Source organism: Pseudomonas sp. ok266, assembly GCF_900110195.1.
Lineage (GTDB): Bacteria > Pseudomonadota > Gammaproteobacteria > Pseudomonadales > Pseudomonadaceae > Aquipseudomonas > Aquipseudomonas neuropathica.
Map to the genome: position 1 here is coordinate 1 of NZ_FOCU01000006.1, position 114,262 is coordinate 114,262.

Sequence of the window (114,262 nt, forward strand, 5' to 3'; positions counted from 1 at the left end):
TATGCAGAGGCCGCAGAGCCTATTCGGGTGATCTACCCTAGCAAGCGGCACCTCTCTCCAAAAATTCGACTCTTCATCGATAAGCTCGTGGAGGCTTGGTCACCATGCCCACCATGGGAGCATCACCTAGGGGAAGGCACTCACTCAGGTTGATCAGTGAGCGAGGTGCGTAATTGCAATTACAGAGGCAACGATGATGAATTCAACCTGGGCAGATCAAGTGGCACTTGTGAGTGGAGCGGGCAGTGAGCTTGGAATCGGTATGGCCATTGCCCATCGTCTTGGGGCTCAAGGGGCCAAGTTGATCGTCACGGCAAGCAGCGCACGCATCAATGAGCGGGTTGCGGAGTTACGTGGCGCCGGCTTCGAAGCAGTGGGTCGACCGGTCGACTTGACTCAGGAAACTCAGGTGAGTGAATTCGTCGCTTGGGCTGAGGCCGTCTGGGGCCGCATCGATATTCTTGTAAATAATGCCGGTATGGCGATGCAAGGGAGTCCAGAACAGTTCTCCGAGTTCACGAGTACGAGCCTCGAAAGCTGGAATCTTTCCATCGCTAGAAATCTGACAACTGCGTTTCTGTTAACCCAAGGGGTGTTGCCTGGGATGCGAGCGAGAGGCTATGGCCGCATAGTGAACATCAGCTCAACTACCGGCACACGGGCCAGTAATCCAGGGGAGGCTGCTTACAGTGCTGCAAAGGCGGGAATGGTAGGAATGAACATGAGTCTAGCCCTTGAGGTGGCTCATCAAGGTATCACTGTGAACTCAGTTGCCCCTGGCTGGATAGCTACAGGGTCGAGCACGCCTGATGAAGTCAAAGCCGCACGTTCTACGCCTCTCGGGAGAGCGGGGCGCCCAGACGAAGTGGCCGCAGCCGTTGTATTCCTGGCTTCACCTGAAGCGAGTTACATCACCGGTGAACTGCTCGTGGTGGATGGAGGCAATTGCCTGGTTGAGAACAAAGCGGGTTAAGACATTTTAATTCCTGAGAGGGACCTCAACGTTGCCTGAACTGCGCTGCGCCGACTCACTGCTCCAGCAAAAACCGCTCAATTTCCTCAACGGTACTGCGCGCCGTTCGGGTCACGCCGATCAGTGTCGCGGAAGCGGCACCAGTCCAGTCGCCATAACCCACCAACCACAAACGCGGTTCCTGAATCGAATGCGTACCTTTGACGGCCACGCGCCCGTCGGCGGAACACACGCCCAGTGACTCCAGATAGCCGAGGGCAGGGCGGAAGCCGGTGCACCAGATCACCGCGTCGACCGGCGTTTGCGAGCCATCAGCCCAAGTCACGCCGGTCTCGGTGAAGCGCAGGAACGGCCGAACCGCGTGCAACACGCCGCGCTCCCGTGCCTCAACGACTGGCGGCACCATCACGATATCGCCCAGGCCGCCAACGGGCTGTTCAATGACGATGCCGGCCAGTTGCGCTTTCCAGCGCTCGGTGGCGCGTTCGAAGAGCACGCGTCCATCAACGTCATCGGCAAGAAACTCTGGCGGCTGCGGAGTAACCCAAGTGGCATCGGCCACTTGCGAGACTTCAGCGAGGATCTGCGCACCGGAGTTGCCACCGCCCACCACCAGGACTTTTTTTCCCGCAAACGGCTTGGCGGTAACGTAGTGGGCCGAATGCAATTGCTGGCCGGTAAAGGTTTCGCTGCCTGGGTAATGCGGCACGTAGGGATGGCGCCAGGTGCCGGTCGCGCTGACCACGGTGCGGGCCAGCCAATTGCGACCCTGGGCTTTTACGTTGAGGTGATTGCCCCGACGTTCAATAGCGTTGACCCAGTAGGGCCGTGCGACAGGAAACTGGTAGCGTTGCTCATACTGGCGCAGGTAATCGACTACGTTGTCGCGACTGGGGTAACCGTCAGTGACCGGAGGCATCATCCAGCCGGCGATGGAACTCCAGGTCGACGGTGAAAACAGTCGCAGGGAATCCCAGCCATGCCGCCAGGCGCCACCCGGTGCCGCTTCGGCATCGATAATCACAAAGGAACGCCCGGTACGGCGCAGGAAGTAAGCGACGGCGAGTGCAGACTGGCCACCGCCGATAATCGCGACATCCACTTCGGCAGGCATGGCGAATCCTTGGGTCAGCGAAAGTCAGGTCAAGTTAATCCATTTGAAGTGGACGTTTGTTGATGTTGCTCAATCGGTGGCGTTGTAATAGACATGATTTAACATAATATACATTACACGTAACAAGATGTTTCGAGATTAGCCGCGTTGTCCGCGAGATTTCATTCTCCTGCAATGCCCCAAACCGGCTTTCCCTCCAACCTGATTAATCCTCTGAATCTGCATCGCTCAATCCTCATCCCGCGTCAGCTTTTCAATCAATGCTCGATGCTGTGGAAACGCTGTCGTGAGCTTCTGGCGATTCCCCATCTCCATGTCGGCAAAATCAAATCCAGGCGAAACCGCTTCACTGATCAATCCAAATCCGTTTGTCCCGTCCAGCAATCGTGATGCTTTCCAGATGCCGCCCGGTACGTGCAATTGCAAACGCTGTCCTGCGAGAACATCGTTGCCCATGATGACTGTCTGCAATGAACCGTCCGCATGGATCAGGCTGTATTCGAGTGCGTCGCCCAAGTGGAAATAATGCAGGATGTCAGACTGATTGAAATGAAACTGGCCCACCGGTGATTGCTCGGTCAGCAGATAGTAGATCGACGTCATCAGGTAACGTGGGCCGCCAGCGGTTTCGAGCCAATCGCGATGGTCTGACTGATAGGTTCTACGAAAATAGCCGCCTTCGAGATGAGGCTCGAGATTCAGCGCATTGATCACGTCCTGTGTGCTTGCTTTACGTTGAATCATCGCCCGCCCCCTTGATTTTATGGTGGTTTTTATAGCTCAACTAAACGACCATTTAGTGTAGTTAAGCGCATATCGAAGACGAATGACGAACTTTCCAGACAAATTTCGATCTTTCGCTGATTCACTCCTCACTCGGGTCATAACTGTTCACATTGGGCACTTGCAGATGCAGGCGGCCAAGCAAGTCAACCAACGTGTCGACCTCAGCCGGGGTCAATCCGCTGAGTAGACGCGACTCACGCTCAAGTGCAACTTTGAGCACGCGGTCATGCAGTTCTTTGCCGCTGGCCGTCAATCGCACGGTGTAACGCCGTGCATCCTTGGGATCCAGCTGAGTGGTGATCCGCCCCGCCGCTTCCAATGTTTGCAATGAACGGCTGACCGCGCTCTTGTCGAGACCGATCGCCTGGCAGATTCGATAATCGGTCAATAGCGGACGTTTACAGGGGGGGAATCTGCCTCTATGCCTTTGAAAACATGCGTCCCGGGCGGCCAAACTTGGCGATAGTGCTCCCGACGGTTACAAGACCTACCCAGTCAAGATCCGCCTCACGCAAATATAAGCCTAGGGCGCTGGATGCGGCGTCCAGGCTTTACCGCCAATCGAAACGGCGTTACTTACTCTGCAGATACGGCGCCATCAAGCCGGCAAACCACTCGATAAATGCACCGAGGCGCCGGGAGCGTTGGCGACGATCCGGATACAGCAAAGACACGGTCATCGACGGCGGCCGGTAAGCGGCCAGCACCTCCACCAGCTCGCCGCTATCCAGTAAATGCTGCACATCGAACAACGGCACCTGAATCAAACCGAGCCCTGTGCAGCACGCGGCGATGTAGCTTTCCGCATTATTGACCACGAGTTGACTGGGCAGTGGAAACGACTGGCGGACGCCGTCGAGACAATATTCCCACTGAGCCTCTTGCCCGCCCGACCCCGCCACATAGCCGACGCATACGTGCCGCTCCTGCAACTCGGCAAGCTCGGTGGGCACGCCAAATTCGGCCAGGTAGGCGGGGCTGGCGCAGTTGATCAGCAACACCCGCCCCAACGGTTTCACTACCAGGCTGCTGCTCTGCGGCGTGCCGAAACGAATCACACAATCGACGCCCTCCTGCACCAAGTCTATCGCCCGGTCGGTGGAACCCAGGCCCAGTTGCAGGCGCGGATAACGCTGGAAAAACTCGGGAAGCGCGGGAATGAGTAGGCGCCGGGCGATACGGCTGGGCACATCGACTTCCAGGCGCCCCATCACCTGCTCTTGATGGGTGTGGAACAGTTGGTCGATCTCATCGATCTCGACCAACACTTGGCGCGCTCGCTGCAGTAACTGGGTGCCGTCGGTGGTCAATGACACCTTGCGCGTGGTGCGGTGCAACAAGCGCGTTCCGGCATTGGCTTCCAATTGTTGAATGGCCGCCGATACTGTGGCACGCGGCAGTTTAAGCAGTCGTGCGGCCCGGATGAAACTGCCGAACTCAGCCACCTGAACGAAAACGCGGTACTGCTCGATGCGGTCCATGGGTTATCAGTGCTCGACGACGGCGTTAGCCTGTTTCGCTCGAAACCGGCGCACCACCCGCCATTCCACGAAACTGACGATCAACAACACCATGATGGTCAACGTGCCCACCATCAGCAGGTCGGTCAAAACCGCAATCGGCGCCAGCGCCAGCAAGAGCACGATGCCGGCCAGGTGCGATTTGGCGACCACCTGATACACCTCGCGTTTGTACAACAGGCTGGCGAATAGAAAGATCATGGGCCCCAGCAGCAGGGTCACGACGTAGGCCGTGTTCATGTGCTTGTCGGGGTGGGCCATGACCAGATCATTGCCGACGGCCGTGGCAATGATGCCGGCCACCAGCACTGCGTGAATGTAATGAAAGTAAGCGCCGGTGCGCCCAGGGTCTTTGGAGTGGGTAACGCAATGAATGGCGTCTTTGCTCGCCGTGCCGAAGTACAACCACCACATAGCCAGGGTGCCCAGTAAGGTCACCAATAACCCCACCAACACGGGAATATCCCAGTGCTCGGTTTCGGCGAGCACCGCGCCGCTGGCCAGCAGCGTTTCGCCCAGTGCGACAATCACAAACAGCTGGCAACGCTCGGCTAGATGCGCGCCCTCGATGGTCCAGTCACTGGTGCGCGAGCGTCCCAGCCCCGGCAGCGCAAAGCCGAACATGGGCGACACGTACTCACACAGCACCGCGATTAGCCATAGGCCGATACGCCACGGCCCTTCCATAAACGCGCCCGCCAACCAGAACGCCGCGGCAATCACTACCCAGCCGAGCATGCGCTTGAAGTTCGGTGCCAGCGCGTGTTCACCGGGCAAATGCAGCACGATAAAGGCGGTACGGCCTACCTGAATCGCCACATAGGCCAGCGCAAACACTAAGCCCCGCTCGCCAAAGGCTTCAGGAATGCTCGCCGCCATCAGCAAGGCGGGAAACATCAGGGCGAAGATCAGGCCGCGCACCCTCGGGGTTTCCGGGTTAAACCAATTGGTGACCCAGCAGGTGTATTGCCAGCCAAGCCATACCGCGAACCACAGAATAAGGGTCTCCATCACGCCGACCAGGGTCAGGTGATGGAGCAGGCCGTGGCTGAGTTGGGTCACGGCGAAGACATAGACGAGATCGAACAACAGCTCTTCGAACGTCACCCGCGCATGGTGACCATCACGGTGGCGAAGTAACGGGTGATGTGCAGACTGATCGGCGCTCATAGCAACCCCATGGCCTGGTTTGTCGGGAAAAGTGTTAACGCGACATTGCGGGGTTGCAATCGTTTTTTCGCCCGTTATTTGGTGGTGTAACCGCCGTTGATCAAAATCGTCTGGCCCGTCACCCACCAGCCATCACTCACAAGGTTGCGAATAAACGGCACAACATCCTCGATATCAGTCAGGCCCGTGCGCGAGAACGGCGAAAGCGCGGCGGCGGTCTTATGATAGTTCACCGCATCCTGACCTTCGGCCGGATAGAAAAACGGAGTATCCATCGGGCCAGGGCCCACTGCCGTCACTGAAATACCACGCGCGCCAAGTTCTTTCGCAGCCGCTCTGGTGAACTGCTCCACCGGCGCTTTGCTGCCGGCATACGCCGCGTAGAACGGCGTGAACGCGCCGAGCAACGAGGTGACGATGGTGCAGATCTTGCCGTTGTCGTTGAGGTACTTACCGGCTTCCTTAAGAAAGAAAAACGCGGTTTTGGAGTTAACCGCCATCATCTCGTCGTACTCAGCTTCGGTGATCTCGGCCATAGGCTTTTTCAACACCTTGCCCACGGTGTTGATCGCAATATCCGGGCGCCCGACGGCGGCCACGGCATCGCTGAACAGCTTTTCCACGGCACCGGCAGTGGTCAGGTCTGCCTGCAACGCCACTGCCTTGGCTCCCAACGCTTCGAGAGCCGCCACGGTGGCGTTGGCATCGCCCTGGCTGGAGGCGCTGTTGTAATGCACCACTACGGCCTTAGCACCGTGCTGGGCGAGATCGCGAGCGAGCAAGCCGCCGAGATTTTTCACACCGCCGGCGATCAGTACGACCTTGCCGTTGATTGAATGTTTGGACATGACAACGCTCCTGGGCTGGGAAAGGTACGACCCAGTCTAGAGCGGCCGCGGGCAAAGATAAGCACACTGATGCTGGATGCACTGTTCAGTTTTTTCAGCCAATCAGCGTAAAGTTACTTTCCCGACTCTAAACGTCCGCTGTTATCGAGTCAGGTAAATGACCGCATATGGCCGTTAGCTGCCGCTCCTGACCGTCAACTTCCGGTCAGAAGATGCCAGTCACAAAAAGCTGTTTTCGACCCAAAGCGGACAATACGGAGAACCTATGTACACAGTGACCGTCGTTAGCGAACGGCCCGACTTCAGATGTTTTCTGGATTTGCTCTATGGCCCTGGGCGAAACGTAGACACGGATGGTGATTCATACCCTGTGAACAGCCGCTCTTGGACATACCTGTATGTGAAGGACAGAGAGAGCGATGACCCTTACATCGAAATCAATGCGAGCGAGGTAGATGTCTCAAGGTTTACCGTGCAGTCCGACTCGTCGAGGCTGGAGGCCCTGGTTGCGTTGTACTTGTACCTGACCTGTGGTGGGTCAATCTCCTCTTCAGATCAGGCACTTAATAAAGCCGCCATCGAAATGTTGTGCGACAGATATTCCGTTGAGCTCTGCCGAGCCCATGGATCTATTTGGCATCAGTCGGCAGATAACGCGCCTTACTCACAGGAGTGAACGACGGCTTGTTTCGGAGCGCGCAAACGTCCGCTCTTGGCCGATTGCTGCCGGTCACCAAGGCCGCAATCGCCCATAGCTGCCGGTGAGGAACGGTAGATTTTGACCACAACCGGACACTCGACAGCCCCCCAAACGTTTGTTGAGTCCGTCTGATCGTCTATGAAAGAAGCGCTCGCAACGGAGCTGGAATGGGTACAACTTCCTTACTTTCCGGTGACACACAAACGTGTGTGACATTCGCGGTAAATGCCAGCACGCCTTCGCCGATAAACCCCTCAACCAAAAAAGTAAAAGAGTGCTCGCCCAACCTGGCCACGCCAACTTTAATAGTCATTTCGTCATCCCACGTCAGCGGAGCCAGCAACTCGATCGACATCGCACGCACCGGCGGCAATATATTAAAACTCATCACAGCCCTAAGCCCCGGCCCCCCTACCCATCTGTCGAGTGCTACACCAATGGCCTCTACAGCAAAATGTGAGAATCGCGGGGTGTAAACCACCCCTGCCGGATCACAATCTCCGAACAAAATAGTTCGACTTACAAAAACCGCATCAGGCATTAAATCCCCCCTACCCGCCAGCGTCAGGCCGATGTCGATGAGTTCTTCTCGCTCGGCCATCAAGGGCTTCTGCCTTTGATGGCGGCGATTGTCCCCATATCAGCGACTCAAAGATTTTTGTCTGGAACCTAAGCACTCAGCTGCTTGATCCAGTCAAGACTCGCAACGGTAGAGCCAGAAGGACGGTACTCACAGCCAATCCATCCGGCGTAGCCGCGCTGCTCCAGCGCCGCGAACAAGGCAGCAAAGTCGATATTCCCCGTTCCCGGCTCGTGACGCCCCGGGCAATCGGCAATTTGCACATGCACGGTTCTGTCATAGAACCGCGCCAGCACGTCGGCTGCGTCTCCGGTCAAAAGCTGGGCATGGTAAAGATCAAGAATCAGCCCGACACTCGGGAAGGTCTCCAGTACCTGTTGCGCCTTGCTGAAGTCGGACATGTAATAGCCCGGCATCGCCTCCGCGCTGATCACTTCGATCAGCGGCCGCAGCCCCTGATCTTCCAAGTACTTCACCGCATATTCCAGGTTGCCCGCGTAGGTTCGCTCAGCGTCATTCTGCGTGGTAACGCCCGACATGATGTGGACATCCGCACACGCCAAGGTCTTTGCGTAGCGGGCGGCCTGGAGCAACCCGTCACGAAACTCCTCTCCCCTGCCCTGTAACGCGGCGATGCCTTTGGTCACGCCAGCCGGGGCGGCGAACTGAATCAACGGCAAACTGTATTGGGCTAGATGGTCGGCAAGCAGACTGGCGTCGAATTCATACGGTGATGGGAACTCAACTGCCCGGAAACCGGCGGCTGCGGCGGCTTCGATGCGCTGCAGAAAAGGCAATTCATTGAATTGGAAACCGAGATGAGCATTGAACTTGAGCATTGGGTAATCATCCATCCTGGGAAGAAACGACATCATTAGCCTGGAGCATCCTTCGCCGCTCCAGCACTGCACTATCGCAAGTGTATTCAACGATTAAAACCAGGTTTCCATCTGGATACCGTATTGCCACACCCCTCCCGCCTGGAAGTCGGACATGCCAAAGGAGTCGTTAGTACTGAACCGGTCCAGATCCGAAGACCAGTTCATGTAGCTGGCGAACACTCGCAACTCCGGACGCGTGAGTAGATCGCCGACGTCGAGTTTGAATGTCGGGGCGACCGTGAACTTCCAGAAGTTACCATCGACCGCATTACGTTGTAGATAGCCCTTGGGGTCGAGGTTCATGGTTTGCCAGCTCATTTCGTAGGCCATTTCGAAGTTGCTGTTGATTTTGTTGGCCAATCGCACGTTGAGGGTCAGCCAGCGGTAGTCGTCACCTTTAACGTATCTATCCTTGCTCTGTTCAGCCAGCAAGCTGGGCCCGATGCGCCAGTCAGAGGTCAGCGGGGTCTCACCGTAGAGCGCCAGACGCAGCGCGCGGGCGTCGTCGATCAGTTCACCGTCCGAGCCAACGTTCTTGACCTCTGCCCCCAGGCCTTGCCCATAGAGCAGCGCCGTTTTGAAGAACCCTTCTCTGCCGAAAAAGGTTTTCTGGTGATTGGCCAGCATGCTGTGCAAACCGCTATCCGCAGGCGTCAAACCGGCCTTGTTGGTGTGGGTGCCGAAATCGTTTTTCTTGGCGCCGATGGCGTTGTACATCCACTGCCACTGGCCATCCTCGAAGAACTGGTTGGAGGTCAGGATGTAGCTTTCCACATCGGCATTGATACCGCCCTGACTGAAATCCCCGTAGCTACGCCCAATCAACGAGTAATTCGAGCGCCAATGCTTGTTCATCTGCACATCGTAAATTCCACCGCCGGTGCCGGCGAGGTAAACGACGTCGGAGTCCAGCCAGTGGATATCGAAATTATCTCTATCGAAGCGCTTGCCTGCCCACAGCGTAGCGTTCTCGAAGACTGAATTGCCTTTGAATGCAGCGACATGGTCGAGCGTGGCGAACACCTGGCGTACGTTGAGTTTGCTTTCGTCGGCCGTCCAGTCATTGGAGCTTTCCACACCGTCAGCGATGGAGACGGTGAATTTGGAACGGGTACCGTTTTGCGCATAGACCTCTTTCGACAGGTCGATACGCATGTAGGTGTCGTCCTCGTTACCGAGTCGCCCGACTGCCCCGCCCACCGAACCGGCCGGCGTTGTATAAGGGCCGCCACGCCCGCCACCCAGCCCCTCGTCGACCAGCAACCCGGAGCGCGCATAGCCGTTGAAGCTGAACCCATCGGTGAGGTTCCCAGTACTGCCCTCCTTTTCCAGGCTTTGCTGACGGGCCTCGAGTTTTGCCAGTCGGGTGTCCAGAGCAGGTGCCGACATGGCTGTTGCGTTAGAGGCGACGGGTTGCAAGGGCGGCGCCGCGCGTTTGACCTGCTGCAATTCCCGGGCAAGTGCCTGGGTCTGCTGTTCGGCCGTGGCTGCACGCTTTTCCGCTGCGCTGGCACGCGCCTCAAGTGCGGCCATGCGCTCTTCCAGTGTCGCGGCCTGAGCGGTCGCTGCGGATGTGCCGAGCACACCTGCCAGTAGCCAGCCTGTTGCTTTGTGCATATGAAATCCCTGTTTTGTTTTTATTGTTGGTTGACGCAAACGGCCGTTTTTTACGTGCGTTGCGAGTTGTCGCAATCGACGAAAAAAAGGATGCCTCATCGCAAATACGCTGCTACATTTGGCGATGTTAACGTTAACTTTTCTAAAAACAAAAATAAAGGACGCTCGATGAAACACCTGAAATCGCTCCTGCCCGTTGCATTGATCACCCTGTCTGCCGCACTGCCATCCGTGTCGAACGCAACCGATCTGACGATCTCTTGCGGTGCCGTGGGTGCGGAGTTGCAACTGTGCAAAGAGGCCGTCGAGACATGGTCGAAACAGACCGGCAACAACGTCGAGGTGGTCTCCACGCCTAACTCGGCAACCGAGAGGTTGTCGTTCTACCAGCAGATCCTCAGTGCGCAGTCCACCGACATCGACATCATTCAAATCGACATGGTGTGGCCGGGGATGCTGGCAAAACACCTGCTGGATCTGCGGGAGGTGCTTCCCGCGAACGCGACCCAAGGCTACTTCCAGGCCCAGGTCGATAACGCCACGGTCAACGACCGGCTGGTGACGATGCCGTGGTTCACCGACTCAGGGCTGCTGTATTACCGCAAGGACTTGCTTGAGAAATACAACAAACAGGTTCCTCAAACGTGGGAGGAAATGACCGCTACCGCCAGGGATGTGCAACAGGCTGAACGCAACGCCGGGAACGCCAATGCCTGGGGTTACATCTTTCAGGGGCGTGCCTACGAGGGGCTGACGTGCAATGCGCTGGAGTGGATCAGCAGCCAACCGCAAGGCGGCCTGATCAATCAACGCGGCGACATCGTGGTCAACAGTCAGGCCTCGAGAGCGGCGTTAACGCTGGCGAAAAGTTGGGTCGGAGACATCTCTCCGCGTGGCGTGCTCAATTACACCGAGGAAGAAGGACGTGGCGTATTCCAGTCGGGCAATGCGCTATTCATGCGTAACTGGCCTTATGTCTGGGCCCTGGTGCAAAGCCAGGACAGTGCCGTAAAAGACAAGGTCGGCGTCGCTCCCCTGCCCCGCGGCGGCGAAACCGGCGAGCATGCCTCCACCCTTGGTGGCTGGGGCCTGGCGGTATCGCGTTACAGCGCTCATCCCAAACTTGCCGCAGAACTGGTGAGCTATCTGACGAGTGCCCAAGAGCAAAAACATCGCGCTCTGACAGGCGGCTATAACCCGGTGATCGAGTCGCTGTATCAAGATCCCGAGTTGCTCGCGACCATGCCTTATTACGCTCAGCTGCACAGCATTCTCAACGCTGGGGTCATGCGCCCCGCCGCCATCACCGCCGATCGTTATCCACGGGTTTCCAATGCCTTCTTCGATCGGGTGCATGGCGTGCTGGCGGGCGAGTTGCCCGTGGATCAGGCACTGGCCGAACTGGAAAGTGAACTCACGCGTATCAAACGCCGGAACTGGTAAGCCACAAGGAAGGAAATCACCATGTCTGTCTCTACGACCCATGCCCCCTTTGACGAGCTTCTGCTCACGAGGGAAACGCCTGTACAACGGCGCCGGGTGCGCGCTGCCTGGCTGTTTCTGACGCCAATGCTGGTCTGCCTGGCCCTGGTGGCCGCGTGGCCGCTGCTGCGCACATTCTGGTTCAGCCTGACCGACGCCAGCCTGGCAGACACCGGTGGCGCAACCTTCATAGGCTTGAGCAATTATCTGTTGTTCAGCGATTCCGGCTGGTCGGGCATCCTCGTCGATCCGCAGTGGTGGAATGCGGTGCGCAACACGTTGTATTTCACGGTGGTCTCGGTGGGACTGGAGGTCGTGCTGGGGTTGTTGGTGGCGTTGCTGCTGAACATCAAGTTCACCGGCCGTTCTCTGGTGCGGGCGTTGATTCTGATTCCGTGGGCGATTCCAACGATTGTCTCGGCGAAGATCTGGTCATGGATGCTCAACGACCAGTTCGGCATCATCAATCACCTGATGCTCAGCCTCGGCCTGATTGATGCTCCCCTGGCCTGGACGGCAGATGCCGACCTGTCGATGTGGGCGGTGATCATCGTTGATGTCTGGAAGACCGTGCCCTTCGTCACGCTGCTGATGCTGGCGGCCTTGCAGATGTTGCCGAGCGATTGCTACGAAGCGGCCAGGGTCGATGGCATTCATCCGCTGAAGGTGTTCTGGCGTGTCACCCTGCCACTGTTGATGCCTGCACTGCTGGTGGCGGCGATCTTCCGCATCCTCGATTCCCTGCGGGTATTCGACGTCATCTATGTGCTGACCTCGAATTCGTCGAGCACCATGAGCATGTCAGTGTATGCCCGCCAGCACCTGGTGGAGTTTCAGGACGTCGGTTACGGCAGCGCGGCGTCGACGCTGTTGTTTCTCGTGGTTGCAGTGATCGCCATGCTTTACCTCTACCTCGGACGCCGTCAACTGGAGGTCCGCGCATGAGCCCGCGCCTACTGAAAAAAGCGCTGTTGCGCCTCGGATTCTGGTGCCTGATCGGGGTGTTGCTGCTGTATGCGGTTTTCCCGTTCTACTACGCCATCGTGACATCGCTGAAGCCCTCCAGCGCCTTGTTCGAGGTGAGCTACTGGATCGAAAATCCTGACTTCTCCAATTACGCGGCGGTACTCCACCAGGCCTCATTCCTGCGAGCAATCGGTAATTCGCTGGTGGTTGCGCTGTGCGTGGTCACATTGGCGCTGTTCCTCAGCCTGACCGCTGCCTATGCCTTGGGCCGGGTCAAATTTCGTGGGCGTGGCACGGTGTTGATGATGGTCCTTGGCGTGTCGATGTTTCCCCAGGTCGCGGTGCTGTCGGGACTGTTCGAAGTGATCCGCGCCCTGGGCCTGTACAACACGTCGTGGGCGTTGATCCTCAGCTACACGATTTTCACCCTGCCCTTCACCGTCTGGGTACTGACCACCTTTATGGGCCAACTGCCCCATGAACTGGAGGAAGCGGCAATCATGGATGGTGCGTCGCCCTGGGTGACGCTGACCCGCGTGCTGTTGCCGCTGCTCTGGCCAGCCCTCGTCACGACTGGCTTGTTGGCCTTCATCGCCGCGTGGAACGAGTTTCTGTTTGCCCTGACGTTCACCCTCACCGACAGCCAACGCACGGTGCCGGTGGCCATCGCCTTGATTTCCGGCGGCAGCCCCCATGAGTTGCCTTGGGGCTTGTTGATGGCCGCCTCGGTGTTGGTCACCGTCCCACTGGTGATTCTGGTGCTGATCTTCCAGCGCCGAATCGTTTCCGGCCTCACTGCCGGCGCGTTAAAGGGTTGATGCCCAATAAAGACAAGGAACCGCATCGTGATGAAATTGAAACTGGACAACGTCAACAAACAATTGGGCGGCGCGCGGATTCTTCGCGACATCAACCTGGAGATCGCTGCGGGTGAATTCGTGGTGTTCGTCGGTCCTTCGGGCTGCGGAAAGTCGACGCTGCTGCGGCTGATCGCCGGACTGGATTCGATCTGCGCCGGCGACCTGCTGATCGACGGGCGCCGGGTCAACGACCTCGAACCGCGCGAACGTGGCGTCGGCATGGTGTTTCAGTCCTATGCGCTGTACCCACACATGAGCGTCTACGACAACATCAGTTTTGGTCTCAAACTGGCCAAAACTGAAAAGAGCAGCTTGCGCGAGCGGGTACTGAAAACTGCGCAAATCCTGCAATTGGACAAACTGCTGCAACGCAAGCCAAAAGAGTTGTCTGGAGGGCAGCGTCAGCGTGTAGCCATGGGCAGAGCCATGGCGCGGGAACCGGACATTTTGTTGTTCGATGAGCCGCTCTCCAACCTGGATGCGTCCTTGCGGGTGCAGATGCGCAACGAAATCGCCCGGCTGCATGCCCGACTGCGCTCAACCATGATCTACGTCACCCACGATCAGGTCGAAGCGATGACCCTGGCCGACAAAATTGTTGTGCTCAATGGCGGCCACGTCGAGCAGGTCGGCTCACCGCGCGAACTCTACGAGCGCCCTGCCAGCCGCTTTGTCGCCGGTTTTCTCGGTTCGCCGAGAATGAATTTCCTGCCGACCCGCCTGCGTGCGCCGGGCGAAACCAGCCTGGTTGATACTCCGGTTTTGGGGATGACCACCCTGCCCTTCGACAGCTCGAACCTGGCGGCAGATGCCTCGCTGAGCCTGGGCGTTCGCCCGGAACACCTGTCACTCAAAGCGGCGCCGGGAAGCGCTGGCGTCGTCGTGACCGGGGTCGAATACCTGGGCAGTGAAACCTATGTGCACCTGGATACCGGGCAGGACGAGCCATTGATCTGTCGTTGTGAAGTCAACGCCGAATGGCAGGCAGGCGATCGGGTCGAGCTGCAACTGGACATCGACAAGATCCACCTGTTCGACACCGACGGCACGGCATTGAAGCGCCACCCGCACGCCATTGAATCCGTGGCGGATGACCTCTCTTTGCGCTCAATCCGAGCAAACGCCCTATGACTTTGTCTTTGAATACCCCGAGCGACCCCATGTCTTCGACCCTTGACCTTGCGCAGCGCGCCTTGGCTGACAACCAGTCCCGCGTCATTGAGGATTATCGACCCGGTTATCATATTGCCCCGCCGGCAGGCTGGATGAACGACCCGAACGGGGTCGTGTACTTCCGTGGCGAGTATCACGTTTTCTATCAGCATCATCCCTTCGACGCAAAATGGGGGCCGATGTATTGGGGCCACGCCAAGAGTGCCGATCTGGTGCACTGGCAGCACCTGCCCATTGCGCTGGCACCCGGCGATGAGTGCGACCGCGACGGCTGTTTTTCCGGTAGCGCGGTGGTCTGTGGCGATACTCTGGCCCTGATCTATACCGGGCACACCTGGCTGGGCGAAGTGGGTGACGAACGCTTGATCCGCCAGGTTCAGTGCCTGGCAACCAGTACCGATGGCATCCGCTTCGTCAAACACGGCGCAGTGATCGACAGCGCGCCGCAAGACGCCATCATGCATTTCCGCGACCCCAAGGTCTGGCAGGAAGATGGCTATTGGTACCTGATTGCCGGCGCACGTCTGGGCGACAGACCGCTACTGCCGCTGTACCGCTCCACGGATCTGCACGTCTGGGAATTCCTCGACTATGTGTCCGCCGGCAGCGAGGGCGATGGCTATATGTGGGAATGCCCGGACCTGTTTCGCCTGAATGGACGCGATGTGCTGCTGTACTCACCACAAGGCATGCAAGCCGACGGTTATGACCGGCTCAACAAATACCAGAGCGGTTATCGAGTGGGCCAGCTCGACAACCAGTGGCACTTCACCGGCGGGCCTTTTATCGAGCTGGATAACGGCCACGATTTCTATGCAGCGCAAACGCTGTTGGCCGCCGATGGTCGGCGCCTCGTATGGGCATGGCTGGACATGTGGGAAAGCCCGATGCCGAGCCAGGCCCATCACTGGTGCGGCATGCTCGGATTGCCCCGCGAACTGGAACTGTGCGCCGATCGCCTTCGCGTGTATCCGGCACGCGAGCTCAGCGCGCTGCGAATGGCGCCATTGCCGGGTACGCCTTGGTGGGAAGCATCGGGAGCCCGCTGGGTGCCGGAGGTAAACGGCGACATGCTGGAAATCCATGTGCATCTGGATCTGCTCGGCTGCACTGACGGCCACTTGGGAGTCGCCCTCCGTTGCAGCGACGATGGCCGCGAAGAAACCCTTCTCTACTATGATCCGTCACTGCAGCGCCTGGTGCTTGATCGCAGCCGCTCGGGTGCGCAAGTCACAGGCCAGCGCAGCGTGGCGATAGACCCGACACAAGAGCGCTTGGAACTGCGCGTGTTTCTTGATCGCTCATCCATCGAGGTATTCGACGAAAACGGCCGCTTCAGCCTCAGCAGTCGCCTCTATCCGCGTTCCGACAGTCTGGGCGTGAAGCTTGTGGCCAGCGGGAGTGGCGGGCGCGTCTCGATTGCCAAGGCATGGCCGCTCGGTTCGGGATGGTCATGAGCGGCGTCATTCGGGTCGCGAGAAGCCCGGGCCCTGTGTCATGATTCTGCGTCAACCTGACCGGCCGCACTTCGCATGACTTCAGTGAAAGACGTTGCACAGCTGGCCGGCGTGTCCCTGATGACGGTGTCTCGAGCGCTCAATAGTCCGGAAAAACTGAGCCCCGAAACCCTTCTACGGGTGCGTCGAGCCATTGATGAACTGCAATTCGTACCCAGCCTGTCAGCGCGCAAGATGCGCGGTGACAACCTCCAGTCGCGAACCATCGGTGTGTTCGCGCTGGACACTGCGACCACGCCCTTCGCGGTCGAGCTGTTGCTGTCCATTGAGCAGACCGCGCAACAGGCCGGTTGGAATGTCTTTATCCTCAACCTGCTAAGCAACCCGCCCACCGACCAGAACATCGACCTGATGCTGTCGCACCGTCCGGACGGCTTGATCTTCAGCGCCATGGGGTTTCGCCAGGTCAGCATTCCCGAGCGCTTGAAGAGCAAGCCTCTGGTGCTCGCCAATTGTCTGGCAGATGACAGCAGCCTCGTCAGCTATGTACCCGACGACGAAATGGGCCAGTATCGCGCCGTACACCACGCGTTGAGCCTCGGCTACAAGCGTCCGCTGTGTATCAATCTGCCGAAACAGAGTCTGGCATGGGGGCTGCGACAAAAAGGCCTGCAGCGTGCCTGTCAGGCATTCGGACTGGCGCCGGACACGCTCCTGCAATACGACCTTTCCGATCATGATGCCTATGGTGAAACAGCCGCTATCCTCGACCGGCATGTCATTGATGGTCGTCCCCAATTCGATATTTTGATCTGTGGCAACGACCGCATTGCCTTTTGTGCCTATCAGTTGTTGTTGGGGCGAGGCCTGAAAATTCCCGACGATGTCGCCGTCCTCGGCTACGACAACATGATCGGCATTGCCGAGTTGTTCATCCCTCCGTTGACCACCGTGCAACTGCCGTACTACGAAATTGGGCGCCAGGCTGCACGGCATCTGATCGAGACCCTGGAGCTTTCGGGAACCCAGCGAGTTGACTGTCCATTGGTGGTCAGGACATCACTGTAAGAGTGGGTCAGCTCGCTGAGAGCACGTTTTTGATTTTCCGAGTGGAATCAGAAATCCACCGTCGCTGAAAGCAGATAAGTTCTCGGTGTCGACAACGTCAACCCCGGTTCACTGTCATCCGAAGCGCCTGCTGAACTCCAGTAGCGTTTATCCAGCACGTTCTCGACGTTGGCGCGCAGGGTGATGGTTTTCTCATCGACCTTGAAGGCGTACCGCGTACCCACGTCAAAGCGCTCCCAGGAGTCGATTTCCTTGTTGTTCGACTGATCCAGATACTGCGAGCTGGAATAAATGCCGCGCCCGCTCAACGTCAGGCCCTGCACCGTCGGCACGTCCCACTCGGCGCCGAGATTGACGTTGTATTTCGGCGTGGCCGGCGCGCGATTGCCGTCGAACGTGCCGTTGGTGGTGTGGGTCAGCTCGCTGTCGATGTACATCACGCCGCCGAGCAACCGAAGGCCTTTGAGCGGTTCGCCAAACATGCTCAGCTCCACGCCGTTGTTCTGTCGTTTGCCGTTCGGGCCGAAGACCCGGGTCGTGGCGTTGGTTTCATAGGCGGGTTGCTTGATCCTGAATACTGCTGCCGTTAAAGCATACGAACCGGCGTCGTACTTGGCACCGATCTCGACCTGACGGCTGATAAACGGCGGGAAGATTTCGTCTTCGTTCACTGACGTTGACGGCGCGATCTTGCCCTGGCTCAGGCCTTCCATGTAGTTGGCGTAGAGCGACAGCTTGTCAGTCGCCTTGAACAGAATGCCGCCCGAGGGCGAGACCTTTTCTTCGTCGTAAGCCGTGTCGCCTTTGACGTCATCGCTCCAGTCATCGACTTTCACTCGTTGCCAGCGAGCGCCGAGGGTCAGCAGCAATCGATCATCGAAAAAGCCCAGCGTGTCGGATAACGCCACGCCGCTGAAGCGGTTTTCCGTGTAGACCTTGGCGTCATAGCGCGTCGGCGTGCCGGGTTTCGCGGTTTGCACCGGGTCGTACAGGTTGCTGCGACCGGCCGCGTAACGCGCGCCGCCGTTCTCGAAATCCATATAAAAGTAGCTGGCCGCCAGATTGACTTCATGGCTCACCGGCCCGGTATGGAACCAGTTGCGCACGCCGGCCGTTGCGGTACGGACATTCTCGTCGCGGGTGAAATCACGCGGTTGAACGCTGAAATCACCGGCATCGTTGGTCACGGAAACCGCATGCCGAAGGAAGTCATGATTGCTTTTGCGAGCACCGACACCGCCGTAGACCATCACCGAATCACTGACATCAAACTCAGCGTTGAGCGTGCCGAAGGTGTCCTCGGTTTTCGCCTGAGTCCACGGTTGCGCGTAGTTGCGATGCACCTTGTTCGCGCTCGGAACCTTGGCATTGGCGGCGACCTGCACGCGCTCCTGCGGCGCGTCGGTATCGCGTTCGGTGTGGCCGATATCGGTCGAAAGCCTTAGCCGCTCACCGCGAAAATCCAGGCCGAGCACGGCCATGTCGCGGTCGACACTTTGATGATCCCACTCGGTATCACCGGACTGCTTGACGCCGTTGAAACGCAAGCCGAACTGATTGTCCTCACCGAACCGCCGGCCGACATCCACCGCGCCGCCAACCTGATTGTTCGACGCATAATTGGCCGTCAGCGAGGTGATTGGTTTGTCGGTGGCACGCTTGGGCACCACGTTGATGCCCCCGCCCACGCTACCCCGTGGCGAGATGCCGTTGATGAGCTGACTCGGGCCTTTGAGAATGTCGACGCGATCGGCCATTTCCATGTCGATCGTGTAAGTCGGCAAAACACCGTAGAGGCCGTTATAGGCCACGTCGCTGTTGAACAGACTGAAACCACGGATGGTGAATTGCTCGTAACGACCACCGGCCGGATTGGTCGCGCGCACCGACGGGTCGCTTGCAATCAGATCGCCCAGCGTGCGCGCCTGTTGGTTTTTCACCGTCTCGCTGGTGTAGGTGGTCATGCTGAACGGGGTTTCCATGAAGTCTTTCGACCCCAGCAAACCCTGCGAGCCGCGCCGCGCAACCTGGCCTCCGGCAAAGACATCAGCGCCTGTCGAATCGCTGGCGCCGAGGATCGAAGTCGGCGCCAGTTGCAGGCTTCCGGCCTCCGCTGCGGGCACCAGGGTGTAAGCGTGCTCACCCAGCGGTTGCAGTTGCAAACCAGAGCCGAGCAACAACCGGGTGAACCCCTCCTCCACGCCAAACTCGCCGGACAAACCATTGCTGTTGCGCCCGCTGACCAGCGCCGGATCCACCGACAGATTGACCCCGGCCAACCCGGCAAACCGCGTCAGCGCGGCACTCAGGCTGCCGGCCGGTACCTGATAACTGCGCCGGGCGTCTTCGGCCCAACTGGTCTGGATCAACACGGGGCTGGCACTCAGGCTCAGCAAAAGGCTCAACTGCAACAACGGACGCAAACGACTTGGAAATACTGCGGGCATTGGAAGACGCTCTCGATTTGTTCACTTGCCTGGAATGACCAGCGAGGCGAAAAAAAGGGACAGGCTTCAGACGAAATTTTTTCGCGGCGCCAGCGTTACCCAGAAACGCGTGCGCGAATGCACCTCCAACGGCAGGCTCGCCGCCAGCAGCGCCAGCACTTTATCGGTGTCGTCGAGGCGGAAACTGCCGGTGACACGTAGACGCTCAAGTGCCGGCTCCCAGCGCAGAAGCCCCGAGCGATAACGGCTCAACTCGCGAAGAAAGTCCCCCAGCGGCTGGTTTTGCGCCATCAACACACCGTCACGCCAGCCCGGCATTTTGGCGTCGAACAGCGCGACCGGCCCGGCGCCGGAAGCGTGCAGATTGACCTGTTGCCCGGCGCTCAACCAAAGTGCCGGCCCGCGCAACGGCTGCAATTGCACCGAGCCGCTGACCACCGACACGTTGCAGTCACGCTGGTTGAGGCGCACGCAGATTTCGCTGCGGCTGACAACGATCCGACCGTACGGCGCGTTGACCGTCAACGCCGTGCTACCCGGAACGTTGAGCGCCATTTCGCCGCGCACCAACGTCAATTGACGGCTGGCCAGATCGACGTTCACCGCACTGGCGGTGTTCAGTTGCAAGGTGCTGCCGTCGGCCAGCCGTGTTCGCGTGTGCTCTCCGGTGGAAGTCTGCAAATCCGCGCGCCAGACGTCGAGCGGCAACTGGCGACTGATCAACCACGCCGTAGGCACCAAAGCCGCCAGCCCCAGCGCCCTTTTCAATGCTGCCCGCCGCGCCAGATCCGGGCGATCGAGTGTTGCCATGGCCAATTCTGCTGGCAGACTGGAAAAGCGCTGACGCAACGATTGAAGCTTCTGCCAGGCGTTTTCATGGCGGCTATCGCTGTCGCGCCAGTGCTTCAGTCGCACGTGATCGGCTTCACTGGCCTCGCCAGATTCGAGCAATGCCAACCACTGTGCGGCGGCACGGGCGACTTCGCGCGCTTCGTTGCTGGGCGCGATACGCATCATAGATCCAACATCAAGCAATGCTCGTAAGCCTGCGCCATATAACGTTTTATTGTGCGTTCTGAGACCTGCAAGCGCTCGGCGATTTCGCGGTAACCGAGGCCTTCAAGCTGACTCCACAAAAACGCCCGGCGCACAGCCCGGGGCAAACCATCGAGCAGTTCATCCAGCGCTTGCAGGGTTTCCAGCAGCAGCCAACGTTGTTCGGGCGACGGCACGCACTCCTCCGGCAACTGCGCCAAGGCTTCGAGGTAGGCTTTTTCCAGACTGCGGCGGGTGTAGAAATTGCTCAGCAGGCGTTTGCCCACGGTCAGCAAGTACGCGCGCGGTTCACGCATGTCGGCAATCGGCTGAGCGCTGCACAGCACGCGCAAGAACGTGTCCTGGCTCAGGTCCGCCGCATCCCAGGCATTGCCCATGCGCCGGCGCAGCCAGGTTTCCAGCCAGCCTCGGTGATCGCGATACAGTTCGTGCAGGTGCTGCGGCGATGGCGTCGCTGCTTCAGTCATCTCAAAAGTCCTGCGCGAAGTCAGTTTCAAATGAGAGTGATTCTATTTAACTTCAGCGCTGACACAAAGCCTTTTTAACCGCGACAGCTTTCATGAGCGCTTCAAGGTCTCGCTCGGCAACTCCTTGAACAACGCCCGGTAACTGCTGGAAAACCTTCCCAAATGCCAGAACGACCAGCGCATCGCGACCTCGGCCACGGTGGTCTCCGTCGGCCGGCGCTTGAGCAATTCGCGGTGTGCACTGTTCAACCGGCGCAGGCGCAGCCAGTGACTCGGGGTCATCCCGGTGTAGGCCTTGAATGCCTGCTGCAATTGGCGCAACGGCACGCCTGCCACGTGTGACAACTCAAGCAGATTGACGGTGTCTTCCGGCGAATCCGCCGCCCACTCCCCCACCCGTTTCATGATCATCCGCTCTTCGCTACGCCGCTGTAATCCGCCGCGATCGAGGCTGGTGTGAGCGTTGTCGAGGATGAACAGACAGTCTTCAAGTAGCTGCTGCGTCAAAGACTCTTTATCAAGCAGATCAACGGCTTGTGAAACCTTCGTGAGAGTTGAGCTTAACCAGCGACTGAACAAAGCGTTCTGTCCGCAATTGAGTTGCGTCATGAACAACCCTTCGAGTTTCGCCACATTCAGACCGTGCTGGCGGACAAATTCCGGACCGAACACCACGGCGATTTCCTGGTAGTTCTCCGGGGTGATCCAGATGTTGCGGCTCTCTTCATTGAGCAGATACAGCGCGTTGTCGCTGCGATCGAAACAGAACGCCAAAGCACCCGATGGCGCGCTGAAATTCTGCTCGACGCGGGTGTTCATCTGCTCTTCGTAGACCTCGACACCCTGCAGATCCAGATAACGGATCTGCCCGGCGAAATGGCCCGGCGACATCTGTTGGTAATGCTGGACCCAGCCCGGTGTGGCGCGGACTTGCTCGGCCACATCGGCGGTGTTGAACGCTTGAACCTGGAGCGAATTGCACGTTGTCATGGGGTGACCTTGCGCACTCTTTTGGTGCGCTTTGGTGCTGCTTAAAGTGGATAGATGGAACTGCAAGGCTCGCCCAAGATAGTCGTCAACGCGCCACAGGGGAAGGGGCGGAAGATGAAACCCGCCCTCCCCGGCGTCTATAAAACCAATAACGAGGTCTTTATGAATGCCCCTTTCGATCAGCTGTTCACGTGGCTGAAAGATCACAAGATTACCGAAGTCGAATGTGTGGTCAGCGACCTGACCGGCATTGCCCGCGGCAAGATCGCACCGACCAACAAGTTCCTGCATGAGCGAGGCATGCGCCTGCCGGAAAGTGTGCTGCTGCAAACGGTAACCGGGGATTTTGTCGACGACGACATCTACTACGACCTGCTCGATCCTGCCGATATCGACATGGTCTGCAAGCCAGTGGCTGACGCGGTTTACGTGATTCCATGGGCGATCGAGCCGACCGCCATCGTCATCCACGACACCTTCGACAAGTTCGGCAACCCGATCGAACTGTCGCCGCGCAACGTGTTGAAGAAAGTCTTGCAGCTGTACACCGACAAAGGCTGGAAGCCGATTGTGGCGCCGGAAATGGAGTTCTACCTGACCCAACGCTGCGAAGACCCGGACTTGCCGCTGAAGGCACCACTCGGCCGCTCGGGCCGTGCTGAAAGCGGTCGGCAGTCGTTCTCCATCGATGCCGCCAACGAATTCGATCCGTTGTTCGAAGACGTCTACGACTGGTGCGAACTGCAAGGCCTGGACCTCGACACGCTGATCCACGAAGACGGCCCGGCGCAGATGGAAATCAACTTCCGTCACGGCGACGCCCTCGATCTGGCGGACCAGATCACCGTGTTCAAGCGCACCATGCGTGAGGCCGCACTCAAGCACAACGTTGCGGCGACCTTCATGGCCAAGCCGATCGGCGACGAGCCGGGCAGCGCCATGCACATTCACCAGAGCGTGGTGGACATTGCCACGGGCAAACCGATCTTTGCTAACGCTGACGGGCAGATGAGCGAACTGTTTCTGCACTACATCGGCGGTTTGCAGAAGTACATCCCGAAAGTGCTGCCGATGTTCGCCCCAAACGTCAACTCGTTCCGCCGCTTCCTGCCGGACACCTCGGCGCCGGTCAACGTCGAATGGGGCGAAGAAAACCGCACCGTCGGCCTGCGCGTGCCGACTTCAAGCCCGGAAGCCATGCGCGTGGAAAACCGCTTGCCGGGCGCTGATGCCAACCCGTACCTGGCGATTGCCGCGAGTTTGCTCTGCGGTTACATCGGCATGGTTGAAGGCATCGAACCGAGCGCTGCGGTCCATGGCCGTGCTTACGAGCGCCGCAACCTGCGCCTGCCGATCACCATCGAGGAAGCGCTGACGCAAATGGAAGAGTGCGAGGCCGTTGCGCAGTACCTGGGCGACAAGTTTGTCCGTGGCTACGTCGCGGTGAAACGTGCCGAGCATGAAAACTTCAAGCGCGTGATCAGCTCGTGGGAGCGTGAGTTCCTGATGCTGAGCGTCTGAAACACAACACTTACCCCTGTGGGAGCGAGCGTGCTCGCGAAGGCGTCAGCACAGTCACCATTGATGTTGCCTGACCCACCGCTTTCGCGAGCAGGCTCGCTCCCACAAGGGGAATAGCGAACCACCTGAAAAATCCAACAATCGATCGTTCCCACGCTCTGCGTGGGAATGCAGCCCGGGACGCTCCGCGTCCCATCCAAAGCCGAACGCGGAGCGTCCGTTGAGGCATTCCCACGCAGAGCGTGGGAACGATCATTCGAAAAAGAGGTGTCGAAATGCGTCTGTTGAAATCCGTACTCCCGGTTGCCCTGAGCGTGCTGTTTAGCGCTGTAGCTCACGCCCAGCCGACGGTCAGCGTCTACAACTGGACCGATTACATCGGCGAAACCACCCTCGCCGACTTCCAGAGCAAATCCGGGATCAAGGTGATCTACGACGTTTTCGACTCCAACGAAACCCTCGAAGGCAAACTCCTCGCCGGTCGCACCGGATATGACGTGGTAGTGCCGTCCAACCATTTCCTCGCGCGTCAGGTGAAGGCTGGCGCGTTCCTCAAACTCGACCGTTCGCAACTGCCGAACTGGAAAAACCTCGACCCGAAACTGCTCGAGCTGTTGGAGAAAAACGATCCAGGCAACCAGCACTCGGTGCCGTACCTGTGGGGCACCAACGGCATCGGCTACAACGTCGACAAGGTCAAGCAAGTGCTGGGCATCGACCACATCGATTCCTGGGCCGTGCTGTTCGAGCCCGAGAACCTGAAAAAACTCACCCAGTGCGGCGTGTCGATGATGGACTCCGCCGACGAAGTCTTCCCGGCGATGCTCAATTACATGGGCCTGGACCCGCGCAGCGAAAACCCGGAAGACTATAAAAAGGCTGAAGCGAAGCTGCTCAGCATCCGTCCGTACATCACCTATTTCCATTCCTCGAAATACGTGTCGGATCTGGCCAACGGTGACATCTGCGTGGCCTTCGGTTACTCCGGCGACGTATTCCAGGCCGCCAACCGCGCCAAGGAAGCCAAGAACGGCGTGAACATCGCTTACGCCATTCCGAAGGAAGGCGCCAACCTCTGGTTTGATCTGTTGGCCATCCCCGCCGATGCGAGCAACACCAAAGAAGCCCACGCCTTCATCAATTACCTGCTCGATCCGCAAGTGATCGCCAAAGTCAGCGCTTCGGTGGGTTACGCCAACCCGAACCCGGCCGCCAAGCAATATATGGATCAGGCGCTGGTCAACAATCCTGAAGTGTATCCGCCTCAAGAAGTCCTCGACAAGCTCTACATCTCTACCACCCCGCCTCAAGCGATCATGCGTCTGATGACTCGGTCCTGGAGCAAAGTGAAGTCGAACAAATGAATCAGTACACCCAGGAACACGCTCGCTCCTACTACGCTGCTTCGGCGCGGGCGACCACACCTTATCCGGTATTGGACGCTGACCTGACCGCCGATGTCTGCGTGATCGGCGGCGGGTTCACCGGGGTCAACACCGCCATAGAACTGGCTCAGCGCGGATTGTCGGTGGTGTTGATCGAAGCCCGGCGTGTCGGCTGGGGCGCCAGCGGGCGCAACGGCGGTCAGTTGATTCGCGGGATCGGTCATGAAGTTGAAGGCTTCGCCAAATATGTCGGCCAGGAAGGCGTGCGTTATTTGCAGCGCGCCGGCATCGATTCCGTGGAACTGGTGCGTCAGCGCATCGGCGACAACGGCATCGAATGTGATCTGCGCTGGGGCTTCTGCGATCTGGCCAATACCCCGGCGCAGTTCGACGCCTTTAAAGATGAATTGGTCGACCTCGCCGAACTCGGCTATGCCCACGAAACCCGTCTGATCGGCCCGGAGCAGATCCGCCAGCAAGTGGTGAATTCCGACATCTATGCCGGCGGACTGGTCGACATGGGTTCCGGGCACCTGCACCCGCTGGATCTGGTGCAGGGCGAAGCGCGACTGGCGGCGTCACTCGGCGTGCGAATTTTCGAGCAGAGTGAAGTGCTGGAAATCATCCACGGCCCGACCGTTCAGGTGCGTTGCGCCAAGGGCTCAGTGCGTGCCGGCAGTCTGGTGCTCGGCTGCAACGCGCATCTGGACGACCTCGAACAACAACTCAGTGGCAAAGTCCTGCCCGCCGGCAGTTACATCATCGCCACTGAACCGTTGTCCGAAGAACGCGCCGCGCAGCTGATCCCGCACAATCTGGCGGTGTGCGACCAGAAAGTCGGCCTCGATTACTACCGGATCTCGGCGGACCGGCGCCTGCTGTTCGGCGGTGCCTGCCACTATTCCGGGCGTGATCCGGCGGACATCGCCGCTTACATGCGCCCGAAGATGCTCAAGGTCTTCCCGCAACTGGCGGACGTGCGCATCGATTACCAGTGGGGCGGCAAGATCGGCATCACCGCCAATCGCTTCCCGCAGGTCGGCCGGCTCAAACAGCACCCGAACGTGTTCTACGCCCAGGGTTATTCCGGCCATGGCCTGAACGTCACGCACTGGTGCGCGAAACTGCTCGGCGAGGCGATTCATGCCGGTCACAGCCAAGGCATGGACGTGTTCAGCGGCGTGCCGCACATGACCTTCCCCGGCGGCCCGGCCCTGCGCTCGCCGCTGCTGGCACTGGGGATGTTCTGGTATCGCCTGCGGGAAATGCTCGGCTGACAGCACAAACCGCGCTGACACGATCTGAGCGTTCCCACGCAGAGCGTGGGAACGATCATCAAGCGCAGGTGAGCTATACACATTTGCTCTATCGCCAAGCACTTCTATATTGATGAGGTGCTTTGGCGTTCCTGACGCTCAGTGCCCAATCAATCGAGGAGGACATGGATGAAGTCGTCAGCCACCGACGAGCCGCGAGCACCAGGCCAAGCCCCAGTCAAAACCCGCCGTTTCAGCATTTCACTCGTCTGGATCGTGCCGATAGTGGCGGTTCTCGTGGGCATCTCGCTGGTGGTGCACAACGTGATGCAGGAAGGGCCGACGATCATCGTCAACTTCAAGACCGGCAGCGGCCTGACAGCCAACAAGACCGAGGTCAAATACCGCAACGTGGTCATCGGTCAGGTGACGGACGTCGAGTTGAGTAACGACCAGAAAAGTGTCGACGCCACCATCAAACTGTCCAAACAGGCGGAAACCTTCACGCGCGAAGACTCACAGTTCTGGGTGGTTCGCCCGCGCATTGGCGCCGGTGGCGTTTCGGGTATCGACACCCTGCTTTCCGGTGACTACATCGGTGCCGACATCGGTCAGGCCGACAACCGCGCCAAACACTTCAAAGGTCTGGAAAACCCGCCGCCGATCACCTACGGCGAACCCGGCAAGCGCTTCATGCTGCATGCGCCGGACCTCGGTTCACTGGACATCGGCTCTCCGGTTTATTACCGCAAGATTCCGGTCGGCCAGGTCGTCACCTACGCCCTCAACCCCGAAGGCAAAGGGGTGGATATCGAAGTGTTCATTCACGCGCCGAACGACGCGTTCGTCACTGAAAATACCCGCTTCTGGAATGCCAGCGGCATCGACATCAATGTCGGTGCCAACGGCTTTGCCGTGAAGACCGAATCGCTGTCGACGATGCTGGTGGGCGGTATTGCGTTCCGCGCTCCGGATTACAGTCCCAACGATGTGGCCGCCGCTGACGACAAGGATTTCGAACTGTTCGCCGACCAGCAGAGTGCCCTCGCGCCGCCGAACGGCAAGGCGCAATACATGGTGCTGCGATTCGACCAGTCGCTGCGCGGACTCAAGGTCGATGCGCCGGTCGAGTTCCTCGGTATGGAAATCGGCCGGGTCGTGGGCATCAACCTGGATTTCGATGCGAAAAAACGCACTTTCCCGCTTAATGTCGGCATCGTCATTTACCCGCAGCGCCTCGGTCAGGCCTACAAAAAGATGCTCACCGAATTCAAGCACGACCCTAACGACGAAGCCGCTGGCATCCGCCTGCTGGGCACTTTCGTCGATAATGGCCTGCGTGCCCAGGCCCGCAGTGGCAACCTGCTGACCGGCCAGTTGTACGTGGCACTGGACTTCTTTCCGAAAGCGGAGAAAGTCGCGTTCGATCCAAGCGCTCGTCCGGTCGTTCTACCGACCGTTCCGGGCAGCCTCGAACAGTTGCAGGAAAAACTCGAAGCGATGGTCGACAAGCTCAACAAACTGCCGGTTGAACGGATTGCCGGTAACCTCGACAGCAATCTGGTCGAGCTGCGCAAAGGCCTGAGCCAGTTCAACGCTAAGACCCTGCCGGGCGTGCAGAGCACCCTTGCCGACGTCAGCAAGACCTTGCAGTCCGCTAGCTCGACCCTGGCCGAAGATTCGCCACAACGCGAGAAACTCACGGAAACCCTCGACGAACTCGGGCGCATGTCGCGCTCGCTGCGTGAGCTGTCGGATTACCTGGGCCGACATCCGGAATCGCTGATTCGCGGTCGTCCCGATAACGCCGCCCCGCTGGATCTGAAAGGGCCACCACGCAATTGAGCACAGGAGCTACCGCAATGGCTTTACCGCTGAAGATCACCGTGCTCGCTGCCGTGTTGCTGTTGGGCGCCTGCCGCAGCGACCCGATCAGCTTTCACACCCTGACCCCGGTGCAACTGAGTAACAAGGGCGGCGGCGCGCAGATTCCGATCGAAGCCCTCAGCGTTCCGCCACAGGTCGACCGCGCGCAAATCGTTATCCGCCAAGGCAACAGCGGCCTGGCGATTCTGGAAACCGATTGGTGGGGCGCGACACTTGCCGATGAGCTGCGCGGTGCGCTGAGCGATCAATTGAGCAATACCGGCGGCCAGGGCGCTACCTCGGTACGCATCGAAGTGCAGCGCTTCGATTCGATCCCGGGGCAGTACGCCTTGATCGACGCCAAATGGCGTCTGCGTCCATCAGGGGCGACCGACAGTGGCCTGCTGACCTGCCGCTCGACCTTGCAAACACCTTCAGGCCCGAGCATCGATGAGCTGGTGACGGCCCAGCAGAACAACGTCAAACGCCTGGCTGCGGCGATCAGTCAGGCTGCCGGCAATCCGCGCGGCTGCCCGCCCGCGTCCTGAATCAGCGTCACAGTAAAGCGACAGCCATTCGGCTCACGGGTGGTGAGTTTCACCTGCCATTGTTGCTGGCTGCAGATCCGCTGCACCAGCGAAAGCCCCAAGCCGAGCCCTTCGCCGCGCTGTTCGTCACCGCGCACGAAAGGCTGGAACATCGCATGGCGCTGTTCTTCCGGAATACCGATGCCGCTGTCTTCGACCACGAAGCTGTTTTCCTGCAAGGTCAGTCGCACAAAACCGTGGTCGGTGTAATGCCAGGCGTTGCGCAACAGGTTGCCCATCACTGATTGCAGAAAGGTCAAGTTGAAGCGTCCGGCGCCGGCGTGCTGCGGATCGTAGACAAACTCCAGGCCTTTTTCGCGGATCAAGCGGCCCCACACCTCTGTCTGCGCATCGGCAATTTCCTTCAGTGTGCAGGTGGACTGCACGCGGACTTCTTCGGGTTTGCGCGCCAGCATCAGAAAGGTTTCGACCAATTGGCGCATCTCGTGGCTGGCCCGGGCAATCCGGCTGACTTGCGCCGTCGAGCGGGCATCAAGCGACGGATTCGCCAGTAGCAACTCACAGGACGTGCTCAGCACCATCAACGGCGTGCGCAGTTCATGGCTGACATCGCTGGTGAACAATTTCTCCCGGCTCAAGGTGGCGCGCAGACGTCCCAACGTCTGATCGAACGACAGCGCCAGCTCGCCGACCTCATCAGCGGCGTAATGGGGATGCAACGGCGGCGCCACCTCAATGAGCTGATCGCGGTGGCGCACCTGGCGAGCCAGACGAATCACCGGCGCCATGACCCGTCGCGCCAGCAAGCGGCCCAGAATAATCGCCAGAATCACGCTGAGGATGAACCCGACAATCACCACAATAAACAGCAGATGCTCACGTTGTTCGAGGCTTTCCTGATCCCGCAGCAACACGTATTTGCGCCCGCCAACGGCTTCGACCATGGCGTAGAAAGCGTCACCGTGAAAAGTGATTTCCTGAAAGCCCAAGGGCAGCGCCGCCAGTTGCCGGGTCAGTGCCAACGGCCCCTGGCCGCCCTCGAAAAAAAACAATTCGCCCTTTTCCGGGGCGTGGCTCCAGTGACTGATGTCATCCATTGCCAATAAACGGCGTAGACCTCCGCTTAGCGTGGTGGTGGTCAACTTGCGCTCGACCACGTGCACGGTGGCGACGATCCCCAACGCAAACACACCGGCCACAAGAGCACTCATCAGGGCGAACACGATCACGATCCGTTTTGTCAGGCTTTGCTTGAGATCCATGCGTTCGAACGACTCCTGAGTGTTTATCCGGCTAGCCCGGCGCTATGCCGTTGCGTGACAGCCTGAGCTTCACCGCAACGATGGAGACTTGTTAAGGCCCCTCGACAAACAAAAACAACAATTGAGTTTGTTTATCAAATAGGCGCTTTAGTTTGCCCGCAGTAACTTCTGGCAATTTTTTCACATGTTCTTCACCGCGCCCCGACGACCTTGAACGTAGTGTTCAGCCAGCATTCAAGTAAACAGTCGTAAAGTTGCTCGCTGCCCAAGCCTTGCGTTGCACTGAATGAACTATCCGGCGTTTAAAGAGGCAACATTGTGGCGCAATTATTTCAGTTGAAACATTTATTTCGGTACCGGCGTACGCCGCGCTTTCGGCTATGGGTTGCACTCGTGTGTGTCATCGCACTGGCCATTCTGGTCAGTGGTTTTGTCTGGTGGCCGCGCTCACCGACCGACCTCGATCATGCCGGGCGCAGCACCACCGCTCAATGGGTAAAAGCCTGGCGGGCCGGTGAAGTCGTTGCGCTGGTGCGACACACCGAACGCTGCGATCGTTCGAGCAATACCTGCCTGGGCCCGGCGGATGGCATCACCGAAGTGGGCAGCCGCGCGGCGCAAGCGGTCGGTCAAGGCTTCGTCAGACTGGGCATGCAGCAGGCCGTGGTGTTGAGCAGCCCGCTGACCCGCACGGCGCAAACTGCGCATTACATGTTCGGCCACGACGCCAGCGCCGAAGACTGGCTGGCCACCTGCGGCCCGACACTTCGCGATGACATCGTCGCGCGCAAAGTGGCGCAGCAGAATCTTGTACTGGTCACGCACAGCGGCTGTATCAGTGATTTTGAAAAACAGACCGGTTTTCCTCACGCGATTGCCGCCGAGTATGGCAGTACCTTACTTGTACGAATTGATGACCGGAAACAACTTACAGTGCTGGGCATTATCAATACACCGTTCTGGCAGATATTAGACGTTACACATAAACAATGAAAAAACCGCCACGGCTTCTAGTGTTTTAAGCCAGATACTATTTATTCGCCCCAAGGCTCAGTCATGACGTCCGATACCCCTCCGTTGCGCCACGCTGCCCGTCATTTGATGCAACCTCCCTCGCTGATCGAACGCTGGGCGATCCCTGGGTTGATCCTGGCGTTTGTGCTGTTTTATCTGTTGCCGCTGATGAGCCACGGTTTGTGGATTCCCGACGAAACCCGTTACGGCCAGATCAGCCAGGAAATGCTGCTGAGCGGCAACTGGGTCGCGCCGCATTTCATGGGCATTCGCTATTTCGAGAAACCGATTGCCGGGTACTGGATGATCGCCATCGGCCAGGCGATTTTCGGCGACAACCTGTTCGGTGTGCGCATTGCTTCGGCGTTGAGTACGGGCGTCAGCGTCTGGCTCGCCTATCTGTTGGCACGCAGGCTCTGGAACAACCCGCGGATCAGCGCGGCATGTGCCTTGCTGTACATGAGTTTTGGCCTGATCGCCGGTCAGGCAGGCTACGCCAACCTTGATCCGCAGTTCACCTTGTGGGTCAACCTCAGTCTGGTGGCGGTGTGGTTTGCCATCGACAGCACCACCTCCAAGGCCCGTCTCGGCAGTTGGGCATTGCTCGGCGCGGCTTGCGGCATGGGCCTGATGACCAAAGGCTTTCTCGCCCTGCTGCTGCCGGTGCTGATCGCCCTGCCCTACATGATCTGGCAACGCCGTTTCAGCGAACTGCTGCGCTACGGCCCGGTGGCGGTGCTGGTGGCCGCATTGGTCAGCGTGCCGTGGGCACTGGCGGTACACGTGCGCGAGCCGGACTTCTGGCGGTTTTTCTTCTGGCATGAACACATCCGCCGTTTCGCCGCTGGCGATGATGCCCAGCATGCACGGCCGTGGTGGTTCTATCTGCCGTTGCTGTTTGCTTCGACGTTGCCATGGGCGCTGTTGTTGCCGTCGACGCTGATTCGTACCTGGCGTGAAAAACGCGAGGAAAAAACCGCGTTTCTGGCGCTGTGGTTTGTGCTGCCGCTGATCTTTTTCAGTCTGAGCAGCGGCAAACTGCCGACCTACATCATGCCGTGCCTGTTTCCTCTGGCCCTGCTGATGGGCTGCACCTTGGTCAACTGGCTGGAGCAGCGCAACACGCAGGTTCTGCGCCTGAACGGCGTGATCAATACCGTAATGGGCAGCGTTGCCCTGATTGCGCTGATCTACCTGCAAGCGAGCAAGGAACTCTACGAAAACACCGAGATGTTCAGCCTGTCGCTGGTGTATATCGTGCTGATCGGCTGGATCATCGCCAATGCCCTGCAAGTCATGCGGCCGCTGACGATGTGGGCCATGCCGGCGCTCGGCATCGGTCTGCTGATCGCCTTGCTGCCCGCCGCAATGCCGGCGCAAATCGTCGACAGCAAGATGCCCGACCAGTTTATTGCCGAGCATCAACAGGCCTTGAGCGAAGCGTCCTCGCTGTTGAGTAATGACCTTGGCGCCGCGTCGGCCTTGGCCTGGCGTCTGAAGCGGCCGCAAGTGGATCTGTTCAATACCGTCGGTGAACTGAAATACGGCCTCGACGATCCGGCCATGGCTGCCCGCAAGGTCGGTCTGGATGATGTCGGCAAATGGATGACCGAAGCGCGCAAAAAAGGCTCGGTGGCGGTGGTGATGCGCGTCAACAGCACCCAGGAAGCTCAGGAAATCGAGCTGTTGCCGGCTGACGGCAAGCATTACCAGCGCGGCAATCTGCAGATCTACATTTTCGCCAAGCGCCAGCCATGACCGCAACGGCCAAAGAACGCAGGGCGTTATGGATTCTTCTCGCAGCGACTGCGCTGATGTTGCTGCTTGGGCTGGGCAGCCGCGAACTCTGGGGCGCGGAAACCCGCTGGGCCAATATCGCGTTGCAGATGCTGCAAAGCGGTGATTACTTCGACCCGTATCTCAAGGGCGATCCGTACTACGACAAACCATTGCTGTCGTACTGGCTGATCACCGCGACGTCCTGGCTGACCGGAGGCCTGGGGCCGTGCTCATTGCGCTTGTCGTCGGTTATTTCGGCGTGGATCAGCGTATGGCTGGTGTACCTCTTGGGCGAGCAATTGTTTCGCAAAGGCACCGGGCTGATTGCCGGATGGATGTTGGCGACCACATTCTATTTCGTCTTCTGGGCGCGGGTCGCGACGGCCGACATCCTCACAGTCTGCGGTGTTCTCGCGGCGGTGTGGTGGTATTGGCGTGGGCCGGATGACATCCGGCTCTGGCGCTATGGGGTGTTTTTTTGCCTGTTGGCGCTGACATCACTGTTCAAGGGCCTGATCGGTTTCATCCTGCCGGGGCTACTGCTGTTGCCGCATCTGCTGCAAGACGGACGCTGGAAACGCCATCTCAATCGGCGCCTGTGCGCCGCGCTGCTGATCGCCGGGGCGTTCTATGGGTTGCCGTTCCTGCTCTCGCATATTTATGGATCCCCCGACTACCGGCAAAGCGGTCTGGAACTGGTGTTGCGCGAAAACGTCGTGCGGTTTTTCCAGCCGTTCGACAACATCGGCCCGATCTACACCTATTTGTTGTACTTGCCGGTCTACACCCTGCCGTGGGCGCCGTGCTGGATCATCGCCCTGTGGGTGGCGCTGCGAAACTGGCGAAACATTGAGCCGGACACCCGCTGGCTGATCCAAGGTCTCGGCCTGTTGCTGCTGTTTTTCACCGCCAGCGGCAGCCGACGCAGCTATTACGTGTTGCCTCTGGTGCCGTTCGCGCAACTGCTCGGTGCGTGGTGGATTACCCGCCGGATGGCCGCGCGCAACCTTCAAGGGCGTGGCTTGCACGTCGGCTTTGCGATCGCCACGGCGGTCATGGTCGGCGTGCTCGGTGTGTTGTATCCGTGGACCAACAGCGGAGGCGGCGTGATCCGCTTCGGTGAAACGGTACGCGAACAGGCCAGCCAGCAGGCACCGTTGAGTCAGTGGCGTATGGTCATGATCGAGGTCGACAACAAAGTCCCGATGTACCTGCAAACCGGCGGTGCGCCCTTCTACTACGTGCCGGAAACTGCGGACTTTCCGCGTACCGGCAACAGCGCGGCGTTATTAGCCTGGCTGGAGCGCAGCAGCGGTCAGCACTGGGACGCGCAACACACCATCATTGTTGCCCAATACCGCAGTGGTGATCCGCTGCCACTCGACTACCTGAGCGCCGATCACCGGGCCATCAGCACCACGCCAACCCGCGGCGAACAGGTGTTCCATGGCCGCACCGACCAGAGCGTCGCCTACATCCCCAATCCCTCCTGAATAGCTGACGCGGAATGACGCACGGCAACCGTGCGTCACCGAGTCGCTGCTAATCTGAATGGCAATGACATGTATTAACGGTTTGTTTGACGTTTTTTTCTCATTTGCCTCTCTACATTGCCTGCGGCTGAATATCTGCAAATCATTCGCATTGAAGTCTGCCCGCGAATGCCTGCCCATAACGTCTAAAAAATCAGGAGCGTTACCGTTATGAATCCAAAGGTCCCGTCCTTTCTGAAACGCGCATTGCTGTTCAGCGCCCTGCTCAGTGCCGGTCAGGCGTTTGCCGCTGACAGCGTTGGCCTGCTGGTCTACAACGCCCAGCATGAAAGCCTGACCAAAGCCTGGGTGGCCGGTTTTACTGAAGAGACCGGGATTCCGGTGACGATTCGCAATGGCGATGACACCGAAATGGGCAACCAGATCGTGCAGGAAGGCGCGGCCTCGCCGGCAGACGTGTTCCTCACCGAAAACTCACCGGCGATGGTGTTGGTCGACAACGCCAAACTGCTCGCCCCGATTGCACCCGCCACGCAGCAACAAGTGGACGCGGCGTACCGCCCGGCTCATGGCCAATGGATCGGCATCGCCGCGCGTTCGACGGTGTTCGTCTACAACCCGGCGAAACTCGCGGAAAAAGACCTGCCGAAATCCCTGCTCGACCTGGCTAAACCGGATTGGAAAGGCCGCTGGGCTGCTTCACCCGCTGGTGCGGACTTCCAGGCCATCGTCGCGGCCGTGCTGGAACAGAAAGGCGAAACGGCTACCCTCGACTGGCTCAAAGGCATGAAAGCCAACGCTAGCGTGTACCGCGGCAACAGCGCCGTGCTCAAAGCGGTGAACGCCGGGCAGATCGACAGCGGCGTGATCTACCACTATTACAGCTTCGTCGATCAGTCCAAAACCGGCGAAAACAGCCAGAACACCAAGCTCTACTACTTCAAGCATCAGGATCCGGGCGCGTTTGTCAGCACTTCCGGCGCGGGCGTACTGGCCTCCAGCAAACATCAGGAAGAGGCGCAGAGGTTCGTCAAATACATCACCGGCAAAGAAGGCCAGGAGATTCTCCACAGCGGCACCTCGTTTGAGTACGCGGTCGGCAAAGACGCGCCGTCCAACCCGAAACTGACGCCGTTGAAGGATCTCGACGCGCCTACAGTCGACGCGTCGAAACTCGACAGCAAGAAAGCCGTCGAGCTGATGACCCAGGCGGGAATCCTGTAAGTGCTCCCCGAAACCCTACCCGCGCAGGTTGCAGTGACCGCCTCCGCGAGCCTTAGACTTAAACCCCGCGCCCTCACCGGTCGCGGGGGCTCGTGGGTGGTTGCGCTGGCGATCGGTGTTTCATTACTGTCGCTGCTGCCGATCGCGTTTGTCCTCGGCGTGTCGTGGGCCACCGGTTGGGCAACCATCGAAGCCTTGGTGTTTCGTCCACGGGTGGCGGAACTGCTGATCAACACCGTGTTGCTGGTGTTGATCACCTTGCCGCTGTGCATTCTGCTCGGCACCGCACTGGCATGGCTGACCGAACGCACCGATCTGCCCGGTCGACGCCTATGGTCATTGCTGGCCGTGGCGCCACTGGCGATACCGGCCTTCGTGCATAGCTATGCGTGGGTCAGCCTGATTCCATCGATTCACGGTTTATCGGCCGGCGTGCTGGTGTCGGTGATCGCCTATTTTCCGTTTCTCTACTTGCCGATTGCCGCAACCTTGCGCCGACTTGATCCGGCGATCGAAGACGTCGCCGAATCCCTCGGTCTCAAGCCTTGGGCGGTGTTTTTCCGGGTGGTGTTGCCGCAGTTGCGCCTGGCGATCTGTGGCGGTGCGTTGCTGGTCGGGCTGCATTTGCTGGCCGAATATGGCCTGTACGCGATGATTCGTTTCGACACGTTCACCACGGCGATTTTCGATCAGTTCAAATCGACCTTCAACGGCCCGGCAGCGAACATGCTGGCGGGCGTTCTGGCGTTGTGCTGCCTGGCGATGCTCACCGCCGAATCCGCCGCCCGGGGCAAGGCGCGCTATGCGCGCGTGGGTTCCGGTAGTGCCCGCGAACAACGCACGGTTCGGCTCGGTCGTGGCAGCGTGATCCTCGGGCTCGGTCTGCAAGTGCTGACCTGCCTGCTCGCCCTCGGCGTGCCGCTGCTGACATTGAGTCGCTGGTTGATCGCCGGTGGCTGGGACGTGTGGGGTGGCGACGAACTGTTGCCCGCGCTGGTGCAAACCCTGTCGTTTGGCGTCGCCGGTGCGCTGTTGACCAGTCTGGCGGCGATTCCGATTGCCTGGCTGTCGATCCGCGCGCCGGGCAAATTGCAGCGTCTGCTCGAAGGCTGCAACTACATCACCAGTTCCCTGCCGGGGATTGTCGTGGCGCTGGCACTGGTCACCGTGACCATCCATTTCGCCCGGCCGATCTACCAGACCACCATCACCGTGCTGCTCGCCTATCTGCTGATGTTCCTGCCACGCGCACTGGTCAGCCTGCGTGCCGGTTTTGCCCAGGCGCCAGTAGAACTGGAGAACATTGCGCAAAGTCTCGGCCGATCGCCCCTGCGCGCCTTGTGGCTGATCACCTTGCGCCTCGCGGCACCGGGCGCTGCCGCCGGCGCCGCGCTGGTGTTTCTGGCGATTACCAATGAACTGACCGCGACCTTGCTGCTCGCCCCCAACGGCACCCGTACGCTGGCCACCGGCTTCTGGGCGATGACCAGCGAAATCGATTACGCCGCCGCCGCGCCTTACGCACTGTTGATGGTGCTGCTTTCGCTGCCGCTGACGGCCCTCCTCTATCACCAATCCAGGCGCACCGCTGGCCGATGAACGCACTCGAACTGATCTCCCTGAACAAGTCCTTTGGCGCGCAGAAAGCGCTGGATGACATCTGCCTGTCAGTACCGACCGGCAGCCGCACGGTGATTGTCGGCCCGTCCGGCTCCGGCAAAACCACGCTGTTGCGGATAATTGCCGGGTTTGAATTCCCCGACGCCGGCAGCCTGACCCTCAACGGTCAGGTGCTGGTCGACAGCACCCATGCGGTGCCCGCCTACCAACGGCAGATCGGCTATGTTCCGCAGGACGGCGCGTTGTTTCCGCACATGACCGTCGCCGCCAATATCGGGTTCGGCCTGGCACTGACCGGCGCGGCCAGACACGAGCGGATCAAGGAGCTGATGGACAGCGTCGCGCTGGACGCCAACATGGCCGAGCGTTGGCCCCATGAACTGTCCGGCGGCCAGCAGCAACGGGTGTCCCTCGCCCGGGCCCTCGCGCAGCAGCCACGGCTGATGCTGCTCGATGAGCCCTTCTCCGCCCTCGACACCGGCCTGCGCAGCGCCATGCGCAAAATGGTCGCGCGCTTGCTTGAGGACGCCGGCGTCACCACGATTCTAGTGACCCACGATCAGGGCGAAGCGCTGTCCTTTGCCGATCAGTTGGCAGTGATGCGCGGCGGGCGACTGGTGCAGTCCGGGCATCCGATGGACCTTTACCGCTTTCCCCGCGACGAGCAAACCGCACATTTTCTCGGCGAAGCCGTGGTGATGCCGGCACGGATCGAATCCGGTCTGGCCCACTGCGATCTCGGTCAAGTGCCGGTGAACAGCAACGGTTTCATTGGCGACGCGCAGATCATGCTCAGGCCCGAGCAGTTGCAGTTGTCCGGCGCCGTAGTCGGCACACAAGGCTGCCCCGCCGTGGTCACTGAGCGCGATTTTGCCGGCAACACCTGCACCCTCACCGTCGAACTGCGCTCGCCGATCACTCAGGATCCCGGGCGGTCGCTGCTGGTGCGCAGCTCCGGCATGCACGCGCCGCCTGCTGGCAGCGACGTGCAGTTATCGGTGCTCGGTGCGGCGCATCTGTTCGCCGCGTCCTGATTACAGATCGAAGCGATCCACCGCACGCCGCCGCTCGTTGTCATCACGCACATCGTAGTTGGCGGTGGTCTGGATGTTGCTGTGGTGCGCGAGTTTCTGCGCGATCGACAGATCATGTTCCTCGATGACCCGCGTGATAAACGAGCGACGGAAGTCGTGCGGCATGATCTTCACCCCGACCTGCGTGCCACGCTGACGGGCAATGTAGTAAATCGCGTGTTTGGTGATGCGCTCGCGGGTGATGTGGCTGCCGCGACGGATGCGGTTGAACAGAAAGGCATCGTCGCGCTCGCCTTCCTTGAGCTGCGAGCGCCGCAGTTCCAGCCACGCATCAAGTTTGGCGAATGCCCAGGCCGGCGCGTACTTGATCAGTTGTTTGTTGCCTTTGCCGGTGACGGTCAGGCTGCGCTCAGTGAAGTCGACCTGATTCAAGTCCAGGTCCACCGACTCCGATTTGCGCATGCCGGTGCCGTACAACAACGCAATCACCGCTGCGTCGCGCAGCCCTTGCGGACGCGGATCGGCGGCGCAGACTTCCATCAATTCGTGGATCAAGGTGCGCTTCAAGTTGCGCCCCTGGGACAAGCGCGTGCCGGCAATGGCTTTGACCGAACGCATTTTCAACAAATGATCCTGAGAGATCAGGCTCATGCGCCAGGCTTCATTCATCACACCGCGCACGGCATTCACATAAAGCGAAGAAGTGTTGGGCGCATAGTTGTCTTCGCGCAAAGCGGCGACCAGCGCAACAACATCTTCAGGTTGTAATGCGTGCCAGGGAATATCCTCGACATTCATGTCTTCAAAGCCGAGGCGGTCGGCCGCATCCTGCAAAACATAGCGCATGGTCAGCTGGCTGGAGGGGGCCAGGCGCGCCAGATACAGGGTCATCGGATTGGTTTGGCGGGTTTGCAGCGGTACAACGGACAAGTCAGTCAAACGTAAAGGCCTTGAGTAAAAACAATTCAACACACCAACTAATAACTGCAACATTCCCAGTGTAAGGGGAACACTTCTGTAGGACTTTTCTACTAAAAATGACGATAAGCGGCAGAAGTCTGAACAGTGGCTGTATGGGGTTCAGATAAACGATTCGCCGACCGGTTTTTCATGTTCCTTTCACAAAAACGGGCATAACCTTAATTCCAACAGATCCCGTATCGGCGCCGTTCAAACTGCCGCGCGAAGCCACAAAAGTCAACCGAACCCCGACGGTAAGTCTTTTCAGCAACTTATTGATGCAAAGGTAATTTTTGCGTCTACGCTGAGATTGGATCCTACCCGGTGAATTGGTTTTCTTCTGATTGTTTGTGATGAGGTGTTCATGAGTCAGGCGTTTCTCCCCTTCTCTCGCCCGAGTATCGGCGATGAAGAAATTGCAGCCGTTGAACAAGTATTGCGTTCCGGCTGGATCACCACCGGACCGAAAAATCAGGCACTCGAAGAACAATTCGCGCAATACGTTGGCTGTCGCCACGCGGTGGCACTTTCGTCCGCCACCGGCGGCATGCACGTTACCTTGCTGGCGCTGGGCATTGGCCCGGGTGACGAAGTCATCACCCCGTCGCAGACCTGGGTCTCGACCGCCAACATGATTTCCCTGCTCGGCGCCACGCCGGTGTTCGTCGACGTTGATCGCGACACCTTGATGACCGATGCCGCGCGCATCGAAGCCGCCATCACCCCACGCACCAAAGCAATCATTCCGGTGCATTACGCCGGCGCCGCATTTGATCTTGATCCGCTGTATGCGCTGGCCGACAAGCACGGCATCGCGGTCATCGAAGACGCCGCCCACGCTGCCGGCACCCGTTACAAGGGCCGCCACGTCGGCTCGCAAGGCACGGCGATTTTCTCCTTCCACGCGATCAAGAACATGACCTGTGCCGAAGGCGCGATGTTCGTCACCGACAACGAAGCGCTGGCCAGCCGCGTGCGCATGCTCAAGTTCCATGGTCTGGGTGTCGACGCCTACGATCGCCTGACCGGTGGCCGCAAGCCGCAGGCGCAGGTGATGGAGCCGGGTTTCAAATACAACCTCGCCGACATCAACGCCGCAATCGCGCTGGTGCAACTGGAGCGTCTCGACGCGATCAACGCGCGCCGCACCGAACTGGCCGCCGCCTACCGGCAAAAACTCGAAGGCCTGCCGGTGCAACCACTGGCTTTGCCCGCCTACGCACAAACCCACGCCTGGCACCTGTTCATCCTGCGCATCGACAGCGAGCGCTGCGGCATGGACCGCGAAGCCTTCATGAAAGGCTTGCAGGACCAGGGCATCGGTACCGGTATCCATTTCATCGCCACTCACCTGCACACCTGGTATCGCCAGCGTGACCCCGATCTGTATCTGCCCAACACCGAATGGAACTCGGCGCGGCTGTGCTCGATTCCGTTGTTCCCCGACATGAGCGATCAAGACCTTGATCGCGTGGTCGGTGCCATCGCCACTCTTATGGACAAACGCCCGTGAAACCTTATCCGATCCGCTGTGTGTCGATCGTTATCCCGGTCTACAACGAACAGGACAGCCTGCCGGAACTGCTGCGCCGTACTGAAGCCGCCTGCCAGATGCTGCGTCACGACTTTGAAATCGTCCTCGTCGACGACGGCAGCCGTGACGAGTCCGCCAACCTTCTGGAAGAAGCCGCGACCCGTGAAGACAGCCCGTTCGTGGCGGTCATCCTCAACCGTAACTACGGCCAGCACGCCGCAATCATGGCCGGTTTCGAACAATGCAAAGGCGATGTCGTGATCACCCTCGACGCCGACCTGCAGAACCCGCCGGAAGAAATCCCGCGGCTGGTCGCCGAAGCGGAAAAGGGTTACGACGTGGTCGGCACCGTGCGCGGCAACCGCCAGGATTCGGCCCTGCGCCGCTATCCGTCGAAGCTGATCAACCTCGCCGTGCAACGCTCCACCGGCGTCGCCATGAGCGACTACGGCTGCATGCTCCGCGCTTACCGCCGGACGATCATCGACGCAATGCTCGCCTGCCGTGAACGCAGCACCTTCATCCCGATTCTGGCCAACAGCTTCGCCCGCCACACCACCGAAATCGTCGTGGCCCACGCCGAACGTGAGCACGGCGATTCGAAGTACAGCCCGATGCGCCTGATCAACCTGATGTTCGACTTGATCACCTGCATGACCACCACGCCGTTGCGCCTGCTGAGCATCGTCGGTTTCACCATGGCCGGTCTGGGTTTGCTGTTTGCTTTCGTGCTGATTGTCCTGCGTCTGGCGCTCGGCGCCGGTTGGGGCGGTGATGGTCTGTTTGTGCTGTTCGCCGTGCTGTTCGTGTTCACCGGTGGCCAGTTCATCGGCATGGGCCTGCTCGGCGAATACCTGGGACGCATGTACAGCGACGTGCGCGCCCGCCCGCGTTTCTTCATTGAAAAAGTCTTGCGCAGCCACGCCGCCGAGCCGGCGCCTGCAGTCACCGTTGATGGTCTCTCCACTACTACTTCTACTACCGGTCAGGTTCTCTCATGAGTGCAAAAACTGTTGTCTTCGCTTATCACGATATTGGTTGCGCCGGCATTCAAGCCTTGCTCGACAGCGGCTACGACATCGCGGCGGTGTTCACTCACGCCGATGACCCGAAAGAGAACGCGTTCTACGGATCGGTTGCGCAACTGTGCGCCAACAAAGGCATCCCGGTGCACGCGCCGGAAGACGTCAATCACCCGCTGTGGATCGAGCGGATTGCCAAGCTCGATCCTGACTATATTTTCTCCTTCTACTACCGCAACCTGCTGAGCGAGCCGTTGCTGGCCGTGGCCAAAAAAGGCGCGTTCAACCTGCACGGTTCCCTGCTGCCAAGCTACCGTGGCCGCGCCCCGGCGAACTGGGTACTGGTCAACGGCGAAACCGAAACCGGCGTCACCCTGCACCGCATGGTCAAACGCGCCGACGCCGGCGCCATCGTTGCCCAGCAGCGTGTTGCCATTGAACGCAGCGACACCGCGTTGAGCCTGCACGGCAAATTGCGCGCTGCGGCCAGCGATCTGTTGCGCGACACCCTGCCCGCGATGCTGCAAGGCAAGATTAGCGAAACCCCGCAGGACGAATCGAAAGCCAGCGTATTCGGGCGTCGCACCGCCGCCGACGGCAAACTGGTCTGGGCGAAACCGGCCGAGCAACTGTTCAACCTGGTGCGTGCGGTGACCCAACCGTATCCGGGCGCGTTCTGCGCGGTCGGCGAACACAAACTCATCGTCTGGAGCGCCGAAGTCGTCAAAGGCAACGACGGTCAGGCGCCGGGCCGGGTGATCAGTGTCGACCCGCTGCGCATTGCCTGTGGCGAAGACTCGCTGGTGATCCTCTCCGGCCAGCGCAACGACAACGGCCTGTTCCTCAGTGGCCCACAACTGGCCAACGAACTCGGCCTGGTCGACGGCTCGCTGTTGCGCGGTGCCGAATCCGGCCGTGCGCCACGTCGCACTCGCGTGTTGATCCTCGGCGTCAACGGTTTTATCGGCAATCACTTGTCCGAGCGCCTGCTGCGCGATGACCGCTATGAAGTCTATGGTCTGGACATCGGTTCCGACGCCATCGACCGTCTGCGCAGCCATCCGCACTTCCACTACGTCGAAGGCGACATCAGCATTCACTCCGAGTGGATCGAGTACCACATCAAGAAGTGCGACGTGGTCCTGCCGCTGGTGGCCATCGCCACGCCGATCGAATACACCCGCAACCCGCTGCGTGTGTTCGAACTCGACTTCGAAGAAAACCTGAAACTGGTGCGCTACTGCGTCAAGTACAACAAGCGCGTGATCTTCCCGTCGACCTCGGAAGTCTATGGCATGTGCCAGGACAAACACTTCGATGAAGACACTTCCAACCTGGTGGTCGGCCCGATCAACAAGCAGCGCTGGATCTACTCCGTGTCCAAGCAACTGCTGGACCGGGTGATCTGGGCCTACGGCGCCAAGGGCTTGAATTTCACCCTGTTCCGCCCGTTCAACTGGATGGGCCCGCGCCTTGACCGTCTGGATTCGGCCCGCATCGGCAGCTCCCGCGCCATCACCCAGTTGATCCTCAACCTGGTCGAAGGCACGCCAATTCGCCTGTTCGACGGTGGCGAGCAGAAGCGCTGCTTCACCGACATCGCTGACGGCGTCGAGGCACTGGCGCGGATCATCGATAACGACAACGACGTCTGCAACGGCCAGATCATCAACATCGGCAACCCGGACAACGAAGCCAGCATCCGTCAGTTAGGCGAAGAGCTACTGCGTCAGTTCGAAGCGCACCCGCTGCGTGACAACTTCCCGCCGTTCGCCGGTTTCCGCGACGTGGAAAGCAAGGCGTTCTACGGTGCCGGTTACCAGGACGTCGAGCACCGTAAACCCAGCATTGCCAACGCCAAGCGTCTGCTCGACTGGACGCCGACCGTGGAAATGCGCGAGACCATCGGCAATACGCTCGATTTCTTCTTGCGCGAGGCCATGCTCGAAATCGCGGACAAGAAGTAATGCAGGCAGGACTTCGTATCGACGTCGACACCTACCGCGGCACCCGTGAAGGTGTGCCGCGGCTGCTGGAAATGCTCGACGAGGCGCAGATCAAGGCAACGTTCTTCTTCAGTGTCGGCCCGGACAACATGGGCCGGCATCTGTGGCGCCTGATCCGCCCGCAGTTTCTCTGGAAAATGCTCCGCTCCAACGCCGCCGGCCTTTACGGCTGGGACATTCTGCTGGCTGGTACCGCGTGGCCGGGCAAACCGATTGGCCGTGACCTTGGGCACCTGATGCGTCAGGCCCGCGATGCCGGTCACGAAGTGGGCCTGCATGCGTGGGATCACCACGGCTGGCAGGCCAATGCCGGGCGCTGGAGCCATGCGCAACTGATCGAGCAGATCCGTCAGGGCGTCGACACCTTGAGCGACATTCTCGGCGAGAAAGTCGAGTGCTCGGCCGCCGCCGGTTGGCGTGCGGACGAACGCGTGATCGAGGCCAAGCAAGCCTTCGGCTTTCGCTACAACAGCGATTGTCGTGGGCAACACCTGTTTCGCCCTTTGCTGGCCGACGGTACGCCGGGCACCCCGCAGATTCCGGTGGACCTGCCGACCTTCGACGAAGTCGTCGGCCCGATCGTAGCGACGCGGGATTTCAACGGTTTCATCCTTGATCACTTTCGCCCGCAACAACTCAACGTCTACACCATTCACGCCGAAGTAGAAGGGATTCTGATGGCTGAGGATTTTCGTCAATTGTTGGCCGATGCGCGCCAACGCAATATCGACTTCAAACCACTGGGCGACTTGCTGCCCGAGTTCTTCAACACCTTGCCCGTGGGTCGCGTGCAACGCGGCGCCCTCGAAGGCCGTGAAGGCTGGCTGGGAGTGCAAGGCGCATGATTAAACGCTGGACGCTGCCACTGCTGTTGCTGGGTATTTGCTTGCTGGCCTATCTGCTGCCGCTAGGCACGCACGGTTTGTGGATTCCTGATGAGACCCGTTACGCACAGATCAGCCAGGACATGCTGCTCAGTGGCAACTGGGTGTCGCCGCACTTCATGAGCCTGCGTTATTTCGAGAAGCCGATTGCCGGTTACTGGATGATCGCGCTGGGTCAGGAGTTGTTCGGGCAGAACCTGTTCGGCGTGCGCTTTGCGTCGGCGCTAAGCACCGGGTTGAGCGTGCTGTTGTGCTATCTGCTCGCCCGGCGTTTGTGGAACGAGCCGCGCAAAAGCTTCGTCTGCGCCCTGCTCTACATGAGTTTCACTATCGTCGCCGGTCAGGCCGGTTACGCCAACCTCGATCCGCAATTCACCTTCTGGGTCAATCTGAGTCTGGTGGCGCTGTGGTTTGCCCTCGACAGTCAAACCGGCGGCAAGCGCATGGCAGCCTGGGCGGTAATGGGGCTGGCCTGTGGCATGGGTTTCATGACCAAAGGCTTTCTCGCCTGGCTGCTGCCGGTGCTGATCGCCCTGCCGTGGATGCTCTGGCAAAAACGCTGGCGTGAACTGCTGATGTTCGGCCCGGTGGCGATTGCCGTGGCGATCCTCGTCAGCCTGCCGTGGGTGCTCGCGGTGCATGCGCAGGAGCCGGACTACTGGCGGTTCTTCTTCTGGCACGAACACATCCGCCGCTTTGCCGGTGACGATGCGCAACACGATGCGCCATGGTGGTTCTACCTGCCACTGCTGGTGGCGTTCAGTCTGCCGTGGGTGGGGCTGCTGCCGACCGCGTTCAAACAAGCCTGGCAAAGCCGTGCTCAGCCGAAAGTGGTCTTTGTGCTGCTCTGGCTGGCGATGCCGCTGGGGTTTTTCAGCCTGGCCAACGGCAAACTGCCGACCTACATCCTGCCGTGCCTGCTGCCGATAGCGTTGTTGCTGGGCAATGCGCTCGCCGACCGTTTGCGCCTGGAGCAAGGACGTGCGCTGAGCATCAATGGCCTGCTCAATCTGGCGCTGGGCATCGTGTTGCTGATCGCGCTGGTTTATCTGCAACTGACCAAACCGGTTTACGACCACGAACTGCACAGCATGGTGCTGGTGTTTATCGCACTGATCGGCTGGATCATCGCCAACCTGCTGCAAGCCTTTCTGCCGCTGCAATGCTGGGCAGCACCGGCACTCGGCAGCCTGTTGCTGATTGCGGTGTTGCCGGCGGCGCTGCCGAAATCGGTGGTCGCCAACAAGATGCCGGATCAGTTCATCAAGCATCACGTCACGGAACTGGCGCAGACCACCCATTTGCTGAGCAACGATCTGGGGGCTGCTTCGGCGCTGGCCTGGCGCCTGAAAACGCCGCAAGTGGCGTTGTACAACACGATAGGCGAACTGAAATATGGCCTTGCCTATCCTGACGGCATTCAACAGCGGGTTGACACCAAAGACGTGCAACGGTGGATGCGTGAGGCGCGCCGCAGCGGTTCGGTCGGCGTGGTGATGCGCGTCAAGGGGCAGGACGAACTGGACGAAATCGACAAGTTGCCCAAGGACGGCCTCCGTTACGAACAGGGCAACCTGGTGATCATGATCCTGCCCAAGGAGGCGTCATGAGCCTGTTGCTGCTGTTGGCCGCGTGCCTGCTGACCTGCCTCGGCCAGGTGGCGCAGAAGTACGCCGTGGAGAGCTGGCGCGGCGTCGAGTCGGGCTGGGCCGAAAAGCTGCGTACGCCGTGGTTGTGGTTGGCCCTGCTCGCCCTCGGCTCAGGTCTGTTGGTCTGGTTGCTGGTGTTGCAGCGTCTGGAAGTCGGCATCGCCTACCCGATGCTCAGCCTCAACTTCGTGCTGATCACCCTGATTGCGCGCTTCGTCTTCCGTGAACCCATCGACCGCCAGCATTGGTTTGGCGTGGCATTGGTCATCGGCGGCGTGGTTTTGCTGGGGCAACAGTCATGAATCAACGTCGCGGCATCACGTTCGCGCTGGGCAGCGTGTTCCTCGTCAGCGCTGCGCAACTGGGCATGCGCTGGAGCATGACCCGCCTGCCCGTGCCGGAACAATGGCTGCACATCGACAGCCTCGATTGGCGAGCGCTGGCCGTGGTCATTGCGGCGGTTTTTGCCTACGCCCTGTCGATGCTTTGCTGGCTCGCCGCCCTGCGCGATCTGCCGCTGGGCCGGGCTTACTCGCTGCTGAGCATCAGCTATGCGCTGGTGTATCTGCTGGCGGCCAGTCTGCCGCTGTTCAACGAATCCTTCAGTTTCACTAAATCACTCGGCGTGGCGCTGGTCATGCTCGGGGTCATCACCATCAACACTCGTCCGGCTCGTGCGCCCGAATTCAGGAGTGCTCCATGAAAATCACAGTATTTGGCAGCGGTTACGTCGGTCTGGTGCAAGCGGCTGTGTTGGCCGAGGTCGGCCATGATGTCGTGTGCATGGACGTCGACCAGAAGAAGGTCGACCTGTTGCGCCAGGGTCATGTCAGCATTTTTGAGCCTGGGCTGGCCAGCCTGGTGCGCGAAGGTCTCGACTCGAAACGCCTGCAATTCACCACTGATGAGCAACTTGCCGTGCAGCACGGTCGAGTCGCGTTTATCGCCGTGGGTACGCCGTCGCGTGAGGATGGCTCGGCAGACCTGCGCTACGTGCTATCGGTCGGCGATGCGATTGCCCGCCATCGTGAGCAGCCGCTGATTCTGGTGGAAAAATCCACGGTACCGGTGGGCACCGGCGACACCTTGCGCAAGCACATCGAAAAAGCCTTGATCAAAACCGGCCGCCTGCTGCAATTCGATATCGTCTCCAACCCGGAATTCCTCAAGGAAGGCTCGGCCGTTGCTGACTGCCGCCGCCCGGACCGTATCGTCATCGGCTGCGAAGGCGATGAAGTGCGCGATGTGATGCGCGATCTGTACTCGCCTTTCAACCGCAACCATGACCGCATCATGTTCATGGACCTGCGCAGCGCCGAGCTGACCAAGTACGCCGCCAACTGCATGCTGGCGACCAAGATCAGTTTCATCAACCAGATCGCCGAACTCGCCGAACACCTGGGCGCCGACATCGAATCGGTGCGCCAGGGCATCGGCGCCGACACGCGCATCGGTTACCACTTTATCTATCCGGGCTGCGGTTATGGCGGCTCGTGCTTCCCCAAAGACATGCGCGCGTTGATCCACAGCGCCGAAGAAGCGCACTGCTCCAGCGATTTGCTGCAAGCGGTCGAGGCGATCAACCAACGGCAGAAACACAAGTTGTTCGAGCGCATCAACGCGTTCTACAAGGGTGACCTGCGCGGCAAGACTTTCGCCCTGTGGGGCCTGGCGTTCAAACCCAACACCGATGACATGCGCGATGCGCCAAGCCGTGTCCTGCTCGAAGAGCTGTGGGCCGCCGGTGCCAGCGTGCGCGCCTTCGACCCGGAAGCCATGCAGGAAACCCAGAACCTTTATCCGGACGAGTCGAAGCTGATGCTAATGGGCACGCCAGAATCGGTACTGCCCGGCGCCGACGCATTGATCATCTGCACCGAATGGCAGCAGTTCAAGGCGCCGGATTTCGATCTGATCAAACAGCGCCTCAACAGTCCGGTGATCTTCGACGGCCGTAACCTCTACGACGCCGAGCGTCTGGCACGTAACGGTTTCCATTACTTCCCGATGGGCCGTGGCGAATCGCGTAAGTTGCCGATCCCGCTGCAACAATGGCCACACGCGTCCGACGTCGCTTGATCAGCTTATCGCCTGAGATTCGCCGGCAGTCCCTGATCGCAGGGCTGCTGGCGTTTTTAGTGTTCATGGCCGGGGTCTACGGGCAGGCCCCGATCGGTTTCGATTCGCGGTTCGTGTTGTTCGCGCAAGAAATGCTGCGACATGGGCCGACGGTGTTTCCGACCACCTATGGTCAACCGTATGCGGATTATTCAGCGGTTTCGACGCTGTTCATCTGGCTGCTGTCGCTGCCGTTCGGCACTGTGAACGCGTTTACGGCGTGGGCGCCAAGTGCCGTCGCCGGTGCGCTGATCGTGACGCTGATGTATCGACTGCTGGCGCCGTACTCGCGGCGTTGGGCGTTGATCAGTATTGCGTTGCTGATGCTCACCAGCGGTTTCGTCACTGAAGTGCGCGCGGTGTCGCAGGACTTGATGCTCGCGGCGGTGGCCTTCGCGGTGTTCTATCTGGGTTATGCCCATGAGCATTTTGCCGGCAGGCGTCACTGGCCGCTGATCTTCGCGTTGCTGCTGCTCGGCTTCGGCATTCGCGGGCCGATTGGTCTGGTGGTGCCGACCGGCATGCTGTGCAGCTATTACCTGCTCAACCGTGAGTGGTCGCGACTGCTGGTGTTCGGCGTACTGGCTTCGCTGCTGCTCGCAGCCTGCGTCGGCCTGCTGTTGTGGCTGGCGAAACTCAGCGGTGGCCCGGTCTTCTTGCAGGACGTGATCCGCATGCAGTTCATGGGGCGCATGGACGGCAGCGAAGGCGTCAGCGGTTCGCTGTATTACTTCACCAGTTCGTTCGGCAACTACGCGCTGGCCTATCCGCTGGCATTGCTGGTACTGGTGGCGGCCTGGCTGAGCAAGCCGCAGCAACGTGGCCCGGCGCTGCGTCTGGTGCAGTACTGCGCGGCGGCGGGACTGATTGTGATGGTCGGCCTGTCGATTCCCCAGGCGAAAAAGGCCCGGTATCTGCTGCCGATGCTGCCGATGGCGGCGATCATTGCGGCGTATCCGTTTCAGGTTGCGCATGGGCGGGTGTTCCGCTATTTGCGCGGCTTGATCATGGGCTTTTGGCTGGTCACGCCGGGCTTGCTGCTGGTGGTTTTGCTGCTCGCTCAACGGCGCTTTCCCGAGCAATTGAGTGAAGTGTCCTGGGTGTTGATCGCGCTGGGCCTGCTGCAACTCTTGGCGTTGTCGCGATTGTTGCTCCCACGTTGGCGTGTCGAAGTGCTGGCGTTAAGTGCCGTGTTGGCGTTGTGGACGGTGTACGCGGCGGTCTTCGAGCCGGTGGAGCGGCGTTTGTACGACACCCAGGCATTCAGTCACGCGGTGTTCGCCCAGGTTCAACAAAACCCGGCGCCGCTGGTGCTGCACGGTATGGGCAAGGACGCGAAAGCGATCAAGTTCATGGTCAATATCGAGCAGGATCTGCAACCGCAGTTCAGCGACTCGATCCAGCAACTGGAGGCGCTCAAAGGCCCGGCGTGGCTGATGATGGATCGCAGTGATCTGCCATCTCTCAAGGGCACGCCGCTGGAAAGCGCGCAGCCGGTGTTGAGCGGGCGTTTCGATAAAAACGACTATGTATTGCTGTGGCTGAAACCGTAACCTGTCGAGCTTTTGACCGACAGGATGCGCCTCAACATGACCTTCGACGTACGCCGCGCCAGCCCTGCTGACGCGGTTGCCCTCCCCGGGATAGAGCGTTCGGCCGCGCAATTGTTTCGTCTTGAACCGCCGTTGGCGTGGCTGGCTAATGCCGAGGTGCCCGATGCTGGCCAACATCTGCAGGCCATCGAACAGGCGTACGTGTGGGTTGCTGAAAATAGCGATGGGCAACTGACTGGATTTGTTCGTGCTGTAGACATTGATCAGCACATGCACATTGAGGAGCTATCCGTCAGTCAGGCTTTTCAAGGACAAGGCATGGGTCGCGCACTGGTTGCGGCAGTCATTGAACAAGCGCGCGTGATGCAGTTGAACTCAGTGACGCTGACCACCTTCCGCGATCTGCCGTGGAATGCACCGTTTTATCAACGGATGGGATTTGTCGAGTTGACGCATGCACACACCGACCGCCATTTGCGCGATGCGCTGCAAGCCGAAGTTCTATTCGGCTTTCCCGCAGAGCGCCGCTGCGCGATGCGCCTGCCCCTGATTTGAAAGCAATGAAGGTCCTTGTGGGAGCGAGCCTGCTCGCGAAGGCGGAGTGTCAGTCAACATTGATGTATCTGACCCGACGCATTCGCGAGCAGGCTCGCTCCCACAGGGATGGTGTTATGGCAGCTTGACCTGTGGTGACTGGCCGGTAAGGATGGCGTACGCCCGCCAGGCATTTGAAATAAGGACATTGACCCTTCGTGGCTACCTACTCGCGCCTCATCCGCCGGTTGATGATCAGTTCGCTGACCGTCGTCATCAGCCGCGCGCTGATCAGCCCGCTACTGACGCTGTTCCTCAGCAACAAGCTCGACCTCAACCCGCAAGACGTCGGCCTGCTGCTGGGGATCGCGGTGTTCAGCGCCACGTTGTTGTCGCTCTATGGCGGCTACATCATAGATCGGCTGGACAAGCGCCAGTTGCTGATCCTGACCATGCTTTCCAGCGGTATCGGTCTGATCCTGCTGACCTTCGCGCAGAATCTTTACCTGGTCACCCTGGTGCTGATCATCAGCGAAACCGCGTCGGCGCTGTTCCTGATCTGCTCCAAAGCCATCCTCAGTGAAAACCTGCCAGTGGGCCAGCGAGTCAAGGCGTTTTCCCTGAACTACACGCTGACCAACATCGGTTACGCCGTCGGCCCGATGATCGGCGTGGTGATTGCCGGCGTTCAGCCGTCAGCGCCGTTTATCGTCGCGGGCGCGATTGCCATCGGGAGCATCTTTCTGCTGCTCGGTGCCACGCGTGAAGTGAATCCGGTCTCGGCAATCGCTGCGCCACCCAGCTTTCTGAAAACCCTGATCATCCTGAAGAACGACCGCACGATGATCCTGTTTACCTTGGGCTGCCTGCTCAGCACGCTGGTGCACGGGCGTTTCACTCTGTACCTGTCGCAATACCTGCTGGTCACCCACACCCAGCAACAGACGCTGGATACCATGGCCGCCCTCCTTGCCTGCAACGCGATCACAGTGATTGTGTTGCAGTACCAGATCGGCCGATTACTCACCCGCGAGCATCTGCGCCACTGGATTGCCGGCGGCACCGCGTTGTTCATCGTAGGGCTGATCGGCTTCAGTCTGGCTGACAGCCTGGTCGGCTGGTGCGTGGCGATGTTCATCTTCACCTTGGGCGAGATGATCATTTACCCGGCCGACTTTCTGTTTGTCGACACCCTCGCCCCGGAAGAATTGCGCGGTAGCTATTACGGCGCGCAGAACCTGGCCGCGCTTGGTGGTGCGTTCAGTCCGGTCATGTGCGGGTTTCTGCTGATGCACACACCGGCACCGAGCATGTTCTATGCCTTGAGCGCACTGGCGGCTGTGGGCGGCTATTTGTGTTTCGTCAGTGGCCGTCGCGCCGCTTCAATTCAAAATTAATGCACTAAATCTGCATTAATATGAATTTGTCAGCATCGAGTTTGCCCGGCACACTGTGCGCGTTCCTCCCCCAATGTTGGAACACTTCGAGGGCTTTCCGGATATGCCGGACAAGTCCTTTTTTTTGCCTCGAATTTGCTGCAAGGATCGGATTCACATGCTCGCTCGCTGGTTGCCCGCCGCCATCAACACCCGTCCCACCGAATGGAGCCGTGCCGCCATCGGCATGGCGCTGGGCACGCTGTTCAGCGTGTGGCTGTGCGCGCAGGTGTTCGGCCATGAAGTCGCCTATCACCTGATCGGCCCGCTGGGCGCTTCGGCGGTTTTGCTGTTCGCCGTGTCCTCGGGCGCCCTCGCTCAGCCGTGGTCGATTCTCGGCGGCTATTTATGTGCTGGCGTGGTCGCGTTGCTGGTGGCGCATGTGCTTGGCCGAACCCTTGGCAGCGCCTGTCTGGCGGCGGGTGTGGCGCTGATCCTGATGTGCTGGCTGCGTTGCCTGCATCCGCCCGCTGGCGCGTTGGCCCTGACGCTGGTGCTGGCGGATCCGGCGACCATCGCCATGGACTGGAAAGCCATGGAACCGGTGATGCTCGGCGCGGTGTGCATGCTGCTCAGCGCGCTTGCCTACAACAACCTGACACGGATCCGTTACCCGAAACGCCCGGCAGAACCGGCGCCGGTGCATGGGCCGGTCGACAGTCAGGCGATCACCGCCGAAGACCTGAAACTTGCCTTGGCCGAGATGGAAGCGTTTATCGACGTCACCCCCGAAGACCTCGAACAACTGATCCACGCCAGCGAACTGCACGCCAAACGGCGCAGCATTACCGAAACATTCCGCTGACCCCGGGTAGGCGCTGCCGCAGGCTGCTCCTACACAGGAACGCGGCGATTCGGGTGATGTAAAAACGCAAACTCCCCCTGCGAATATCCCGGTTGTACAGGGCAAATTTGCACTGTTACGATCGGTTAACGCTCGCGCGCGAGCTTCTCGAATAAAGACAATAAAAGCAGGGAGTTACTGATGACAGCTCAGGCTTCATCCCCGCGGACCCCGTCCATGGATGCCACGCAAAACGAAGTGCTGGCCGAGGTTCGCAATCATATCGGTCACCTGACCCTCAACCGCCCCGCCGGTCTCAATGCCATTACCCTCGACATGGTGCGCTTGCTGCAACAGCAGCTCGACGCCTGGGCGACTGACGCCGATGTTCACGCCGTGGTCCTGCGCGGTGCCGGTGAAAAAGCCTTCTGTGCCGGTGGCGACATTCGGTCCCTTTACGACAGTTTCAAAAGCGGCGACACGCTGCACGAAGATTTCTTCGTCGAGGAATACGCCCTCGACCTGACGATTCATCACTACCGCAAACCGGTATTGGCGCTGATGGACGGTTTCGTTCTCGGCGGCGGCATGGGCCTGGTGCAAGGCGCCGATCTGCGTGTGGTCACCGAGAAGAGCCGTCTGGCCATGCCAGAAGTGGCCATCGGTTATTTCCCCGATGTCGGTGGCAGTTATTTCCTGCCGCGCATTCCCGGTGAGCTGGGCATCTATCTGGGGGTCAGCGGCGTGCAGATCCGTGCCGCCGACGCGCTGTATTGCGGCTTGGCCGACTGGTATCTGGACAGCAGCAAAGTGGCGCTGCTCGACGAAAGACTCGATCAGATGGAATGGCAGGACACACCGCTCAAGGCCCTGCAAAACCTGCTGGCCAAACACGCAGTGCAAACCTTGCCCGATGCGCCACTTGAGGCTTTGCGCCCGGCCATCGACCATTTCTTCGCCCTGCCGGACGTACCGAGCATGGTCGAGCAGTTACGCGCAGTGACGGTTGCCAACAGCCACGAATGGGCGACCACCACGGCTGACCTGCTGGAAACCCGCTCGCCGTTGGCCATGGCGGTGACCCTGGAGATGCTGCGTCGCGGCCGCCACTTGAGCCTGGAACAGTGCTTCGCGCTGGAACTGCATCTGGATCGCCAGTGGTTCTCCCGCGGCGACCTGATCGAAGGCGTCCGCGCCCTGCTGATCGATAAAGACAAGACACCTCGCTGGAACCCGCCGACCCTCGCTGCGCTGGACGCAGAGCATGTCGCGAGTTTCTTCCACGGGTTTGCTGAGAGCGGGAGCTGAGCCATGCACGATCTCGAACTGACTGAAGAACAAGTAATGATCCGCGACATGGCCCGGGACTTTGCCCGTGGCGAAATCGCGCCCCATGCGCAGGCGTGGGAAAAGGCTGGCTGGATCGATGACGCGCTCGTCGCGAAGATGGGTGAGCTCGGTTTGCTCGGCATGGTGGTGCCCGAAGAATGGGGTGGCACCTACGTCGATTACGTCGCCTATGCCTTGGCCGTGGAAGAGATCTCTGCCGGTGATGGCGCAACCGGCGCCTTCATGAGTATCCATAACTCGGTGGGCTGCGGTCCGGTGCTCAATTACGGCAGCGAAGCGCAAAAACAGACCTGGCTGGCGGATCTGGCCAGTGGGCAAACCATCGGCTGCTTCTGCCTGACCGAACCGCAGGCCGGTTCCGAGGCGCACAACCTGCGCACCCGCGCCGAGTTGCGTGACGGCCAGTGGGTGATCAACGGCGCCAAGCAATTTGTCAGTAACGGCAAACGGGCGAAACTGGCGATCGTCTTTGCCGTGACCGATCCGGATCTGGGCAAGAAAGGTATTTCGGCGTTTCTGGTGCCGACCGATACAGCGGGGTTTATCGTTGATCGCACCGAGCACAAAATGGGCATTCGCGCCTCCGACACCTGCGCGGTGACGTTGAACAACTGCAGCATTCCCGAGGCCAATCTGCTCGGTGAACGCGGTAAAGGTCTGGCGATCGCCCTGTCCAACCTTGAAGGTGGTCGCATCGGCATCGCTGCGCAAGCATTGGGCATCGCCCGTGCTGCGTTTGAAGCGGCGCTGGTGTATTCGCGCGATCGCATCCAGTTCGGCAAACCGATCAACGAGCACCAGAGCATCGCCAATCTGTTGGCCGACATGCACATGCAAATCAACGCGGCACGCCTGATGATCCTGCATGCGGCGCGACTGCGCACGGCGGGCAAACCGTGTTTGTCGCAGGCGTCACAGGCCAAACTGTTTGCGTCGGAAATGGCCGAGAAGGTCTGTTCGTCAGCGATTCAGATTCATGGCGGGTATGGGTATCTGGAGGATTATCCGGTCGAGAAGTATTACCGCGATGCGCGGATTACCCAGATCTATGAAGGGTCGAGCGAGATTCAGCGGATGGTGATTGCGCGGGAGCTGAAGAACTATCAGTTGTAACGGTGTTGGCCCCTTTCCCTCACCCCAGCCCTCTCCCGGGGGGAGAGGGGGCCGACCGAGGTGTCTGGCGTCATGCATCGACCTGAAAGGTCGAGTCGATTATGGATTCAATAAAGCACTTTCAGGTCGGCGTAAATCTGAAATATCCCCCAATCAGTCCCCTCTCCCTCCGGGAGAGGGTTAGGGTGAGGGGCGCGAGCAGGCTCGCTCCCACAGAGATCTCCAGCGAACACAGATTTTGTGAACGCCGATAACCTCATGTGGGAGCGAGCCTGCTCGCGAAGGCGTCATCTCAGGCACCGCATTTATTTGCCTTTGAACTCAGCCTCACGCTTGGCAATAAATGCCGCCATCCCTTCCTTCTGATCCTGCGTCGCGAACGCCGCATGGAACACGCGGCGCTCAAAGCGCACGCCCTCAGTCAGATTGACCTCAAAGGCTCGGTTGACGCTTTCCTTGACCATCATCGCAATCGGCAACGACTTGCTGGCAATCACCGCAGCAACCTTCAACGCTTCATCCAACAACTCATCGCTCGGCACGATCCGCGCAACGATGCCGCAACGCTCGGCCTCCACCGCATCGATCATGCGTCCGCTCAGGCACATCTCCATGGCTTTCGCCTTGCCGACGGCGCGGGTCAGGCGCTGGGTGCCGCCCATGCCCGGCAGTACGCCGAGGTTGATTTCCGGCTGACCGAATCTGGCGTTGTCACCGGCCAGAATGAAGTCGCACATCAACGCCAGTTCACAACCACCGCCAAGGGCAAAACCGTTGACGGCGGCAATGATCGGCTTGCGCCGGTTGGCCACGCGATCGCTGTCGCTGAACAGATCGTCCATGTAGATCTGCGGGTAGGTCAGCTCGGCCATTTCCTTGATGTCGGCACCGGCGGCAAAGGCCTTTTTCGAACCGGTGAGAACGATGCAGCCAATGTTCGCATCCGCTTCCAGCGCATCCAGGGCCTGGTTCACTTCGCTGACCAGTTGCGCGTTCAGCGCATTCAGCGCCTGCGGCCGGTTGAGGGTGATCAGGCCAACGCGGCCATGGGTTTCCAGCAGAATGGTTTCGTACGTCATGAATCAAAATTCCTTCTTAAAGATTGCGCGAAATAACCATGCGCTGAATATCGCTGGTGCCTTCGTAGATCTGGCACACGCGCACGTCGCGGTAGATGCGCTCCAGCGGGAAGTCGTTGAGGTAACCGTAACCGCCGAGGGTTTGCAACGCCATCGAGCAGACCTTCTCGGCCATCTCCGAGGCGAACAGTTTGGCCATCGACGCCTCGACCAGTGCCGGTTGCCCACTGTCACGCAGGGCCGCCGCGTAATGCACCATCTGCCGGGCGACGGCGATCTGCGTGGCCATGTCGGCGAGGCGGAAAGCTACGGCCTGATGTTCGATGATCGGCTTGCCGAAGGTGTCGCGTTCACGGGCGTAATCACGCGCCGCTTCAAACGCCGCGCGAGCCATGCCCACCGACTGCGAAGCGATGCCGACGCGACCGCCTTCAAGGTTGGCCAGAGCAATCTTGTAGCCCTCGCCCTCTTCACCCAGGCGGTTGGCCACCGGCACTTTCACATCTTCAAAGAGGATCTGGCAGGTGTCGGAGGCGTGTTGGCCGAGCTTGTCTTCGACGCGAGCGACTTTATAGCCCGGTGAATCGGTCGGCACGATAAACGCGCTGATACCGCGTTTGCCGGCACTCGGATCGGTCACCGCAAACACAATCACGATCCCGGCGTTTTGCCCGGAGGTGATGAACTGTTTGCAACCGTTCAGCACGTAGTGATCGCCGTCCAGCCGTGCACGGGTTTTCAGGCTGCTGGCGTCGGAACCGGCCTGTGGTTCGGTCAATGCAAAGGCACCGAGCATGGCGCCGCTGGCCAACGGTTTGAGGAAGCGTTCACGCTGATCGTCATTGCCGAACTTGAGGATCGGCACGCAGCCGACCGAGTTGTGCACGCTCATGATCGTCGAACAGGCGCCGTCGCCGGCGGCGATTTCTTCCAGAGCCATGGCGTACGCCAGGTAACCGGTGTCGCAACCGCCCCACTGCTCCGGCACGAGCATGCCGAAGAAGCCCAGCTCGGCCATTTCAGCGATGGCTTCCTTGGGGAAACGGTGCTCGCGATCCCACTCGGCGGCGAACGGCTTCAAGCGTTCCTCGGCAAATTGCCGGGCCATATCACGAATCTGGGTTTGGTCTTCGTTGGGAATCATGGTGAATCCTTAAATCCTGGTTACCACACAGAACCCCTGTGGGAGCGAGCTTGCTCGCGAAAGCGGTGTGTCATTCAACTCCAATGCTGGCTGACAGGACGCCTTCGCGAGCAAGCTCGCTCCCACATGGGCTATTTTAGCGATCAATACACGCATTCCACAGCCATGGCCGTGGCTTCGCCGCCGCCGATGCAGATCGCCGCGATGCCGCGTTTCTGCTTTCTCTGGCGTAGCGCCGAGAGCAACGTCACCAGAATCCGCGCACCCGAAGCACCGATCGGATGACCCAGCGCACAGGCACCCCCATGCACATTCAACTTGTCATGGGGGATTTCCAGGTGCGTCATCGCCGCCATGCCAACCACGGCAAACGCTTCGTTGACCTCGAACAGATCGACATCACCCAGCGACCAACCGGTTTTCTTGATCAGCTTCTTGATCGCGCCAATCGGCGCCACCGGGAACAGCCCCGGGGTATCGGCGAACGCAGCGTGGCCATGGATCACCGCCAGCGGTTTCAGCCCGAGTTTCTGCGCCTGCGACTGGCGCATCAGCACCAGCGCCGCCGCACCGTCAGAGATCGAACTGGAATTCGCCGCCGTCACCGTGCCGCCCTCGCGAAACGCCGGTTTCAGCGAGGCCACTTTGTCGAGTTTGGCTTTCGGTGGCTGCTCGTCATGGCTGATCAGCACCTGTTCTTTGCCGACGGTCACGGTCAGCGGGACGATTTCGTCCTTGAAGCTGCCGTCCTTGATCGCCTGCTGCGCGCGGGTGGTCGAGGCGATAGCAAAGGCGTCCTGCGCTTCGCGGCTGAAGTGGTTGGTCTCGGCGCAGTCTTCGGCGAAGGTGCCCATCAAGCGGCCCTTGTCGTAGGCGTCTTCGAGGCCGTCGAGGAACATCGAGTCGAGCACGCGGCCGTGGCCCATGCGATAACCGGCGCGAGCACGATCCAGCAGATACGGCGAGTTGGACATGCTTTCCATGCCACCGGCGATCACCACATCAGCACTGCCAGCCACCAGCATGTCGTGAGCGAGAATGGTGGTTTCCATGCCCGAGCCGCACATCTTGTTGACCGTGGTGCAGCGGGTCGATTTATCCAGCCCGGCGCCCAATGCAGCCTGACGCGCAGGCGCCTGGCCGAGGCCCGCAGGCAGCACGCAACCGAATAGCACTTCATCGACCGCGTCGCTGGCAACACCGGCACGTTCAACCGCAGCCTTGATCGCAGCAGCACCGAGTTGCGGCGCGGTGAGGCTTTTCAGTTCGCCCTGAAAACCGCCCATCGGCGTGCGCACGGCGCTGACGATGACAATCGGATCGTTGGAAATAGTCATGACAAATCCTCCTTACTTGGCGGCCATGCGCAAGGCACCGTCGAGACGGATCACCTCGCCGTTGAGCATGCTGTTTTCGATGATATGCCGAACCAGCGCGGCGTACTCGGCAGGCTTGCCCAGACGCGGCGGGAACGGTACGCCGGCGGCCAGTGAATCGCGGACTTCCGGGGTCATGCCGGCCATCATCGGCGTTTCGAAAATACCTGGGGCGATGGTCATCACGCGGATGCCGAAGCGTGCCAGTTCACGGGCGGCCGGCAGGGTCAGGCTGGCGATCGCGCCTTTCGAAGCGGAATACGCCGCTTGGCCGATCTGGCCGTCAAACGCTGCGACCGAGGCGGTGTTGATGATCACGCCGCGTTCGCCGTCGGCATTGGCCTCGGCTTCGGCGATGGCCGCAGCGGCCAGGCGCAACATATTGAAGCTGCCGATCAGGTTGACGTTGATCACCTGGGCGAAACTGCTCAGTGCATGCGGGCCGTTCTTGCCGAGGATCTTCTCGCCACGGACGATACCGGCGCAGTTGACCAGACCGTTGAGGCTGCCAAAGGCTTTAACGGTGGCCTGCACGGCAGCTTCAGCGGCGGCTTCGTTGCTGATATCGGCCACCACGCTTCGCGCGCCCAAACGCTGCGCCTGTGCGGCGACAGCTTCGGCATTCATGTCCACCAGCATCACTTTGGCGCCGGCACTGACCAGCAATTCAGCGGTGGCGGCACCCAGGCCGGACGCGCCGCCGGTGACGATAAAAACCTTGTTTTCGATCTGCATGACTGTACTTCCTGATTCAAGCTGAAACGTTATGTGCCGCGGCCTCTTGAGCCTTGGCGATTTCCTGGTTGCGCAAGATAAAGCGCTGCAATTTGCCACTTGGGGTCTTGGGCAATTCGCTGACAAATTCGATTTCACGCGGGTATGAGTGTGCGGCCAGACGTTTGCGTACGTGTTGGCGCAATTCTTCGGCCAGCTCCGGCGCGGCGCGGTATTGCGCACTCAGCACGACGAAGGCTTTGACCAGTTCGGTGCGCTCCGGGTCCGGCTTGCCGACGACGGCCGCTTCGACCACTGCCGGGTGCTCAATCAGCGCACTTTCGACATCGAACGGGCCTACGCGGTAGCCCGATGTGGTGATCACGTCATCGCTGCGGCCGACAAAACTGATGCTGCCGTCCGGGTTCCATTCCACGGTGTCACCGCTCAGGTAGTAATCGCCGACGAAAGCCTTGGTCGGCGCGCCTTCGTAACCGCCGAACCAGCACATCGGCGATTGCGGACGGTCGATGGCGAGAATGCCCGGCTGGCCGACACCAAGTTCGTTGTACTGATCGTCGAGCACCACAATGCGATGGCCCGGCGAGGCGAAACCGGCGGCTCCAACGTGCACCGCGTGATCAAGGCCGTGGTGGTTGCACAGGACCATGCCCAGTTCGGTCTGGCCGTAATGGTCGTGGATGACCACGCCGAGGTTGTCGGCGAACCAGCGGATGACTTCCGGGTTCAGCGGTTCGCCGGCGCTGCTGACGATGCGCAACTTGCCCTTGATCGACTTGGCGAATTCGTCGCCACCGGCGATCAGCAAGCGATAAGCGGTGGGCGAACCGGTGAGGTTGGTGATGCCGTACTTGTTGATCACCCGGCAAGTGCTTTCGAGGGTGAACGGCCCATCGTAGAAAGTGATCGGATGGCCCATCGACAATGGCCCGGTGACGCCGAAATAGATGCCGTAGGCCCAACCCGGATCGGCGACGTTCCAGAAGGCGTCTTCGGGACGCAGGTCTACCGCATCGCGGGTGTAACTCTGGAACGCGACGATGGCTTTGAGCGGTACCGACAGCGCTTTCGAAGGGCCGGTGGTGCCGGAGGTGAACATCAGCAGGAACGGGTCTTCGCCGGTCAACAGGACCGGTTCGCAGACATTGGCATAATTGGCCAGCTCGGCCCAGAAGCTGAAGTCGCCACGGACGATACCCTGGCCTTTGGCGCCGCCAACGGTCACGAGGGTCGGGCAGTCAGCGACTTCGGCGAGTTTCGGCCGGTTGACCGCATCGGTGACCACGACTTTGGCGCCGGAGCTGTTCAGGCGATGTTCGAGGGCTTTGGGGCCGAAGGCGGTGAACAGCGGTTGATACACGGCGCCGATGCGCCAGGTGGCGAGCACGGTGATGAGCAATTCGATGTTGCGCGGCAGCAGGCCGGCGACCTTGTCGCCCTTCTGCACGCCCTGAGCGAGGAGGAAGTTGGCGAAACGCGAGGCTTTGTCCTGCAGGTCGCTGAAGGTGTACGTCGCACTGGCGCCGTCGCGGCCTTCCCAGAACAGCGCAATGCGCCCGGGCAAGGCATGACGGTCGCAACATTCGACGCAGGCGTTGAGTGCCGCAAGCGTACCGCTGAGCGCGGCATCCACGGTGTGCTGATAGTTGAACTGTGCGGTGGCAGACAAGTAATCGCGCATTGCCAGAATCCCTCTGTTTTTTATTAGGCTGGGAACCGTAAACAACAGGGGGATAGTCGCGCTGTGCGGGGGCTGGGGCAATGGTCAAAGCCATCAATGTGGCTGACTGGTTTGGCCAAGACCGCTACCACACTGATCGTTCCCACGCTCTGCGTGGGAATGCAGCCTCGGACGCTCTGCGTCCGCTCCAGAGCTGGAACGCGGCGCGTCCCTTGAGGCATTCCCACGCGGAGCGTGGGAACGATCAAGCGGCGGAATGTGTTGGGTCAGACAACCTCATTCAGGATCAGTTGGCGATAGTGGCCCGGATTCGACCCCGACCATTTGCGAAACGCCTTGTAGAACGAACTCGCATCGGCAAATCCCAAGCGGCTGGCAATCTCGACAAAACTGATCGAAGGCTCCGCCAGCCAGATAATCGCCAGTTCTTTGCGCACGCTGTCCTTGAGCCCTTGGTAGGTCTGCCCTTCTTCCGCCAAGCGCCGGCGCAACGTCGAAGCCGACATGCACAACTGTTGGGCCAGGGCCTCGGTTTCCGGCCACTGCTCGGCCGGCAACTCCCGCAGATCGTGCTTGATCCGACTGGCAAGGCTTTCCGGGTCGCGATACTTGACCAGAATGTTGGCCGGGGCGTGGGCGAGAAAGCGTTTCAGTTCTTCGGCGGTGCGCTTGATCGGTAGATCGAGGCAATCGGCAGAGAAGATCATCCGCGTACGTGGACGCTCGAAACGCAGGTTTTCCGAGAACATCACTCGATAGTCATCGGTGAACGCCGGCGCCGCACAGCGCAGTTCGATCGCCAGAATCGGAATCCGCCGCCCCGCCAGCCAACAGGCCACGCCGTGGACGATCATCCAGTAGGTGAAATAGGTGAAAGCGCGGCGTGGCTCGTGGTCATCCTCCAGCAGGACGATCTCCGCCAGACTTTGCTGATGCACCAATTGCGCTGGCATGCGCTCCAGCATCAGCGACAGAAAGCTCAGCCCCGTGTTCAAACCCGCCGCCAGCGTCGGTTGCGCCATCGCGCTGCGACAGAGGAATTCAAGGCTGCCAGACTTGAGCTTGCGCGGGTCCATGCCAAAAAACTCGTCATCCCCGCGTCGGGCCAACAAGCGCCAGAGTCTGGCGTACTGCGACGCCGGTACCCGGCCGTGCTCGTTTTGCAGCAACGCCGGAGCAATCCCGACCTTGTTCAACACCTCTTCGGTGGCTGCGCCCGGGGTACAACTTTGCAGCAGCGCTTCACGCACCAGTTGCACGGCGATGGTGTCTTTTTCCGACATGGAGCGCGGTAAACCTTGTTGTTTTTGAGTGGTGGGCATCTTACCGCAGGACACGAATTCAACACGAATCCCCTGTAGGAGTGAGCCCGCTCGCGATAGCGTCGTGTCAGTCAACATTGATTTTTCTGAGCCACCGCTTTCGCGAGCAGGCTCACTCCTACAGGGATCTGTGTGAGGCGAAAATTTAGGTTGTTCAGCTTGTGTTCAGGTTTATGCCAATCATTGTCATGTGAGAATGCTTGTCATTATGTTACAACTTGTAACCTCTTCGAATGACTTACTGGACACCGAATGCTCGTTCCCTTCCTGATCATGCTGCGCGAAGGCATTGAAGCCGCGCTGATCGTTGGCATTATCGCCAGCTACCTGCAACAGACTGGCCGTGGGCAATGGATGCCTGCCGTGTGGATCGGCGTATTTCTCGCCGCTGCCCTCGCCCTGCTGGTGGGCGGTGGTCTTGAATTGGTCAGCGCTGAATTCCCGCAAAAGCAGCAGGAGCTGTTCGAAGGCGTGGTCGGGCTGATGGCCGTAGGCATTCTCAGCTCCATGGTGTTCTGGATGCGCAAGGTCGCGCGCTCGATCAAGCATTCGCTGCAAGCCTCGCTGGATCACGCGCTGACTTCCTCTAAACATCAGGTCATTGCACTGATCGCCATGGTGTTCTTCGCGGTCGCTCGCGAAGGCCTGGAAACGGTGTTCTTCCTGCTCGCGGTATTCCAGCAAAGCGAAGGCCCCGGCGCGCCGATCGGTGCCCTGCTCGGGCTGATTTTGGCGATCATCGTCGGTTTCCTGATCTACAGCGGCAGCATGCGCCTCAATCTTTCGGCGTTCTTCAAGTGGACCGGCCTGTTCATTCTGGTGGTGGCCGCCGGGATTCTCGCCAACTCGGTGCAGGCGTTGCATGAAGCCGGGTTGTGGAATCACCTGCAAACCGTGCTGTTCGACTTTAGCGCGACGCTGCCGATGGATGGCCCGTTGGGTTCGGTGCTGGCCGGCATGTTCGGTTATCAGGATGCGCCGACCGTCAGCACCCTCGGTGCGTATCTGCTTTATCTGCTGGTGGCGCTGGTGATGTTCTTTTACCCGGCTCCCGCGCCGAAGCCCTCCGCACAATCGTCTTCCGTTTCCAGCCAATAAGGGCATTCATGTCAAAGCCTAATACTCCTCAGGCCTCCCCTCCTCGCGCCTTGCGTTGGGCGGTGGCCGGCTCGGTGGTGGTGATGATCGCCGCCGGTGGTCTGTTTTATTACGCCTCGAAAATGGCTGCGGCCAAGCGTCAGCACAACCACGATGAAGTGGTGGTGAACATTCATCCCGGCAGTTGTGAACCCAACGCGCTGACGGTGCCGGCCGGTCGCGCCAGTTTCCGCATCGTCAACCGCTCCGACCGCGCAGTGGAATGGGAAATCCTCGACGGCGTGCTCGTTGTCGAGGAGCGGGAAAACATTGCGCCGGGCCTCAGCCAAGTGATCAACGCCAACCTGCAACCGGGCGATTACGCGATCACCTGCGGCCTGCTGAGCAACCCGCGCGGCACCCTGCACGTGACGCCAACTGCCGCCTCTGAGGCTGCGGCCAAAGCCAAGCCGTCGATGGTCGCCTTCGTCGGGCCGCTGTCGGAATTTCGCGTGTACCTGGCCAGCCAGAGCAACGCATTGATCAAAGCCGTGACCGCGCTCGATCAAGCGATTGAAAGCGGCGACCTCAGTCAGGCTCAAGCGCTGTACTTACCGGCCCGCGCGGCTTATCAGCGTCTGGCCCCTGCCGCGCAACGCCTGGCGGAACTGGACAACAGCATCAACGCCCGCGCCGACTACTTCGAAAAGCGCGAACAGGATCCGGCCTTCGTCGGTTTCCACCGCATCGAATACGCACTGTTCCAGCAACGCAATCTCGACCAACTGACGCCCGTTGCCCAGCGCCTGCTCAGCGATGTCACCACGCTCAAACAGCAATTGCTCGCGCAGAGCCTGCCACCGGAGCAACTGGTCAGCATCATCGTGCGCAACCTCAACACCTTGGCCGACGTCCGTGCTGCCAGCGGTGAAGAAGAACGCTACAGCCACAGCGACCTCAACGGTTTCGCTGCCAACGTGCAAACCGCGCACAAAGTCGTCGATCTGCTGCGGCCGATGCTGAGCAAATCAGCCGCTGACCTGCTGCCGAAAATCGATAAGGCACTGGCGGATTTCGACAGCGAACTCGACACCTACAAGATCAAGGACGGCTACGCCAGTTACGACGCCATCAGCGGCGAACAACGCAAGCAGATTGCCGACAAGGCCCAGGCTCTGGCCGACGCTCTGGATGGCATCGATCCCGCCCTCGGCCTCTCCGGCCTGTAAGCAGAAGACGATTTGACGATGAAAGATAGCGAACCACTCAACCTGCAACGTCGCCGTGTCCTGATGGGCATGGGCGCCGCCGGTGTCGCCCTCGCCGGCTCGGCCCTGAGCTGTCCGGCCATGGCCGCCGCGCCGGCACAAGTCACCGAAGCACCGAGCAGTGACAAGACCGAAGACCGTCACGATTTCCACGGCATCCACCAGACCGGCATCGTCACCCCGCGGCCGGCGTCGGGCATGCTCGTATCGTTCGACGTGTTGGCCAGTGATCGTGAAGATCTGGAGCGGCTGTTCCGCACCCTCAACGAGCGCATCGCGTTCCTGATGAAGGGCGGCCCGGTGGCGCAGATCGATCCGAAACTGCCGCCGCCGGACTCCGGCATCCTTGGCCCGAATGTAACCCCGGACAACCTGACCATCACGGTTTCGGTCGGCGAGTCGCTGTTCGACGAGCGCTTCGGTCTGGCCGACGCCAAGCCCAAACGCCTGATGCGCATGGTCGGGTTTCCCAACGATGCGCTGGACGCCGATTGCTGCCACGGTGACCTGAGCCTGCAGTTCTGCTCGAACACCGCCGACACCAACATTCACGCCCTGCGCGATATCGTCAAAAACCTTCCCGACCTGCTGCTGGTGCGCTGGAAGCAGGAAGGCAGCGTACCGCCGCAAGCCCCGGCAAAAGCCGGCGTGCCGGCGCAATCGGCACGTAACTTCCTCGGCTTCCGCGATGGCTCGGCCAACCCCGATTCCAACGACGCTAAAGCCATGGATCGCCTGGTCTGGGTGCAACCGGGCAGTGACGAACCGGCCTGGGCCGCTCACGGCAGCTATCAAGCGGTGCGGATCATCCGCAACTTTGTCGAGCGCTGGGACCGTACGCCATTGCAGGAACAGGAAAGCATCATCGGCCGGGTCAAAACCACTGGCGCGCCGATGGGTGCACAGCATGAGACTGAAGTCCCGGATTACAGCAAAGACCCGGCCGGCAAGCTGACCAAGCTCGACGCGCACATTCGCCTGGCCAACCCGCGCACCGCCGCGAGCCAGGCCAATCTGATCCTGCGCCGGCCGTTCAACTATTCGAATGGCGTGAACAAGAACGGCCAGCTCGACATGGGCCTGCTGTTCATCTGCTACCAGGCCGATCTGGAAAAAGGCTTTATCACCGTGCAGACCCGTCTCAACGGCGAGCCGCTGGAGGAATACCTCAAACCGGTCGGCGGCGGCTATTTCTTTACCCTGCCGGGTGTCACGGGCGACAAGGACTTTATCGGTCGCTCGCTGCTCAACGCCACACAACCGAAAACAGCCGCATAAAACAATCTCGACACTGGAGCCGCCCCCGATGAAAAAGACCCCACTCGCGTTACTGCTGACCCTTGGTTTGCTCAACACCCCGCTGTCGGCATTCGCTGCCACCGCACCGCTGGATCTGGTGGGGCCGGTTTCGGACTACAAGATTTACGTTACCGAGCAATTGGATGAGCTGGGCAGCCACACCCAACAATTCACCGATGCGGTGAAGAAAGGCGACCTGGCTACTGCGCAAAAGCTCTACGCGCCAACCCGCGTTTACTACGAGTCGATCGAGCCGATTGCCGAGCTGTTCAGTGACCTCGATGCGTCCATCGACTCCCGTGTCGACGACCACGAGAAAGGCGTAAAGGCTGACGACTTCACCGGCTTCCACCGCATCGAGTACTCGCTGTTCTCGGAAAAAAGCACCCAGGGCCTTAACGAGTTGGCGGACAAGCTCAACAGCGACGTAAAAGATCTGCAAACCCGCGTCGCCGACCTGACTTTCCCGCCGGAGAAAGTCGTCGGCGGTGCCGCCGCGCTGCTGGAAGAAGTCGCCGCGACCAAGATCTCCGGCGAAGAAGATCGCTACAGCCACACTGACCTGTATGACTTCCAGGGCAACATCGACGGCGCGAAGAAAATCGTTGATCTGTTCCGTCCGCAGATCGAGCAGCAGGACAAGGCTTTTGCTGCGAAGGTGGACAAGAACTTTGCCACGGTCGACAAGATTCTGGCCAAGTACAAGACCCAGGACGGTGGTTTCGAGACGTATGACAAGGTGAAGGACAACGACCGTAAAGCGCTGGTTGGGCCGGTGAATACGCTGGCTGAAGATTTGTCCACGTTGCGTGGCAAGTTGGGGCTGAACTAAGTTCTTTAGTGCCTGGCTTGCCCCCTTCGCGAGCAAGCTCGCTCCCACATTTGGAATGCATTCCCCCTGTGGGAGCGAGCTTGCTCGCGAAGGCTTTATCAGCCGCGCTAGATAATTTCGACTTTAGAGAATCCGGTAGAGCAACCGCTCAATCCGCACCCGACTCACGCGCTTGAGAAACTTGGCCACCCCGGCCGGGTATTCGGGCAGCGTCTCCAGGCTCTGAAAGCTGTCGATCCGTGTGGTATGGCGGAAAATCTCTTCAAGCTCTTTCGCCCGCGGCTCCAGCCATTCCCCTTTCGGGTCATCGATCAACAAGGCGTTTTCCAGATCCAGGCGGAACGCCCGTGGATTGAGGTTGTTGCCGGTCAGCAGCGTATAGCGCTGATCAATCCACATGCCCTTGAGGTGATAGGTGTTGTCGCCGTCACGCCACAGGTGCAGGTTCAACTGCCCGCTGTCGATGTTGCGCTGATGGCGCTTGGCAAAGCGGCGCAGGCTGATTTCGTACAGATACGGCAACGCCGCGATCACCTTGAACGGCTCGCTCGGCGGGATATAAAAGTCGTTGGCGGTCTTGTCGCCGACCACGATATCGATCTTCACGCCACGGGCCAGCGCTCGGTTGATCTCGCGAATCACACCCAACGGCAGGTTGAAGTACGGGGTGCAGATGGTCAGCTGTTTTTGCGCGCTGGCGATCAGTTCGAGAATCGCCCGGTTCAACGGGTTGTTCTTGCCGACGCCGAGCAGCGGGCTGACCGACAGGCCGTCTCTGGCGGTGCTGCCATTGGCGGTGTCGTACGTCGCGTATTTGAGACGGCTGCGCAGATCGCCGATGTCGTTGCGCAGGCTGCGTGTGGTCGGCAGGTTCGGCAGATCGAGGCGATGCACGGCTTTGGATTCGATCAGGCCATGTTTGACCAGGTGATGCATCGAGTCGGCCAGCTCAGCGCTGTGCAGCACGTGATAACGGTCGAAACGGTACTTGTCGAATTTGTGCAGGTAAACGTTGTTCAGGCTCGCACCGCTGTAGACCACGCAGTCGTCGATCACAAAGCCCTTCAAATGCAGCACGCCGAACAACTCGCGGGTCTGCACCGGCACGCCGTACACCGGCACTTCGCTCTGGTGCGTGCGGGTCATTTCCTGATACCACGCCGAATTGCCCGGCTGCTTGCCGGCGCCGATCAGCCCGCGCTGGGCGCGCAACCAATCGACGACCACGGCGATCTCCAGCTCGGGGCGCTTGAGCTTGGCGGCGTGCAAGGCATCGAGGATTTCCTGACCGGCTTCGTCTTGCTGCAGATACAGCGCAACGATGTAGATGCGCTGGGTCGCCGTGGCGATTTTCTCCAGCAGGCAACGACGAAACTCGGCGGCGCCGGACAGAATGGTCACGGCCTCGGCGGTCAGCGGAAAGCTGCGCAATTTGGGCAGCAAGGAACGTTTGAAAAGCAACGGCATAGGGCTCGCAATGGGTCGAATCCGAAGAACCCGAGAGCTTACACCATCGCATCCTTCGGGTCTTGTTAGTGTCTGTAATGGCCTCTTCGCGAGCAGGCTCGCTCCCACCTTTGAAACGCATTCCACTGTGGGAGCGCGCCTGCTCGCGAAGACGATTTCACAGTCGACAAAAATACCCGCTTGACCAAGGAGAACAATCGTTCTACTGTTCGCCACATGAACGAAATCACTAGCAATGACACACGCGACATCATTCTGGATGTCACCGAAAAGTTGATCTACAAAAGTGGCATCGCTGCCACCAGCATGGATCTTCTGGTGAAAACCGCCGGCGTCTCCAGAAAAAGCATCTACCGTTACTTTGCCGACAAGGACGCGCTGACCGTCGCCGCCCTGCAACGCCGCGACGTGCGCTGGATGCATTGGTACAGAAGCGCTGTCGATCAGGCCGAAACCCCGGCCGATCGCCTGCTCAACCTGTTTACCGTGCTCAAGAGCTGGTTCGCCTCCGAAGGCTTTCGCGGCTGCGCGTTCATCAACACCAGCGGCGAGACCGGCGACCCGCAAGACCCGGTGCGGCTGGTGGCGAAAGAACACAAACAGAAGCTGCTCGACTACGTGTGCGAGCTGTGTACCGAACATGGCGCCGAGGATCCGCAACTGCTGGCCAAACAGCTGCTGATCCTGATTGATGGTGCCATTACCGTAGCGCTTGTGATGGGTGATCACAGTGCCGCCGATAATGCGCAATGCATGGCGCGAAAGTTATTGGACCTGTAACGCCTTAATAAGCCGGACTTGTTGTTCAATTATTAATTAGATCGGGAGACTGATATGACTACTGCAGCCCAGGTACGTCCGCCATTGCCGCCCTTCAACCGTGAATCAGCCATCGAGAAAGTTCGCCTGGCCGAGGATGGCTGGAACTCCCGCGACCCGGAACGGGTATCGCTGGCTTACACCCTCGACACCAAATGGCGCAACCGCGCCGAATTCGCCAACAACCGCGAAGAAGCCAAGGCCTTCCTGACCCGTAAATGGGCGAAGGAACTGGATTACCGTTTGATCAAGGAACTCTGGGCTTACTCGGATACCCGCATCGCCGTGCGTTACGCCTATGAATGGCACGATGATTCGGGCAACTGGTTCCGCTCCTACGGCAACGAAAACTGGGAGTTCGACGAGCAAGGCCTGATGTTCCAGCGTTACGCGTGCATCAACGACATGCCGATCAAGGAAAGCGAACGCAAGTTCCACTGGCCGCTGGGCAGGCGCCCGGATGATCATCCGAGCCTGTCTGACCTCGGTCTGTAGATTCACAAAGATCCAATGTGGGAGCGAGCTTGCTCGCGAATGCGGTTTATCAGTAATCACAGTATTTACTGAAAGGACGCCTTCGCGAGCAAGCTCGCTCCCACAGGTTTTGCATAGGGTTCAGGCAACAGCGGCAGTCTTTTCTGCCTCCAGTTCGCGCACCAGCGGCAACACCCGTCGCCCGAAGTATTCGACCTCCTCCTGAAAGTGCAGAAACCCCGCCAGCACCAGATCCACACCCACCGCTTTCAGCGCGACAATCCGCTCGGCAATCTGCAACGGCGTACCAATCAGATTGGTCTTGAAACCATCGTTGTACTGCACCAGATCCTCAAACGTCGATTTCGCCCAGTTGCCCTCACCCTCCGGCGATGCACGGCCTGCCTGTTTCGCCGCATCGCCAAAAGCGTTTACCGCTTCCGGATCGGCCTGATCGATGATCTGCGCAAGTACCGCCCGCGCCTCTTCTTCGGTTTCACGGGCGATGACAAAGGCATTCACACCGATCTTCACCGAATGATTGTTCGCCGCTGCCTTGGCACGAATATCGTCGACCTGCGCCTTGATCCCCTCAACGCTGTTGCCGTTGGTGAAATACCAGTCCGAAACCCGTGCGGCCATGTCCCGCGCGGCACGGGAACTGCCGCCCTGGAAAATTTCCGGACGACCCAATGGTTTCGGTTTCAGGCTGTAATTATCGAAGCGGTAGAAATCGCCGCGAAAGGTGAAGTTGTCCTGACTCCACACGCCGCGCAGTGAGCGAATGAATTCTTCGGAACGGCGATAACGCTCGTCGTGCTCCAGCCAATGCTCGCCGATGGCCTGGAATTCGCCTTTGAACCAGCCGCTGACGATGTTCACCGCGATGCGGCCGTTGGTGAGTTGGTCGATCGTCGCCAGTTGCTTGGCTGCCAACGCCGGTTGCCACGGGCCGGGCAGGATCGCGGCGATCACTTTGAGTTTGCTGGTGGCCGCGAGCAATGCGTGGCTGAACGCCACGGATTCATGCTGGAACTCCGCACCATATCCGGCGGTGAAACGGATCTGCGTCAACGCGTATTCGAACCCGGCGGCCTCGGCGAGCTGCGCCAGTTTGCGGTTGTAGTCGATGCCCCAATCGGTGCGCTGTTCGATCTTGCTGACCACCAGCCCACCGCTGACGTTCGGCACCCAGTAGGCAAATTTTACGGCTTGCTGACTCATTGGCGTGTCCTCGGGACATTTGCGGAGATGGGAGTGGTAGAGCAGCAAGCGTGCCAGCCCTGGAATGCCCGGTTTTGTTGGGTTTCCCGGCTATCAAGATGTTTTTTTAAGGGGGATTTGTTGGCTGGATGTTGAGTGGGCAACAGTAAGTTTTGCATTGGCTGGGATGCCGCCTTCGCGAGCAAGCTCGCTCCCACAGGGGATTTGTAGTGAATATTGATTTTGTGAACACCCCAAAAAACTGTGGGAGCGAGCTTGCTCGCGAAGGCGTCAGACGGGTCGCCGCAACAGTTGGATACAGGTAACATGACCGCCCTCCCCGCAGCCAAATCTGCGCCCTGCCGAATAAGCCGATTCCATGCCTTTCGAACTCAGCGTTGACCTCACCACCCTCGCCATTCTGGCCTTTGTCGCTTTCATTGCCGGTTTCATCGATGCCATCGCCGGCGGTGGCGGCCTGCTGACCACGCCCGCCCTGCTGACCGCTGGCCTGCCGCCGCATCTGGTGCTCGGCACCAACAAACTCAGCTCGACGTTCGGCTCGGCCACTGCCAGTTTCACCTTCTACAAACGCAAGCTGTTCCACCCGCGTCAGTGGACCCACGCCATCGTCGGCACACTGGTCGGCGCCCTGGCCGGCGCCATCGTCGCGCATTACCTGCCGGCGGAATGGCTGAACAAGATGCTCCCGGTGATTGTGTTTGCCTGCGGCCTGTATCTGTTGTTCGGCGGCACGCCAAAAGCGCCACTGGACAGCGACGCGCCGATCAAAAAGAAATGGCAATCGAGCCAAGGCTTCAGCCTCGGTTTCTATGACGGCGTGGCCGGCCCCGGTACGGGCGCGTTCTGGACAGTGAGCAGCCTGCTGCTCTACCCGATCGATCTGGTCAAGGCCAGCGGCGTGGCGCGCAGCATGAACTTCGTCAGCAACATTGCGGCGCTGTCGGTGTTCGTGTTTTCCGGGCAGGTGGACTGGATCATCGGCCTGAGCATGGGCCTGTCGGTGATGGTCGGCGCGTTCTTTGGCGCGCGCACCGCGATCAGCGGCGGCGCCAAGTTCATTCGCCCGGTGTTCATCACCGTGGTGCTGGGTTTGACCGTGCGCCTAGCCTGGCAGCACTGGTTCAGCGTGGCCTAAGCGTCGCGCCACGTAGACGTCGATCAGGTAACGGGCAATCGACTTTGACGCCGGCAACGGCGGCAGGTCGTGCACGTTGAACCACTGGGCGTCTTCGATCTCGTCTTCCTGACAGACAATCTCGCCACCGGCATATTCGGCATGGAAGCCGAGCATCATCGAATGCGGGAAGGGCCAGCACTGGCTGCCCATGTACTGAATGTTCTGCACCTCGATCTGCACTTCTTCGCGCACTTCACGAATCAGGCAATCCTCGGCCGACTCGCCGGGTTCAGCGAATCCGGCCAGCGTGCTGTAGACCCCAGTGACGAATCGCGGTGAGCGCGCCAACAGAATCTCGTCGCCACGGGTAATCAGTACGATCATGCTCGGTGAAATCCGCGGGTAACTGCGCAGATCGCACGGCTGGCAATACATCGCCCGCTCACGCGGTACCTGCGTCATCGCCTGGCCGCAATTACCGCAGAAACGATGCTCGCGCGCCCACGTGCCTATCTGCGCGGCATACCCGAGCACTTTGTAGATCGTGTGCTCGCCATCGAGCATGAACGCCCGCAGCCCTTTCCAGTTACAACCCGGCACCTCACTGGCACTGCGCAACTCCAACAAGTACACCGGCTCGCCATCGAGATGGCCAATGCCGTGCTCGGCGAGAACTGACAAGTCCTGACGCTTGAGCCATTCCCGGGGGAACAGCGCGCCGTTGTCATCGAACAGAAAGCCTTCCGGGCTGCGCGCCACGGCCCAGCCGCCGGGTTGATCGGTGTCCAGTACTGCAGTGGTCCAGCGAGATGTCATGGTTTCTCAATCCAGAAATTCGGGTTTCTGTTTGCTCATATGGGCGGCCATGGCCACGCGCAAGTCGGTGGATTGCAACATGGCGGCGTTCCAAGTGGCAACGTATTCGAGACCGTCGTCGATACGATGGTCGCGCATGTAGCTGATCATTTCCTTGGTGCCGGTGACCGCGATCGGCGACTTCGCAGCGATCTCGCGAGCGATGTCCAACACGCCTTCGAGCAGCGCGTCCTTGTCGCTGTAGATGCGATTGACCAGGCCAATGCTGCGCGCCTCGTCAGCGCCGAACGTGCGACCGGTGTAAGCCAGTTCACGCAGCATGCCGTCACCGATGATCCGTGGCAACCGTTGCAAAGTGCCAACATCGGCGGCCATGCCGATATCGATTTCCTTGATCGAGAATTGGGCGTCTTCAGCGGCGTAACGCATGTCGCAGGCCGCGATCAGGTCAATCGCACCACCGAGGCAATACCCCTGAATAGCGGCAAGCACCGGTTTGCGGCAGTTGTCGACGGCGTTGAACGAGGCTTGCAGGGTGAGGATCTTGCGGCGCAGCAGGCGCGCGTTGCGGCCAACGTCCTTGCCCAGTTCATTGGCGACGCCGGCGAGCATCATCAGATCAATGCCGGAGGAAAAGTGTTTACCGTTGCCACTGAGGACCACCACGCGCACTTCGTCGGTGTCGTCGATCCAATGGAAGATCTCGACGATCTCGCTCCAGAACGCCGCGTTCATCGCGTTGATCTTTTCCGGGCGATTGATCTGCACATGGGCGATGTTGTCGGCCAGTTCGACACTGAAGGCGGAGTATTGAGTCATGGCAGTGATCCTTTACCGGGCTGAAAATGAGGCCCGAACTATAACAAGGCATCACAGTGGCGGTTCGGCCAAATGCGGGACTGTCCTGAGTTTTACTTTGCCTGTGCCGGCTTCTTCGCGAGCAGGCTCGCTCCCACCCTGTTGAAATGCATTCCCACTGTGGGAGCGAGCCTGCTCGCGAAGACGTCCGATCAGTCACTACAAATCATCTGGCCAAACGCCGCAACCCAAACAACATCCCCCCCGCCCCCAGCAACATCGCCGCCAGAAACAGCGGATAGGAAATCCACCACGGCGTCCCCGCCGTCATCATGCTGAATTCCGACATGCCGCCAATACTCGCAATCAGGTTCAACGGCAGAAACACCACGTTGATCAAGGTCAGCTTGCGCAGCAGGTTGTTCATGCTGTTGTTCATCAGATTGCCGCGCGCGTCGATCAGCCCGGAAAACACCGTCGAGTAGATTTCCGCCTGCTTGTAGCACTGGTTGTTCTCGATGATCAGGTCGTCGATCAGGCCAAGCGCTTCACTGCCGAAATGCTGCTTCTCGGCATGGTTGCGCAGGCGCGTGAGGACCGCGCCGTTGCTGTGCAACGCGTTGATGTAATAGATCAGGCTTTCGCTGAGGTTGAACATCTGCACCAGATGCTGGTTTTGCATCGAGGCGTTGAATTTCTGCTGCAGTTCGCGGGCGACCAGTTTGATCACCTTGAGATGCCCGAGGTAGTGATGGATGTTGTTGAACAGCAAGTCGAGCAACACATCCAGCGGCGTGTTCAACGGCTGGCGGGTGCCGAGGCCGTGCAGCGGCGTGTCGTCGGTGGCGATCACCAGCAGTTGCCCGGGCGCGAACAGTAGCCCGCAGGACGACACTTCAAACGCCAGACTGCCACCGCCGGAATAGTTTTCCGGGCGTTTCCAGATCAGAAACAAATGGTCGGGATGGAACTCGATGCGCGACACCTCGTCCGGGTCCAGCGCTGACGCCAGTGCATGCTCATCGACCTTGAAATGACTGTGCAGCAAGTCGCGTTCGGCAGCATCGGGGTTGCTGAACAGCATCACCTCGGCATCCAGTCGTTCGACCCGCTGCAGGGCGCCGTGGCTCAGTGCGAAGCTGTTGATCATCGGCGCCTCACCACGCCTGACCGCGACGCTTCAGCTCCAGGCGGCGCACGAACTCTTCCAGTACCAGTGCGTACAGATCGTCGTGCAAATAGGCGTCTTCGATGCCGGCGTCGAGGTTGGGGTTGTCGTTGACTTCGATCACCACCACCTTGTCGCCGGCTTGTTTCAGATCGACGCCGTAGAGGCCGTCGCCGATGAGGTTTGCGGTTTTTACCGCCAGCTCCACCACCGCGCGCGGCGCCTCGTGGATCGCCATGGTCCGGCATTCGCCGTTGACGTCCTGACCCTTGGCTTTGTGATTGTAGATTTGCCAGTGGCCCTTGGACATAAAGTACTGGCAGGCGAAGATCGGTTTGCGATTGAGCACGCCAATGCGCCAATCGTATTCGGTGTAGAAAAACTCCTGCGCCAGCAGCAACACCGAGTGTTCGAACAGTTCGGCGGTCGCCTCCAGCAAAGCCTGCTGGCTTTCGACCTTGATCACGCCACGGGAAAAACAGCCGTCAGGGATCTTCAATACCAGCGGAAAGCCAAGGCGCTCGCCCACACGCTCGAAGTCTTCGGGTCGCTCTTTGTAGAGGATTTCGGTGGCGGGCATGCCCAGTTGATGGCTATTGAGCAAATCAGTCAGGTAGACCTTGTTGGTGCAACGCAGAATCGACGTCGGGTCATCCATCACCACCAATCCTTCACTTTCGGCCTTCTTGGCGAAGCGATAAGTGTGGTTGTCGACGCTGGTGGTTTCACGGATCAGCAAACCGTCGTACTCGGCCAGACGTGCGTAATCCTTGCGTTCAATCAGTTCGACGTCGATGCCCATGCCTTTGCCGACCCGGACGAAATTCGCCAGTGCCTTGGCATTGGACGGCGGCAACGCCTCCTGCGGATCGTGCAATATCGCCAGATCATAGCGTGCCACTTGCGGCGAGCGCGGCACCCGCCAGACTTTACGGCTGAACCCGTCCAGCGCGTTGGCGAACTGATCTTCCTGATCATCGCGCAACTTGTGCAGTGCGCCGGACTTCATGCCTTCGATGTGCCAACCATTAGTTCGACGGAACTCAACTAACAATATCGGGCAGGGAAACACTTCAAACAATTGCCGCGCCAGATCCTGTAATGGCTCGATATGTGTCCGACCGAAATACAGGGTCAGGGTAAACCCTTCGGTATCACTGTAGAGATGATGACTGAGGGCTTTCTCGAGCGTTTTATCGAGGTCATCCAGCGCCAGGCCATACAGTGATTTTTTCGTCAGTTCACTGATGGTGCGCACGGAGGGAATCACCTTGTGCCCCCGCGCTTCGGCCAGCAGTGAGCAGTAGTAGCCATGACCGAGATACTTGTAGCTGCGGCACAGATTGATCACCTGCACACGCTTGCCCGGCTCGCTGTCACAGCTGTGCTCGAGGTATTCCTGCGCCGTCAGGATGTCTTCACTGGGGAAGTATGAAGCCCAGTCTTCCTTGCGCTCGACAATAATCAACACTTGGCTGGATGCCTTAATCGCCGAACTTAAATAAGTTGCCGCCGGCAAACTTTGCTCGGATACTTCGCGCCAATGACCCTGTACCGCTGACATAGAGATTGATCCGTTGGAGAACAAGACCTTTTCTATTAAGCACGAAGTTTTTTGAAAGTCTCGTTTCGTTACGCAACTTTTACGGTGGTCATATGAAGGCTGTTTTTCGTTTGGCGGTAGTTGAAGACTTGCCGGCGCTGCTGGCACTGGAAATGCAATGTTTCACCACAGACCGGCTCACCAGTCGCAGCTTTCAGTGGATGATCACCCGTGCTCACGGGCAGTTGCTGGTGGCGGAGTGCGACGGTCAATTGTTGGGTTATGCGTTGGTGTTGTTTCATCGCGGCACTTCGCTCGCGCGGCTGTATTCCATTGCACTGGCCGTTGAAGCGCGAGGAACCGGTCTGAGCAAGCAACTGCTGCAACGCATCGAAGCGATGGCGCTGGAGCACGATTGTGCCTATCTGCGCCTGGAGGTGCGCATCGACAACCCTGCGGCCATTGCCCTGTATGAACGCAATGGCTACCGGCGCTTTGCGCTGATCCATGATTACTACGAAGACCACGCCGACGCGCTGCGCTTGGAGAAACGCATTCTCCAGCACCGCGATTCGCGCAGCATCAAGGTGCCTTACTACCCGCAAACCACCGATTTCACCTGTGGCCCGGCGTGCCTGTTGATGGCCATGGGCGCATTGCAATCGGAACGTTTATTGGAGCGGCGCAAAGAATTGCAGATCTGGCGGGAAGCGACCACGGTGTTCATGACCTCCGGCCACGGCGGGTGCAGTCCGCAGGGATTGGCTTTGGCGGCGTGGCGTCGGGGCTTTCGCGTGCGTATGGCGTTGAGCATGAGCGGGCCGTTATTCCTCGATGGAGTGCGGGATGCGCATAAAAAAGACGTCATGCGCTTGGTCCACGATGAGTTTACGGCGCAATTGCAGGAGACAGATGTCGAGTGTGTGATCGGTGCGTCGCTGGATCTGCCGCGCTTGCTGGATGCCGGCGGGCAGCCGATGGTGTTGATCAGCAGCTATCGACTGACCCGCTCGAAGTCGCCGCATTGGGTGATCGTCACCGATTGCGACGAGGATTTCGTTTACCTGCATGACCCGGATGTCGATCACAGCCAGCATCGCCAACCCATGGACTGCCAGCATGTACCGGTGAGTCATGGCGAGTTCGAGAAGATGTGCCGGTTTGGCCGGGGTAAATTGCGTGCGGCGGTGGTGTTGTATTCCCGCGAAACGTAAGCCTCCACATGTAGGAGATGCCGAAGGCTGCGTTCTTTTGATTTTGTTGTGAAGATCAAAAGATCGCAGCCTGCGGCAGCCCCTACAGGGGCCTACCCGTCAAGGTGTCGGCTTCAGGCCAACTTTGTATAGCGAGCCGTTCTCTTCATCCGTCAAAACATACAGATAACCATCCGGCCCTTGCCGCACATCACGAATCCGCTGCTTGAGTTCGCCGAGCAAACGCTCCTCATGCACGACCTTGTCGCCATCGAACTGCAAGCGGATCAGTTCCTGAGTTACCAGCGCGCCGATAAACGCATTGTGTTGCCACGGCTTGAAACGATCGGCATCGTAAAACGTCATGCCGGTAACGCCCGGCGACTTCTCCCACACATGATGCGGTGCGACAGTGCCCTCGGCCGTTTTACCCTGGGCTTCCGGAATCGGCTGCATCGAGTAATTAATGCCGTGGGTCGCCAGTGGCCAGCCATAGTTCTTGCCGCGTTCGATGATGTTCACTTCGTCGCCACCGCGCGGGCCGTGCTCGTTCTCCCATACCGTGCCAGTCCATGGATTGAGCGCTGCGCCCTGCGGATTGCGCACGCCGTAGGCCCAGATTTCCGGGCGAACGCCGGACTGGCCGACAAAGGGGTTGTCGTCCGGCACCTTGCCGTCGGGGTAGATGCGCACGACCTTGCCTTGCAGCTTGTCGAGATCCTGCGCAGTCGGCCGGTCGTTGTTCTCGCCCAAGGTAATGAACAGATAACCGTCGCGATCAAACACCAGCCGCGAGCCAAAGTGATTGCCGACCGAAAGCTTCGGCTCCTGGCGAAAGATCACTTTGAAGTCCTTCAACGTCTTCAGGTCATCCGCAAGCCGCCCGCGCCCTACGGCGGTGCCAGCCTTGTCGCCGGCTCCGCCGCCTTCGGCATAGGACAGATAGACCAGACGATCCTGTTTGAAGTCCGGCGACAGCGCGACATCCAGTAACCCGCCCTGCCCCTTGGCCCAGACCTGCGGTACACCGGAGATCGGCGCCGACAGCGTGCCGTCTGCCGCCACCACGCGCAGATTGCCCGGACGCTCAGTGACCAGCATGCCTTGGCGATCCGGCAGAAACGCCAGCGCCCATGGATGCTCAAGGCCTGCGGTGATGGTCGTGACTTCGAGGGTGCCCTGTTCGCTTTGCAGCTCTTTGGGCGCGGCGGCAAAGGCCGGAGCACTGATCAGCGCACCGGCCCACAGTGTGGCTAGAAGGGTTTTACGCAACATGCACGATTCCTTTTGTTCGTTTCAAGGGCCGACAGAACTTCAGTCCTGCCGCTCAACGATTGCTGTCTCCGCCGCGCGAAGGTGGGTTGGGAATGAACGTGGGGGGTGTGCTCGGCACCGAACGGATCGGCTGGCCGTTGCCAATGCCCCGGTTCTCGACCGTAGGCTGGCGCGGCGTTGGTACGGTGTTCGGCCCCCGAATGAGGGGAGCGCTGGGCTGAGTGCCCTGCATGCTGTTCGGATTGGCCCGGCGGATCGGGCTGTTGTAGGGGTTATTGCTGTTACCGGTGGGGCTTTGCGCCAACAGCATGTCGGCATGAACCAGCCCGCCACTGAGGGCAAGGACGACGATGCCAAGCAGAATTCGGTTCATGACGCTGCCTCTCGATGGGCGTGGGATAGAGCCTTCGAGTCCACGCTACGCCGAGGGTTCGGATTTGTTAACCCGTCAGGCTTAAACAACATGTAACACGGCTTGACCAAGTGGCTGGCAACCCGCGCATCCCGGGGAAACTTTCAGTCGTGGCCGCTGGTCATCCGATCATCACTCGGAGAACTCACCATGGCTCGGGCAATCTGGAAAGGCGCAATCAGTTTTGGACTGGTGCACATCCCTGTCGCACTGGTCTCGGCGACCTCGTCGCAGGGCGTGGATTTCGATTGGCTCGACAGCCGCAGCATGGATCCCGTTGGCTATAAACGGGTAAACAAGGTCACCGGCAAAGAAGTTACCAAGGAACACATTGTCAAAGGTGTGGCCTACGGAAAAGGCCGATATGTGGTGCTCAGCGAAGAAGAGATCCGCTCGGCACACCCTGTTTCAACGCAGACCATCGACATATTCTCGTTTGTCGACGCCGATCAGATTCCCCTGCAAAACATCGACACGCCCTACTATCTGGCGCCGGACAAACGCGGTGGCAAGGTCTACGCGTTACTGCGTGAAACCCTGAGCAAAACCAACAAGGTCGCCCTCGCCCGCGTGGTCTTGCATACGCGCCAATACCTCGCAGCGTTAATGCCGCTGGAATCGGCGCTGGTGTTGGTGAAGTTGCGCTGGCCGCAGGAGGTACGTGGTCTCGATGAGCTCGAACTGGGCAGCGAAGTGACCAAGCCGCAGTTGGCCAAGGGTGAGCTGGACATGGCCAAACGGCTGGTGCAGGACATGAGCGCCGACTGGAAGCCCGAAGACTACAAGGATGAATTTGAAGACAAGATCATGGCCCTGGTCGAGAAAAAGGCCCATGAAGGCAAGATCGAGGATGTTGAGACGGTGGGCGGCGAAGAAGAGCGTAAGACGGCCGATGTTATCGACCTGACCGAACTGCTTAAACGCAGCCTGGGCGGGAAAGCGGTGGCGAAGCCGAAAGCGAAAGCCGCAAGCAAGTCTGCGCCAGCCAAGAGGACAAAGAAGGTTTCCGGTGAATGACAATCCAGGGATCGTCAGGCAACTGACAGGTTGTATTTGAGAGAGTCTTCGCGAGCAAGCTCGCTCCCACAAGGTTCTGAGTCGAGCGTGAAATTCGCATTCACCCAATTTCACTGTGGGAGCGAGCCTGCTCGCGAAGGGGCCAGCCAAAGCAATGCAACAATTCAGATCAGAATGAATACCGCGAGCAAACCACCGAAGATCGCCCACTTTTCCATGTAGTAACGCTTGCGATTGCGCTTTTTCAGCTCTTTGCCACGCAGACGAATCTTGTAGATTCTGGTAAACAAGCGGTTGATCCCGCCAGTACGGTCGCTGGCATCATTCGGTGCGCCTGCCGCCGACATCACCGTGCGGCTGAACCAGGCGTTGAACGCGGCGGCCCAGCGGTATTTCATCGGCCGTTCAATATCGCAGAACAGGATGATGCGGTTCTTGTCGGTGGTGTTTTCGGCGTAATGAATAAACGTCTCGTCGAACATCACCGCTTCACCATCGCGCCAATGGTAGCTCTCACCGTCGACGTTGATGTAGCAGCCGGCATCGTTCGGCGTGTCCAGGCCCAGGTGATAGCGATAGGAACCAGCATACGGATCGCGGTGACGGACCAGTTTTGAACCCGGGGGCAACTCGGCAAACATCGCGGCCTTGATCGAACCAATGCTCTGCACCAATTCGGTGGTGCGCGGGCACAGCTTCATGGCCGACGGATGGCTCTCGCCGTACCACTTCAGATAAAACCGCTTCCAGCCGCTTTTGAAGAACGAGTTGAAACCGACATCGTCGTACTGGTTGGAGCGCTTGATCTCGCCGGCACGCAGCAGGTTCTGCCCCTCCTCACGGATTTCTTCCCAGTGCGCCTGCAACGGGCTCAAGTCAGGAAACTCGCTAGGGTCCAGGTACGGCTTGTTCGGTTTTTTCGAAAACAGATAAAGGAAGCAGTTGATCGGCGCAAGAAACGTCGAATGGTCGCTCAGTTGTCGACCGAGTTTGTGTCGCACACGCCCACGCAGATGAACGTATGCAATGGAAATGACATAAATAGCAGCAATGATGAGTTTCACGGAAATCGTCACACGTCAGAAGTGAACAAACTGCGCGCCTGGCGGCCTGAGGCCCAGCGTCTCATGCAGTGGTCTGAATACACATGGCTCGTCCTTGGCCCGCGCCGTAACCGGACGCTCGGTGAAAGGTGGCATTTTAGCCACAGTTTGTCGCCAAAGGTGAGCGTTCATCTGTGAAAAACTGTCCCGCGCAGGTGCCAATCGGCGGTCGTGGCGTGATCGCCCTATCGTTTAAAGAGCCAGACCAGTACAATCGCCGCCAAACTTTACGCGCCCCCCTTGGTTGATGACGGGACTTCCCCGCTTCAGCGCACTTTGACTCGGGCCAAGCGCTCCAGCCGCACCCTCGCTACTCAGAATGCTTCGCAGGAAAAACTCTTGATCTCTACAGCTAACATCACGATGCAGTTCGGCGCCAAGCCGCTCTTCGAAAACGTTTCGGTCAAATTCGGCGCGGGCAACCGCTACGGTCTGATCGGCGCCAACGGTTGCGGCAAGTCGACCTTCATGAAAATCCTCGGCGGCGACCTCGACCCGTCCGGCGGTCAGGTCATGCTCGAGCCGAACGTACGTCTGGGTAAATTGCGCCAGGACCAGTTCGCCTACGAAGAATTCACCGTGATCGACACCGTGATCATGGGTCACGAAGAACTGTGGAAGGTCAAGGCCGAGCGCGACCGCATCTACTCGCTGCCGGAAATGAGCGAAGAAGACGGCATGGCCGTGGCCGAGCTGGAAACCGAATTCGCCGAGATGGACGGCTACACTGCCGAATCCCGTGCCGGCGAACTGTTGCTGGGCCTGGGTATCGGCATCGAGCAACACTTCGGCCCGATGAGCGAAGTTTCGCCAGGCTGGAAACTGCGCGTATTGCTGGCGCAGGCGCTGTTCTCCGATCCGGAAGTGCTGTTGCTCGACGAACCGACCAACCACTTGGACATCAACACCATTCGCTGGCTGGAGAACGTGCTGACCCAGCGTAACAGCCTGATGATCATCATCTCCCACGACCGTCACTTCCTGAACAGCGTGTGCACGCACATGGCTGACCTGGATTACGGCGAGCTGCGTCTGTTCCCGGGCAACTACGACGAGTACATGACCGTGGCGACCCAGTCCCGCGAGCAACTGCTGTCGGACAACGCCAAGAAGAAAGCGCAGATTTCCGAGCTGCAATCGTTCGTCAGCCGCTTCTCGGCCAACGCCTCGAAAGCCAAGCAGGCTACTTCCCGCGCCAAGGCGATCGACAAGATCCAGCTGGCCGAGGTCAAGCCTTCGAGTCGCGTGAGCCCGTTCATTCGCTTCGATCAGAACAAGAAGCTGCACCGCCAGGCGGTCATCGTCGAAAAAATGGCCAAAGGCTTCGACGGCAAACCACTGTTCAAAGACTTCAGCTTCCAGGTTGAAGCCGGCGAGCGCGTGGCGATCATCGGCCCGAACGGTATCGGCAAAACCACCCTGCTGCGCACCCTGGTCAACGAACTGACCCCGGACGCCGGCAGCATCAAGTGGACCGACGCTGCCGAACTGGGCTACTACGCCCAGGATCACGCGCACGACTTCGAAGACGACGTCACCCTGTTCGACTGGATGGGTCAGTGGACTCAGGGCGAACAGATGATTCGCGGCACTTTGGGGCGCATGCTGTTCTCCAACGACGAAATCCTCAAGTCGGTCAAAGTGATTTCCGGTGGTGAGCAAGGTCGCATGCTGTTCGGCAAGCTGATCCTGCAAAAGCCGAACGTGCTGATCATGGACGAACCGACCAACCACTTGGACATGGAATCGATCGAGGCGCTGAACCTGGCGCTGGAAAACTACCCGGGCACGCTGATCTTCGTCAGCCACGACCGTGAGTTCGTATCGTCCCTGGCCACACGCATCATCGAGCTGAGCCCGGATGGCGTGACTGACTTCAGCGGCACTTACGATGACTACCTGCGTAGTCAGGGTGTGGTGTTCTAAAACGCTGCTGCAACCTGAAAAGCCCTGTCCATGTGACGGGGCTTTTTGCATTTCAGGGTGAGGAATTTGCTGGTGCGGCGACCTTCGCGAGCAAGCTCGCTCCCACATTTGAAATACATTCCCCTGTGGGAGCGAGCTTGCTCGCGAAGACGCCAGTAGCTGCGACATCAATCTTTTGGGAAAGTAGTTAGCCTGCTTTCTTTTATCTGACACCCAAGCCATGATGCGAACTCTCCCACCGCCGCCCGCGAACGAGTCCTCATGTCTGCGCAGCAACTGCCACCGCAAAGCTCCATGGCGATCACCCTGCAGATCGTTTCTATCGTGTTCTACACCTTTATTGCGTTCCTCTGCATCGGCCTGCCGATCGCGGTGTTGCCCGGTTATGTGCATGAGCAGCTGGGTTTCAGCGCGGTCATCGCCGGGCTGGTGATTGGCTCGCAATACCTGGCCACCCTGCTCAGCCGGCCAATGGCCGGGCGCATGTCGGACACGGTCGGCACCAAACGGGCGATCATTTATGGCTTGTGGGGGATTGTCCTCAGTGGCTTGCTGACGCTGCTCTCCACCCTGTTGCAGACTTGGCCGCTGACAAGCCTGGTCATTCTGATCATCGGCCGCTTGCTGCTCGGCATCGCGCAGGGCTTGATCGGTGTCGGTACGATCAGTTGGTGCATGGGCCAGGTCGGCGTCGAACACACGGCAAAATCCATCGGCTGGAACGGCATCGCTTCCTATGGCGCGATTGCCATTGGTGCGCCCTTAGGCGTGGTGATGGTTGCTGATTACGGTTTCACCAGCCTCGGCATCGCGCTAGCCGTGCTGGCGGCCGGTGCACTGCTGCTGATCCGCAACAAACCGTCGGTGCCGGTGATCCGTGGCGAACGCCTGCCGTTTTGGGCGGTGTTCGGGCGGATCGCCCCGTATGGCGCCAGTCTGACCCTGGCCTCGATCGGTTACGGCACCCTGACCACTTTCATCACCCTCTATTACCTCAACCGAGGCTGGACCGGCGCGGCGTACTGCCTGACGGTGTTTGGCGTGTGCTTCATCCTGTCGCGGCTGATGTTTATCTCGGCGATCAGTCGGTTTGGCGGGTTCAGGTCCGCTATCGCCTGCATGACCATCGAAACCTTGGGCTTGGTGATGTTGTGGCTGGCGCCGTCGACCGCATTCGCCTTGATCGGTGCCGGACTGGCAGGGTTTGGTTTGTCGCTGGTGTACCCGGCGCTGGGTGTCGAGGCGATCAAGCAGGTGCCCAGTTCCAGCCGAGGATCCGGGTTGGGCGCTTATGCAGTGTTCTTCGATCTGGCGCTGGCGATTGCCGGGCCGTTGATGGGCACGGTGGCGTTGAACCTGGGGTATTCGTGGATATTCTTCAGCGCGGCGCTGTTGTCGGTGATCGGATTGGGGCTGACCTTGCTGCTCCAGCGCCGGGCGATTTCCTGAAGTTCGCCGCGATCCCCTGTAGGAGTGAGCCTGCTCGCGATAGCGGTGTGTCAGTCACCTAATATGTTGAATGGTATGACGCCTTCGCGAGCAAGCTCGCTCCCACAGTTGCTGCGGTGCTGCGGGGATCGGATTATTGATCCGCGGTTTGCATCCCGGCCCGGGTTGGTCTGCCCAGTGTATGGGAGAAGAACCGTCCCGCCTCAGAGATCAGGTTGCGGTGAATATCCTCGCGATCCACCCCATCAGCATCGGTGCACAACGCCGGCATGGCGCGAATCTGTTCTTCGTTGCACGGCGCCATAAACACGAAGTGCCCTGCCCCGGCGAGTAATTTGAAGTCCGGTGCCGTCGGCAGTTTGCGCGCCAGCGCGGCGGCGTTCTTGTCGAAGGCCACCAGTTTGTCACCATCACCGCTGTAGAGCAGCACCGGCACATGCACGTCAGCCAAGGTGTGACGACCGAACTTCAGGCTCAGCGGCGCCATCAGCAGCAGCGCATGAACGCGCGGATCGGCCACCGGTTGCAGATCATCCCGATCAACGATCAACTCACCCTGGGTGTTACAAGCATCACGATCGTCCGGGCGCTCTTGGCAATACCGACGCAGGCGATCGAGATCCGGTTGCGCCCCGGACAGGATCAATGCCGTCTCGCCGCCCGCCGAATAACCAATCACCCCGACTTGATCCGCATTGACGTACGGCGCAAGCATGCGATCGCCCAAGGTTGCGGTGATGGCTTCGGAAATCTGGATCGGTCGCCCGTAGAGATTGCTCAGGGTGCCGAGTCGGCTGTGGTCTTTGGAATTGTCGCCGGGGTGAATCACCGCCACCACGACAAAGCCTTTGCGCGCCAGCGAAGTCGCCAGGTCGTGCAGTGCGAGCGGCGTGCCGGTGTTGCCATGGGAGAGCATCAGCATCGGGAAACGGCCGATGGCGACTTTGGTGTCTTCGCCGGCCTCGACCGAATAGCCCTCGAGCAGGCTCAGGTGTTCGCGATCGCTGGAAGGATAGAAGGCGATGGCGCGCATCGGTTGCAGGTCCAGCGGATCGAGGAAGGTCATCTCGTGATAACCGACGCTCCAGACCGGGTGTCGCCCAGGCGCGGCATGCACTGTGTTAAGGCTGCCGAGCAGGCAAATCAGTAACGTTGCACAAAGACGCATCATGGGATGCCCCACCCTGTTGTTACTCAATCGAAAGTTCCGTTGCGTTGCGGGCCTGAAACCCCGGGGATTCGGTGTTCCGGTACGACAATGCACTCAGACGCTGATTGTGTGACTGCATAACCCGGGCCAGATTATGTAACAGCCAGAAACAAAAAACTCCGTATTCGCCCCTTGCGGAACCAGAATACAGAGTTTTTTGGGTATTACCTGAACATCAGCTGTTCTTTACGCAAGCCTTACGCGGCGGCGAACAGTTGCTCGCTGATCTTCGCTTGTGCAGCGGTCATCGCGTTGTTGCGCACTTCTTCGCCATACGCCAGGCCTTCAGCGCGGACGATTTCGATGTCGGTGATGCCGAGGAAGCCCAGTACCAGCTTCAGGTACTCTTCGTGAGCGATGCCGCTGGCCTGACCGGCATGAATGCCGCCGGAAGTCGATACGATCACCACTTTCTTGCCGCCGCACAGGCCTTCAGGGCCGGCTTCGGTGTAACGGAAGGTTTGACCGGCGACTGCAACGCGGTCGATCCACGCCTTGAGTTGGGTCGGCACGGTGAAGTTGTACATCGGAGCCGCGATCACCACGGCGTCCGCAGCGATGAATTCGGCCAGGGTCGAAGCGCTCAGTTCGGCTTCATGCTGTTGAGCAGCGTTACGCAGCTCAGCGGTGGTGCCAGCGGCGACCAGGGTGGTCGACGAGAAGTGGCTGATGGCGTCGGCGGCCAGGTCGCGGTAGGTCACCACGGCGCTTGGCTCGGCAACTTGCCAGGCTTTGACGACTTCGCTGCTCAACTGACGGGAAGCCGAGTTGTCGCCCAGAATGCTCGAATCGATATGCAGCAGTTTCATGTGGAATCTCCTGGAAGGAATCGCCGGTGGCGACGGAATGGAGACAATCCTACGCAAGAAACCAATGGATGATTAGCCGCCTGAAATGCGATAGTTTGTCCCACTGATAGAACAGTCGGATATCCCTGATGCAAGACCTCAACGATCTCTACTATTTCGCCAAAGTCGTCGAAGCCGGCGGTTTTGCTGCGGCCGGGCGCTTGCTCGGGATTCCCAAATCACGGCTGTCGCGGCGCATTGCCGAACTTGAAGAACGCCTTGGCGCGCGTTTACTGCAACGCACCACCCGGCAACTCAATCTCACTGCAGTTGGCGAACGTTACTTGCGCCACTGTCAGGCGATGCTCCTCGAAGCAGAAATGGCCGATGAAGCGGTGGCGAGCATGTCCAGCGAGCCGCGCGGGCGACTGCGCGTGTCCTGCCCTACAGGTCTGGCCCGGGAAATGTTGCCGTGGGTGATCAGCGATTTCCTTGGCAAATTCCCCCAGGTGCAACTGGAAGTCGTACTGCTCAATCGCCGTGTTGATCTGGTCGGTGAGGGCTTTGATGTCGCGTTGCGCGTGCGTGAGCACGGTGACGAGGATCCGCTGCTGGTGACCCGGCGCCTGCGTCAGGCGCAGATGGTCGTGGTGGCCAGCCCGGCGTTTTTACAGGGCAAGACGATCAACCATCCGCAAGACCTGAAGCATCTGCCCGTACTGGGTGCGCTGGAGGCCGATCGTATGGTGCATGTGCGCCTGCTCGATCAGCAGGGCCACAGTTTCGAACTGAACATGGAGGCTCGCCTGGGCATCGATGATTTTGTCGTACGCAAGGCCTGCGTCCTTGCCGGTCAGGGGTTTACCCTGTTGCCGATGATGTATTGCGAGGCCGAGCTGGAAAACGGCACGCTGGTGCAGATGTTGCCGGAGTGGTCACTGCCCGGCGGCTGGCTGCAAGCAGTGTATCCGCATCGGCGCGGGGTGATGCCAGCGGTGCGCGCGTGGATCGATCATCTGGTCGAGTCGTTCAATGCCTGTGGGGAGCGGTTGTTATGAGCAAGGGAAAGATGAACGAAGCCGACGTTGCGGCGTTCTGCCTGGCATTGCCGGGCGCTCGGGAAGATTACAAATGGGGCGGCGTGCGAGTGTTTTCGATTGCCGGCAACAAGATGTTTGCCTTGCAGGGGCTGCGTGGGGATTCGCTGGCGTTCAAGGTTGATAAAGATCTGTTTCTCGGTCATTGCGACCGTCCGGGGATTCACCCGGCGCCCTATCTGGCCCGGGCGCAGTGGATCATCATGCATCCGCCCTACCCGTTGGGCGCCGAGGAATTGCGCGGGTTGTTGCAACGTTCGCATCAGCTGGTGGTGAGCAAGTTGCCGAAAAAGACCCAAATCGGTTTGTTGCTGTAAACCCGATCCCAGTAGGAGTGAGCCTGCTCGCGATAGCGGAGTGTCAGTTGGAATTTCTTTGGCTGACACTCCGCTATCGCGAGCAGGCTCACTCCTACATAGGGAATTGCGGTGTATTCAGAACAGCGCCAGCAGGTTCGAGCCAAGAAACAGCTGGTCGATCCAGAACAACTGATGCAACACGACAATCACCCAGAACAGAATCTGAAACGACACCTTGCGCGTCTTGTGCCGGAACACCTGCTGGGCGATTAATGCACCCGGCCAGCCGCCCGCCAGTTCCACGGCATGAAGAATGTTCTCCGGAGTGCGCCAGGCGTCGGCGCGCGCCTTGCGCTTGTCTGCCCAGTACATGAAGAACGCCAACACACTCACAACACCGTAAGCCGTCAGCGGCACCAACGAAATCCCGCGCAACCACATCGACACCGAGCCGAACAGCGGCAGCGCGCAGACGATCAACAGAACCAGCAGTTTCAGCTTCAGATGCTGGATGTTGTTGCCGCCCGAAGGTCGCCCTTCGGGCCGGCGTGCGCGGGAATCACTCATGGCTTGGCCGCCGCCCAATCGATCCAGCCAAACTGCCACGTCGCCAGAATGACCAGACCAAAAACGATCCGATACCAGGCAAATGCCGCATAGCTATGGCTGGCGATGAACTTGAGCAAGCCGCGCACGGCGATCATGGCGAAGATGAACGCGGTGACAAAGCCGATGGCAAACACCGGGAAGTCCGCCGGCACAAACAGATGGCGGTACTTGTAGCCCGAGTAGACCGCCGCTCCGACCATGGTCGGCATCGCGAGGAAGAAGGAAAACTCGGTGGCAGTCTTGCGCGACAGGCCGAAGAGCAACCCGCCAATGATCGTCGAGCCGGAACGCGAAGTACCGGGAATCATCGCCAGGCACTGAGCGAAACCAACCTTCAAGGCATCTTTCCAGGTGATCTCGTCGACTGTTTCGGCGTGCACTGCATGCTGACGCTTTTCCGCCCACAACATGATGATGCCGCCCACCACCAACGCGGTCGCGACGGTAATCGGGTTGAACAGGTACTGGTGAATCAGGTCGGCAAAGATCACGCCCAGCACCACGGCGGGCAGAAACGCGATCAGCAGGTTAGCGGTGAAACGACGGGCACTGGGCTGCGTCGGCAAACCGATGACCACATCGAAAATCTTGCGGCGAAACTCCCAGACCACCGCGAGGATCGCGCCGAGCTGGATGATGATATTGAACGCCATGGCCCGTTCGCCGCCGAAATTCAGCAAGTCGGCAACAATGATCTGGTGTCCGGTACTGGAAATGGGCAAAAACTCCGCCAGCCCTTCTACAACTCCTAGTATCAGTGCCTGCAAGGCCGTCCAAAGATCCATCAATCCCCCAAAGAGCGATGCGCGCCGGCATGCCCCGATAGTATTTTTCTAGCGTTCACTGCGATCAGCGTAGCTGTTTATGGCTGTACCGATTCCGCACGCACAGGATCCACACGAAACGGTCAAAATTCCGTGAAATATCAATTTGGATTCAGGTTTTCACGCGCGGGGCCGAAATCCTAACAGACAAGCCTTATTAGCGCTGCCGCGTTATACGACTTGGGTCGCGTATGCCCGCTCACGAAATCGTGGTTGGATGCTGGCGGTCGTTTATTACAAGAAAAAGAATCCGGAGTGACAGCGTTATGAACAGCTTGCGCAGTGTGTCGATCAGCCGACGCTTGTGGCTCATCTTGATTGTGGCGGTGGTCATGTTGCTGACCTTGGGCGTGTTGATGCTCAAGCAGATCCACGACGATCTCTACCACGCCAAGGCCCAGAAAACCCAGCACGTAGTACAGACCGCCAGCGGCCTGCTGACCTACTACCACGACCTCGAAACCGCCGGCACCCTGAGCAAAGAGGCGGCGCAGAAACAGGCGCTGACGGCGATTCGTGGCCTGCGCTACGACCAGAGCGATTATTTCTGGATCAACGACCTCACGCCCGTGATGGTCATGCACCCGACCAACCCGAAACTCGAAGGCCAGAACCTCTCGGCGATCCGCGATCCGGACGGTTTTGCGGTGTTCAACGAAATGGTCGCCATCGCTAGGTCCAAAGGCGCCGGCATGGTCGACTACCGTTGGCCGAAACCCGGGGCCAGTGAGCCGGTGGCCAAGACCTCCTACGTCAAACTGTTCGAGCCGTGGGGCTGGGTGCTCGGCTCCGGAGTTTACGTCGACGACGTGCAGGCGGAATTCCAGGGCCAAGTGATCAAGGCTACGGTCATCGGCCTGGCGATTGCCGTGATCATGGCGCTGCTGGTGATCCTCATCGCGCGCAGCATCGTCCGTCCGCTGCAGGAAACCGTGAACGCCATGGCCAACATTGCCAGCGGTGAAAGCGACCTGACCCGCAGCCTCGATACCCATGGCAAAGATGAAGTCACTGAACTGGCGCATCACTTCAACGCCTTCACCGCCAAACTGCGGCGGGTGATCGGCGATTTGCAGGTGTCGGCCAGTGCACTGGGTCAGTCGTCCAGCGAACTGGGCAACGACGCCACGCAGGCCCAGCAGCGCAGCCAGCAGCAATCGCAGCAGATGGAACTGGTGGCCACCGCGATCAACGAGGTGACCTATGGCGTGCAGGACGTGGCGAAGAACGCCGAGCACGCCGCCGCCGAAATGCGCGATGCCGAAGCGCAGGCGCAACAGGGCCAGATCAACATCGATGGCAGCTTGCAGCAGATCGACAAACTGTCCGGCACTATCGATCAAGCGGTGGAAGTGATCCGCACCCTCGCCGCCGAAAGTACGCAGATCGGCAGCGTGCTGGAAGTGATTCGCTCGATTGCCGAACAGACCAACCTGCTCGCGCTTAATGCCGCGATTGAAGCGGCGCGGGCCGGTGAGCAAGGTCGCGGATTTGCCGTGGTGGCGGATGAAGTACGCTTGTTGGCGCAACGTACGCAGAAGTCGACGGCGGAAATCCAGTCGATGATCGAGCGTCTGCAGAACCATTCCGAAGCCGCTGTGAAAGTGATCGGCGACAGCAGCAAGGCGTCGCAACTGACCATCGAACAAGCCGGGTTGGCCGGTGCGAGTCTGAATGCGATTGGCCAGGCACTGCGTAATCTCAATGGCCTGAACGCTTCGATTGCCAGCGCCACGTTGCAGCAGGCGCATGTGGTCGAGGACATTAATCAGAACGTCACTCAGGCGGCCGGCCTCTCGCACAGCACGGCGATCGCTGCCGAACAATCGAGTGCGGCCAGCCTGAAACTTGGCCAGTTGAGCGAACAACTCAACACCCTCCTGCGCCAGTTCCGCGTCTGACCCAAAACCTGTGGGAGCGAGCTTGCTCGCGAAAGCGTCAGGTCAGTCAAAGAAGATTTCGACTGCACAGGCCCCTTCGCGAGCAAGCTCGCTCCCACAGGGTTCTTCAGTGTCTGGGCGAATGCAGTACAATCCGCCCCCTCCTCAATTTCCCCCAAGGAACCCCCATGTCCGGGCTTGAACTGTTTGCCGCCGCCCTCGGGGTGATCGCCGTGTGGCTGACGGTCAAACAGAATCCGTGGTGCTGGCCGATCGGTCTGGTCATGGTGCTGCTCTATAGCTGGATCTTCTTTGAAGTGAAGCTGTATTCGGACATGTTGCTGCAAGTGATCTACGCCGCGCTGCAAGTCTATGGCTGGTGGCAATGGACCCGCGCCGGGACGATGCATGACGGTCGTGAGGTCACGCGCCTCGATCAACGCTCGGTCCTGATCGGCTTGGGCGTTGGCGCGGTCGGCAGCCTGTTGCTCGGTGCGGCCATGGCTCACTGGACCGACGCCGCGCAACCGTGGCTCGATGCCGCGCTGACCGGTTTCAGCCTGGTCGCGCAACTGTGGATGGCGCAGAAACGCCTGCAATGCTGGGCACTGTGGTTTGTGCTGGATGTGATCTTTGTCGGCTTGTTCATCTATAAGGGGCTGTACCTGACCGCTGCGCTGTACGGGCTGTTCACTCTGCTGGCGATCCAGGGCTTTCGTGAATGGCGTGCTGACCCGGCGTTGCGCATATGAAGGTTGTGGTCCTGACCGGCCCCGAATCCACCGGCAAGAGCTGGCTGGCGGCGGGCCTGCAACAACGCTTTGGCGGCTTGCGGGTGGATGAATACGTGCGTCGGTTTATCGAACTCAATCCCCGCGACACTTGTCTGGCTGATATCCCGGAAATCGCTCGGGGCCAGTTGCACTGGGAAGATGAAGCGCGGGCGCAACAGCCGTCATTGCTGATCCTCGACACGCACTTGCTGAGCAATATGCTCTGGAGCCAGACGCTGTTCGGCGATTGCCCGGCCTGGCTGGAATCCGAATTGTTGGCGCGGCATTACGACCTGCACCTTTTACTCTCGCCAGAGCAGATTGACTGGACCGATGACGGTCAGCGCTGCCAGCCGGATCTGGACGAGCGTCTGGCGTTTTACCAGGCCACGCAGAACTGGCTGGAAAACCACCATCAACGCTTTCAGGTCATCGAGGGCGATTGGGCCGAGCGCCAGTCGCAGGCATTTGCCGCCGTCGAGCAACTGCTGGCTGAATGACCCGGTCAAAGGGTCCCTTTCCCACGCGATTTCCCCTGTTTTGGGGACAAAGTGTCCAATCCTGAAACACTCGCCCGCGTGCAAAGTGCCCGTTTCAGCACGGTTCACAGCTTTGTCATGCCGGTTGTTACGTGGCTGAAACACCTTGGCGCAAACCCTTGTGCCAGAGCTTTATTCAGCCAATAGACAGGTCAACGCCACCCTGCGTGTATCAGCCATGAAACAGGCGGTGTATCAGGCCGGCGCATCTATTCCCCAAGCAATTGAAATTGAAAGATATTTCAAAAGCGGCACAGCTTTCGCTCTCTCCTTCACAACGCTGACTAGGGCCAGCCCACTGAAGAAGGAATTGCAGCCGTGGGGAATATCAAAAAAGGTTTGACCTGCCTTCTGCTGATCGGATCAGCAGCCAGTACGTTCATCAGCTTCAACGTGCAGGCAGAAGGCAATGGCGTGATTGTCCTCAACCGCGATGTTCAGCCTATTCCTATCGGTCGCAGCGGCGGTAAAGACCCCTATCCAACCACAGTCAATGCTAACCCCTCAGCCCGCATCAATCAGGCGATGAGCAGCACTGAGCTCAATGACGGTGAGTTTGCCAGCGTAGCCAGTGGCTCCTCGATCCGCGGCAACATCAGCACACCGACGGCGAATCTGCCCGGCATGAACACCTTGACCAATACCAACGGCCTGCCCGGTATGAGCAGCGGCCACGGCGGCGGCGCCGGCGGTTCCATCTCCAACACCGTCAACCGCGCAATGGGCGCAGGCCTTGCGCCGCTGACCCGCATGGCTGGAGGCCAATAAGATGAATCGCACCCTGCTCCTGCTCGCCCTCTTCGGTTGCGCCAACGCCATGGCCGCCGACCCCAGCTCAGTGAACAACGCGAACATTCAGGACACCGGCATCCAGTACCGCGGCAACTACAACATCAACCAGGCCGCCGGCGACCAGATGCAACAGACCAACACCAAGGCCATTGCCATCGGCACCTCGGCCAGCGCCACCACAATCGTCCGCCAGCACATCGACACACCCGGTAACCCGTCGACGAATGCCAGCGCGACCATTGGCGGCAACTCTTTCAGTAATGGCAACGGGATCCTCGGTGTGAATCAGGGCGCCGGTGCCAACAACCAGATGGCCAACGTCACGCGCGTCAGCATCAGTGCTGCCCCGCAGAGCGTTGACGACAGTGCCCTTTCGCAACAGAACGTGGCGCTTTTACCGAGCTCAGGAGCAACTGGTACCTCACCCGGCAGTCGCCAGGTCACGACAAGTGATCAGGCCTTCACCGGCAGCCGCGGGGTAATCCAGGTGAACCAGAGTGCTGGGGTGGGGAACCGTATGGCTAACACCCTGAGCATCCGGGTCGCTGACTGACCCAAACAACAAAAGCAGTGCAATTAGAAAGTACCAACACTTAACCAACTAATAAGCACGATGGAGAAACACCATGAAACCTACAATGGCTCTCAAACCACTGGTTTTCGCACTTGCAGCAGTGATGGCAATCGCAGCACAGGCAGGCGGTCGTGATGACGATCATGGTAACGGGCACGGCAATGGTCATGGCAACCATGAACCAAAAGGCCCTACCCTGGAACAACTTCTGCAAATCGGCGCCGGCGCTGGTGCTGCCGTACTCGACACGCAGAACAGCGATGGCAACCTGGTGGGCAACCAAGGCACCAAAAATGATGCCTCCGTTCGCGACTCCGCCAATGGCACCAACGGCAACGTCGGCATGAACAACACCGCCGGGGATGGCAACCAACAAGACAACGCCGCTGCACTGGCAACTGCCGACGAAAGCTTCATCTTCGGCAGTGCCGTGTCCGTTTCCAGCGCGACTCAGGTCAACAACAACAACGCGGTTGCCAACTACTCGACAACCAACAACGCCAACCTCAACAACGTGGGTAACGGCGGTTCCGGCAACATCGGTGTGAACAACAGTGCCGGCAACTTCAACCAACAGAAAAACAACCTGGCCATTGCTGTATCCGGTGGTCGTGTAGCTAACGCCGCTGCCGCTGCCAACCAAAGCTCCACTGGGTTGACTGTGTCCAACAACGGCACTCAAACCTACAAAACCGATACTCTGAGAGGCACCTTCACCGCTGCCGGCGCATTCGTGGCAGCTGGCAAAGCGACCATCGAAGGCGACAAAGGCCATGGTGGTGGCGGTTATGGCGACAACGACCGTGGTCATGGCGGCAACGGCGGCAGCAAAGATCAGAAAGCGACCTTTGAAGCTGTCGGCATCTTCGGTCTCGCCGGTGTAACCACGCAACAAGTGCTGACCCCTGATGGCTGGAAAAACCCTGTGACCAACAACGCAAGCATCTCCAACGTTGGCAACAACTTCTCCGGCAACGCTGGTTACAACAACGCCGCTGGTGTTGGTAACCAACAAAGCAACTCGCTGTCCATCGCTGCAGGTTGCAAAGCCTGCCTGTAATCGCGATCGAAACGAAAGCCCCGGAAACGGGGCTTTTCCTCAGTCCGCAAAGGCGTATCGATCATGCGTAAGACTGCCCTTTTCGCTCTGCTTTGCCTGTCCGGCCTGACCCAGGCTGCCCAGATGCCAGTCGCTGCCCTCCCAGGCGGCGTACTCGTCTACAAGAACGTGCAAAGCATTCGTGAGCGCAAGTTTTCCGACATTGTCGAACAGAAAACCGATTTCAGCTGCGGCGCTGCTGCACTGGCTACGGTGTTACGCCAGGCCTATTGGCTCGACGTCGATGAGGAGCACATCATCAAAGGCATGCTGGTCAACGCTGACCAGGACCTTGTTCGTACTCAAGGGTTTTCCATGCTGGACATGAAGCGCTACATAGAAAGCATCGGCATGCGCGCCAGGGGTTACAAGATTCCGCCGGAAAAACTCGATGCTGTAACCATCCCGGTGGTGGTACTGATGGAAATTCGCGGCTACAAGCATTTCGTGGTTCTGCAGCGTTCGGACAAGGATTGGGTTTACATCGGAGACCCGGTTTTAGGCCACAAGCGCTACAAACATGATGACTTTGTCAAAGGTTGGAACGGCATTGTCTTCGCCATCGTCGGCCCCGGTTATGACAAAACCAATGCATTGCGCAGCCCGCCGACACCGCTGACGGCGAAGAACAAGCTGGATAACTTCAACCCTGTCAGAGATGCTGAATTGATGGACTTCGGGTTCATACAGAGCGACTTCTTTTAATCGCCGATTATAAAGAATGGGGCTGGATGTCCCGGGAGCAGCAAATGAAAACCTCATACTGGCTGGCCGCCGCCTGCCTGGCAGCGAGTGCGTCAGGCTATGCCAATGCAGGATTCAAACCTATAGAAATACAAGACAAGGAGTTGTCCGAACTACGTGGTCGTTATGTCATGCCGGGGCGGATTATCAGCTTCGGCATTGTCATGAGCAGTACCTGGCGCAACGCCAGTGGCGATTTGATCGGGGCTTCGACCTCGATGCAACTTCAGGCAGCAACGGTAAAACCTGAATTCTATGTTCAAACCATCAAGGAACACGGCAACGGCAGCACCCTTTCTACGGGTACCGGCACAATCACCGGTGGCGCCGGCCTCGACAGCAGCCAGGGCGTAACACAGAGCGTACGCGCTGCGGGTGACAGCAATACCGCCTATAACAACGTTGCCATCAACGTTAAAGAAGCCAGTCAGGCGCCAGCACTGGTGCCCACCCAAGGGCAGGCGCTGATGGCCGGGCAAACCATCGGCGGCAGCAATGCCGCAGGCAGCGTGGCGGTTTCGGCCAACGGTGGCGGCGTACAAATGGCCATTCAGGCCTCCGGCAATCAAGGTACGGCCCTGCAACAGGTCGCCCAAGGCGGCTTGCTGCAGAACACCCGTTTGCTCGGCAGTGCCAACGTGGTCAATAACATGACTCAACTCAACGTCGTCCTGAACAATAACGGCATGAGTGCCGGCGCACTGGATTGCAACCTGACTCAGCTCAGGGCACTACGAAATATTGGATATTGAACTACGCTGAGTCTCGATCATTGGGCTTAAAGGGACGGCTTATTCATGTATCGATCAGTATCACTGCGTGCCGCTGTTTGCTTGAGCACCCTTCTACCTGCAGCGATGCTGCAAGCGGCACCGGACGCCGACGTAGAAGTCCTGAAACAAGAGCTTCTGGAGCTGAAACAACGTTACGAAGTACAACAAAAGGCCCTGGCGGTACTCGAACAACGGGTTCGCCAGGTCGAAGATCAACCGGCGGCGCCACCACCCAAAAGGTTGGCCAAGTCGCCGTCGGATATGAAAGGCAATCCAAAAGTGGCCACCGGTACCGGGGCCGCAGCAGCGTCGGGGGGCGCAGCCGGAGGCAGTGGGGCTTCTTACGGGCAATCGCTGGCAGATGATTCGCAACCGGCACAGAGTGTGTCCAACCTGTATGACGAGGCCAGTGGCTTCTTCGGCGGTGGCAAATTCAGCTTCGAAACCGGTATCACCTACTCGCGCTATGACACCCGCCAGTTGATCCTCAACGGCTTTCTGGCCCTCGACTCGATCTTTCTCGGCAACATCAACCTCGACCGGATCAAGGCCGACACCTGGACCCTTGACCTCACGGGCCGCTACAACTTCGACAATCGCTGGCAGTTCGACCTGAACGTGCCCGTGGTCTACCGCGATTCGACTTATCAATCCGGCGGCGGTAACGGCGGAGCGTCCAACGTCACGACCGAGCAGGACGTGACACGCGATCCAACCATTGGCGACGTCAACTTCGGCATTGCCTACAAGTTCCTCGATGAGTCAGCCAACACGCCGGATGCGGTCGTCACCTTGCGCGTCAAGGCGCCAACCGGCAAGGATCCGTTCGGGATCAAGCTGCGCCAGACCGACGCCAACTCCAACCTGTTCGTGCCTGACACCCTGCCCACCGGCAACGGCGTCTGGTCGGTCACGCCGGGGATCTCGCTGGTCAAAACGTTCGACCCGGCGGTGCTGTTCGGCAGCTTGTCCTACACCCACAACCTGGAGGAGTCGTTTGACGACATCAGCTCGACGGTCAACCAGAAAAACCCGGGCAAGGTCAAGATCGGCGACAGCTTCCAGATCGGCGCCGGTATTGCGTTTGCGCTGAACGAGAAGATGAGTATGTCGTTCTCGATGTCTGACCTGGTGCAGCGTAAAAGCAAGCTGAAGCAGGATGGCGGCGATTGGCAATCGGTGGTATCCAGTGACGCCAACGCCGGTTATTTCAACGTCGGCATGACCATTGCGGCCACCGACAACCTGACCATTGTTCCGAACTTGTCGATCGGTTTGACCGACGATGCACCGGACTTTTCCTTCAGCCTGAAATTCCCTTACTACTTCTAGGAAAAAGCAAAAGATCGCAGCCTGCGGCAGCTCCTACAGGGATTACACAAACCCAATGTAGGAACTGCCGCAGGCTGCGATCTTTTGATCTTCAGGTATCTAGCGAATCTGGTGTTTATGCAGCAGGCGATAAAACGTCGGCCGAGACACCCCGAGCACTTTGGCCGCCACACTGAGATTATCGCTGTGCCGGTTCAACACATCACACAACGCCTGGCGTTCGGCGCGGGTCTTGTAATCTTCCAGCGTGCCCATCGGTGTGGCGATCGAGTGCTGACTGATCAAGCCCAGATCCCGGGCCTCGATCTGCCGCCCTTCAGCCAACACCAAACCTCGTCGCACACGGTTGGCCAGTTCACGAACGTTACCCGGCCAGTCATGTTTGCCCATGGCAATCAGCGCGTCTTCGCTGAAGCTACGCGGGCGGCGACCGGTTTCATGGCTGTAGAAGTGGGAAAAGTGGTTGGCCAGCATCGAGAGATCACCATGGCGTTCACGCAACGGCGCGGTGACCACTTGCAGCACGTTGAGCCGGTAATACAGGTCTTCGCGAAAACGTTTCTTCTCGATGGCCGCCTCAAGGTCGACGTGAGTCGCCGCCAGCACACGCACATCCACCGGGATCGGCTGGCTGCCGCCGACGCGTTCGATGTGTTTTTCCTGCAAAAAGCGCAGCAGATTGGCCTGCAGTTCCAGTGGCAGATCACCGATCTCATCGAGAAACAGCGTACCGCCATTGGCTGCCTCAATGCGCCCGACCTTGCGCTGATGCGCACCGGTAAACGCGCCTTTCTCGTGGCCGAACAGCTCGGACTGAATCAAATGTTCGGGAATCGCCCCGCAGTTGATCGCCACAAACGGTTTGCTGTGACGCTGGGATTGCCGATGCAGCGTGCGCGCGACCAGTTCTTTGCCGGTACCGCTTTCACCGCGGATCAGCACCGGCGATTCGGTCGGTGCCAGTTTGCTGAGTAACTTGCGCAATTCGCGGATCGGCTTGCTGTCACCGAGCAGTTCATGTTCGGGCTGATCGACGTGAATCGTGCCCTGCCCGCGCAAGCGCGCCATGCCGAATGCCCGGCCAAGGGTCACCTGCACCCGCGACACGTCGAACGGCAAGGTGTGGAAATCGAAAAACCATTCACAGACGAAGTCACCGACGTTCTGTAAACGCAGGACTTCCTGATTGAGCACGGCGATCCATTCAGTGCCGCTGCGGCTGATCAGCTCCTTGACCGCCTCGGGGCGTTCAAGATGAAACGGCTGTAATCGCAACAAGCCGACATCACAACTGCGGTCGGCGGCATTTTCCAGGGTGCAACTGTCAACATCCCAACCTACGGCGCGTAATCCGGGCAATAAGCGGTGGCAGTCGTCGCACGGATCGACCACCAATAAACGTCGTAACGCTGGCGCTTCGCTCATGACTGTTCCTTGGCGCCAAATTATTAGAAATGATTGTAAAAACAGTCATTTGGCAGACCCGACTGTAACATTAGCAAGATTTTGACAGCGCCTTGTATCGATTGCTTATAGGTGTACAAGCAAACGCGTTATAAGAAACCAGGTTGTTAGTTAGCTATCGACTAAATTGCTGTTTCAACCTTTCAGTGAGCTTTCAAAACCTGCCAACAAAGCAACCCCCTGAAAGAAAGTTGAAATTTCTTTGTTTCATGTGTGACCTGCCTACCGGTTCGGTGCATCAGTACAAGTACCAGCCGAACGGTAAGCCCAACCGACGGCACATCATTTGATTGGGCACGACAGAGAGAAAACCCCATGACCGCCCCGCTCCGTATCAACGAAGCTCTTTTGATTGCCAACCACGCGTTCAAACCGTTCCAGTGCGTGGCCTGGGCGCCACAAGACGGCAATGGCGAGCTCAGCCTGACCGTGATCGACCGGACCAACTCGCGCATCGGTAGCAAACAGATCCCGAGCAGCGCCTACTCCGATCCGGCGCAACTCGAGCAACTGTTGGAGCAGGCTCGCGCTGAACTCAGCGAAGAAGGTTACAGCCTGCAATCCTGGTCGATGCCACACTAACCGCCGGGCGATGCGGATGACGCTCAGGTCATCCGCCCTACTCTGTTAGTTCCAGTCTTTTTAACTTTCCGTACTTTTGCACAACCATTTGCAACTTATTCAGGCGTAACTGCTTGGCCGGCTTGCTATTGGTTCAAAAAGACACTGTTCTGGCACAGTGCGACCGTCCACCTGTTAGTTCTTACAGTTGTACTTCTCCCGGTTCAGGGATTGAATGTTTCGCTCATGCAGTTACCCGCCCGGTTCCCGGTACCAGGTCAACTCGCAAGGAGATGCGTGCATGTCCACTCTGAACACTTTCGCGCTGCCGGTGGTATCGACTTCTTTATTGAGCCGAGCCGGTCAACTCGACAGAACATTTGCCGCTAACGGCGTTGCTCAAGTGTATTTCGCTGGCAGTGTGTCCAGCCTGACCGAGGACATCGCCCTCGATGCGCACGGGCGGGTGCTGGTCGCAGCTAAGGTCGGCGTCGCCACCGGTAGCCGATTCGGCCTGGCACGGATGCTTGCCGATGGCTCGGCCGATCTGACCTTTGGCGATCAAGGCAGCGTGATCGAAACCTTTGCCCCGGGCTTTGAAGCCACGGCCGGCAAAGTCCGGGTACTCCCCGATGGACGCATCCTGCTCGCCGGCCTGCATTATGAAAACGCTCATCGCACCTTGCCGGCTCTGGCCATGTTTGACGCACAGGGCAAGCCGGACCTGCGCTTCGGTGACAACGGTCGTCAGGTGGTGCGCCTGCCCGGCGACTTGTCCATGGGCAGCCGTGATGCCTGGCTACCGCCGGGCGTCCCGGGTGCTGAAGCATGCGACTTTGTAGTCCAGGACGACGGCCATATTCTGCTGATCGCCAATCACCATTTCGAACTCGCCGACCATGCCGGCATGCTGATCCGCCTCAAGCCCGACGGCAGCCTCGATGAAACCTTCAACGGCCGCGGCTTCGTGATGATTCGCCACTTACTGCTCAACACCTGGCTCAGCAGCCTGCTGTTGCAAAAGGATGGACGAATTGTAGTGGCCGGCTCCATCGACTTTCCGCAGGAAGGTTTGTTGGCGCGCTACCTGCCCGACGGTCGCCTCGACGAACGTTTTGCCGTGGACGGCTTCATGGCGTTCAAGGCTCACGGGCAAAGCGCCCAGGTCAGTCAGGTCCTGGAATCGGCCGATGCACTGCATTGTTTCGGCAGCAGTCGCGACCCGATTCGGTGCATGGCGTACAGCCTGCATACCAATGGCCGACCGAACCTGCACAACCATGGTGGCCAGCCACAACTGCTGGAAATCGGCCCGAGCGGCTGCCAATGGAGTGCCGCCCAGCGCATGGCGGACGGCCGCATCATCGCGGTCGGTGCAACCATTGGCGGATTCGAAGCGGATTTTATTGTTGCCCGTTACCAGAGGGACGGCGGCCTGGATCACAGCTTCGGTGACGGCAAAGGCTGGCTGCGCACGCGTCTGGGGCGCAGTCTCGACACCGCCAACTCGCTGGCCGTGCAAGCGGACAATGCCATCCTCGTCGGCGGTTATTCATTGGATGGCAACTACCGGGCCATGGTGGCGCGTTACCTGAACCATTGAAAAACACGCACTGTACTTGATCTTCCGCAACGCATCCGGCAACTTGCGCGCTTCTAAAGACAAGGAGCAGCCGATGTCCGGTTCAATGGCCCAGGCGTTCGCGCAAAATTTTCTCGGGCACTCGCCACGTTGGTACAAGGCGACCATCGTCGGTTTCCTCATCCTCAACGCCGTCGTGCTGTTCAGCGTCGGCCCGGTCGCGGCCGGCTGGTTGCTGGTGATCGAATTCATCTTCACCCTGGCGATGGCGCTCAAGTGCTATCCGCTGATGCCCGGCGGTTTGTTGTTGATCGAAGCACTGCTGCTGAAGATGACCACCCCCCAAGCGCTTTACGATGAGCTGGTGCACAACTTCCCGGTGATCCTGCTGCTGATGTTCATGGTGGCCGGTATCTACTTCATGAAAGATCTGTTGCTGTTTCTATTCTCGCGCCTGCTATTGGGCGTGCGTTCAAAAGCGATACTGGCCTTGCTGTTCTGCTTTCTTTCCGCGTTCCTGTCGGCATTTCTCGATGCATTGACGGTGACCGCGGTAATCATCAGTGCGGCGGTCGGGTTCTATTCCGTTTATCACCGTGTCGCGTCGGGCAACGACCCGCGCCAGGACAGTGAGTTTGCTGACGACCGGAACCTGCCGAAACTTCACCATGACGATCTGGAACAATTCCGTGCGTTCCTGCGCAGTCTGTTGATGCACGGCGCGGTCGGTACGGCGCTGGGCGGTGTCTGCACACTGGTGGGCGAACCACAAAACCTGCTGATCGGCCACGAAATGGGTTGGCACTTCGCCGAGTTCTTCCTGAAAGTCGCGCCGGTGTCGATACCGGTGCTGGCAGCGGGTCTGGTCACCTGCGTGTTGCTGGAGAAGCTGCGCTGGTTCGGCTACGGCACACTGCTGCCGGACAATGTTCGCGCCGTGCTGGCCAACTACGCCGCCGAAGACAATGCCGAGCGCACAGCGCGCCAACGCGCAGCCCTGCTGGTGCAAGGCGCGGCGGCACTGATCCTGATCGGCTGCCTGGCCTTTCACATCGCCGAAGTCGGATTGATCGGCTTGATGGTGATTGTGTTGATCACCGCGTTTACCGGCATCACCGACGAACATCGTCTGGGCAGCGCATTCAAGGACGCCATGCCGTTCACGGCGTTGCTGGTGGTGTTTTTTGCGGTGGTCGCGGTGATTCACGATCAACAGCTGTTTGCGCCGTTGATCGAGTGGGTGCTGGCCCTGCCGGTCGAGCAACAACCGGGCATGCTGTTCATTGCCAACGGCCTGCTGTCGGCGATCAGTGACAACGTGTTTGTCGCCACGATCTACATCACCGAAGTGAAACAGGCGTTCCTCGCCGGCCACATGAGCCGCGAGCATTTCGAGACGCTGGCGATCGCGATCAACACCGGCACCAACCTGCCAAGCGTGGCGACACCGAATGGCCAAGCCGCATTCCTGTTCCTGTTGACCTCGGCGATTGCACCGCTGGTGCGCCTGTCGTACGGGCGGATGGTGTGGATGGCGTTGCCGTACACCTTTGTGATGGGACTGCTGGGTTGGTATGCCGTGAGCTATTGGCTCTGATCAACACCGAATAAACCTGTGGGAGCGAGCCTGCTCGCGAAGAGGGAGTGTCAGACAACGGATTCGTTGAATGACACACCGCTTTCGCGAGCAAGCTCGCTCCCACATTGGTTTTGGGGTGGGGTCAGCGAGGGAGGATGTATTTCTCGATCGCTTGCGCCACGCCGTCTTCAGTGTTCGGCGCAGTGACCACGTCGGCTTGGCGCTTTACGGCGTCCTCCGCCTGGGCCATGGCTATCGAAAAGCCTGCACAATGGAACATCGCCGGGTCGTTGCCGCCATCGCCGATGGCCGCTGTCTGCGCCAATGGAATACCGAGATGTTCGGCCAGCGTCGCCAGCGCGGTGCCTTTGTTGGCTTCCAGCGCCGTGACGTCGAGATACACCGGTTGCGAACGCGACACTTGTGCCATGCCATTGACCTTGGGCAACAGGCGCGCCTCCAGTTCGATCAACAGCTCAGTGTTGTTACTGGTCGCGACGATCTTGTCGATGCGCTCAAGATACGGCTCGAAACTCTCCACCACCACCGGCGGATAACCGAGGCCATGCTGCTCGCGCGGCACCATTGGCCCGTGCGGATCCTTGAGCAGCCAGTCGCCGCCGCTGAACACCCAGATCTCGACTTCCGGCTGATCAGCAAACGTGGCCAGCGCAATCAGCGCGGTGCTGGCCGGCAGGTAATGCGCGACCAAAAGACTGCCGTCAGGATTGACGATAGTGCCGCCGTTGAACGCCGCCGTCGGCAAATCGACACCCAAGGCTTCGATCTGCTGCAACATGGCTTTCGGCGGTCGACCGGTGGCGAGACTGAACAACACGCCGGCCTCACGCAACGAACGCACCGCATCGATGGTGCGCTGGCTCAGCGTGTGGTCGGGCAGCAGCAGCGTGCCGTCCATGTCACTGAGCAGAAAACGGACAGGTTGTTGCGGAAAGTCACTCATCCGAGGCCATGCCAGACGCGACCATCGCGAGTCAGCAGGTCTTCAGCAGCCTGCGGGCCGTCCTCACCAGCGGCATAAGTCTGCACGCTCGCATCCTGCTGCCAGGCGTCGAGGAACGGCTGCACGGCACGCCAGCCGTTTTCAATGTTGTCGGCGCGCTGGAATAACGTCTGATCGCCGGTCAGGCAGTCATAGATCAGGGTTTCGTACCCGGTCGACGGCTGCATCTCGAAAAAGTCTTTGTACGCAAAACCCAGCTCGATGTTAGCCATGTTCAACGCCGGCCCCGGCCGTTTGGCCAGCAGGTCGAACCACATGCCTTCGTTGGGCTGGATCTGGATGCGCAGGTAAGTCGGCTGTAATTCGTCGACTTCGGTGTCACGGAACTGCGCGTACGGCGCCGGTTTGAAGCAGATGACGATCTCGGTGTCGCGCACGCTCATGCGCTTGCCGGTGCGCAGGTAGAACGGCACGCCGACCCAGCGCCAGTTGTCGATCATCACCTTCAGCGCCACGTAGGTTTCGGTGTTGCTGTCAGGCGAGACGTTGGGCTCCTGGCGATAACCGCTCAGCGGCTTGCCGTCGACCTCACCGGCGCTGTACTGACCGCGCACCGAGTTGGCCCGCGCCTCTTCAGTGGTCCACGGACGAATTGCCCCCACAACCTTGGCCTTCTCGCCGCGCACCGCGTCGGCGCCAAACGCGGCCGGCGGTTCCATGGCGACCATGGCCAGCAACTGGAACAGGTGATTGGGCACCATGTCACGCAGGGCGCCGGTGTGTTCGTAAAAACTGCCACGGGTTTCGACGCCGACGGTTTCAGCGGCGGTGATCTGCACGTGGTCGATGTAGTGATTGTTCCAGAAGGCTTCGAACAGGCTGTTGGAGAACCGGCTGACCAGAATGTTCTGCACGGTTTCCTTGCCCAGATAATGGTCGATCCGATAGATCTGCTTCTCGGACATCACCTTGAGCAAACAGGCGTTCAACGCTTCGGCAGTTTGCAGATCGGAGCCGAACGGCTTCTCGATCACCACCCTTCTGAACGCTTCGGGAGTTTCCTCCAGCAATTTGGCAGCGCCCAGTCGGCGCACCACTTCACTGAAGAAACGCGGCGCGGTGGCCAGGTAGAACACCGCATTGCCAGTGCCGCTGTCGGCGATTTTCGCCGCCAGCGCGGAATAAGTGCTGTCGTCCAGGAAGTCGCCCTGGACGTAGCTGATACCTTTGGCGAGCTTGGCCCACAAGGCCGGATCAAGCATCTGATCGCCCTTGCCGACCTTCGCCGCCACTTCGGTGCGGATGAAATCTTCGAGCTTCTGCGCGAAGGCTTCATCGGTAATGGCGTTGTGGTCAACGCCGACGATCCGCAGATTGTCGTCAAGCAAGCCGTCGCGACTGAGGTTGTACAGCGCCGGCATCAGCAAGCGCTTGACCAGGTCGCCGTGGGCACCGAACAAAAACAGCGTGGTCGGTGGTGCGGGTTCTGCCTTGGATTTTCTGCGGATCGTATGGGTCATTTCTTCGGTGTCTCCACGTGGCCGCCGAAGCCGAAGCGCTGGGCCGAAAGAATCTTGTCGCCAAAGGTGCCCTGACCGCGCGAGCGGTAGCGCGAGAACAGCGAGTTCGACAGCACCGGTACCGGCACCGCTTGTTCCATGGCCGCTTCGATGGTCCATTGACCTTCACCGCTGTCGGCAACCGAACCGGAGAAGCCGTCGAGCTTCGGATCGCTGGCCAGTGCATCGGCAGTCAGGTCGAGCAACCACGACGACACCACGCTGCCACGGCGCCACACTTCAGCGATGTCGGCCACGTTGAGGTCGAAACGCTGATCTTCCGGCAGGCGCTCACTGGACTTGGTCTTGAGGATGTCGAAGCCCTCGGCGAACGCGGCCATCATGCCGTACTCGATACCGTTGTGAATCATCTTCACGAAGTGCCCGGCACCGGCGGGACCGGCGTGGATGTAGCCGTGTTCGGCGCGGTGGTCGTCGGACTGGCGATCCTTGGTGCGCGGGATATCACCCATGCCCGGCGCCAGAGCAGCGAACAGCGGGTCGAGGCGCTGCACGGTTTCGGCGTCACCGCCGATCATCATGCAATAGCCACGCTCCAGGCCCCAGACGCCGCCGGAGGTACCGACGTCGATGTAGTGCAGGCCTTTCTCGGCCAGAGTTTTGGCCCGGCGGATGTCATCCTTATAGTTGGTGTTGCCGCCGTCGATGATGGTATCGCCGGCTTCGAGCAAAGTGCTCAGGGTGTTGATGGTGTCTTCGGTCGGCGCGCCGGCCGGCAACATGACCCAGACCGCACGCGGTTTGGCCAGGCCGGCAACCATTGCCGGCAAGTCGGCGACGCCGGTGGAGCCCTCGGCGACCAGGTTCTCGATGAAAGCGGTATTGCGGTCGTAAACAACGGTGGTGTGACCGTTGAGCATCAGACGTCGCGCAATATTGCCGCCCATGCGGCCCAGTCCAATAATCCCGAGTTGCATGTGCTGATGCTCCTTACTACAAATAAATGTGTGTCATTGGTTATAGCCCAACGCGACTGATGGAGGTTAGTCCAGAGCGTTGCGATGAAGTTTCCGGGCATTGTGCCCGATCCAGACTGATAACGCCCCGAATCCTGCCGAAGACACACCGACCATGAAAAATAAAAAAGTTCCATTCACAGGCAAAAGAAATCAAAATCGGCGCCGATAGTAAGTCAGTACCCCAAAGCGGGGACGACCTACAGTTGATGCACGCCATTTGCGAGGTGAGCAATGGGCACAGTACACACAGCAATGCCGCCACAAACCCTGTACGTGACAATCCGTCGCGATGAATTGCGCCAGTTGAAAGACGAACGCGACCAGTTGAAACAGGAGCTGGCGCAGCTGCGCCTGTTGACCCAAGGTGTGCAGCCGCAACCTTTGCCGGTCGTTCAGCGTCACCCCCACGCCTGATCCCCGCCTGTTTCGGGAACGGCCACCGCTGTTCCCGACATGATCCATCGCTGCCCGCCTCTCTATAGAGCAAAGCGGCAACTCACAAACTTTTCACATTCTCTTCGTAATACTCCGCCCCATTCTGGCCGTACCTGCGCGTACGGCCTCCGTTCGTCGGCTTCATGGATGTTCCGGCGGTGGTTGTAACGAGTGAGCTGGAGCGCCGAATGGCATTGTTCAAACGCAGCAAAACGACTGCGACAGGTTTCGACTGGGCCGGTTTTATCTGGCTGTTTGTATTCTTCTGGTACTTCTCGGGTATCACCCAACTGCTGATCCAGCTGACCGGCACCTCCGGCTTCAGCGGATTCCGTCAGGCGTTCTTCATGAGCGCGCTGTGGCTGGCGCCCATGCTGCTCTTCCCCAAACGCACCAAACTGCTCGCTGCCGTGATCGGCGTGGTGTTGTGGGCCTGCTCGATGGCCAGTCTTGGCTATTTCTTCATTTATCAGCAGGAATTCTCGCAAAGCGTCATCTTCATCATGTTCGAGTCGAACATCTCTGAAGCCGGCGAGTACATGACCCAGTACTTTGCCTGGTGGATGGTGGTGGCATTCCTTGCCCATACCGCGTTCGCGTATTTCCTGTGGACCCGCCTGCGCCCGGTGTACATGCCCCGTGGCCGTGCGCTGGTAGCGGCGACGGCGATCGTGATCGCGGTGGTCGGCTACCCACTGGTCAAGCAAACCCTGCGCATGGGCACCTTCGCCCAAGGCTTCGAGAAATTCGAAACCCGTATCGAACCGGCGGTGCCATGGCAGATGGCCGTGGCCTACCACCGTTATCTGGATACCCTTGCCGACATGCAGGGCATGTTGCATAACGTGAGCAAGATCCCGCCGCTGAAAAACCTCAAGGATGCCTCGGCCGACCAGCCGAAGACCCTGGTGCTGGTGATCGGTGAATCGACCAACCGTCAACGCATGAGCCTTTATGGCTATCAGCGCAACACCACGCCGGAACTGGACAAGCTCAAGGATCAACTGGCGATCTTCGATAACGTCGTCACCCCGCGTCCGTATACCATCGAAGCGTTGCAGCAAGTGCTGACCTTCGCTGACGAAGAGCATCCGGATCTGTACCTGTCGACGCCGTCGCTGGTCAGCATGATGAAACAGGCCGGCTACAAGACCTTCTGGATCACCAACCAGCAGACCATGACCAAGCGCAACACCATGCTCACCACGTTCTCCGAACAGGCCGACGAGCAGGTGTACCTGAACAACAACCGCAATCAGAACGCCGCGCAGTACGATGGTGATGTGATCGAGCCGTTCAACAAGGCGTTGGCTGACGCCGCGCCACGCAAGCTGATCGTTGTGCATTTGCTCGGCACGCACATGAGCTATCAGTACCGCTATCCGCCGACGTTCGACAAGTTCCAGGACCGCACCGGCGTACCAACCGGCGTGCGTGACGACCAGGTCCCGACCTACAACAGCTACGACAATGCCGTGCTGTACAACGACTTCGTGGTGTCGAGCCTGATCAAGGATTACGCCAAATCCGATCCGAACGGCTTCCTGCTGTACCTCTCGGACCACGGTGAAGACGTTTTCGACTCAGTGGGCCACAAGACTCTGGGCCGCAACGAAAACAAACCGACCGCGCCGATGTACACCATCCCGTTCATGGCCTGGGCGTCGCCGAAGTGGAAGGCCAATCACGACTGGAACTTCGCCGCCGACCTCGATCGTCCGTACAGCAGCTCGCATCTGATCCACACCTGGGCTGACCTGGCCGGTTTGAGCTTCGATGAACTCGACCACAGCAAGAGCCTGGTCAGCGACAGCTTCAAGGCTCGCCCCCTGCTGATCGGCGACCCGTACCAGACCGAGCAGCGTGCGCTGATCGACTTCAGCTTGATGAAGCCGAAGAAACCCGACGCCGCGCCGGCGGATGTCGCGCAGAAGTAACACCAGAAGGGGCCGAAACCGGCCCCTTTTTCATGTCCGCAGAAAACTCATCCAGCCGGCCTCGAATTTCGCTTGTTACCTCTGCCCCATCCAATGCGTCGCCACGGTCAGCTCTGATAGGTGCCCCCCGTTCCCGACTATCAAATGTTCTGCAACATGCTGCAAAAACTCCACTGAACGGGCGTTAACCCCGCGTTAATTCAGGCCTCCCAGACTCTCTTTCGAGATCTGCTTCATGGACGAACGGCTCCCACTTGTTCAGTAGGAGGCACCATGAAAATCACTACCGCAATCCTTGCCGGGCTATTTGCCCTGGGTTCTGCCAGCGTTTTTGCCGAGGGCGGCGCTGAGCGTATGCGTTATTACTACGACAACTTCCCGGTTCACCAAGCCCAGAGCGAGCAGAAGAGCGACGCCAACGCGAAGGAAATTCGCGTTCCCGCCGATCAGACGGCGCAAGTGACCGAGTCGTATCGCGACTGAGATTGACCGAGCAACCGATGGACCTTCCGTGGCTCCGCTCTGGCCTGGAAGAAGACAGTTTGGCGCCCTGAATGGGGCGCCTTTTTTTTGGGGTTCATTCAGTCGATTAGTCAGGATTGGATGTCCGGCTTTTGATTTGTGGTGAATTCGCCCCTCACCCCAGCCCTCTCCCGAGGGAGAGGGAGCAGTTTTGTGGACTGTTCAAAACCTGAGTTCGGCTCGATGTTTCAGGTCGGCGTACGTTGCCCAAACACCTCGGTCAGTCCCTTCTCCCCTTGGGCGGTCCGACGTTTCGGGAGGGTTAGGGTGAGGGGCTTTTCAGGCTTTCAGGCCTGCAGATTCTTGATCCAGAACAGCATGCGCCCGTGGTCCGGGTCGAACATGCCCGGCGCAAAGCCGAACTTGCTGTAGGCATTCTGCGCCACGGCGTTGCCTTCCAGCACTTCGAGGGTGATTTTGCAGCAACCGCGCTGGCGAGAAATTTCCTCGACTTTCTGCAGCATCTTCTGGCTCAGGCCGAGACCGCGAAAGCGGCCCACCACCGCCACGTCATGGACATTGACCAGCGGCTTGCAGGCAAACGTGGAAAACCCTTCAAAGCAGTTCACCAGCCCCGCCGGTTCACCACCGACAAAGGCCAGCACACTGAACGCATGCGGGCGCCGGGCCAGTTCTTCGGGCAGGCGACGCAGCAGCTCAGGGTCGAGCGAATGACCGCCGCCCATTGGGTCTTCTGCATAGTGGTTGAGCACGATACCGATGGCCTCGGCGTGCGTTGGATTGCTGTAGCTGGCCTGAAGTACAAGAATTTCTGCGGAATCCATTTCCATCCCCGAACACAAAAGCCCCGGCGCGCAAAGTGCGTACTGAAAGGCTGCCTGACATTAGCGCGGGGGTGATCGGGCGGGCAACCGACAAATGCAAAAGACTTTTGCTGTTTACCCGTCAGTGCCCCCAGATCAACTCTTCGGTCCAGCCCAGTTCGGCAAAGTCCTCGGCGCGTAGACTGCTCTCGCCGACGCAGAAAAACTCATCCAGTTGCGGCGGTTTCACCACGGTATCGCTGAGCATCGCATGCACCTGCCCCCGGTGATGAAGCTGATGCTCGAACAGGTGCGAAAGCATGCGCAAGCGGCTGTCGTGCTGCGGCGTATCACGGGCGATAGTGACGATCCGGGGCAGATCGGCATCGCGCAATTGTTCGCAATAGGCGATCAGCCGCCGATCAACATGAGCCTGCTCTTCGCGCAAATGCGTGGCGTCGGTAAACGGCTCGTCCACGTTGAAAAACACGTAGCAATCGGGGTGCGGTTCAGCTCCGCGCAGCTCGCGCTCCAGTGCATCGACGTAGAACCAGTCGCAGGTGAGGATGTGATTGAGGGTCAGACGAATGCTCGGAAAAAAACTCACCCGAGGCGCCGCCAGATCCGTCGCACTCAGCTGCGTCCAGGCCTTGGCCAGGCGATGATTGGCCCAGGCATTCTGGTAGGCCATGGTCAGCAAATGATGGGATAACGCTTGGCTCATGTCGGCGCCCTCTTCCATTCAAGCTTCGGCAAAACGCTGCAGCTGCATCTCCTGCAAGCGACTGAGGGTGCGGCGGAACGGAAATTCCAGATAACCCTCGGTGTACAGCGCATCCATGGGTACTTGCGCTTCGATATACAGCGGCACCTTGCGGTCGTAGCACTCGTCGACCAGCGCAATGAAACGCCGCACGCCGTCGTCGTGAACCGACAATTGCGGCAACTCACGGTCGCCCGCAACTACCCGCTGCGCGGCGTCTTCGGTGCCGCGCGCAATGCGCCCTTCGCGTTTATGTGCGCTGAGATTGGGTACTTCGCTCAACAGAATAGCCGTGTAGCGGTCGCACAGCGCGATGAAATCCATGGCGGCGAACGGTTGCTCGCAGAGATCGGCGTAGCGGCACCACAACACCGTCTCACCGGCCTGCACCACGTTCAACTGGCGATGACCGACCGCCACCGGTTCGGCGCTGGCTGCTTGGCCGGCGGTCAATGCCTGAAAGACTTCCTCTAGCGCACTCACCGCAGACGTGGCGACAAAGTAGCGTTGCAGACCTGCCCCCGGATGCAAGCGATGATCCTCGGCGCCATTCACTGCAACCACCTGCATATGCGCCTTGATCGCGGCAATCGCCGGCACAAACCGGTCGCGATTGAAGCCATCGGCGTAAAGATCATCCGGCGGCAGATTGGACGTACAGACGATCACCACGCCTTCGTCGAACATCACCTGAAACAACCGACCAAGAATGATCGCGTCACCGATGTCGTTGACGAACAACTCATCGAAACACAGCACCCGCACCTCGACCGCCAGCTCCCTGGCCAGCGCACGCAACGGATCGGCAATCCCGGTCAACTGGAATGAACGCTGATGGACCCAGCCCATGAAGTGATGAAAGTGTTGGCGTCGCGCCGGCACCCGCAGGCTCTGATAGAACTGATCCATCAGCCAGGTCTTGCCGCGCCCGACCGGCCCCCACAAATAAACGCCGCTGACCGAAGCGGCCCCGGCGTGCAGCGCTTCATGGCATTTTTGCAACGCCCAGACCGCGTGTTCCTGGGCTTCATCCTGGATGAAACCCTTGTGTTGAACGGCGTGTTGCCAGGCGCTGAGAGGAGAGTCGAAAGTCATGCGCGGCAGTATGCCACGATGGTTACAGGGAAATATCCAGTCGGGCGATTTTCCCCTGCTCGTTCAAGCGAAACGTGTAGCGCAGCTGCGTCGGGCTGCCGGGGAAAGTTCCGGAAATCAGCCCGTTTACCAGCACTTTGCCGGTGCGCTGCTGCACGTCCAGCACTTCGACCCGTGGCTGATAGCGCTGCCCGGTGTCGTGCATCCATTGCGCGATGGCTTGCGGGCCGACCTGATGTTGGCCCTCGTCGAACACGTTGGCATCCTCGGCAAAAAAACTGGCGACCCTGGAAGTATCGCGTGCGTTGGCCGCATCGATATACGCAGCAATCGCCGGGGCCAGTGCAGAGACGGGATGAGACATGGTTGCAGCTCCTTTTTGTTTGGTTCTGCGCCCATCCTAAAACAGCGTTGCGTCAGTTTTTGTCAGGAGTGAAACGTCCGCTTTCATCCAGTTGCATCTGCTCGCGCCACTTGCGCAACAGATCACTGCGCCGTCCCGGATAACCCTCGCCCTGGCGGCTGGCTGCGCTGATGCGGTCGGTGCGAAACGTACGATAGGCGCTGCGCAATTCGCACCACGCAACGATGATTCGCACCTCATTGAGGAAGCCCAGCGCCAAGGGCCAGATCAACCGCTGGCTGGCCACCTGTTGCGCGTCGGCGTAATCGATGTGCAGTTTGGCCTGGTCGCGGATGGCATGGCGAAACACGTTCAACGGCACGGCGTTTTGCGGAAAACCATAACCCGGCGGGCCCGCCATCACGGTGGGATTGCGCAGCGCTTCCTGGGCCTGCGGATCGAGCACGGCAGCAATTTTCGCCAGCGCATCCGCTGCGGCTTTGCCGAGGACTTCGTCACCGCGCTGATCGACGTAACGCAAACCGAGGACGATGGCTTCGGTTTCGTCGGCATTGAGCATCAGCGGCGGCAGAAACAAGCCGCTGCGCAACACATAACCGATCCCCGCTTCGCCATGGATCGGCGCGCCGAGGGCGGTCAGTTCCGCGATATCGCGATAAAGCGTGCGCTCGGACACTTCCAGCTCGGCAGCCAGGGTCGCCGCCGTCACCGGGCGCTTCTTGCCGCGCAGCACTTGCAGCAAAGTCAAAAGACGAGTGGTACGCGACACGTTGGGCAGGCTCTGGAGGGCAAAGATGTTCGAGCTTAGCAGAGGCTGGTGTCAGAAACTGGCAGGAGCCTTGGCTGAAAATGTGGGAGCGAGCCTGCTCGCGAAAGCGGCGGGTCAGTCAACAAAGATGTTGGTTGAGCTGACGCCTTCGCGAGCAGGCTCGCTCCCACAGGGGTTATGGTGTGCGGGTTAAATATCAACCTTGTGGCGGGCGGCGTAGAGGCAGAGCATTTCCATCGCCAGTGTGGCAGCGGCCAGTGAGGTGACGTCGGCGTGATCGTAAGCCGGGGCGACTTCCACCACGTCCATCCCGACCAGATTGATGCCGCGTAAACCGCCAAGAATCTCCAGCGCTTGCGCGGTGCTCAAGCCGCCGCAGACCGGCGTGCCGGTGCCCGGTGCAAACGCCGGATCGAGGCAATCAATATCGAACGTCAGGTACACCGGGTTATCGCCAACCCGCGCGCGGATCGCTTCAACAATGGCGTCGCAACCACGCCGATGCACCTGCCGCGCATCGAGTACCTGAAACCCCATGTGATCGTCATTGGTCGTGCGCAAGCCGATCTGCACCGAGCTTGCCGGATTCACCAGCCCTTCCCGAGCGGCGTGCCAGAACATGGTGCCATGATCGACCCGCTTGCCCTCTTCGTCCGGCCAGGTGTCGCTGTGCGCATCGAAGTGAATCAGCGACAACGTCCCATGTTTGCGCGCATGGGCCTTGAGCAGCGGGTAGCTGATGAAGTGGTCACCGCCAAACGTCAGCATCGCGCTGCCAGCGTTGAGAATGCGTTCGGCGTGAGCTTCGATGCTTTGCGGAATGCTGTGTGGCGCGCCGAAATCGAAATCGCAGTCGCCATAATCGATGACCGCC

At 59.4% G+C, this 114,262-nt stretch carries 104 protein-coding genes and 2 pseudogenes (1 of these 106 cut by a window edge); 62 read left to right on the forward strand and 44 right to left on the reverse strand.

Annotated features, from left to right (window positions below):
- Both BMY54_RS30865 and BMY54_RS12060 read left to right on the forward strand, forming a co-directional pair.
- Positions 1-153 (forward strand): annotated as a pseudogene (locus BMY54_RS30865) (LysR family transcriptional regulator); the annotation flags it as partial.
- Positions 154-196: 43 nt separating this feature from the next.
- Positions 197-973 carry an SDR family NAD(P)-dependent oxidoreductase gene (locus tag BMY54_RS12060; RefSeq protein ID WP_093433550.1) on the forward strand — a complete coding sequence of 259 codons (777 nt, stop codon included), beginning with the start codon at positions 197-199 and terminating at the stop codon, positions 971-973.
- Between the two features lie 55 nt (positions 974-1,028).
- Here BMY54_RS12060 and BMY54_RS12065 read toward each other — a convergent pair whose 3' ends face one another.
- From BMY54_RS12065 to BMY54_RS12110, 9 genes and pseudogenes are all read right to left on the reverse strand, one after another.
- Complete coding sequence (locus BMY54_RS12065; protein ID WP_093432623.1) at positions 1,029-2,087, reverse strand: ArsO family NAD(P)H-dependent flavin-containing monooxygenase; 1,059 nt, start codon at positions 2,085-2,087, stop codon at positions 1,029-1,031.
- Between the two features lie 228 nt (positions 2,088-2,315).
- Complete coding sequence (locus tag BMY54_RS12070) at positions 2,316-2,831, reverse strand: cupin domain-containing protein (protein WP_093432626.1); 516 nt, start codon at positions 2,829-2,831, stop codon at positions 2,316-2,318.
- 121 nt (positions 2,832-2,952) lie between these two features.
- Positions 2,953-3,261 (reverse strand): annotated as a pseudogene (locus BMY54_RS12075) (MarR family winged helix-turn-helix transcriptional regulator); the annotation flags it as partial.
- A 184-nt stretch (positions 3,262-3,445) separates the two neighbouring features.
- Entirely contained in the window at positions 3,446-4,354 is a 909-nt protein-coding gene (locus BMY54_RS12080) for a LysR family transcriptional regulator (protein ID WP_093432629.1), read from the reverse strand.
- Positions 4,355-4,360: 6 nt separating this feature from the next.
- Complete coding sequence (locus tag BMY54_RS12085; protein ID WP_093432632.1) at positions 4,361-5,563, reverse strand: low temperature requirement protein A; 1,203 nt, start codon at positions 5,561-5,563, stop codon at positions 4,361-4,363.
- A gap of 74 nt (positions 5,564-5,637) precedes the next feature.
- Positions 5,638-6,411 (reverse strand): SDR family oxidoreductase, encoded by a 774-nt coding sequence (locus BMY54_RS12090; protein ID WP_093432634.1) that lies wholly within the window; start codon positions 6,409-6,411, stop codon positions 5,638-5,640.
- An 836-nt stretch (positions 6,412-7,247) separates the two neighbouring features.
- Complete coding sequence (locus BMY54_RS12100; RefSeq protein WP_093433553.1) at positions 7,248-7,652, reverse strand: acyl-CoA thioesterase; 405 nt, start codon at positions 7,650-7,652, stop codon at positions 7,248-7,250.
- Between the two features lie 128 nt (positions 7,653-7,780).
- Entirely contained in the window at positions 7,781-8,530 is a 750-nt protein-coding gene (locus BMY54_RS12105) for a hydroxypyruvate isomerase family protein (RefSeq protein ID WP_093433556.1), read from the reverse strand.
- Between the two features lie 93 nt (positions 8,531-8,623).
- Positions 8,624-10,189 carry a carbohydrate porin gene (locus tag BMY54_RS12110; RefSeq protein ID WP_093432639.1) on the reverse strand — a complete coding sequence of 522 codons (1,566 nt, stop codon included), beginning with the start codon at positions 10,187-10,189 and terminating at the stop codon, positions 8,624-8,626.
- A 168-nt stretch (positions 10,190-10,357) separates the two neighbouring features.
- Between BMY54_RS12110 and BMY54_RS12115 the strand changes: the two genes are divergently transcribed.
- From BMY54_RS12115 to BMY54_RS12140, 6 genes are all read left to right on the forward strand, one after another.
- Complete coding sequence (locus tag BMY54_RS12115) at positions 10,358-11,632, forward strand: ABC transporter substrate-binding protein (RefSeq protein ID WP_093432642.1); 1,275 nt, start codon at positions 10,358-10,360, stop codon at positions 11,630-11,632.
- 21 nt (positions 11,633-11,653) lie between these two features.
- Positions 11,654-12,616, forward strand: a complete 963-nt coding sequence (locus BMY54_RS12120; protein ID WP_093432644.1) for a carbohydrate ABC transporter permease — start codon at positions 11,654-11,656, stop codon at positions 12,614-12,616.
- Positions 12,613-13,455, forward strand: a complete 843-nt coding sequence (locus BMY54_RS12125) for a carbohydrate ABC transporter permease (protein ID WP_007910217.1) — start codon at positions 12,613-12,615, stop codon at positions 13,453-13,455. The genes BMY54_RS12120 and BMY54_RS12125 overlap by 4 nt, the downstream gene beginning before the upstream one ends.
- Before the next feature lie 27 nt (positions 13,456-13,482).
- A complete protein-coding gene (locus BMY54_RS12130; protein ID WP_175559591.1) occupies positions 13,483-14,628 on the forward strand; it encodes an ABC transporter ATP-binding protein in 1,146 nt (381 codons plus the stop codon).
- On the forward strand, positions 14,625-16,127 hold the full coding sequence (locus BMY54_RS12135; protein ID WP_093432648.1) for a glycoside hydrolase family 32 protein: 1,503 nt from the start codon (positions 14,625-14,627) through the stop codon (positions 16,125-16,127). The genes BMY54_RS12130 and BMY54_RS12135 overlap by 4 nt, the downstream gene beginning before the upstream one ends.
- Before the next feature lie 75 nt (positions 16,128-16,202).
- Positions 16,203-17,195, forward strand: a complete 993-nt coding sequence (locus BMY54_RS12140) for a LacI family DNA-binding transcriptional regulator (RefSeq protein WP_093432650.1) — start codon at positions 16,203-16,205, stop codon at positions 17,193-17,195.
- Between the two features lie 47 nt (positions 17,196-17,242).
- Here the strand turns inward: BMY54_RS12140 and BMY54_RS12145 are convergent, their stop codons facing one another.
- From BMY54_RS12145 to BMY54_RS12160, 4 genes are all read right to left on the reverse strand, one after another.
- Complete coding sequence (locus tag BMY54_RS12145; RefSeq protein WP_093432653.1) at positions 17,243-19,642, reverse strand: TonB-dependent receptor; 2,400 nt, start codon at positions 19,640-19,642, stop codon at positions 17,243-17,245.
- A gap of 66 nt (positions 19,643-19,708) precedes the next feature.
- The gene (locus BMY54_RS12150) at positions 19,709-20,656 is read right to left on the reverse strand and encodes a FecR domain-containing protein (RefSeq protein WP_093432657.1); all 948 of its coding nucleotides are present in this window, start codon (positions 20,654-20,656) and stop codon (positions 19,709-19,711) included.
- Positions 20,656-21,165, reverse strand: coding sequence for a sigma-70 family RNA polymerase sigma factor (locus tag BMY54_RS12155; RefSeq protein ID WP_093432660.1), 510 nt, complete (start codon positions 21,163-21,165; stop codon positions 20,656-20,658). Before BMY54_RS12155 ends, BMY54_RS12150 begins: the two co-directional genes overlap by 1 nt.
- Positions 21,166-21,255: 90 nt before the next feature.
- Positions 21,256-22,155, reverse strand: a complete 900-nt coding sequence (locus tag BMY54_RS12160) for a helix-turn-helix domain-containing protein (RefSeq protein WP_093432663.1) — start codon at positions 22,153-22,155, stop codon at positions 21,256-21,258.
- Between the two features lie 162 nt (positions 22,156-22,317).
- Between BMY54_RS12160 and BMY54_RS12165 the strand changes: the two genes are divergently transcribed.
- The 5 genes from BMY54_RS12165 (at position 22,318) to BMY54_RS12185 (ending at position 28,731) form a co-directional block, all read left to right on the forward strand.
- Positions 22,318-23,676: a glutamine synthetase family protein gene (locus tag BMY54_RS12165; protein ID WP_016984752.1), complete on the forward strand. Its 1,359-nt coding sequence runs from the start codon at positions 22,318-22,320 to the stop codon at positions 23,674-23,676.
- Positions 23,677-23,951: 275 nt separating this feature from the next.
- Positions 23,952-25,040, forward strand: a complete 1,089-nt coding sequence (locus BMY54_RS12170; RefSeq protein WP_093432666.1) for a polyamine ABC transporter substrate-binding protein — start codon at positions 23,952-23,954, stop codon at positions 25,038-25,040.
- Positions 25,037-26,338, forward strand: a complete 1,302-nt coding sequence (locus tag BMY54_RS12175) for an NAD(P)/FAD-dependent oxidoreductase (protein ID WP_093432669.1) — start codon at positions 25,037-25,039, stop codon at positions 26,336-26,338. The genes BMY54_RS12170 and BMY54_RS12175 overlap by 4 nt, the downstream gene beginning before the upstream one ends.
- Before the next feature lie 168 nt (positions 26,339-26,506).
- Positions 26,507-28,162 carry a PqiB family protein gene (locus BMY54_RS12180; RefSeq protein WP_093432672.1) on the forward strand — a complete coding sequence of 552 codons (1,656 nt, stop codon included), beginning with the start codon at positions 26,507-26,509 and terminating at the stop codon, positions 28,160-28,162.
- A 17-nt stretch (positions 28,163-28,179) separates the two neighbouring features.
- Positions 28,180-28,731 (forward strand): PqiC family protein, encoded by a 552-nt coding sequence (locus BMY54_RS12185; protein WP_093432675.1) that lies wholly within the window; start codon positions 28,180-28,182, stop codon positions 28,729-28,731.
- On the opposite strand, the gene BMY54_RS12190 is transcribed toward BMY54_RS12185, so the two are convergent.
- On the reverse strand, positions 28,689-29,993 hold the full coding sequence (locus tag BMY54_RS12190) for a sensor histidine kinase (RefSeq protein ID WP_093432678.1): 1,305 nt from the start codon (positions 29,991-29,993) through the stop codon (positions 28,689-28,691). The genes BMY54_RS12185 and BMY54_RS12190 overlap by 43 nt on opposite strands.
- 393 nt (positions 29,994-30,386) lie before the next feature.
- On the opposite strand from BMY54_RS12190, the gene BMY54_RS12195 reads away from it, so the two are divergent.
- From BMY54_RS12195 to BMY54_RS12220, 6 genes are all read left to right on the forward strand, one after another.
- The gene (locus tag BMY54_RS12195; RefSeq protein WP_016985302.1) at positions 30,387-30,986 is read left to right on the forward strand and encodes a lipopolysaccharide core heptose(II)-phosphate phosphatase PmrG; all 600 of its coding nucleotides are present in this window, start codon (positions 30,387-30,389) and stop codon (positions 30,984-30,986) included.
- 63 nt (positions 30,987-31,049) lie between these two features.
- Positions 31,050-32,765, forward strand: coding sequence for a lipid IV(A) 4-amino-4-deoxy-L-arabinosyltransferase (arnT, locus tag BMY54_RS12200; RefSeq protein ID WP_093432680.1), 1,716 nt, complete (start codon positions 31,050-31,052; stop codon positions 32,763-32,765).
- Entirely contained in the window at positions 32,762-34,279 is a 1,518-nt protein-coding gene (locus BMY54_RS12205) for an ArnT family glycosyltransferase (RefSeq protein ID WP_093432683.1), read from the forward strand. The genes arnT (BMY54_RS12200) and BMY54_RS12205 overlap by 4 nt, the downstream gene beginning before the upstream one ends.
- 210 nt (positions 34,280-34,489) lie before the next feature.
- Entirely contained in the window at positions 34,490-35,503 is a 1,014-nt protein-coding gene (locus BMY54_RS12210; protein ID WP_093432685.1) for an iron ABC transporter substrate-binding protein, read from the forward strand.
- Entirely contained in the window at positions 35,504-37,102 is a 1,599-nt protein-coding gene (locus BMY54_RS12215) for an ABC transporter permease (protein WP_093432688.1), read from the forward strand.
- Positions 37,099-38,157 carry an ABC transporter ATP-binding protein gene (locus BMY54_RS12220; protein ID WP_093432691.1) on the forward strand — a complete coding sequence of 353 codons (1,059 nt, stop codon included), beginning with the start codon at positions 37,099-37,101 and terminating at the stop codon, positions 38,155-38,157. The genes BMY54_RS12215 and BMY54_RS12220 overlap by 4 nt, the downstream gene beginning before the upstream one ends.
- Here the strand turns inward: BMY54_RS12220 and xerC are convergent, their stop codons facing one another.
- Positions 38,158-39,048 (reverse strand): site-specific integrase, encoded by an 891-nt coding sequence (xerC, locus tag BMY54_RS12225; RefSeq protein ID WP_049802099.1) that lies wholly within the window; start codon positions 39,046-39,048, stop codon positions 38,158-38,160.
- A gap of 433 nt (positions 39,049-39,481) precedes the next feature.
- On the opposite strand from xerC, the gene arnB reads away from it, so the two are divergent.
- The 14 genes from arnB (at position 39,482) to BMY54_RS12295 (ending at position 55,100) form a co-directional block, all read left to right on the forward strand.
- The gene (arnB, locus tag BMY54_RS12230; protein WP_093432694.1) at positions 39,482-40,630 is read left to right on the forward strand and encodes a UDP-4-amino-4-deoxy-L-arabinose aminotransferase; all 1,149 of its coding nucleotides are present in this window, start codon (positions 39,482-39,484) and stop codon (positions 40,628-40,630) included.
- Positions 40,627-41,652 (forward strand): undecaprenyl-phosphate 4-deoxy-4-formamido-L-arabinose transferase, encoded by a 1,026-nt coding sequence (arnC, locus tag BMY54_RS12235; RefSeq protein WP_093432697.1) that lies wholly within the window; start codon positions 40,627-40,629, stop codon positions 41,650-41,652. Before arnB ends, arnC begins: the two co-directional genes overlap by 4 nt.
- Positions 41,649-43,640 (forward strand): bifunctional UDP-4-amino-4-deoxy-L-arabinose formyltransferase/UDP-glucuronic acid oxidase ArnA, encoded by a 1,992-nt coding sequence (gene arnA, locus BMY54_RS12240; RefSeq protein ID WP_093432700.1) that lies wholly within the window; start codon positions 41,649-41,651, stop codon positions 43,638-43,640. Before arnC ends, arnA begins: the two co-directional genes overlap by 4 nt.
- The gene (gene arnD / locus BMY54_RS12245; RefSeq protein WP_093432703.1) at positions 43,640-44,524 is read left to right on the forward strand and encodes a 4-deoxy-4-formamido-L-arabinose-phosphoundecaprenol deformylase; all 885 of its coding nucleotides are present in this window, start codon (positions 43,640-43,642) and stop codon (positions 44,522-44,524) included. The genes arnA and arnD overlap by 1 nt, the downstream gene beginning before the upstream one ends.
- On the forward strand, positions 44,521-46,173 hold the full coding sequence (gene arnT / locus BMY54_RS12250) for a lipid IV(A) 4-amino-4-deoxy-L-arabinosyltransferase (protein ID WP_093432706.1): 1,653 nt from the start codon (positions 44,521-44,523) through the stop codon (positions 46,171-46,173). The genes arnD and arnT (BMY54_RS12250) overlap by 4 nt, the downstream gene beginning before the upstream one ends.
- Positions 46,170-46,514 carry a 4-amino-4-deoxy-L-arabinose-phosphoundecaprenol flippase subunit ArnE gene (gene arnE, locus BMY54_RS12255; RefSeq protein WP_016986766.1) on the forward strand — a complete coding sequence of 115 codons (345 nt, stop codon included), beginning with the start codon at positions 46,170-46,172 and terminating at the stop codon, positions 46,512-46,514. Before arnT (BMY54_RS12250) ends, arnE begins: the two co-directional genes overlap by 4 nt.
- Entirely contained in the window at positions 46,511-46,915 is a 405-nt protein-coding gene (arnF, locus tag BMY54_RS12260; protein ID WP_016986767.1) for a 4-amino-4-deoxy-L-arabinose-phosphoundecaprenol flippase subunit ArnF, read from the forward strand. Before arnE ends, arnF begins: the two co-directional genes overlap by 4 nt.
- On the forward strand, positions 46,912-48,291 hold the full coding sequence (locus BMY54_RS12265; RefSeq protein ID WP_034153972.1) for a UDP-glucose dehydrogenase family protein: 1,380 nt from the start codon (positions 46,912-46,914) through the stop codon (positions 48,289-48,291). The genes arnF and BMY54_RS12265 overlap by 4 nt, the downstream gene beginning before the upstream one ends.
- Positions 48,264-49,883, forward strand: coding sequence for an ArnT family glycosyltransferase (locus BMY54_RS12270; RefSeq protein ID WP_175559592.1), 1,620 nt, complete (start codon positions 48,264-48,266; stop codon positions 49,881-49,883). Before BMY54_RS12265 ends, BMY54_RS12270 begins: the two co-directional genes overlap by 28 nt.
- A 36-nt stretch (positions 49,884-49,919) precedes the next feature.
- Complete coding sequence (locus BMY54_RS12275; protein WP_093432709.1) at positions 49,920-50,438, forward strand: GNAT family N-acetyltransferase; 519 nt, start codon at positions 49,920-49,922, stop codon at positions 50,436-50,438.
- Between the two features lie 197 nt (positions 50,439-50,635).
- A complete protein-coding gene (locus BMY54_RS12280) occupies positions 50,636-51,814 on the forward strand; it encodes an MFS transporter (protein ID WP_093432712.1) in 1,179 nt (392 codons plus the stop codon).
- A gap of 157 nt (positions 51,815-51,971) precedes the next feature.
- Entirely contained in the window at positions 51,972-52,658 is a 687-nt protein-coding gene (locus tag BMY54_RS12285) for an HPP family protein (RefSeq protein WP_093432715.1), read from the forward strand.
- Between the two features lie 180 nt (positions 52,659-52,838).
- Positions 52,839-53,945, forward strand: coding sequence for an enoyl-CoA hydratase/isomerase family protein (locus BMY54_RS12290; protein ID WP_093432718.1), 1,107 nt, complete (start codon positions 52,839-52,841; stop codon positions 53,943-53,945).
- A 3-nt stretch (positions 53,946-53,948) separates the two neighbouring features.
- Positions 53,949-55,100 (forward strand): acyl-CoA dehydrogenase family protein, encoded by a 1,152-nt coding sequence (locus BMY54_RS12295; RefSeq protein WP_093432721.1) that lies wholly within the window; start codon positions 53,949-53,951, stop codon positions 55,098-55,100.
- Between the two features lie 305 nt (positions 55,101-55,405).
- On the opposite strand, the gene BMY54_RS12300 is transcribed toward BMY54_RS12295, so the two are convergent.
- From BMY54_RS12300 to BMY54_RS12325, 6 genes are all read right to left on the reverse strand, one after another.
- Positions 55,406-56,179: an enoyl-CoA hydratase gene (locus BMY54_RS12300; RefSeq protein WP_093432724.1), complete on the reverse strand. Its 774-nt coding sequence runs from the start codon at positions 56,177-56,179 to the stop codon at positions 55,406-55,408.
- Positions 56,180-56,195: 16 nt separating this feature from the next.
- Positions 56,196-57,323 (reverse strand): acyl-CoA dehydrogenase, encoded by a 1,128-nt coding sequence (locus BMY54_RS12305; RefSeq protein WP_093432727.1) that lies wholly within the window; start codon positions 57,321-57,323, stop codon positions 56,196-56,198.
- A gap of 143 nt (positions 57,324-57,466) precedes the next feature.
- The gene (locus BMY54_RS12310) at positions 57,467-58,660 is read right to left on the reverse strand and encodes an acetyl-CoA C-acyltransferase (protein ID WP_034153964.1); all 1,194 of its coding nucleotides are present in this window, start codon (positions 58,658-58,660) and stop codon (positions 57,467-57,469) included.
- A gap of 12 nt (positions 58,661-58,672) precedes the next feature.
- Complete coding sequence (locus BMY54_RS12315) at positions 58,673-59,434, reverse strand: SDR family NAD(P)-dependent oxidoreductase (RefSeq protein ID WP_093432730.1); 762 nt, start codon at positions 59,432-59,434, stop codon at positions 58,673-58,675.
- Between the two features lie 16 nt (positions 59,435-59,450).
- Complete coding sequence (locus BMY54_RS12320; protein ID WP_093432732.1) at positions 59,451-61,115, reverse strand: AMP-binding protein; 1,665 nt, start codon at positions 61,113-61,115, stop codon at positions 59,451-59,453.
- A 266-nt stretch (positions 61,116-61,381) separates the two neighbouring features.
- Positions 61,382-62,398 carry an AraC family transcriptional regulator gene (locus BMY54_RS12325; RefSeq protein ID WP_093432735.1) on the reverse strand — a complete coding sequence of 339 codons (1,017 nt, stop codon included), beginning with the start codon at positions 62,396-62,398 and terminating at the stop codon, positions 61,382-61,384.
- A gap of 291 nt (positions 62,399-62,689) precedes the next feature.
- Between BMY54_RS12325 and efeU the strand changes: the two genes are divergently transcribed.
- Genes efeU through efeO (BMY54_RS12345) form a run of 4 tightly spaced genes read left to right on the forward strand, consistent with a single transcriptional unit; the run spans position 62,690 to position 66,913 of the window.
- Complete coding sequence (gene efeU / locus BMY54_RS12330) at positions 62,690-63,535, forward strand: iron uptake transporter permease EfeU (RefSeq protein ID WP_093432738.1); 846 nt, start codon at positions 62,690-62,692, stop codon at positions 63,533-63,535.
- Positions 63,536-63,543: 8 nt separating this feature from the next.
- Complete coding sequence (gene efeO, locus BMY54_RS12335; protein WP_093432740.1) at positions 63,544-64,743, forward strand: iron uptake system protein EfeO; 1,200 nt, start codon at positions 63,544-63,546, stop codon at positions 64,741-64,743.
- Between the two features lie 18 nt (positions 64,744-64,761).
- On the forward strand, positions 64,762-66,060 hold the full coding sequence (gene efeB, locus BMY54_RS12340) for an iron uptake transporter deferrochelatase/peroxidase subunit (protein WP_093432742.1): 1,299 nt from the start codon (positions 64,762-64,764) through the stop codon (positions 66,058-66,060).
- Between the two features lie 28 nt (positions 66,061-66,088).
- Positions 66,089-66,913: an iron uptake system protein EfeO gene (gene efeO, locus BMY54_RS12345; RefSeq protein WP_093432745.1), complete on the forward strand. Its 825-nt coding sequence runs from the start codon at positions 66,089-66,091 to the stop codon at positions 66,911-66,913.
- Positions 66,914-67,036: 123 nt separating this feature from the next.
- On the opposite strand, the gene pssA is transcribed toward efeO (BMY54_RS12345), so the two are convergent.
- Entirely contained in the window at positions 67,037-68,380 is a 1,344-nt protein-coding gene (gene pssA, locus BMY54_RS12350; RefSeq protein WP_093432748.1) for a CDP-diacylglycerol--serine O-phosphatidyltransferase, read from the reverse strand.
- 216 nt (positions 68,381-68,596) lie between these two features.
- Here pssA and BMY54_RS12355 point away from each other — a divergent pair, with 216 nt between their 5' ends.
- Positions 68,597-69,160, forward strand: coding sequence for a TetR/AcrR family transcriptional regulator (locus BMY54_RS12355; protein ID WP_007914737.1), 564 nt, complete (start codon positions 68,597-68,599; stop codon positions 69,158-69,160).
- Positions 69,161-69,214: 54 nt separating this feature from the next.
- Positions 69,215-69,694, forward strand: a complete 480-nt coding sequence (locus tag BMY54_RS12360) for a nuclear transport factor 2 family protein (protein WP_093432751.1) — start codon at positions 69,215-69,217, stop codon at positions 69,692-69,694.
- A 120-nt stretch (positions 69,695-69,814) separates the two neighbouring features.
- Here BMY54_RS12360 and sfnG read toward each other — a convergent pair whose 3' ends face one another.
- Positions 69,815-70,897, reverse strand: coding sequence for a dimethylsulfone monooxygenase SfnG (sfnG, locus tag BMY54_RS12365; RefSeq protein WP_093432753.1), 1,083 nt, complete (start codon positions 70,895-70,897; stop codon positions 69,815-69,817).
- 358 nt (positions 70,898-71,255) lie between these two features.
- On the opposite strand from sfnG, the gene BMY54_RS12370 reads away from it, so the two are divergent.
- Positions 71,256-72,035, forward strand: a complete 780-nt coding sequence (locus tag BMY54_RS12370) for a TSUP family transporter (RefSeq protein WP_093432755.1) — start codon at positions 71,256-71,258, stop codon at positions 72,033-72,035.
- Here BMY54_RS12370 and nudC read toward each other — a convergent pair.
- The 4 genes from nudC to BMY54_RS12390 all read right to left on the reverse strand — a co-directional run bounded on the left by nudC (position 72,003) and on the right by BMY54_RS12390 (position 76,363).
- Positions 72,003-72,833, reverse strand: coding sequence for an NAD(+) diphosphatase (gene nudC / locus BMY54_RS12375; RefSeq protein ID WP_093432758.1), 831 nt, complete (start codon positions 72,831-72,833; stop codon positions 72,003-72,005). The two genes, BMY54_RS12370 and nudC, sit on opposite strands and share 33 nt — an antisense overlap.
- Positions 72,834-72,839: 6 nt before the next feature.
- Positions 72,840-73,652 carry a crotonase/enoyl-CoA hydratase family protein gene (locus BMY54_RS12380; RefSeq protein WP_093432760.1) on the reverse strand — a complete coding sequence of 271 codons (813 nt, stop codon included), beginning with the start codon at positions 73,650-73,652 and terminating at the stop codon, positions 72,840-72,842.
- Positions 73,653-73,857: 205 nt separating this feature from the next.
- Positions 73,858-74,781 (reverse strand): magnesium transporter CorA family protein, encoded by a 924-nt coding sequence (locus tag BMY54_RS12385; RefSeq protein ID WP_093432763.1) that lies wholly within the window; start codon positions 74,779-74,781, stop codon positions 73,858-73,860.
- A 7-nt stretch (positions 74,782-74,788) separates the two neighbouring features.
- Positions 74,789-76,363 (reverse strand): RimK family protein, encoded by a 1,575-nt coding sequence (locus BMY54_RS12390; protein WP_093432766.1) that lies wholly within the window; start codon positions 76,361-76,363, stop codon positions 74,789-74,791.
- A gap of 92 nt (positions 76,364-76,455) precedes the next feature.
- Here BMY54_RS12390 and BMY54_RS12395 point away from each other — a divergent pair, with 92 nt between their 5' ends.
- Positions 76,456-77,556, forward strand: a complete 1,101-nt coding sequence (locus BMY54_RS12395) for a peptidase C39 family protein (protein ID WP_093432769.1) — start codon at positions 76,456-76,458, stop codon at positions 77,554-77,556.
- A gap of 99 nt (positions 77,557-77,655) precedes the next feature.
- On the opposite strand, the gene BMY54_RS12400 is transcribed toward BMY54_RS12395, so the two are convergent.
- Both BMY54_RS12400 and BMY54_RS12405 read right to left on the reverse strand, forming a co-directional pair.
- Entirely contained in the window at positions 77,656-78,810 is a 1,155-nt protein-coding gene (locus BMY54_RS12400; protein WP_093432772.1) for a PQQ-dependent sugar dehydrogenase, read from the reverse strand.
- 52 nt (positions 78,811-78,862) lie between these two features.
- Positions 78,863-79,183, reverse strand: coding sequence for a hypothetical protein (locus BMY54_RS12405; protein WP_093432775.1), 321 nt, complete (start codon positions 79,181-79,183; stop codon positions 78,863-78,865).
- A 189-nt stretch (positions 79,184-79,372) separates the two neighbouring features.
- On the opposite strand from BMY54_RS12405, the gene BMY54_RS12410 reads away from it, so the two are divergent.
- Complete coding sequence (locus BMY54_RS12410; RefSeq protein WP_093432778.1) at positions 79,373-80,239, forward strand: non-homologous end joining protein Ku; 867 nt, start codon at positions 79,373-79,375, stop codon at positions 80,237-80,239.
- A 164-nt stretch (positions 80,240-80,403) separates the two neighbouring features.
- Here BMY54_RS12410 and lpxO read toward each other — a convergent pair whose 3' ends face one another.
- Complete coding sequence (gene lpxO / locus BMY54_RS12415) at positions 80,404-81,303, reverse strand: lipid A hydroxylase LpxO (RefSeq protein ID WP_093433562.1); 900 nt, start codon at positions 81,301-81,303, stop codon at positions 80,404-80,406.
- Positions 81,304-81,681: 378 nt separating this feature from the next.
- Between lpxO and BMY54_RS12420 the strand changes: the two genes are divergently transcribed.
- Together BMY54_RS12420 and BMY54_RS12425 are read left to right on the forward strand one after the other, a co-directional pair.
- The gene (locus BMY54_RS12420) at positions 81,682-83,268 is read left to right on the forward strand and encodes an ABC-F family ATPase (RefSeq protein WP_007914779.1); all 1,587 of its coding nucleotides are present in this window, start codon (positions 81,682-81,684) and stop codon (positions 83,266-83,268) included.
- Positions 83,269-83,529: 261 nt separating this feature from the next.
- Entirely contained in the window at positions 83,530-84,717 is a 1,188-nt protein-coding gene (locus tag BMY54_RS12425) for an MFS transporter (protein WP_093432781.1), read from the forward strand.
- A gap of 133 nt (positions 84,718-84,850) precedes the next feature.
- On the opposite strand, the gene BMY54_RS12430 is transcribed toward BMY54_RS12425, so the two are convergent.
- Entirely contained in the window at positions 84,851-85,888 is a 1,038-nt protein-coding gene (locus BMY54_RS12430; RefSeq protein ID WP_093432784.1) for an alpha/beta hydrolase family protein, read from the reverse strand.
- Positions 85,889-86,124: 236 nt separating this feature from the next.
- Positions 86,125-86,736: an FMN-dependent NADH-azoreductase gene (locus tag BMY54_RS12435; protein ID WP_093432787.1), complete on the reverse strand. Its 612-nt coding sequence runs from the start codon at positions 86,734-86,736 to the stop codon at positions 86,125-86,127.
- A gap of 128 nt (positions 86,737-86,864) precedes the next feature.
- On the opposite strand from BMY54_RS12435, the gene BMY54_RS12440 reads away from it, so the two are divergent.
- Positions 86,865-87,773: a LysR substrate-binding domain-containing protein gene (locus tag BMY54_RS12440; RefSeq protein ID WP_093432790.1), complete on the forward strand. Its 909-nt coding sequence runs from the start codon at positions 86,865-86,867 to the stop codon at positions 87,771-87,773.
- Positions 87,770-88,129: an MmcQ/YjbR family DNA-binding protein gene (locus tag BMY54_RS12445; protein WP_093432792.1), complete on the forward strand. Its 360-nt coding sequence runs from the start codon at positions 87,770-87,772 to the stop codon at positions 88,127-88,129. Before BMY54_RS12440 ends, BMY54_RS12445 begins: the two co-directional genes overlap by 4 nt.
- A gap of 117 nt (positions 88,130-88,246) precedes the next feature.
- Here the strand turns inward: BMY54_RS12445 and BMY54_RS12450 are convergent, their stop codons facing one another.
- Together BMY54_RS12450 and BMY54_RS12455 are read right to left on the reverse strand one after the other, a co-directional pair.
- Positions 88,247-88,678 carry a DUF1294 domain-containing protein gene (locus tag BMY54_RS12450; RefSeq protein ID WP_093433565.1) on the reverse strand — a complete coding sequence of 144 codons (432 nt, stop codon included), beginning with the start codon at positions 88,676-88,678 and terminating at the stop codon, positions 88,247-88,249.
- On the reverse strand, positions 88,675-89,505 hold the full coding sequence (locus BMY54_RS12455) for an undecaprenyl-diphosphate phosphatase (protein ID WP_093432795.1): 831 nt from the start codon (positions 89,503-89,505) through the stop codon (positions 88,675-88,677). The genes BMY54_RS12450 and BMY54_RS12455 overlap by 4 nt, the downstream gene beginning before the upstream one ends.
- A gap of 305 nt (positions 89,506-89,810) precedes the next feature.
- On the opposite strand from BMY54_RS12455, the gene BMY54_RS12460 reads away from it, so the two are divergent.
- The 10 genes from BMY54_RS12460 to BMY54_RS12500 all read left to right on the forward strand — a co-directional run bounded on the left by BMY54_RS12460 (position 89,811) and on the right by BMY54_RS12500 (position 98,050).
- Positions 89,811-91,445, forward strand: a complete 1,635-nt coding sequence (locus BMY54_RS12460; protein WP_093432798.1) for a methyl-accepting chemotaxis protein — start codon at positions 89,811-89,813, stop codon at positions 91,443-91,445.
- Between the two features lie 167 nt (positions 91,446-91,612).
- Positions 91,613-92,176 (forward strand): nicotinamide riboside transporter PnuC, encoded by a 564-nt coding sequence (gene pnuC / locus BMY54_RS12465; RefSeq protein WP_093432801.1) that lies wholly within the window; start codon positions 91,613-91,615, stop codon positions 92,174-92,176.
- The gene (locus tag BMY54_RS12470) at positions 92,173-92,697 is read left to right on the forward strand and encodes an AAA family ATPase (protein WP_093432804.1); all 525 of its coding nucleotides are present in this window, start codon (positions 92,173-92,175) and stop codon (positions 92,695-92,697) included. The genes pnuC and BMY54_RS12470 overlap by 4 nt, the downstream gene beginning before the upstream one ends.
- Before the next feature lie 145 nt (positions 92,698-92,842).
- A complete protein-coding gene (locus BMY54_RS29965) occupies positions 92,843-93,079 on the forward strand; it encodes a hypothetical protein (RefSeq protein ID WP_139213402.1) in 237 nt (78 codons plus the stop codon).
- Positions 93,055-93,504 (forward strand): hypothetical protein, encoded by a 450-nt coding sequence (locus BMY54_RS12475; protein ID WP_093432807.1) that lies wholly within the window; start codon positions 93,055-93,057, stop codon positions 93,502-93,504. Before BMY54_RS29965 ends, BMY54_RS12475 begins: the two co-directional genes overlap by 25 nt.
- Position 93,505: 1 nt before the next feature.
- Complete coding sequence (locus tag BMY54_RS12480) at positions 93,506-94,081, forward strand: adhesin (RefSeq protein ID WP_093432810.1); 576 nt, start codon at positions 93,506-93,508, stop codon at positions 94,079-94,081.
- A gap of 73 nt (positions 94,082-94,154) precedes the next feature.
- Complete coding sequence (locus tag BMY54_RS12485; RefSeq protein WP_093432813.1) at positions 94,155-95,162, forward strand: heme utilization protein; 1,008 nt, start codon at positions 94,155-94,157, stop codon at positions 95,160-95,162.
- A gap of 63 nt (positions 95,163-95,225) precedes the next feature.
- Positions 95,226-95,906, forward strand: coding sequence for a C39 family peptidase (locus BMY54_RS12490; protein ID WP_093432815.1), 681 nt, complete (start codon positions 95,226-95,228; stop codon positions 95,904-95,906).
- 44 nt (positions 95,907-95,950) lie between these two features.
- Positions 95,951-96,697, forward strand: coding sequence for a hypothetical protein (locus tag BMY54_RS12495; RefSeq protein ID WP_093432818.1), 747 nt, complete (start codon positions 95,951-95,953; stop codon positions 96,695-96,697).
- A 45-nt stretch (positions 96,698-96,742) separates the two neighbouring features.
- The gene (locus BMY54_RS12500; protein ID WP_093432820.1) at positions 96,743-98,050 is read left to right on the forward strand and encodes a transporter; all 1,308 of its coding nucleotides are present in this window, start codon (positions 96,743-96,745) and stop codon (positions 98,048-98,050) included.
- A 99-nt stretch (positions 98,051-98,149) separates the two neighbouring features.
- Here BMY54_RS12500 and BMY54_RS12505 read toward each other — a convergent pair whose 3' ends face one another.
- The gene (locus BMY54_RS12505; RefSeq protein WP_016983762.1) at positions 98,150-99,475 is read right to left on the reverse strand and encodes a sigma-54 dependent transcriptional regulator; all 1,326 of its coding nucleotides are present in this window, start codon (positions 99,473-99,475) and stop codon (positions 98,150-98,152) included.
- A gap of 354 nt (positions 99,476-99,829) precedes the next feature.
- Here BMY54_RS12505 and BMY54_RS12510 point away from each other — a divergent pair, with 354 nt between their 5' ends.
- From BMY54_RS12510 to nhaB, 3 genes are all read left to right on the forward strand, one after another.
- Entirely contained in the window at positions 99,830-100,096 is a 267-nt protein-coding gene (locus BMY54_RS12510) for a hypothetical protein (RefSeq protein ID WP_093432822.1), read from the forward strand.
- A 280-nt stretch (positions 100,097-100,376) separates the two neighbouring features.
- Positions 100,377-101,678, forward strand: a complete 1,302-nt coding sequence (locus tag BMY54_RS12515) for an NHL repeat-containing protein (protein ID WP_093432824.1) — start codon at positions 100,377-100,379, stop codon at positions 101,676-101,678.
- A gap of 73 nt (positions 101,679-101,751) precedes the next feature.
- Entirely contained in the window at positions 101,752-103,254 is a 1,503-nt protein-coding gene (nhaB, locus tag BMY54_RS12520) for a sodium/proton antiporter NhaB (protein ID WP_093432826.1), read from the forward strand.
- Positions 103,255-103,378: 124 nt separating this feature from the next.
- On the opposite strand, the gene BMY54_RS12525 is transcribed toward nhaB, so the two are convergent.
- From BMY54_RS12525 to gnd, 3 genes are read right to left on the reverse strand one after another with little or no spacing between them, the layout of a single operon-like run.
- Positions 103,379-104,200, reverse strand: a complete 822-nt coding sequence (locus tag BMY54_RS12525) for an HAD family hydrolase (protein ID WP_093432828.1) — start codon at positions 104,198-104,200, stop codon at positions 103,379-103,381.
- Entirely contained in the window at positions 104,197-105,720 is a 1,524-nt protein-coding gene (gene zwf / locus BMY54_RS12530) for a glucose-6-phosphate dehydrogenase (protein WP_093432830.1), read from the reverse strand. The genes BMY54_RS12525 and zwf overlap by 4 nt, the downstream gene beginning before the upstream one ends.
- A complete protein-coding gene (gene gnd / locus BMY54_RS12535; protein ID WP_093432832.1) occupies positions 105,717-106,697 on the reverse strand; it encodes a phosphogluconate dehydrogenase (NAD(+)-dependent, decarboxylating) in 981 nt (326 codons plus the stop codon). Before gnd ends, zwf begins: the two co-directional genes overlap by 4 nt.
- Before the next feature lie 273 nt (positions 106,698-106,970).
- Here gnd and BMY54_RS12540 point away from each other — a divergent pair, with 273 nt between their 5' ends.
- The 3 genes from BMY54_RS12540 to BMY54_RS12550 all read left to right on the forward strand — a co-directional run bounded on the left by BMY54_RS12540 (position 106,971) and on the right by BMY54_RS12550 (position 109,594).
- Positions 106,971-107,153 (forward strand): DUF6026 family protein, encoded by a 183-nt coding sequence (locus tag BMY54_RS12540; protein WP_007914840.1) that lies wholly within the window; start codon positions 106,971-106,973, stop codon positions 107,151-107,153.
- Between the two features lie 209 nt (positions 107,154-107,362).
- On the forward strand, positions 107,363-109,111 hold the full coding sequence (locus BMY54_RS12545) for a phosphoethanolamine transferase CptA (RefSeq protein ID WP_093432834.1): 1,749 nt from the start codon (positions 107,363-107,365) through the stop codon (positions 109,109-109,111).
- Positions 109,112-109,384: 273 nt separating this feature from the next.
- Complete coding sequence (locus BMY54_RS12550; protein ID WP_093432836.1) at positions 109,385-109,594, forward strand: hypothetical protein; 210 nt, start codon at positions 109,385-109,387, stop codon at positions 109,592-109,594.
- Positions 109,595-109,920: 326 nt separating this feature from the next.
- On the opposite strand, the gene BMY54_RS12555 is transcribed toward BMY54_RS12550, so the two are convergent.
- The 6 genes from BMY54_RS12555 to speB all read right to left on the reverse strand — a co-directional run.
- On the reverse strand, positions 109,921-110,418 hold the full coding sequence (locus BMY54_RS12555; RefSeq protein WP_093432839.1) for a GNAT family N-acetyltransferase: 498 nt from the start codon (positions 110,416-110,418) through the stop codon (positions 109,921-109,923).
- A gap of 121 nt (positions 110,419-110,539) precedes the next feature.
- Entirely contained in the window at positions 110,540-111,121 is a 582-nt protein-coding gene (locus BMY54_RS12560) for a DinB family protein (RefSeq protein WP_093433568.1), read from the reverse strand.
- An 18-nt stretch (positions 111,122-111,139) separates the two neighbouring features.
- A complete protein-coding gene (gene zapE, locus BMY54_RS12565) occupies positions 111,140-112,255 on the reverse strand; it encodes a cell division protein ZapE (RefSeq protein ID WP_093432842.1) in 1,116 nt (371 codons plus the stop codon).
- A gap of 22 nt (positions 112,256-112,277) precedes the next feature.
- Entirely contained in the window at positions 112,278-112,619 is a 342-nt protein-coding gene (locus BMY54_RS12570) for a nuclear transport factor 2 family protein (RefSeq protein ID WP_093432845.1), read from the reverse strand.
- 52 nt (positions 112,620-112,671) lie between these two features.
- A complete protein-coding gene (locus tag BMY54_RS12575) occupies positions 112,672-113,388 on the reverse strand; it encodes a helix-turn-helix transcriptional regulator (RefSeq protein WP_093432847.1) in 717 nt (238 codons plus the stop codon).
- 189 nt (positions 113,389-113,577) lie between these two features.
- A protein-coding gene (gene speB, locus BMY54_RS12580; protein WP_093432849.1) for an agmatinase crosses the window boundary here: on the reverse strand, positions 113,578-114,262 show its 3' portion. It continues 275 nt past the right edge of the window; only the last 685 of its 960 coding nucleotides appear in the window; its start codon lies beyond the right edge, outside the window; it ends in the stop codon at positions 113,578-113,580.

What these genes read in the sequence shown, in the direction of transcription:
- BMY54_RS12060 (WP_093433550.1), top strand. Translation starts at nt 197, where the DNA reads ATGAATTCAACCTGGGCAGATCAAGTGGCACTTGTGAGTGGAGCGGGC.
- BMY54_RS12065 (WP_093432623.1), bottom strand. Translation starts at nt 2,087, where the DNA reads ATGCCTGCCGAAGTGGATGTCGCGATTATCGGCGGTGGCCAGTCTGCA.
- BMY54_RS12070 (WP_093432626.1), bottom strand. Translation starts at nt 2,831, where the DNA reads ATGATTCAACGTAAAGCAAGCACACAGGACGTGATCAATGCGCTGAAT.
- BMY54_RS12080 (WP_093432629.1), bottom strand. Translation starts at nt 4,354, where the DNA reads ATGGACCGCATCGAGCAGTACCGCGTTTTCGTTCAGGTGGCTGAGTTC.
- BMY54_RS12085 (WP_093432632.1), bottom strand. Translation starts at nt 5,563, where the DNA reads ATGAGCGCCGATCAGTCTGCACATCACCCGTTACTTCGCCACCGTGAT.
- BMY54_RS12090 (WP_093432634.1), bottom strand. Translation starts at nt 6,411, where the DNA reads ATGTCCAAACATTCAATCAACGGCAAGGTCGTACTGATCGCCGGCGGT.
- BMY54_RS12100 (WP_093433553.1), bottom strand. Translation starts at nt 7,652, where the DNA reads ATGCCTGATGCGGTTTTTGTAAGTCGAACTATTTTGTTCGGAGATTGT.
- BMY54_RS12105 (WP_093433556.1), bottom strand. Translation starts at nt 8,530, where the DNA reads ATGCTCAAGTTCAATGCTCATCTCGGTTTCCAATTCAATGAATTGCCT.
- BMY54_RS12110 (WP_093432639.1), bottom strand. Translation starts at nt 10,189, where the DNA reads ATGCACAAAGCAACAGGCTGGCTACTGGCAGGTGTGCTCGGCACATCC.
- BMY54_RS12115 (WP_093432642.1), top strand. Translation starts at nt 10,358, where the DNA reads ATGAAACACCTGAAATCGCTCCTGCCCGTTGCATTGATCACCCTGTCT.
- BMY54_RS12120 (WP_093432644.1), top strand. Translation starts at nt 11,654, where the DNA reads ATGTCTGTCTCTACGACCCATGCCCCCTTTGACGAGCTTCTGCTCACG.
- BMY54_RS12125 (WP_007910217.1), top strand. Translation starts at nt 12,613, where the DNA reads ATGAGCCCGCGCCTACTGAAAAAAGCGCTGTTGCGCCTCGGATTCTGG.
- BMY54_RS12135 (WP_093432648.1), top strand. Translation starts at nt 14,625, where the DNA reads ATGACTTTGTCTTTGAATACCCCGAGCGACCCCATGTCTTCGACCCTT.
- BMY54_RS12140 (WP_093432650.1), top strand. Translation starts at nt 16,203, where the DNA reads ATGACTTCAGTGAAAGACGTTGCACAGCTGGCCGGCGTGTCCCTGATG.
- BMY54_RS12145 (WP_093432653.1), bottom strand. Translation starts at nt 19,642, where the DNA reads ATGCCCGCAGTATTTCCAAGTCGTTTGCGTCCGTTGTTGCAGTTGAGC.
- BMY54_RS12150 (WP_093432657.1), bottom strand. Translation starts at nt 20,656, where the DNA reads ATGCGTATCGCGCCCAGCAACGAAGCGCGCGAAGTCGCCCGTGCCGCC.
- BMY54_RS12155 (WP_093432660.1), bottom strand. Translation starts at nt 21,165, where the DNA reads ATGACTGAAGCAGCGACGCCATCGCCGCAGCACCTGCACGAACTGTAT.
- BMY54_RS12160 (WP_093432663.1), bottom strand. Translation starts at nt 22,155, where the DNA reads ATGACAACGTGCAATTCGCTCCAGGTTCAAGCGTTCAACACCGCCGAT.
- BMY54_RS12165 (WP_016984752.1), top strand. Translation starts at nt 22,318, where the DNA reads ATGAATGCCCCTTTCGATCAGCTGTTCACGTGGCTGAAAGATCACAAG.
- BMY54_RS12170 (WP_093432666.1), top strand. Translation starts at nt 23,952, where the DNA reads ATGCGTCTGTTGAAATCCGTACTCCCGGTTGCCCTGAGCGTGCTGTTT.
- BMY54_RS12175 (WP_093432669.1), top strand. Translation starts at nt 25,037, where the DNA reads ATGAATCAGTACACCCAGGAACACGCTCGCTCCTACTACGCTGCTTCG.
- BMY54_RS12180 (WP_093432672.1), top strand. Translation starts at nt 26,507, where the DNA reads ATGAAGTCGTCAGCCACCGACGAGCCGCGAGCACCAGGCCAAGCCCCA.
- BMY54_RS12185 (WP_093432675.1), top strand. Translation starts at nt 28,180, where the DNA reads ATGGCTTTACCGCTGAAGATCACCGTGCTCGCTGCCGTGTTGCTGTTG.
- BMY54_RS12190 (WP_093432678.1), bottom strand. Translation starts at nt 29,993, where the DNA reads ATGGATCTCAAGCAAAGCCTGACAAAACGGATCGTGATCGTGTTCGCC.
- arnT (WP_093432680.1), top strand. Translation starts at nt 31,050, where the DNA reads ATGACGTCCGATACCCCTCCGTTGCGCCACGCTGCCCGTCATTTGATG.
- BMY54_RS12205 (WP_093432683.1), top strand. Translation starts at nt 32,762, where the DNA reads ATGACCGCAACGGCCAAAGAACGCAGGGCGTTATGGATTCTTCTCGCA.
- BMY54_RS12210 (WP_093432685.1), top strand. Translation starts at nt 34,490, where the DNA reads ATGAATCCAAAGGTCCCGTCCTTTCTGAAACGCGCATTGCTGTTCAGC.
- BMY54_RS12220 (WP_093432691.1), top strand. Translation starts at nt 37,099, where the DNA reads ATGAACGCACTCGAACTGATCTCCCTGAACAAGTCCTTTGGCGCGCAG.
- xerC (WP_049802099.1), bottom strand. Translation starts at nt 39,048, where the DNA reads ATGACCCTGTATCTGGCGCGCCTGGCCCCCTCCAGCCAGCTGACCATG.
- arnB (WP_093432694.1), top strand. Translation starts at nt 39,482, where the DNA reads ATGAGTCAGGCGTTTCTCCCCTTCTCTCGCCCGAGTATCGGCGATGAA.
- arnA (WP_093432700.1), top strand. Translation starts at nt 41,649, where the DNA reads ATGAGTGCAAAAACTGTTGTCTTCGCTTATCACGATATTGGTTGCGCC.
- arnD (WP_093432703.1), top strand. Translation starts at nt 43,640, where the DNA reads ATGCAGGCAGGACTTCGTATCGACGTCGACACCTACCGCGGCACCCGT.
- arnT (WP_093432706.1), top strand. Translation starts at nt 44,521, where the DNA reads ATGATTAAACGCTGGACGCTGCCACTGCTGTTGCTGGGTATTTGCTTG.
- arnE (WP_016986766.1), top strand. Translation starts at nt 46,170, where the DNA reads ATGAGCCTGTTGCTGCTGTTGGCCGCGTGCCTGCTGACCTGCCTCGGC.
- arnF (WP_016986767.1), top strand. Translation starts at nt 46,511, where the DNA reads ATGAATCAACGTCGCGGCATCACGTTCGCGCTGGGCAGCGTGTTCCTC.
- BMY54_RS12265 (WP_034153972.1), top strand. Translation starts at nt 46,912, where the DNA reads ATGAAAATCACAGTATTTGGCAGCGGTTACGTCGGTCTGGTGCAAGCG.
- BMY54_RS12270 (WP_175559592.1), top strand. Translation starts at nt 48,264, where the DNA reads ATGGCCACACGCGTCCGACGTCGCTTGATCAGCTTATCGCCTGAGATT.
- BMY54_RS12275 (WP_093432709.1), top strand. Translation starts at nt 49,920, where the DNA reads ATGACCTTCGACGTACGCCGCGCCAGCCCTGCTGACGCGGTTGCCCTC.
- BMY54_RS12285 (WP_093432715.1), top strand. Translation starts at nt 51,972, where the DNA reads ATGCTCGCTCGCTGGTTGCCCGCCGCCATCAACACCCGTCCCACCGAA.
- BMY54_RS12290 (WP_093432718.1), top strand. Translation starts at nt 52,839, where the DNA reads ATGACAGCTCAGGCTTCATCCCCGCGGACCCCGTCCATGGATGCCACG.
- BMY54_RS12295 (WP_093432721.1), top strand. Translation starts at nt 53,949, where the DNA reads ATGCACGATCTCGAACTGACTGAAGAACAAGTAATGATCCGCGACATG.
- BMY54_RS12300 (WP_093432724.1), bottom strand. Translation starts at nt 56,179, where the DNA reads ATGACGTACGAAACCATTCTGCTGGAAACCCATGGCCGCGTTGGCCTG.
- BMY54_RS12305 (WP_093432727.1), bottom strand. Translation starts at nt 57,323, where the DNA reads ATGATTCCCAACGAAGACCAAACCCAGATTCGTGATATGGCCCGGCAA.
- BMY54_RS12310 (WP_034153964.1), bottom strand. Translation starts at nt 58,660, where the DNA reads ATGACTATTTCCAACGATCCGATTGTCATCGTCAGCGCCGTGCGCACG.
- BMY54_RS12315 (WP_093432730.1), bottom strand. Translation starts at nt 59,434, where the DNA reads ATGCAGATCGAAAACAAGGTTTTTATCGTCACCGGCGGCGCGTCCGGC.
- BMY54_RS12320 (WP_093432732.1), bottom strand. Translation starts at nt 61,115, where the DNA reads ATGCGCGATTACTTGTCTGCCACCGCACAGTTCAACTATCAGCACACC.
- BMY54_RS12325 (WP_093432735.1), bottom strand. Translation starts at nt 62,398, where the DNA reads ATGTCGGAAAAAGACACCATCGCCGTGCAACTGGTGCGTGAAGCGCTG.
- efeU (WP_093432738.1), top strand. Translation starts at nt 62,690, where the DNA reads ATGCTCGTTCCCTTCCTGATCATGCTGCGCGAAGGCATTGAAGCCGCG.
- efeO (WP_093432740.1), top strand. Translation starts at nt 63,544, where the DNA reads ATGTCAAAGCCTAATACTCCTCAGGCCTCCCCTCCTCGCGCCTTGCGT.
- efeB (WP_093432742.1), top strand. Translation starts at nt 64,762, where the DNA reads ATGAAAGATAGCGAACCACTCAACCTGCAACGTCGCCGTGTCCTGATG.
- efeO (WP_093432745.1), top strand. Translation starts at nt 66,089, where the DNA reads ATGAAAAAGACCCCACTCGCGTTACTGCTGACCCTTGGTTTGCTCAAC.
- pssA (WP_093432748.1), bottom strand. Translation starts at nt 68,380, where the DNA reads ATGCCGTTGCTTTTCAAACGTTCCTTGCTGCCCAAATTGCGCAGCTTT.
- BMY54_RS12355 (WP_007914737.1), top strand. Translation starts at nt 68,597, where the DNA reads ATGAACGAAATCACTAGCAATGACACACGCGACATCATTCTGGATGTC.
- BMY54_RS12360 (WP_093432751.1), top strand. Translation starts at nt 69,215, where the DNA reads ATGACTACTGCAGCCCAGGTACGTCCGCCATTGCCGCCCTTCAACCGT.
- sfnG (WP_093432753.1), bottom strand. Translation starts at nt 70,897, where the DNA reads ATGAGTCAGCAAGCCGTAAAATTTGCCTACTGGGTGCCGAACGTCAGC.
- BMY54_RS12370 (WP_093432755.1), top strand. Translation starts at nt 71,256, where the DNA reads ATGCCTTTCGAACTCAGCGTTGACCTCACCACCCTCGCCATTCTGGCC.
- nudC (WP_093432758.1), bottom strand. Translation starts at nt 72,833, where the DNA reads ATGACATCTCGCTGGACCACTGCAGTACTGGACACCGATCAACCCGGC.
- BMY54_RS12380 (WP_093432760.1), bottom strand. Translation starts at nt 73,652, where the DNA reads ATGACTCAATACTCCGCCTTCAGTGTCGAACTGGCCGACAACATCGCC.
- BMY54_RS12385 (WP_093432763.1), bottom strand. Translation starts at nt 74,781, where the DNA reads ATGATCAACAGCTTCGCACTGAGCCACGGCGCCCTGCAGCGGGTCGAA.
- BMY54_RS12390 (WP_093432766.1), bottom strand. Translation starts at nt 76,363, where the DNA reads ATGTCAGCGGTACAGGGTCATTGGCGCGAAGTATCCGAGCAAAGTTTG.
- BMY54_RS12395 (WP_093432769.1), top strand. Translation starts at nt 76,456, where the DNA reads ATGAAGGCTGTTTTTCGTTTGGCGGTAGTTGAAGACTTGCCGGCGCTG.
- BMY54_RS12400 (WP_093432772.1), bottom strand. Translation starts at nt 78,810, where the DNA reads ATGTTGCGTAAAACCCTTCTAGCCACACTGTGGGCCGGTGCGCTGATC.
- BMY54_RS12405 (WP_093432775.1), bottom strand. Translation starts at nt 79,183, where the DNA reads ATGAACCGAATTCTGCTTGGCATCGTCGTCCTTGCCCTCAGTGGCGGG.
- BMY54_RS12410 (WP_093432778.1), top strand. Translation starts at nt 79,373, where the DNA reads ATGGCTCGGGCAATCTGGAAAGGCGCAATCAGTTTTGGACTGGTGCAC.
- BMY54_RS12425 (WP_093432781.1), top strand. Translation starts at nt 83,530, where the DNA reads ATGTCTGCGCAGCAACTGCCACCGCAAAGCTCCATGGCGATCACCCTG.
- BMY54_RS12430 (WP_093432784.1), bottom strand. Translation starts at nt 85,888, where the DNA reads ATGATGCGTCTTTGTGCAACGTTACTGATTTGCCTGCTCGGCAGCCTT.
- BMY54_RS12435 (WP_093432787.1), bottom strand. Translation starts at nt 86,736, where the DNA reads ATGAAACTGCTGCATATCGATTCGAGCATTCTGGGCGACAACTCGGCT.
- BMY54_RS12440 (WP_093432790.1), top strand. Translation starts at nt 86,865, where the DNA reads ATGCAAGACCTCAACGATCTCTACTATTTCGCCAAAGTCGTCGAAGCC.
- BMY54_RS12445 (WP_093432792.1), top strand. Translation starts at nt 87,770, where the DNA reads ATGAGCAAGGGAAAGATGAACGAAGCCGACGTTGCGGCGTTCTGCCTG.
- BMY54_RS12450 (WP_093433565.1), bottom strand. Translation starts at nt 88,678, where the DNA reads ATGAGTGATTCCCGCGCACGCCGGCCCGAAGGGCGACCTTCGGGCGGC.
- BMY54_RS12455 (WP_093432795.1), bottom strand. Translation starts at nt 89,505, where the DNA reads ATGGATCTTTGGACGGCCTTGCAGGCACTGATACTAGGAGTTGTAGAA.
- BMY54_RS12460 (WP_093432798.1), top strand. Translation starts at nt 89,811, where the DNA reads ATGAACAGCTTGCGCAGTGTGTCGATCAGCCGACGCTTGTGGCTCATC.
- pnuC (WP_093432801.1), top strand. Translation starts at nt 91,613, where the DNA reads ATGTCCGGGCTTGAACTGTTTGCCGCCGCCCTCGGGGTGATCGCCGTG.
- BMY54_RS12470 (WP_093432804.1), top strand. Translation starts at nt 92,173, where the DNA reads ATGAAGGTTGTGGTCCTGACCGGCCCCGAATCCACCGGCAAGAGCTGG.
- BMY54_RS12480 (WP_093432810.1), top strand. Translation starts at nt 93,506, where the DNA reads ATGAATCGCACCCTGCTCCTGCTCGCCCTCTTCGGTTGCGCCAACGCC.
- BMY54_RS12485 (WP_093432813.1), top strand. Translation starts at nt 94,155, where the DNA reads ATGAAACCTACAATGGCTCTCAAACCACTGGTTTTCGCACTTGCAGCA.
- BMY54_RS12490 (WP_093432815.1), top strand. Translation starts at nt 95,226, where the DNA reads ATGCGTAAGACTGCCCTTTTCGCTCTGCTTTGCCTGTCCGGCCTGACC.
- BMY54_RS12495 (WP_093432818.1), top strand. Translation starts at nt 95,951, where the DNA reads ATGAAAACCTCATACTGGCTGGCCGCCGCCTGCCTGGCAGCGAGTGCG.
- BMY54_RS12500 (WP_093432820.1), top strand. Translation starts at nt 96,743, where the DNA reads ATGTATCGATCAGTATCACTGCGTGCCGCTGTTTGCTTGAGCACCCTT.
- BMY54_RS12505 (WP_016983762.1), bottom strand. Translation starts at nt 99,475, where the DNA reads ATGAGCGAAGCGCCAGCGTTACGACGTTTATTGGTGGTCGATCCGTGC.
- BMY54_RS12510 (WP_093432822.1), top strand. Translation starts at nt 99,830, where the DNA reads ATGACCGCCCCGCTCCGTATCAACGAAGCTCTTTTGATTGCCAACCAC.
- BMY54_RS12515 (WP_093432824.1), top strand. Translation starts at nt 100,377, where the DNA reads ATGTCCACTCTGAACACTTTCGCGCTGCCGGTGGTATCGACTTCTTTA.
- nhaB (WP_093432826.1), top strand. Translation starts at nt 101,752, where the DNA reads ATGTCCGGTTCAATGGCCCAGGCGTTCGCGCAAAATTTTCTCGGGCAC.
- BMY54_RS12525 (WP_093432828.1), bottom strand. Translation starts at nt 104,200, where the DNA reads ATGAGTGACTTTCCGCAACAACCTGTCCGTTTTCTGCTCAGTGACATG.
- zwf (WP_093432830.1), bottom strand. Translation starts at nt 105,720, where the DNA reads ATGACCCATACGATCCGCAGAAAATCCAAGGCAGAACCCGCACCACCG.
- gnd (WP_093432832.1), bottom strand. Translation starts at nt 106,697, where the DNA reads ATGCAACTCGGGATTATTGGACTGGGCCGCATGGGCGGCAATATTGCG.
- BMY54_RS12540 (WP_007914840.1), top strand. Translation starts at nt 106,971, where the DNA reads ATGGGCACAGTACACACAGCAATGCCGCCACAAACCCTGTACGTGACA.
- BMY54_RS12545 (WP_093432834.1), top strand. Translation starts at nt 107,363, where the DNA reads ATGGCATTGTTCAAACGCAGCAAAACGACTGCGACAGGTTTCGACTGG.
- BMY54_RS12550 (WP_093432836.1), top strand. Translation starts at nt 109,385, where the DNA reads ATGAAAATCACTACCGCAATCCTTGCCGGGCTATTTGCCCTGGGTTCT.
- BMY54_RS12555 (WP_093432839.1), bottom strand. Translation starts at nt 110,418, where the DNA reads ATGGATTCCGCAGAAATTCTTGTACTTCAGGCCAGCTACAGCAATCCA.
- BMY54_RS12560 (WP_093433568.1), bottom strand. Translation starts at nt 111,121, where the DNA reads ATGAGCCAAGCGTTATCCCATCATTTGCTGACCATGGCCTACCAGAAT.
- zapE (WP_093432842.1), bottom strand. Translation starts at nt 112,255, where the DNA reads ATGACTTTCGACTCTCCTCTCAGCGCCTGGCAACACGCCGTTCAACAC.
- BMY54_RS12570 (WP_093432845.1), bottom strand. Translation starts at nt 112,619, where the DNA reads ATGTCTCATCCCGTCTCTGCACTGGCCCCGGCGATTGCTGCGTATATC.